This window comes from Mameliella sp. CS4, from assembly GCF_019392335.1.
Taxonomy (GTDB): Bacteria; Pseudomonadota; Alphaproteobacteria; order Rhodobacterales; family Rhodobacteraceae; genus Antarctobacter.
Window position 1 is genome coordinate 56,187 of record NZ_JAHXRQ010000002.1, and the last position, 110,577, is coordinate 166,763.

The window sequence follows — 110,577 nt, forward strand, 5'->3', positions numbered from 1 at the left end:
GGCAGTTTCATCGCCGCCCAGTCGAGTGTCTGCTGGACCCGTTCCGGTTTCGACACGCCGACCACGGTGGAGGTGATGCGCGGATCGCGCAGGGAAAACTGCAGCGCGGCGGGGCCAGTGGGCACGCCGTGCCGGGCGCAGGCCTCCTCGATGGCGCGGACCGGGGCCAGGGCCGCATCGTCCGCTTTCTGGTATGTGATGCGCGGCATGGCGGCGCTGCCCTTGGCCAGGACGCCGCTGGCAAAGGGGGCGGCGTTCAGCACGGCAATGTCATTGTCATAAGCGTAATCGAACATCGCATCCGCCGAGCGGTTCAGCAGGGTGAACCGGTTGTGCGAGATCAGCGCGTCGAACGGGTAGGCGCGCAGGATCGGCTCCATCACGTCGAGCTTGCCCGCCGCGAGCCCCACGGCCTGCGCCAGCCCCTCTTCCTTGAGCTTGAACAACTCGTCCAGCGCGCCGCCCTCGCCGGTGATCTCTGCCAGGTCGCGGGCATGTTCCGGGTCATGCAGGTGCAACAGGGGAATGCTGTCGAGGTTCAGCGCCGTCAGGCTTTCCTCCAGCGACTGGCGCACGCGGGCGGCATCGAAACGCCCGGTGTCCATTTCGCGGTCCAGCTTGGTCGACAGGACAAAGCCCTCTGGCAGGCCGCCGCGCGCCTTGATGACGGCGCCGATACGCTCTTCGGAGCGACCGAAACCGTAGTTGCGCGACGTGTCGAGAAAATTCACCGGCCCGTCAAAGATCGCTTCGACCGTGGCGCGGGCGCGGTCGTCATCGACCGAATACCCGTAGGTGTCGGGCATGTCGCCCAGGGCAGAGGCGCCAAAGCAGAGCTCGGTGACGTCGAGATCGGTCTTGCCAAGGGCGAATTTCGGCATGGGGTTTCCTCCTGTCCGGACCCACAACTTGTACGGCGGGTCTGCCCGCATGTTGTGCGACGAAAGCGTCTTGCGGGCAAGGGGAGAGGCCCCGGGGCAGGCCCGGGGCACGCTTGCCCGGGCCGTCAGGCGGCGTCGTAACTGGTAAAAACGCGGGTCGTCCCGTCGCGCAGGATCAGGTGGACATCATAGGCCTCGCGCTGGTCCTGTGGCCCCATGCCGGGAGAGCCGTAGGGCATGCCGGGCACAGCAAGGCCGCGTGCTTCGGGGCGTTCTTTCAGCAGGCGGCGGATGTCGGCGGCGGGGACATGACCCTCGATCAGGTAGCCCTCGATCCGCGCCGTGTGGCAGGAGGCCATCTTTGGCGGGATGCCATTGTCCATCTTGTAGCGGATCAGCGCGGCGTTATGGGTGTCCTCGGTGGTGACGGAAAATCCCTCTTGGCGCAGGATCTTGACCCAGGAGCTGCAGCAGCCGCAATTGCGGTCCTTGAGCACGTGGATGTCCGGCGTGGAGGCCCGCAGCACGCCGGGCAGGGCGGTTGCGGCAAGGGCCCCCATCAGCAGGCCGCGGCGGGGGATGGTGGTGATCGGCATGGTCCTTGTGGTCCTTTCTTCCGGTCCTGTCCTGGTTCACCCGATCAGATAGGGCTTCCCCTTGGGGGAAGGTCAAGGCAGCGGTCTACGCGCGGGGGCGTGTCATGTCGGGATCGAAGGGGCTGCGCGGGATCACCTCTGCCGGGAACAGCGCGCCCAGCAGGTCCAGCTCGACCCGTCTGCCCGGTGCGGCAAGGTCCGGGTCGACAAAACCCAGCGCCAGGTTCATCCCCGTGCGGTGCCCGTAGGCGCCGGAGGTGACAGTGCCGACAACCTTGCCGTCATGCATCATCGAGGCACCGGCCCGGGCCACACGGTCCGGCGCCGCGTGCCGCAGGGTGACAAGGCGCCTGCGTGGTCCCGCCGCCTGGCGCAGGGTCAGCGCCTCTTTCCCGACAAATGACTTGCTGTTTGAAACAAAGCGACCCAGCCCGGTTTCGTAAGGGTCGAATTCCGTCAGGAGGTCGGATTTCCAGTGCAGAAAGCTTTTCTCCAGCCGCATGGACTCGATCGCGTGACTGCCGAACAGGCGCAGACCATGCGCGGCGCCAGCTTCGCGCAGTGCTGAAAAGGCCGCAAAGAGCGAGGCGTTGGGCACATGGATTTCATAGGCCAGTTCGCCGGAAAAGCTGACAGACAGGACGGTGGCCGGGGCGTAGCCGATGTAACATTCGCGCGCGGACAACCAGGGAAAGGCCGCCGCCGACCAGTCGCCGCGTGCGGCCTCTGACAGGACAGCGCGCGATTCCGGACCGGCCAGTACGAGGATGGTCATGTCGTGGGTCAGACTGCGGATCTGCACGTCTTCGTCCGGGTGGCGGTGAGCCAGAAGCCAGTCGAGGTCATGGCGTTCTGAGGCGGCGGCGGAGCCGTACCAGACCCGCTCCGGGCCGCGATCTGAAGCGGGAAGGTTGGTAAAGGTCGCCTCGGACTTGATGCAACCCTGATGGTTGAGCAGGTAGCCAAGGCCGACCCGGCCCGCACGGGTGGGAACACGCGAGCAGGAGAGCCGGTCGAGGAAGGCGTGGCAGTCGACGCCTGTGATCTCGATCCGGTTGAAGCCGTTGACCTCGGTCAGGCCGACGGCGCTGTGGACCGCCGCGACTTCGGCCGCCACATGGGCATGGGTCTCGTCAAAGCGGAACGAGGGCGTGACGGTCACGCCGGGGGCAAAGACCTCGGCCCGTTCCCAGCCGTTGACTGGTGCGAAATGCGCGCCTTCGGTGGCGAGGATCGGGGTGAGCGGCGTGGTGCGGGCCATGCGGCCCGCCGGGCGGTGTTCGTTGGGAAAGTGAAAGCGGAATTCGTTCTGGTAGTCCTGCACGGCCATGCGGGCGGTCAGTTCGACATTTGTGTGGGGGCCATAGCGGCGCGGGTCCAGCGCCCAGGTGTCGTAGACCGCCTCGCCGTGAACGATCTGCTGGGCCAGCAGCCAGCCGTGACCGCCGCCCTCGCCAAGGCCCGCGCGCAGGCCGATGATGCAAAAGGCGTTGCGCTTGCCCGGGACCGGGCCGACCAGCGGCGCGCCGTCGATGGTATAGGTGATGGGGCCGTTGACGATGGTGTGAATGCCGACCTCGCGCAGGGCGGGCATCCGGGCAAAGGCGCCCTCCAGCACGTCCATGATCCGGTCGAGGTCGTCGGGGCAAAGCGCGTTGGTGAACTTCGGGTCGATCCCGTCCATGCCCCAGGTCCGGCAATCCTGTTCGTAAAAGCCGATCAGCAGCCCGGTCTTGTCCTGCCTACAGTAGTAGTCCGAGATCGGGCAGCGCAGCAGAGGCATCCTGTGACCGGCCTGCGCGATCTGCGCGATCTCCTCGGTCACGAAATACTGGTGCTCCAAGGACATGACCGGGTGATGCACTCCCATCATGGCGCCGACTTCGTTCACCCGATAGCCGCAGGCGTTGATGACAACCTGCGTGTGGATTTCGCCCCGGGGCGTGGTGACGATCCAGCTGTCGTCGGGCAACTGGCGCAGCGCGGTGACGAGGGTCTGGCGGTGGACTTCGGCCCCGACAAGCCGCGCGCGGCGGGCCAGCGCCTGGCACAGCTGCGCCGGGTCGATGTCGCCATCCAACGGGTCCCAGAGCCCGCCGACAAGGTTCTCGGTGGAAATCAGCGGGTGGCGGCGGGCGCATTCGGCGGCGTCGATGACCTCGAAATGCACCCCCATGCCGCGCGCCATCGACGCAAAGTGGCGATAGCCATCCATTTGCGCCTGCGTGTTGGCCAGCCGGATGCCGCCGTCGGCGTGGTGGTAGGTGACGGGATATTCCGGGTCCTCCGACAGTTCCTTGTACAGCGCGATCGAGTGGCTTTTCAGGCCGACCATCGTCTGGGACATGCCGAAGTTCGTCACCTGTGCCGCTGAATGCCAGGTGGTGCCCGACGTCAGCTCGTCCCGTTCCAGCAGCATGACGTCTGTCCAGCCCTCCTGCGTCAGGTGGTAGAGGGTGGAGCATCCGGCGATGCCGCCGCCGATGACGACGGCGCGAGTGGTGGTCTTCATGTGCGGGCCTCCTGGTGCTGCGGGTCATCGGGGGCAAACTCCCGGGTCGGGGCAAGGCGGCTGTCGCGACTTAAGCGTCTCGAAAAGGGAGTTTTCGAAAGCCTGCAGATGTGCGTGGTGGCTTGTCAGAAGCGGCAGCGCGGCCCGTAGTGAACGACATGGACATCGAAAAGGACCAGCGCCCCCTGCGCGTGGGGCGGGACGGTCGGCGGCCCGGCGGTCGTCTTGCGCGTCATGCGGCCCGGGCAAAGGGGCCGGTCAGTCCGGCGCCGCCGGGTCAGGTCGGCGGGCAATACGCGCCGCTGACCCTGGCTGACATGGCGGCGATCTATGCCGCCGCCAAGCGCTTGTTGGCCGAGCTGGGCATGGGCGAGGTGCCCGACCGGCTGCGCGCCGATCTCCTGGCCGCCGGGGCAGAGGCGTGCGGTCCGCGTGTCCTGTTTCCGGCGGCGCTGGTCGATGCGGCCGTGGACCGGGCGGCGAAACGCTTTGTCCTTCACGGTCGTGATCCGGCGCGCGATATCGAGGTCGGCGGTGACCGGGTCTTTTTCGGGACGGGCGGCGCGGCGGTGCAGGTTGTGGATCTGGACAGCGGGCGATATAGGGCCGCCACCTTGCAGGACCTGCGGGACTTTACCCGCCTACAGGACGCGCTTGAGAACATCAGCTGGTTTACACGCTGTTGTATCGCGACCGACGTGGCAGACCCGCATGATCTGGACATGAACACGGCCTATGCCCTGCTCTCCGGTACGACGAAACCGGTGGCCAGCGCCTTTACCCTGGCCGAGAACGTGGCGCCGGTCGTGGCGATGATGGACATGGCTCTGGGAGGCGAGGGCGCCTTTGCAGCCCGTCCCATTCTCAAGGCGCATATCAGCCCGGTGATCTCTCCCATGCGGTACGGGGCCGACGCGGTCGAGGTGGCCTATGCCTGCATCGCGGCCAACATGCCGCTGTCCTGTATCACCGCGGCGCAGGCCGGTGCGACGGCGCCGGCGACGCTGGCGGGGTTCCTGGCGCAGTCACTGGCCGAAACGCTGGCCAGCCTGGTCATGGTCGATGCCATCCGGCCGGGACATCCGATGGTCTTTTCCAACTGGCCCTTTGTCGTCGATCTGCGCACCGGGGCCTTTTCCGGAGGGGGTGGAGAGGTCGCCTTGCTGAACGCGGCCTCGGCCCAGCTGTCCAACTGGCTGAGCCTGCCGTCGGGCGTGGCCTGTTCCATGACGGATGCCAAGGCGGTTGATGCGCAATACGGGATGGAAAAGGGGATGACGGCGCTGGCGGCGGGGCTTGCCGGCGGCAACCTGGTCTATGAAAGCGCGGGTATGACCGCCGCGTTGCTGGGCGCCAGCTTCGAGGGCTTTGTCCTCGACAACGAGATGTTGGGGGCGGTCCAACGGGTGCTGCGCGGCATCGAGGTCAGCGAGGACACACTGGGTGTCGAGGCGATCCGGGCCGCGGTCCTGGGCCAGGGGCATTTCCTGGGGGCCGACCAGACCCGCGCGGCGATGGAGCGGGACTATCTCTATCCGCGCCTTGCGGACCGCAGCGATCCGCGCAGCTGGGAGGTGGCCGGAGCCGAGGAGGCACGGACACGCGCAAGGACCGAGGCGCGGCGCATTCTGGCCACGCATCGGCCCGTCTACCTGACAGCGGCGCGGGAAAAAGCGATCCGGGCCGCCTTTCCCTGCCTGCGGTGAGATCATGTGTCCTGGTCAGGCTGCCTCGCTCTGCGCCGCTGGCCGGTGCGGTCGCTGCAGAGCCGTTGCGCCGATCTTCAGTCCGGACAGCGCGGCGGCCACCTCGGTGGCGTTCTGGCGCATGATAGAGGCGGCGGCGGTTGTCTGTTCCACCATCGCCGCGTTTTGTTGAGTCACCGAGTCCATCTGGCTGACGGCCGAGTTGACCTCGGCGAGGGCGGTGGATTGTTCGCTGGAGGCGGCGGCGATCGCGGCGGACAGGCCCGAGACCTTTTCAAAACTTTCGACGATGGCCTTGAGGTTGTGCCCGGCATTGTCGATCAGGTCGACGCCGCTGGTCACTTCCTTCGAGCTGTTCGAGACCAGCTCGGTGATCTGGCGCGCGGCGTCCGATGCATTGCCGGCCAGCACCCGCACCTCTTCGGCCACCACGGCGAACCCGCTGCCGGCCCTGCCGGCGCGCGCCGCCTCGACGCCCGCGTTCAGGGCCAGCAGATTGGTCTGAAAGGCGATGTCGTCAATCAGCCCGATGATCCGCGTGATCTGGTTCGAGGAGGTCTGGATGCGGTTCATCGCGCCCGAGGCCTCCTCGACCGTGCGCGCGCCTTCCAGCGCTGTCTGCGACGCATTGACGGCGACCTGGTTCGCCTCCTGCGTGTTCTTGGAAGAGTTGGCGACGTTTTCGGTCAGTTCGTGCACGGCGGCGGCGGTTTCCTCCAGCGACGCGGCCTGATTGGCCGTGCGTTCCGACAGGTCGTCCGCGGCGGCCGACACTTCCTCGACGATCTTGACCAGGTTCGACATGGTACCCGTGACCTGGTTCATGGTGTCCCGCAGGTTCGCGGTGGCGCCGTTCAGCTTGGTCCTCACATCGTCGAAACGCTTGGGGTAGTCGCTGCTGTCGGGGCCGGGGATGACATGGGTCAGATCACCCTGTGCCAGTTTCTCGATCGCGGTGTCGATATGGCCGAAGGCGGCGGTCTGTTCCTCTGCCTGGATGCGGAAGGTGGTTTCGACCACCCGTTCGATGTCCAGTGCGAAGGCGCGTGTCAGAACACCGACCATGACGGCCAGGCGGGTGCGCTTGCGACGTGGAATACGTTTGAAGAGGGCGGCGACGAGGTCGGTCGTGGCCAGCGAATAGGCGGACATGTAAATGTCGAGAGGCAAGTCGATCCGGGCGTGGGTGCGCCCGATCCGGTCGACAGAGGCCAAATATTCCGCGTCGAACTCTCCCGAGAGAAGGCGGGTCCAGTGCTTTTTCTGGGCGTTGCGGGCGTATTCCATCCGTTCCGGCCCGTCGAAGAAGGCCGCGGTATCGGGGTTGGCCTGGGCGCGCTTGTAGAAGGCGGTCAGAACTGCGTCGAGTTCGGGTTTGAGAAGCTCCCCGACCTCGCGCAGCAAAGCTGCGTTGTCGCCGTCCAGCTGGAAGTGCGACAGTTTCTGTTGAAGGTCCTTGATCATCTGCAGTTCCGTGAATAATCGGGTTCGCTACGGCAGATTTAAGCGTGCACAGGTTAACAAGCCTGCCATTTCCCCCGGCATCTCCGGGGGTTCTTGGCCCTTGTTTGGCTAAACTTGCGTGCGTTTACGGCGACGGAAAAAGTTTACGAGTCAAAGTTTTGATGGGTGCATCAGACCGAGACTTTCTTCAGAAGAACCTCCCGCGGGGTGTCTGCCTTGGGCGCGTTGTGGATCACCCGGCCACGTTCCAGCGCCACGAAATGATCGCCAAGATCGTAAGCGAAATCAAAGAACTGCTCGACCAGGATGATTGCCATGTCGCCCTTTTGGCGGAGGTATTTGATGACTTCTCCGATCTGCTTGATGATGTTGGGCTGAATGCCCTCCGTCGGCTCGTCCAGAAGCAGCAGTTTAGGCTGGGCGATCAGCGCGCGGGCGATGGCCAACTGCTGTTGCTGTCCCCCCGAAAGATCGCCGCCACGGCGGGCGAGGAACTGCTTGAGGATCGGGAAAAGCTCGAACGTCTCGTCGGGAATGCCCCAGTCCGACTTGGGCAGGCAGGCATATCCGGTTTCGAGGTTCTCCTTGACGGTCATCAGGGGAAAGATGTCGCGGCCCTGGGGGACGTAGCCGACCCCGGCCCGCGCCAGCGCATGCGCCGGGGTGGTTCGGGCGATGTCGGCTCCGTTCAGGGTCATGGCGCCGCCGGATCGGGTATGGGTGCCCGAAATCGCCTTGAGCAGGGAAGTCTTGCCGACGCCGTTGGTGCCCATTAGGCAGGTGACGGCACCGGGCTTCGCCTCCATCGAGATGCCATGGAGGATCTGGCTGTGGCCGTAGTGCAGGGTCAGGTCGGAGAGGCTCAGCATGGGGTGGGCTTTCCTGTCGTCCGGGCGGCGCGCGGGATGACGCGGGCGCAAGGGAGTATTTTTACCAAGAAGAAGCGGCCGCGCATTGCTTAGCGGCCCAGGTAGACTTCGATCACCTGCGGGTTGCTGGTGACATGGTCGATCGAGCCTTCGGCCAGCACCGAGCCTTCGTTCAGCACGGTGACCTTGCAGTTCAGGCGGCGGACGAATTCCATGTCGTGTTCCACGACGACGACGGCGCGGGTCTTTGCCGCTTCGACCAGCATTTCCGTGGTCTTTTCGCGTTCCGCCGGGGTCATGCCCGCGGCGGGTTCGTCGACCAGTAGGAGCCGTGGCTCCTGCGCCAGCAACATGCCGATTTCCAGCCACTGCTTTTGGCCGTGGCTGAGTTCGCCCGCCGGGCGGGGCAGGCTGTCGGTCAGACCGGTCTGCTCGGCGATCTCCTCGATGCGCTCGGCGCCCTGTTTCGTCTTCTTGTAAAACAGCACGTCGAAGGGGCCACGCGGGTTCTTCAGCGCCATGGCGAGGTTTTCGCGCACGGTTTGCGCCTCGAAGACAGTGGGCTTCTGGAACTTGCGGCCGATGCCTTCGCGGGCGATGGCCGATTCCGACATGCCGAGCAGGGAAATACCCTTGTCGCCCCACAATACATGACCCTCGTCCGGCTTTGTCTTGCCGGTGATGATGTCCATGAAGGTGGTCTTGCCGGCGCCGTTCGGGCCGATGATGGCGCGCAACTCGGGCTCTCCGATCTGGAAGGAAAGCGAGTTGATCGCCTTGAACCCGTCGAAGGAGACCGAGACGCCGGAGAGTTCTAGCAGGGTCTTGCTCATGATTTTCTCTCAATCTTGTCGACCAGCCCGCCCAGGCCCTGCGGCGCGAACAGGGTGACCGCGACAAAGGAGAGACCCAGCAGGACAAGCCACCAGTCGGTCCACTGGATCGTGTAGAACCCCAGGTCGATGTCGGGGGCGCCGCCGCCGGTGAACCAGCTGGAGGCCAGGGTGACGAAGACGGTGCCCAGCACCGCGCCATAGAGCCGCCCGCGCCCGCCGATGGCAACCCAGACCGCCAGGTAGATCGAGGCGATGGGGGCGATCTCGGCCGGGTTGATGATCCCCGCCTGCGGGTAATAGAGCGCGCCCGCGATGCCTGCGATCACCGCCGTCAGCGTAAAGACGAACAGCTTGTAGCTTTCGACGTGGTAGCCCAGGAACCGCACCCGTGTTTCATCGTCGCGGATGGCGCGGATCACGCTGCCCATCTTGCCCGAGACGACCCAGGCGAACAGGATGTACCCCAGCGCCAGTGCCAGGGCGGAGGCCCAGAAAAAGACCATCGAGACCATGCTTTGCGGCGTGGCTTCGAAGCCGGGGATGTTCTGCAGGCCGGACAGGCCGTTGTTGCCGCGCAACCCGCTGTCGTTCTGGAACAGGTACAGGGCCAGGGCCAGTGTCATGGCCTGTGTCAGGATCGACAGGTAGACGCCGGTCACGCGCGAACGGAAGGCCAGCCAGCCAAAGATCAGCGCCAGCAGGCCGGGGACCAGGACCACCATCAGCAGTTGTAGCGGCAGCGAATGCGCAAAGGCCCAGATTGGCGGGAACTCCGACGCGCCGACGACGCCGAAGATCTGGCTGGCGATGGCGTCTGACACCTCTTGCGGGCTGGGCGGCACGACCTGCGCCGCCATGCTGTCGGTGACGATGGTTTCGGTCCGGGCATACATCAGCCACATGCCGATGGCATAGCCGCCGATCCCGAAGAAGGCGAAATGGCCCAGGCTGAGGATGCCGCAATAGCCCCAGACCACGTCCATCGCGATGGCGACAAGGCAGAGGCAGAGCGTCTTGCCCAGGGTCTTGACGAAACTGGTGGAGATGAAGCCGGTCCCGGTCGCCTCGGACATGAGGGAGACGGCCAGGGTAAAGATCCCGAGGAAGGCCAGGAACCAGAGGATCGAGGGGTTCCGGGCGATGAAGCTGCGGTTCATTTGGGCGCTCCGTTCTTGGGATTGCTCCGGTCGGGGGCAGAGGGTCGGTGTTGGGCAATGGGGGGCTCTGCCCCCGGCCTGCGGCCTCCCCCGGAGTATTTCGAGCCCAAAGAAACAGGGGCGCGGTTACTGGTGTCGGTGGTGGTGCGCGGCGTGGGCGGGATCAGGACGCCGTGGCTGTGGCTGCAGAACAGGGTGCGCATGGTCTCAGTCTCCTGCCGCGCGGCCCTTGAGGGCGACGATGCCCTTGGGGCGGAACTGGATGAAGAGGATGATGAAGAGGATCATGTAGGTCTGCGCCGCCAGCGTGTTCGACGGGTTGAACCATTCGATGCCCTTTTGCAGGGTGCCGATCATGAAGGCACCGGCGAGGGTCCCCCAGACGTTGCCCACTCCGCCGACCACCACGGTCATGAAGCTTTGCACGATGTAGTCGGCGCCCATTTCCGAGGTCACCTTGGCATAAAGCCCGATGGCCACGCCCGCGATCCCGGCGATGCCGGAGCCGAGGCCGAAGGTCATCATCTTGATCCGGTCGGGGTTGATGCCCATCGAGGCGGCCATGCGTGGGTTCTGCGTCACGGCGCGCACCTCAAGGCCCAGTCTAGTGCGTTTCAGGATGAACAGCAGAAGCGCCAGGAACAGCAAGGCTAGGACGAAGATCGCGATGCGGATATAGCTGATGGCGATCACGTCGTTCAGCACCAGGGCGCCGTCCAGCCAGTCGGGCGAGGTCAACGGGCGGGCCTGGGTGCCGAAAATGTTCTTGGCCAGCTGTTGCAGCGCGATCGAGACACCGAAGGTGGCCAGCAGGGTTTCCAGCGGCCGGTGGTAGAGCCAGCGGATCACCAGCCGTTCCATCGCGACGCCCGCGCCGAAGGTGACGGCAAAGGCCAGCGGCAGGGCGACAATCAGGGACAGCGTGTAATCGGGGATGAAGAGCTGAACCACGTAGCCGGTGTAGGCGCCCATCATGATGAATTCGCCATGCGCCATGTTGATGACGCCCATGACACCGAATGTGATGGCCAGTCCGATGGCGGCGAGGAAATAGATCGAGGCCAGCGAGATGGCGTCGAGCGCAAGATCGCCCGCCTGGCTCAAGCCGACGCGGGTCTGGACCGCGTCCTGGGTTCTTTCGGCGGCCTCGGTGATGGCGCGGTCGGGTTCGTCGTAAGCCTCGTAGATGGTCCAGGCGGCAAGGGTCTCGTCGATGATCCCGGGGGTGGCGCGCGGCGGCAGGGTGCCGGCCTCTGCCAGAGTGTCATAGGCGCGAAGGCGACGGTCCGGTGTGCCAAGCTGGCCGACCGGGATGCCGCCGACCTTGCCGTCCGCGACGTGACCTTCCAGCGTCGTGCGGATCGAAGAGGCGTCGACCAGCGCGGGCAGGTCGGTCTCTTCGCCGATCATGGCATAGGCCTCGGCCTTTGGCAGGTCGGTGCCGGGCACCAGAACGCGGGCGACATTCGCGTCATCGGGGATCTTTTCGGCGATCTCGGTCCGCGTGGCGAGGATCTGGGACAGGACGGCGCGGGCATCGACGCTGAGATCCAGGGACAGCGCCTCGATGGCTTCGATGCGGGCCTCGGGCGTGTCACCGAACCGGGCAACGAGATAGTTCAGCAGGCGTTCCTTGCGCGTCTTCAGCGCGGCGTCCGGTTCCCCGTCGATCGAGGCGGAAAGCGGGGCGATCTGACCGGGGTCCAACCCGCGTGCGATGGCATCGACCGCGTCGCGTCGCTTGGAAATGTCGGGATCGGAGAGCTGGAACTGGACCAGCGTCTCGGCGATGGCACGGCGCACGCCGCCGTTGGGTTTGACCTGGTCGAGCGCGTCCGGGTCGACCTCGGTCGCGACGGGATCGCCGCTGGTCAGATCCAGCAGGGTCAGCATGTCGCCCGTTTCCTCGACGTAAAAGAACAGGCCGTCGTCCTCCCGGACATAGACAGCCTTGTCCTGCCAGCGTTCCAGAAAGCGCGGCACTCCGGGCAGGCCGGAGGCAGAGAGCGCGTCAAGCACGGGGTCGACCGTGCGGCGCGAGGGCTTGGCGACATCCTCCTGGTGCTCTTGCAGGAGCGATTGCAGATCCTGGGTGAAGCCGGGCGCGGGCAGCCACGCGATCAGGAGAACCGCAAGAAGGGCACGGAGCATATGTCAGCCTGTGGATTGAGGGGGATTGGAGCAGGGCGGTCGGGCCGCCCTGCCGGTCGGACCTTTGGTCGCCGGGGCGGCGCGGTGGCCGCCCCGGCGGGTGTCAGTTCAATAGTTCGACTTGATCTGGACGCAGGTCTCGGTCTCGGTGTTGTACATACCGCAGCCGAGGTCCTTCCAATCCGACTTCAGAACAGCCGATTCCGGCAGGAAGTCGGTCCAGGCGTCGCCCGGCACCGGGTCGGTCTGGCTAATGATGTCGAACTGGCCATCCTCGGTGATCTCGCCGATCAGGACCGGCTTCATCAGGTGGTGGTTCGGAAGCATCTTGGCCATGCCGCCGGTCAGGTTCGGGAATTCCTGCCCGTACATGGCGGTGCGGACGGCGTCCACGTCGGTTGTGCCGGCCTGTTTGACGGCGTTCACCCACATGTTGAAGCCGATGTAATGGGCTTCCATCGGGTCGTTGGTCACGCGGTCTTCGCCCATGCGGGCTTTCCAGGCGGCGACCCATGCTTCGTTGGCTTCGGTTTCGGCAGACTGGAAGTAGTTCCAGGCGGCCAGGTGACCGACCAGGTTCACGGTGTCGAGGCCCGAAAGCTCTTCTTCACCGACCGAGAAGGCGACAACCGGGATGTCGTCAGCCGAGATACCCGCAGCGGCCAGTTCCTTGTAGAAGCCGATGTTGGCGTCGCCGTTGATGGTCGAGATCACGCCGACCTGTTTGCCGTCTTCGCCCAGGGCGACGACGTCGGCGACGATGGTGCCCCAGTCCGAGTGGCCAAAGGGAGTGTAGTTGACGAAGATGTCCTCTTCGGGGATGCCCTTGGATGCCAGGTAGCTGGCAAGGATGTTGTTCGTTGTGCGCGGATAGACATAGTCGGTGCCCAGCAGGGCGAATTTCTCGACGCCCAGTTCCTCGAGGAAGTAATCCACGGCCGGGATCGCCTGCTGGTTCGGCGCGGCGCCGGTGTAAAAGACGTTCTTGGACGATTCCTCGCCTTCATACTGGACCGGGTAGAAGAGCAGGCCGTTGAGCTCCTCGATCACAGGCAGGACCGATTTCCGCGACACGGAGGTCCAGTTGCCAAAGATCACGTCGACCTCGTGCACGGTCAGCAGTTCGCGGGCCTTTTCGGCAAAGAGCGGCCAGTCAGACGCCGGGTCGACCACAACGGCCTCCAGCTCACAGCCCAGCAGGCCGCCTTTTTCGTTCTGGTCGTCCACCAGCATCAGCATGGTGTCCTTGAGCGTGGTTTCCGAAATCGCCATTGTCCCGGACAGCGAGTGCAGCACACCGACCTTGATCGTACAGTCCTGGGCGCTTGCGCCACCCGCGATAATGGCCAGTGCGGCAGCACCGGACAGAAGTTTCGTGAAACGGTTCATTCCTGTCTCCCCGCGGGCGAGTGACCCTTGTCGGCGCGTTTCCGAGCGACTAGGTCCTCCCCCGCAACAACTTGTTGCATCCAGTGTGGCGGCCTGACCGAGGTGCGAACTTGACCGGTCGCCACACGCCCTTCCCGTCCATCTTCCGAGCGGCGCGGCCTGGGCGCCTCGAGTCATCTGGCCAAGGTGCCGTTCGGTCAATCGCCGGTAAGGGGCAGGCGGTGGCGCGACAGTGAATGCCTAATTATTAGGCTGAAACTGGCGAAGATGCGCACTTTTTAATCGGCGGATCCGGTCATTTGCCTGCGGCGATGCCCAAGCATGTTGCATTGACACGTTTGCAGTGGCGGTATCGTGCCGAAAGAGGTCGCGGGGGGACCATGACACTGCACATGCGCAAGGACCGTACGGGAGAGGCCGCCGCAGCGGCAACACTGCCCCGGGCGCGCGGCACTCTGGACCTGTCGTCCAAGTCCCGTGACAAGCGGTCGGCGCTCGACCGGTTGCGCACCTCGGGTTGTCTCCGGGCATTGTTCCCGCGCCGCCCTTCGGGTGTCGAGGCCATCCTCATCAACACATCGGGCGGTCTGACAGGGGGCGACCGTTTGGACCTTGTGGCCGAGGCTGGACGCGGGTCGCACCTGACCCTGACGACCCAGGCTGCCGAGCGCGCCTACAAGGCCAGTGCCGACATCGCCCGGGTCGAGACCCGGCTTGCGGCCCATGCGGGCGCGGTGCTGCACTGGTTACCGCAAGAATTGATCCTGTTCGAGGGCGCCCGTCTGCGGCGCCGCCTGCGGGCGGATCTGGCATCGGACGCGCGCCTTTTGCTGGTCGAGCCGGTGATCTTTGGCCGCGGCGCGATGGGTGAACATCTGAACGACGTGGGTTTCGACGACCGGATCGAGGTCTGGCGCGAGGGCGTGCCGCTTTATGTCGACGCGGTGCACCTGACCGGAGACCTGGAGGCGCGGATGGCGCGCGCGGCGCTTGGCGGTGGGGCGGGGGCGATGGCCAGCCTGGTCTATGTCGCGCCCGACGCCGAGGCGCACCTGGCTCCCCTGCGAGAGATGCTGCCCGAGACCTGCGGCGTGTCGTTGATGCGCGAGGATCTGTTGATCCTGCGGATGCTGGCGCGCGACAGTCTGAACCTGCGGCGCAGCCTGCTGCCCGTGCTGGACCGGCTGAGCCGGGACACCCTGCCGACTTCCTGGAGACTTTGACGACATGCAACTGACCCCGCGCGAGAAAGACAAGCTGCTGGTCGCGATGGCCGCCGAGGTGGCCCGCAAGCGCCTGAGCCGCGGCGTGAAACTGAACTACCCCGAGGCCATTGCGCTGATCACCGACGCGGTGGTCGAAGGCGCCCGCGACGGGCGATCCGTCGCCGACATGATGCAGGCGGGCGCCGAGGTGATCACCCGCGACCAATGCATGGAAGGCGTGCCCGAGATGATTCACGAAGTGCAGGTCGAGGCGACCTTTCCGGATGGCACCAAGCTGGTGACGGTTCACGATCCGATCCGGTGAGCTTGAGTATGCCCAGAGAAAAGAAAGACGAGGGACCAAGGATGAAGATACTGTTCGCAACCGGCGCCGCACTGCTGGCCGCCGCCCCCGCCTTGGCGCATCCCGGCTCGCACATGCATCCGCATGGTGCGGAAAGCTGGCTGAGCCTGCTGCCTGCCGTGGCCCTGATCGCGGTTGCGGGCCTGATCGCCTGGGGGCGGAGATGATCCCCGGAGAGCTGATCCCCGCCGAGGGCACGCTGACCCTGAACGAAGGCCGTGAGGTGGTGACGCTTCGGGTCGCCAATACCGGCGACCGCCCGGTCCAGGTTGGCTCTCATTACCACTTTGCCGAGGCCAACCCGGAGCTAGACTTTGACAGGGCGGCCGCGCGCGGCTGTCGTCTCGATATCGCGGCGGGAACGGCGGTGCGCTTCGAGCCGGGGCAGGCGCGCGAGGTTAACCTGATCCCGATATCGGGGGCTCGCCGGGTCTATGGTTTCAATCAGCAGGTGATGGGCGCGCTGGACTGACGCACCCGAGTCGGCACAGACTGAGGAACCGTAAGGTTCAATCAGGGAAGGAAAGACCATGTGCGATATCTGCGTGATGAAAAGCGTGAAGGACCGGATGCTATCGCGGCGTTCGTTCTTCAGGGCAGGGGCCGTTGCCGGCGCCGGGGCCGTTCTGGGGGCCGGACTGCCAAAACCCGCGATGGCAGCCAGCCACGGCGGCGGCGGTGTCGTCGACATGACCCACACCTACGACGAGAGCTTTCCGACCTATTTCGGGGTGCCGGGAATTTCCTATGACAAGGGCGCCGATTTCGCCAAGGACGGGTTCAACCTGTATAACCTGACGGTCAACGAGCACACCGGCACCCATGTGGACGCGCCGTTGCATTTCTCGGCCGATGGGCAGTCGGTGGACGAAATCCCGGTCGACAGCCTTGTTTGCCCGCTGGTCAAGGTGGATATCGCGGCCAGGGCGGCCGAGGATGCCGACGCGATGGTGACGCCGGACGACCTCAAGGCATGGATCGCCGCGCATGGCGAGATTCCCGAAGGCGCCTGTGTCGCGATGGATTCCGGCTGGTCCGGCAAGATTGGCGGTGACGGGTTCCGCAACGCGGATGGCGACGGGGTAATGCATTTCCCCGGTTTCCACGTCGAGGCCGCCCAGATGCTGATCGAGGAAACGGGGGCGCGGGCGATTGCGACGGATACACTGTCGCTGGACCCCGGCAACTCGGCCACGTTTGACGCCCATTATGCCTGGTTGCCGACCAACCGCTACGGGATCGAGAACCTCGCCAACCTGGGCAATGTTCCTGCTTCCGGGGCGACGCTGATCGTCGGCGCCCCGAAACACGCGCGTGGCAGTGGCGGCCCGGCGCGCATCTTGGCGATGGTGTAAGGCAAATGGTTCGGCTGTCCCCTTTCGATCTCTGGCTCACCGCCGCGCGTTTTGCCTGCATGGCAACTGAGGCGCAGGCGGTTGTGGCCATGCGGGTTCTGGGGATGGCCGGGCTGTGGTCCGTGACCCCGGCCGAGACGGCGCGGATGATGCGCGAAAAGGCGGTGAATTTCCCGCTGGCGATGGAACAGGCGACCCGGGCGGCCTGGAAGGGGGACGATCCCTTTGATGCCGCTCTGGGGCCGCTGCATCGCCAGACTCGGGCCAACGCGCTGCGACTGGCTCGGCGTGGACCCAAGTGGAGGATGTAATGGCAACGGTCAAATTGTTGTCCGACGAGGAACTGAGCGCCGAGGCAAAAGCGGTCTTCGACGATATACGCGCGGTGCGCGGGACGGATTTCATCAACAACTTCTGGCGCGCGCTGGCGCATGATCCGGCGCTGCTGAAGGCGACATGGGACAGGTTGAAGGTGGTGATGGCGCCGGGGGCGCTGGATCCGCTGGTCAAGGAGATGATCTACGTCGCCGTTTCCGGCACCAACGGTTGTGCCTACTGCGCCCATTCTCACACGGCCTCGGCCCGCGCCAAGGGGATGACGCCCGAGATGTACGGCGAACTGCTGGCCGTGATGGGCATGGCCAACCAGACCAACGCCCTTGCCAGTGCCCTGCAGGTGCCGGTCGACGAGGTTTTCAAGGAATAGGATGCGGCCCGGACCCGAAGAGGGCCCGCCGATGACAAGCACGAGGACAGGATGCCAGCCACAATCAAACGCTCCGACTATGCCGCCATGTTCGGCCCCACCACCGGCGACCGGCTGCGGCTGGCCGATACCGACCTCATCATCGAGGTGGAACGGGATCTGACCGGACCTTACGGCGAAGAGGTGAAATTCGGCGGCGGCAAGGTGATCCGCGATGGCATGGGGCAGTCACAGGTCACGCGGGCCGAGGGCGCGGTAGATACGGTCATCACCAATGCGCTGATCGTCGATCATTCGGGCGTCTACAAGGCTGACGTGGGGCTGAAGAATGGGCGCATCCACAAGATCGGAAAGGCCGGTAACCCGGACACCCAGCCCGGCGTCGACATCATCGTCGGCCCGGGGACAGAGGCCATTGCGGGCGAGGGGCGCATCCTGACCGCGGGCGGGTTCGACAGCCATATCCATTTCATCTGCCCGCAACAGATCGAGGATGCGCTGCATTCCGGCCTGACCACTATGCTGGGCGGGGGCACCGGCCCGGCGCATGGGACGCTGGCCACCACCTGCACGCCGGGGCCCTGGCACATCGGGCGGATGTTGCAGGCGGCGGATGCCTTCCCGATGAACCTGGCCTTTGCGGGCAAGGGCAATGCGTCGTTGCCCGCCGCACTGGAGGAACAGGTGCTGGGCGGCGCCTGCGCGTTGAAACTGCACGAGGATTGGGGCACGACGCCGGGCGCCATCGACTGCTGCCTGTCCGTGGCCGATGCGATGGACGTGCAGGTGATGATCCACACGGATACCCTGAACGAAAGCGGGTTCGTGGAAAACACCGTGAAGGCCATGAAGGGCCGTACCATCCACGCCTTCCACACCGAGGGCGCGGGCGGCGGCCACGCGCCGGACATCATCAAGATCTGCGGCGAGGAGCACGTTCTGCCCTCGTCCACCAATCCGACGCGACCCTTTACCGTGAACACGCTCGAAGAACATCTCGACATGCTTATGGTCTGCCATCACCTCGACAAGGCGATCCCCGAGGACGTGGCCTTTGCCGAGAGCCGCATCCGGCGCGAGACCATCGCCGCCGAGGACATCCTGCACGACATGGGGGCGTTCTCGATCATCGCGTCCGACTCTCAGGCGATGGGACGGGTCGGCGAGGTGCTGATCCGCACATGGCAGACCGCCGACAAGATGAAGAAACAGCGCGGGCGCCTGGCCGATGAAACCGGCGACAACGATAATTTCCGGGTGCGCCGCTACATCGCGAAATACACGATCAACCCGGCCATCGCGCATGGCATCGGTCATGAGATCGGCAGCATAGAGGAAGGCAAGCGCGCCGACCTCGTGCTGTGGAACCCGGCCTTCTTTGGCGTGAAACCCGAGATGGTGCTGATCGGCGGCACCATCGCCTGCGCGCAGATGGGCGATCCCAATGCCTCCATCCCTACACCGCAACCCGTCTACTCGCGGCCCATGTTCGGCGCCTATGGCCGCAGCGTGGAGAATTCTGCCGTCACCTTCGTCTCCGAGGCCGCGCAGGCCGAAGGGATTGGCGCCGGGCTGGGACTGGCCAAACAGACCGTGGCGGTCAGGAACACGCGCGGCATCGGCAAGAAGGATCTGCTGTTGAACGATGCCACGCCAAAGGTCGAGGTCGATCCGGAAACCTACGAGGTGCGCGCCGATGGCGAACTGCTGACCTGTGAGCCGGCCAGCGAACTGCCTATGGCGCAGCGGTATTTCCTGTTCTGAACGGTCGCGAGCCGTAGCTTGATATCCACCCGTTGCTGCCGCAACATGATCTTGGTCCGGGCGTCACCGGACGCGGATCTACCGATTGGAGTTTGAACATGCGCAGCTTGGTCCTGGCCGTCGGTCTTGCCGTCCTTGCCCCCGTGGCCTGGGGCTGTCCCGTCGGATCGGACATCGACAAGGGCATTCGCTTTACCGTCGATGACGTCGATACAGAGGAATACCGCCGCATCGGGCCGGGCATGATCGAGGCGATCTATACCGCCTCGGACGGGTTGGTCACGCGCAACCTGCTGGCGCAGGGGGTTTACCTTGTCGAACTGGTCGACCTGGTCGAGGGCGTGCCGGATCAGGACACGCGTGTCACCTATGCTTTTCCGGGGCGAGCAGAGGACCTGGCGGTGCCGGAACCCGGCGGTCAGGTGGCCTATGACGTGGCCGTCAACAACCTTGGCGATCTCGACAAGGAACGGCAGATCTATGATTTCGGCCCCCTTTCCAAGATCAACTTCGGCGCCTGCGAATACGATCTTATCCCGATCGAGATCCGCTATGAGCCGGATGACAGCGGCACGGTGGACCTGCTGTACTACCTGCCTGCCTTCGGCCTTTCCTACTACGCGGGCAGCGACTACACGGATGGGTCGGATCGCTACAACTATTCCAATATCGAGGTGATCGAGTGAGCGACCTTCCCCTTGCCCAGGTTCTCGAAGAGGCGGGCGTCTGGCGGGCCCCGGCGGCGGACCGCGTTGTCCTGGACTACGAGGCTCGCTTTTTGCGACGCAAGCGTCTTGTGACGGAGGCGGGTATGGCCTTTGTCGTCGACCTTGAACAGACCACGTCGCTGGACGCGGGCGATGCCCTGTTGCTTGCGGACGGGCGGCGGATCGAAGTGGCGGCGGCCACCGAAGAGGTGCTTGAGGTGCGCGGGCCAAGCCTGCCGCAACTGGCATGGCATATCGGTAACCGGCACACACCCTGCCAGATCGCCGATGGCATGCTGCTGATCCGGCGCGATCCGGTGATCCGGCACATGTTGGAGCATCTCGGCGCCGAGGTGACAGAAGCGATGCACCCCTTCACTCCCGAAGGCGGCGCCTATGGCCACGGCCGCACCCACAGCCACGAGCACGGCCACACCGCCCATGCCCATTGATCCGCGCCTGCTGACGCTGACGCAATGGTTGTCCCCGGCCTACCCGGTGGGGGCCTTTGCCTGGTCGCACGGGCTGGAAAGTGCCGTGCGGCAAGGTTGGGTGACGGATGAAGTGTCGCTGCAGTCCTGGTTGACGGATATTCTGGCAGAGGGGTCGGGCAAGGCGGATGCGCTGTGGATCCGGCTGGCGTGGCAGGGGGATCGGTCCGTGGCCGAGCTTGATGCGCTGGCCCGCGCCTGGCAGCCATCGCGTGAGCGGCTGCGCGAGGCAGAGCGCCAGGGCACGGCCTTTGTGCAGGTGACGGCAGATGTCTGGGACCTCGACCTGCCGCCGATGCTCTTGCCCGTGGCGCTGGGCGAAGCGGCGCGGCAGATGGATATGTCGGTGGAGCCGGTGGCCGCGCTCTATCTACAGTCCTTCGCGGGCAACCTTGTCTCCGCTGCACAGCGGCTGATGCCCCTGGGGCAGACGGCGGCGCAGGGTGTGCTGGCGCGCCTGGCCCCGCTCTGCGCCGAACTGGCCGCCGGAACCGAGGGGCTGACACTTGAGGACATGGCCTCCTGCGCCTTCCTGTCCGATGTCGCCTCCATGAAACACGAAACACTTGAACCGAGGCTATTCCAGTCATGACACGGATGAACGGCCCCTTGCGGATCGGCATCGGCGGGCCCGTCGGCGCTGGCAAGACCACCCTGACCGCGCGGCTAGCCGAACGGCTGAAGGATGATTTTTCGATCGGGGTGATCACCAACGATATCTACACGCAAGAGGACGCCGAGGCCTTGATGCGGATGCAGATCCTGCCTGCCGACCGGGTGATCGGCGTCGAAACCGGGGGCTGCCCGCATACGGCGATCCGCGAGGATGCCTCGATCAACCTGGCCGCGGTGGCCGAAATGCGGAAGCGGCATCCGGAGGTCGAGATCGTCCTGATCGAATCCGGGGGCGACAACCTGTCGGCCACCTTCAGCCCAGAACTGGCGGATCTGACGGTCTATGTCATTGATGTTGCTGCCGGAGAAGAGATTCCGCGCAAGGGCGGACCGGCGATCACGCGGTCGGACCTGCTGGTCATCAACAAGACCGACCTGGCGCCCTACGTCGGTGCCTCGCTGGAGGTGATGGAACGCGATGCGACGCGGGTCCGCGCGGGTCGGCCGTTCGTTTTTTCTGCGCTCAAGGGCGGGGAAGGGGTCGAGGGGATCGTGGCGAACCTGCGGGACATCGCAGGGCTCTGATCGGGATGTCCGGGCGGCTCTGGCGGCGCGCTCGCCGAGGTCCCGGTGCGGGTACAAATGGGCCGCTGGTCTTGCATCCACCCCGGATCTTCCCGGGAAAAACGCTTTGCATCAATGGGTTGGTCGAAATTCTCAGAACGCGGCCCAGTCGGTGAACTGGTAGGTCTTGGGCTTGGTCTGGCCGGGAACCGGGGTGGTGGGCTCTGCGGGACGGGGCTGGTTGTGCTTGGTCATGGCGGGTCTCCTTTTCCTGTCTCTGAAGATGGGGGAAGGCGCCCATTTCCGACAGTCACGAAAACCATACCGGCCAGTTCAGTTTGGAGGAATAACGCCCTTCTTGAGGATGATGTTTCCGTAAAGCCTTGATTCCCCAGTCTGAATCACGGCGAACGCGGTCTTGGCCCGCTCGTAGAAGGCAAAGCGTTCCAGCGTTGCGATGGGTGCGGGGTTGTCCGCATTCCCATCTATAATGTCTTGAAATTCCTTGATGATTTCGGGAATCGCCTCGGCGTCGCCGACCACCTGCATGGTATGGGCCGGGTCCTTGACGAAACTGTCCAGCGGCAAGAGCGTCAGGACCGCCTGCAGGACCTGGGTGGCGGACAGGCCGTCCAGGCGGTGCACCTTGCATCCCATTGAGTAGGCTGGAAAATTGCAATCCGCGATCACGATGTCATCGCCGTGTCCCATGGCCCGCAAGCTGTACAGAATCTCGGGTGAGAGGATGGCGGGGATGTTGCGCAGCATGGGGGACCCTCCGGAATACCCGACCATGAAACCGCCCCCGGGGGCAGAGTGCAAGGGGGCAGTGGGCTGGCGGTGGCCTGTACAAAACGTACAAAACGTACGCGGTTTCTGACGTTTTGTACAAAACCGGCTAGGCTGAGGGCAGATGCGGTACGTGGGACCGCGCGGGACGGAAAGGAGACAGGGAATGGAACAGGTGACGCCCAAGGGCAATCCGACCCTGCGCACGCTGGCCATGCCGGCGGATGCAAATGTCAGCGGCGATATCTTTGGCGGCTGGGTGCTGAGCCAGATGGATCTGGCCAGCGGTATCATCGCAGGAGAGAGGGCGCAGGGGCGCGTGGCCACGGTGGCCGTGGATGCAATGAAATTCATCCGCCCGGTGCGGATCGGCGACGTGCTGGAGATTTATGGCTGGGTCGCGCGGGTGGGCCGGACCTCGATGGGGATCGGGCTGGAGGCCTGGGTGATCCGAAACCGGATCGGCAAGTGCGAGAAGGTGACCGAGGCGGTCTTTACCTATGTTGCCCTCGACGAGGAGGGCAACAAGAGGATGGTTCCGCCCGAAGCCTGACGACCCCGGGCGGCGTCGATCAGAGCAGTTCGATGTCCGACGCACTTTCGCGGCCGTCACGACCGGTGCGCAGCTCGAAGCTGACTTTCTGGTTGTCCTGCAGGCCGGTCAGGCCCGAACGCTCGACAGCAGAGATGTGGACGAAGATATCCTTGCCGCCGTCCTCGGGCGCGATGAAGCCGTAGCCTTTGGTGGTGTTGAACCATTTCACGGTGCCAGTGGCCATTCCGTGGTCTCCTGAGTTGTTGCCGCACGCGGAAGTGCTGCGGCCCGGCAATGTCAGAGCAGTATCGGTTGCGCTGACGCCGGTGAACGGAGACAGGTAGGCGATAGTGGTAACGTAGCGGTACTAAATATCGCAGGTTTGCTGAGTCGGAGCAAGAAAGATCAGAATGCCACCGATGCCATTGGCGGTGTTCGATCGCCCGACAGAGGGCAGCTTTCCGGGGCCTGTCGGCCCCGGTCCGTGCGGTCAGTTCCGGGTCATTTCGCCGGCGACCCGGTTGGTATAGGGATCGCCGCCAGCGTCGAATGTCCCGCCACCGGTCATCGTGGCCCATTTGCCGGTGCCGCCCAGGACCATCCAGTCCCCTTGTGTGCGGCCTTCGGCATCGATGCCATTGGCAACCCATTTGATCACGGCCACGTCACCGTCGCCATCCGTGTAATGGCAAAGACCGTCGCCAGAGACCGTGCCCTTGTCGATGAGGATCGCGCCGAAACAGGGGCCCTTTGCGCTGGCGAAAGGATTCGTCGGGTCCTCGGTTTCGAAACGCTCGTACATCGAGGTGGCATGCACCACGACGAGGCTGTCGGTCACCGGCATCGGCGTGGCGGTGGATGAGCCGTGACCCACGCCGGCGGCATTCACGGTTTCGGAAAGTGTCGGGGTGGCAAAAATGAAAAAAGCCGCCGCGAGGGCGGGAAAACGGATGAAAGACATGAGTTTCTCCTCCAGAATCGGTCCCGGTTGGTCCGGGACCTTTTCCGAGGATACCACGGTTTGAGGCGGCCCGGCCTAGTTGCAGGTAAAGCGTTCCGTCCAGCGGCCCCAGTTGTTCATGTCCATTGTGCGTTGGCGAAAGCCATAGGTGTTCGACGAGCCGCGAATATGGAAGTGGCGCACGGCGCCGCGCCAGTAGATACGGCTGCTCACCGGGGCGATGCTTTCGGCGTACATGTAATAGATGCGATTGGTGGTAAAGGCGACAGTGGCGGATTCACCGGGGGAGAGGTTCCACCAGCCGTTGGTGACCCAGTTACCGGACAGGTCACGGTAGTTGATTGCAGTCTGGATCTGCCGGTTGCAGGCATTCAGGAAGATGACGGTGAACTGGTTGTTGTTCTGGGCGTACTGGGTCTGCGCGCGGCTTTCTCCTGCATTGAAAGCGGTCATCAAGCAGAGCGCCAGCAAAAATAGACGGTGCATGTATCAATTCCTCAAGCAATTTATCTAAGTCCGCACAAAGGTTAGGCCGGGTCGGGCGCAGCGGTCAAGATTGTTGAGTTCGGGGCGATGCCCGGCCGGGATGATTGCCACTTTCGCGTGCCGGGGTCATGGTGGCGCAAACGGGGAGGCGAGCGATGGACTTGATCTGGGCAGGCGCGGTGATCGGTGTCGGCGGCACGGTGGCCATGGATCTCTGGGCGCTGCTGCTGGACCGGGTCGCGGGGCAGGGGCGTCCGAACTGGGGCAACGTGGGCCGCTGGGTCGCCTGGCTGTTCCGGGGGCGCGTCTTTCACGACGATATCGGCGCGGCGGCCCCGGTGGCGGGCGAACGCGCGCTGGGCTGGGCGTTCCACTACCTTGTCGGGGTGATCTACGGCGTGGTCTTTGCGCTGATCTTCGGGCGCGCCTGGGTCGAGGCGCCGGTCCTCTGGATGGCCTGGATCTGGGGGATCGTCACCATCGCGGGCGGGTGGTTCCTGCTGCATCCGGGAATGGGGCTGGGCTGGGCGCTGTCGCGGACGGAACGGCCCTGGAAAGGGCGGCTCATGGGACTGGTGGCGCATTCGGTCTTTGCGCTGGGCCTTTGGGCGGCGGGTCTGCTCCTGTAGAGCGGCGCGCCTGCCCGGGCGCCGGCGGAAGACCGCCGTCACCAGGAAGGGATTTTTTCTGGACGGTTGAAACATCGGCTCTGAGGGATTTGGTCGGTGGGGAGTGCGGTAAGACCCGCGAAACCCATCTCTGACGGGAGACCGATCATGAGCGTACGAAAAACCATTCTTGGCACTGCAACCATCGTGGCACTTGCTGCGGCACCGCTGACGCCGGCCCTGGCGCAATCCGGGCCGCAGGGCACCCTGATCCAGGTTCAGGCCGCAGAAGACGTGCAATACAGCGACAGCGACCTCAACAGCTTTGTCGATGCGGCGATGAAGGTCATGGCCCTGCGCCAGACTTACCAGGCGCGGCTTCAGGCAGCTGAAAACGAGGAAGACCAGCAGGCGCTGGTCCGGCAGGCGCAGGAAGAGATGAAGGAGGCCATCGTGCAGACCGATGGCATCGACGTGCCGACCTATACCGCCATCGGCGAGGCCGCCCAGGCGGACGATGCCCTGAGCCAGCGGATCACCGCGATGTTCCAGGAGCGTATGCCGGGGGACGGCGCGCAACCGTCGGACGACGGGTGATATTAGAGCCCGACGTTCGGGCCCTGTGAGATCTGAACCCGCGCGGAGGCCCAAGGGGCGCCGCGCGGGTTCTTTTTGGTTGGAGGGGGCGATGGCCCCCGGCGAAGGCGCGGCGTAGGGCGGGGCTCACCCCGCCGCTTACCGGTCTTTAACCGCTTTGGCCCAGCATCGCCCTATGTCGAATTACCGCCGTCCAAAGGGTCGTGGAGGATCCGTCTTTTTCACCGTCTGCCTCGCCCAGCGGGGGAGTGCCTTGCTGGTGGACGAGATCGAGATCTTGCGTGAGGCGGTGAAGGTGACACGGGCAAGGCGGCCGTTCGGGATCGACGCATGGGTGGTATTGCCCGATCACATGCATGCGGTCTGGACCTTGCCAGCGGACGACCCGAGTTATTCGGACCGATGGGGCGCGATCAAGGCGCGGTTCTCGAAGGTTGTTCGGTTGAAAGGTGGCGAGTCGGTGGGTTGGAAACCCACCCTACCCACGGACCGTAGGGTGGGTTTCCAACCCACCGAGGCGGAGCGTCTCCGCGCGGCGCGCAGCCCCAGCAAGGTGGCGAAGCAGGACGCGGGGATCTGGCAGCGCAGGTTCTGGGAGCATCACATCCGGGATGAGGCCGATTACGTTGCTCATCTGCGGTATTGCATGACGAACCCGGTGAAACACGGGCTGGTCGAGCGGCCCGAGGATTGGCCGTATTCGTCCGTGCATCGGGACATGCGCATAGGCCGTTGGGCCGCGTAGGGCGGGGCTTGCCCCGCCGCTGACTGCGGACCGCGGTGAAGGTCAGGCGGGGTGAACCCCGCCCTTCGGGTCGCTCGACTACCGCGCAAACTTCTTGTGCTTCAGCCGCTTCGGTTCCAGCGCATCCGCCCCAAGCCGCCGCTTCTTGTCCTCTTCGTAGTCCTCGAAGTTGCCCTCGAACCATTCCACATGTGCCTCGCCCTCGAAGGCAAGGATATGCGTGCAGATCCGGTCGAGGAAGAAACGGTCGTGCGAGATGACCACGGCGCAGCCGGCGAAATCGACCAGCGCGTCTTCCAGCGCCCGGAGGGTTTCCACGTCCAGGTCGTTGGTCGGTTCGTCGAGCAGGATGACGTTGCCGCCCTCCTTGAGCAGGCGCGCCATGTGCACCCGGTTGCGCTCACCGCCCGAGAGAAGGCCGACCTTCTTCTGCTGGTCGCCGCCCTTGAAGTTGAAGGCCGAGCAATAGGCGCGGCTGTTCATCTCGGCGTCGCCCAGCTTGATCTGTTCCGCGCCGCCGGAAATGGCCTCCCAGACGGTTGCTTCCGCGGCGAGATCGTCGCGCGACTGGTCGACATAGGCCAGTTGCACCGTGTCGCCGAATTCGATGGTCCCGCTGTCGGGGGTTTCCTGCCCGGTGATCATCTTGAACAGCGTCGATTTACCGGCGCCGTTGGGCCCGATCACGCCGACGATGCCGCCCGGCGGCAACGAGAACGAGAGGTCTTCGATCAGCTGCTTGTCACCCATGTGCTTGTTGAGGTGCTCGACCTCGATCACCTTTTGCCCAAGGCGCTGGCCGTTGGGGATGATGATCTGGGCGCGGGACAGCTTTTCGCGTTCGGACTGGTTGGCCAGTTCGTTGTAGGACTGGATCCGCGCCTTGGATTTCGCCTGCCGTGCCTTGGCGCCCTGCCGCATCCATTCCAGTTCGCGTTCCAGCGTCTTCTGCTTGGCCTTGTCCTCGCGGGCTTCCTGTTGGAGGCGCTTGGCCTTCTGTTCCAGCCAGCTGGAATAGTTGCCCTCGTAGGGGATGCCACGGCCGCGGTCCAATTCCAGGATCCAGCCGGTGATGTCGTCGAGGAAATAGCGGTCGTGCGTGACGCAGAGGATGGTGCCCTTGTAGTCGATCAGGTGCTGTTGCAGCCAGGCGATGGTCTCGGCGTCCAGGTGGTTGGTCGGTTCGTCGAGCAGCAGCATGTCGGGCGCTTCGAGCAAGAGCTTGCACAGCGCGACCCGGCGGCGTTCCCCGCCCGAGAGATTGGCCGGCATGGCGTCATCGGGGGGGCAGCGCAGCGCCTCCATCGCGACATCGACCTGGCTGTCGAGATCCCAGAGGTTCTGGCTGTCGATCTCGTCCTGCAGCTGCGCCATTTCGTCGGCGGTCTCGTCGCTGTAGTTCATGGCCAGTTCGTTGAACCGGTCCAGCTTGGCCTTCTTCTCGGCCACGCCCAGCATGACGTTGTCGCGCACGCTCATGTCTTCTTCCAGCTTCGGCTCCTGCGGGAGGTAGCCGACCTTGGCGCCTTCGGCGGCCCAGGCCTCGCCGGTGAAATCCTTGTCGAGTCCGGCCATGATCCGCATGAGGGTCGACTTACCGGCGCCGTTGACGCCGACGACACCGATCTTGACCCCTGGCAGAAAGCTCAGGCGGATGTTTTCAAAGCATTTCTTGCCGCCCGGATAGGTCTTGGAGACACCATCCATGTGGTAGACATACTGATACGAGGCCATGATCCGCTCCTGCAGCTTGCGCGTTGTTCGTGACGGAGTACCGCGTTGGCGAGGGCGGTGCAATCTGCGGCGCGAGACGCGGAAAATTCCCGGCAAATTTGCCTTAAACCGATCTAAAGATTTCCCGGTCATCTAGGAGGTCGTGCCCACGGGCCGGGGACCGGGAAAGGCAAGGATGATGCGGAACGCGCCGGAGCAGGGACAGGCTTGGCTTGGCCTAAGATGGTGGCTGCCGGGACTCTTGGCCCTGGCGTCGTCTTTGGTGGCGCTGGCCGTGGGCGTTCTTGGCGACGGTGCAGCTGGTCGGATGCTGATGGCCGGGGCTGGTCTACAGGCGGGCTTTGCCTGGATTGCGGCGGCGCGGCTTGCCCGGCGCCTGCGCGCGCTGGAGGCGGCGGTGGTCTCATCGCTGGCAGGGGGCAAGACGGCGGTGCCGGATCGCGCCGCAGGTGATGAGATCGGCGGTTTGGCGCGGGCCGTGGGTGTTCTGCATGTGGCCCTGAGCGAGGCCCGAGAGGAGGCTGCGGCAAAGCCGGCGGTCGACCTTGGGTCTTTGGAAGCGGCTCTGGACCGGGTGGCGCGGGGCGATCCCGCGATGCCGGCAGGATGTCCGCCAGGCATCGTTCGGGCGCTGGAGGTCCTAGAGGCAAGGCGCGCGACAGAGGCGGATGGACAAAGGCGGGCACAAGAACAGGCGGATCGACAGCTTCGCGAGATGATCGAAGACTTGCGGCAGGCGCAGGCAGGTGGGCGCGACGGCGTCGAGGCGATTGTGCACCTTCGGACGGAGGCCGATGAGCTGTTGCAGGGAATGCAGGGCGTCTTGGGCGCGGCGCGGGACATGGCCGGATCCGTGGGTGCGATGCGGGGGGTTGCAGAGCGGGACCCGGGATTGCCTGGCCGGGCGCTGGAGCAGATGGCGCGGATCGTGAGTGCGACCGACGAGATCGGACAGGTGGCCGAGGTGATGGAGGACGTTGCCTTTCAGACCAACCTGCTGGCGTTGAACGCGGGTATCGTGGCAGCGCGGGCCGGGACGGCGGGGCGTGGCTTTGCTGTCGTGGCCGACGAGATGCACGGGCTTGCCGTCCAATCTGCACAAAGCGCGCAGCGGGTCCGGGGATTGATCTCGACCTCGCAGGAACGCGGTATCGAGGGGGTGCGTCTGGTGAGCGGGCTGGGCAAGCTGATCGACAGCGTTCAACAAGAAATTGCAGGGGGATCGGTCCGCGCAGAGCAGGCGGTGCCGGACATCGAGGCACATGCCGGTCGCCTGGCCGAGCTTGGAGCGGATCTTGCACGACTTGAGCAGCAGATGCGCAAGAGCTTTGACGAGCTGCCCGGGGGCCTGTCGGGACGTGTTTGTCCGCAGGTCCGCGGCATGGCCCGGCGGGTCGGGTAAGGCCCCTGCACGAAAGGGTTTCTTGCACAAACCGGCCTGAGCGCGTATCCGGTTTCCCGGTGCGCGCAGGCGGATCTTTGCGGGAGGATGCGGCGTGCCGCAGTCGGGGATACAGGGTCAGGGCCTTTTCATGGCCGGCGCGGGTGCGCTGGACGGGCGGGCGCTGCCGCGCGGAGCGCGGATCGGCCTGCTGGGCGGGTCTTTCGATCCGCCGCACGCCGGGCACCTGCACCTGTCGCGCGAGGCGCTCAAGCGGTTCGATCTGGATCGCGTCGTCTGGCTGGTGAGCCCGGGCAACCCGCTGAAGCCCAATCCCCCCGCGCCATTGGCAGACAGGATGGCGGCGGCCCGGGCGATGACCGACCATCCGCGCATCACCGTCAGCGATTTCGAGGCCCGCGCGGGCACGCGCTATACCGCCGAAACCCTGGCGCGGCTGCGATACCTGTTCCCGAGGGTGCAGTTCACCTGGTTGATGGGCGCCGACAATCTGGCGCAGTTCCACCGCTGGGACAACTGGCAGGGTATCCTGCAGAGCGTGCCGGTGGGGGTGCTGGCGCGGCCCGGCCTGCGCACGGCGGCGCGCAGCTCTCCGGCGGCGCGCATTTATCGCGCGGCACAAATGCCGGCGCAGGCCTCGCACCGGCTGGCCGGCGCGCGCGCCCCGGCCTGGTGTTTCGTGAACATGCCGATGACCGACCTCAGCTCGACCGCGATCCGCGCGGCGGGCCACTGGGCAACAGGCCCGAAATCGTGAAGGGCGTGACTCCAGTTGCCGGTTGCCCGACGGGGCGGGATTCGCTTAGATCGGCCTCATGACGCATGGCATTTCCAGACGTGCCTTCCTGGGGGGAGTGGCGGGTGCGGCGCTAGGCGGGGCGGCATTGCCCGGCTGGGCGCGGGCGCCCGAAACCTCCTTGCGCCCGGTTGCACGGTCCGACGATTTCCGAAAACGCATCCAGCCGCCCGCAGAGGCGCTGATCGAACGCGCGGCGCTGGACGGCGATGTCAGCTTTGCTGTCGCCCGCCTGCACAGCGGCGAGGTGCTGGAGACGCATTCCCCCGACGTGAGCCTGCCCCCGGCCAGCGTGGCCAAGGCGCTGACCGCCGGTTACGCGCTGGACGTGCTGGGGCCCGGGCATCATTTTGTCACCCGCGTGATCGCCACCGGTCCCGTCAAGGACGGGGTGGTGCACGGCGACCTTGTGCTGGCGGGCGGCGGCGATCCGACGCTGGACACCGACGCCCTGGCCGGGCTGGCCGCCGGGGTCAGCGCCGCCGGGGTCACTGGACTGACCGGCGGGCTGAAGGTCTGGGGCGGGGCGCTGCCCTCGCTCATCGGCATCGACGCCAGCCAGCCGGATCATGTCGGCTATAACCCGTCGGTGTCCGGGCTGAACCTGAACTACAACCGCGTGCATTTCGAATGGCGCAAGGCGGGCAGCGACTACACGGTGACGATGCAGGCGCGCTCTGCCGCGCATCGGCCGGACGTGCGCGTCGCCCGGATGGACCTGATCGACCGCAGCCTGCCGGTCTACACCTATGAAGACCGCTCTGGCCGCGACAACTGGACGGTGGCGCGCGGCGCACTGGGCGATGGCGGTGCGCGCTGGCTGCCTATCAAGAAGCCCGAGGCCTACGCGGGCGAGGTGTTCCAGACGCTGTTGGCGGCGCAGGGAATCAAGACCGGCAAGCCGGAAATCGCCGCAGGTTTGCCCGGGGGCGATGAACTGGCCCGCCACGAAAGCCAGCCCTTGCGGGTGATCCTGCGCGACATGCTGAAATGGTCGACCAACCTGACCGCCGAGGTGGTGGGCCTGTCGGCAACGGTGGCGCGCAGCGGGGCCGTGCCCGCCTCTCTCAAGGCGTCTGCGGCGGAAATGAACACCTGGGCGCAGGAAAAGCTGGGCGTTCCCGGTCTGGCGTTGATCGATCACTCGGGCCTGGGCGACCAGAGCCGGGTCAGCGCGATGCAGATGATGGGATGCCTGCGCGGGTTACGCATGAAGATGGGCATCAAGCCGCTGCTCAAGGATATGCCGCTTCGCGATTCCCGTTACCAGGTGATCGAGAATGCGCCGCTGAAGGTGCGCGCCAAGACGGGCACGCTGAATTTCGTCAGCGGGCTGGCCGGGTTCGTCGATCTGCCCGACGGCACCGAGCTTGTCTTTGCGATCTTTGCCGCCGACATGCCGCGCCGGGACGCGCTGACCAAGGCGCAGCGCGAACGCCCCGAGGGCGGGCGCAGCTGGAACAGCCGGGCCAAGATCTTGCAGCAGGGGCTGATCGGACGCTGGGGTGTGCTGTACGAAAGCGACCCGGTCTGAGCGCGCGCCTTGCGCCGGGCGGGCCGGCTGCATACCTGAAGTCCGGCAGGGACCATCGGCGGAATTGCGGAAGGGGACGCTATGGACATGTTCGAATCGTTCATCGACCAGGCCTTTCGACGGGCGCAGGAAAACGGGGATCTTGACGATCTGCCGGGCACCGGGAAACCCATCAAGCCGAGCAGCCTGACCGCCGACCCCTTTGCGCATACATTTGCAGAGAGCGGGGCCATGACGCCGTTTGGCATGATGCAAGAGCGTATTGACATTGCGCGCAAACGGCTTGCTCAGGCGACCGACCCGGAAGAGCGGCGCGTCCTCCAGTCCGAGATCTCTGCCCTGGAAACCCGCAAGGCGATCGAGATGGAGACCTGGAAGCGATATAGCTGACCGCGCGCACCGGGATGCCACAGCCTGCGGGGACCAACGAACAAGGGCCCCGCGATGCAGGGCCCTTTTCATGTTTGTGGTCCGGGCCGGTGGCAGCCGGCCGGACGGCTCAGTTGTCGATCACGACCTTCATGTTCTTCTTGCCGACTTGGCGGGTCAGCTCGAACAGGACGGCGGCATGTTCCGGGTGCAGGCGCACGCAGCCGGCCGAGGCGGGGCGGCCCAGGCGGCTGATCTGGTCGGTGCCGTGGATCGCGTAGTCACCGTTGAAGAAGATCGCGAACGGCATCGGCGCGTTGTTGTAGATGCTCGACCGGTGATACTTGGACAGCCAGTAGGCATTCCATTGGCCACGCGGCGTGTGTTTCCCGGCCCGCGCGGTCGACACCGGCCAGCGGTATTCAACCTTGCCGTTGTAGATCACCGTCATGGTCTGGGTCGACACGTCGACCTTGGCCACCAGCGGGGCAGCGGCGGCCATGAGCGGTGAAAAACACAGAAGTGCCGCGGCCAGCGCGGCGGCAAAAAATCGTTTCATTTGTCCCTCCAGGTACAAGCTTGGCAGCTTCGGCGAAAAAATGCCTAGAGGGACGTTACTACGCGGTTACCCGCCGGTCAGTCAGGTATACCCGACCCGGCCCGGTAGAGGGAGTAGAGCGGCAAAAGCTATGGGATTTTTGCAACAAACCAGCCCGGGATTCGGGTGGATTCAAGTCAAATTCACAGGGTCAGGTGCCGCGCCCGGGCGCCACGCTCGATCGCGGCTGCATGCAGGCGGTCGAGGTTGAGTTCGTAGCGAATCTCTTCGAGCAGACGCAGTTCCGCTTCCTGCAGCGTGCCATCGGCGGCGGCGACGTCGCAGGCCAGCGCGTAGGCGGTTTCGAACAGCCGTTCCGGCAGGTTGTCGCGGATCAGGCCGAAAAGCGCGTCCAGCCCGTCTTCCTGTTCGAAGAGTTCAAAAACCAGCGTCGACATGGCGCGCACCCGGTCGCTGTCATAGCCCGAAAAGACCGGCAGCATCTTTACCGAGGCGTCGATCTTGACCAGTTCGACCGTCCGCACCCTCTCGTCCGAGACGGAAACGGCGATCATCAGGGCCACAAGGCAGTCCTGCGGGCTGAGCGGCTGAGTGGCGTCGGACATGCGGGGGGCCTCGATCTGTAATGGGGTCGCCGCGCAATTTATTGACGCGGGGGCGGGGGGGCAATAGAGAAGCGCCCGCAACACCCCCCAAGGAGACCGAGAAATGTCCGATCTGCGCGACGCGGCGATGAGCGCCAAGGCCTGGCCCTTCGAAGAGGCGCGCCGGATCCTGAAACGGTATGAAAAGGCACCGCCCGAAAAGGGTTACGTGCTGTTCGAGACGGGTTACGGCCCCTCGGGCCTGCCGCATATCGGCACCTTTGGCGAGGTCGCGCGGACGACGATGATCCGCCGCGCCTTCGAGGTGATCTCGGACATTCCGACGCGGCTGATCTGTTTTTCCGACGACATGGACGGAATGCGCAAGGTGCCGGGCAACGTGCCCAACCAGGAGCGCCTGCGCGAAGACCTGCAACGCCCGCTGACCAGCGTCTATGACCCGTTCGGGACGCACGAAAGCTTTGGTCACCACAACAATGCCATGCTGCGGCGGTTCCTCGACACCTTCGGGTTCGAGTATGAGTTCATCAGCGCGACAGAGTTCTACAAGTCCGGCCAGTTCGACGAGATCCTTCTGCGCGCTGCGGAAAAATACGATGACCTCATGGCCATCATGCTGAAATCGCTGCGGGACGAACGGCGCGAGACCTATTCGATCTTCCTGCCGATCCACCCCGAGACCGGGCGCGTTCTTTATGTGCCGATGAAAAACGTCGATGCCGCCAAGGGAGAGATCACCTTTGACGACGAGGACGGCAAGGAATGGACGCTGCCGGTCACGGGCGGCAACGTCAAACTCCAGTGGAAGCCGGATTTCGGGGCCCGCTGGGCCGCGCTGGGCGTCGATTTCGAGATGTACGGCAAGGACCACAGCACCAACACGCCGATCTATGACGGCATCTGCCGGACGCTGGGCGTGCGCCCGCCCGAGCATTTCACATACGAGCTGTTCCTGGACGACAAGGGCCAGAAGATCTCGAAGAGTTCGGGCAACGGTATCTCGATCGACGACTGGCTGAAATACGCCAGCACCGAGTCCCTGTCCTATTTCATGTTCCAGAAGCCCAAGACGGCCAAGCGGTTGTTCTTCGACGTGATCCCCAAGGCGATGGATGAGTACCACCAGCAGTTGCGGGCCTACCCCGGGCAGGACCTCAAGGCGCAGGTCAACAATCCTGTCTTCCACATTCACAACGGCGATGTGCCCGAGTCGAAGATGGTGGTGCCCTTCTCGATGCTGCTCAACCTCGCCTCGGCCGCCGGGGCCGAGGACAAGGCCGCGATGTGGGGCTTTATCCGCCGCTATGCGCCCGACGCGACGCCCGACACCCACCCGGACCTCGACGCGGCGGCGGGTTTCGCGGTCAAATACTACGAGGATTTCGTCAAGCCGACCAAGGTCTTCCGCGCCCCGGACGCCAAGGAGCGCGCGGCGATGGAGGACTTGGCGGCACAGCTCAGGGCGCATGACGGCGCGACCGATGACGAGACGCTGCAAAGCCTCGTTTTCGCTGTCGGCAAGGCGCATGAGTTCGAGAACCTGCGCGACTGGTTCAAGGCGCTTTACGAGGTGCTGCTGGGTCAGTCGCAGGGGCCGCGCTTTGGCGGTTTCATCGCGCTCTACGGCGTCGATGAAACCGTGGCGCTGATCGAAAAGGGCCTGGCGGGCGAGCTGGGGTGATCCGCCCCGCACGGCTGAAACTTTGACCGTTTCTCCTCGTGTCTTACCTATGGGAAAGCCACGAGGAGAATTGAGATGCGCAACTTTTTGATGGGGCTGGCCGTCGCGGTCAGTTTGGCGGGGGCAGCCCCGGCTCAGGATGCCCTTGCACCCAATCCGGCAATCCAGAGCACGATCCAGGGCCAGATCGACGCCTTCCTGCAGGATGATTTCGGCGCTGCTTTCGAATTTGCCAGCCCGGGCATTCGCAACACCTTTCGCACCCCGCAGAATTTCGGCGCAATGGTGCAAAAGGGCTATCCGATGGTCTGGCGGCCCAGCGATGTCGCGTTCGGGCCGCTGCGCGAATTGGACGGCGCCCTGTGGCAGCAGGTCCTGATCCGGGACGACGCCGGCCAGAGCTATGTGGTCGAGTACCGGATGCAGAAGGTCGATGGCGACTGGCGCATATCAGGCGTGCGGGTTGTGCCAGCGCCGGGGGTGTCCGCCTGATCCGGTCCGCGCTCAGAACTCTGTCCAGAGCCCCATCTTCAGCCCCATCGAGGTGTCCCCTGTCAGCCCCCAGGTGACACCTGTTTCCAGCTTGACCGGCCCCCTCAACGGGACGACCAGCGAGGGCGCGACCCGTGCGAAAGGATCGTAGCCATCCGGTTGGCCGGTCTGGATCTGCAGGATCAGCTTGCGGTCCCTGGGCAGGTTGCGGCCCCAGGTGACATCCATCTTGAGATCGGTTCTGCCACTGTCGACATAGGCCTCTGCCACGCTGTCGATGGACAGCCAGCCGTTCTTCAGCCCCCAGCCGACAGACACTCCCGGACGCAAGACCTTTTGCCCGGCGATCGTGCCCAGACCGAACTGTGCCGTCACCTGTGCGCCTGTTTCGGCCTGCCGGAGCGGCCATTGCAGGAAAAGCACCGATTTCCCGCTGCCGCCGACCGAATGGCCGATGTCAAAGCCCAGCGTCAGCCGATCGGTCAGGCCGTATTCGAAGAACAGTGTCGAATAGTCCTGCGTCGGGTCCAGCGAGGTCCAGCTGCTCATGTCCTGCGGCCAGCCCAGCCGCACGGCGATACTGCCGAAACCGCTGCCCTGCTTGCGCGGCCAGGCACCTGCCCCGGCAGGCGGGGCGGCAAGACAGGCGGCCAGGATGGCGGCCAGAAAGATGGCTGCAGGACGCATGGCGGGACTCTTGGCAGCGGTGGGCCGTTAACCAACCCTTCCAAACCGTAAGGATGCAATGGTTAACGGAAGGTGAAGCAATTGACGCAGGGGGCTGGATTCCCCGATGCCGCAGGTGCACAGTCACTGGCAGGTTTCTCGGGGGGTGGAATGGCTGGATATGTGATCACAGTGGCGCAGCAGAAGGGCGGCAGCGGCAAGACCACGCTGGCGGCGCATCTTGCGCTGGCCTTTCACGCGCAGGGCAAGCGGGTCGCCGTGGTCGATCTGGACCCGCAGGGCAGCCTGGGCCGCTGGTTCATGACCCGGGTCGAGACCCAGCCCGAGGCCTGCGAGGGGCTGGACTTCGCCACCTCCTCTGCCTGGGGCATCTCTTACGAAGTGCGCAAACTGTCCGCCTCCAATGACATCGTCATCATCGACACGCCACCCAAGGCGGACAGTGACCTGCGCCCGGCGCTGCGGGTGGCCGACCTGGTGGTGGTGCCGGTCGCGGTCAGCCACGTCGACCTCTGGGCCACCGAGGGCGTGCTGGATCTTGCCGCGCGGGAAAACTGCGCGACGCTCCTTGTGATGAACCGGACACGGGTCGGCACCCGGCTGAACGCCGAGGTGGCCGAGGCCGCAACCCGGCTGGGCGCCGATGTGGCCCGGGCCTCGCTGGGCAACCGCGTGGGCTATGCCGAGGCGCTGGGCCAGGGGCGCGGGGCGCATGAAGGGCCCAAGACCCCGGCGCGGGCCGAGATCGAGGCGCTTGCGCAAGAGGTGGCGGAACGGCTCGGGACGGGGTAAGGGGGCGCGCACAGGAGGCCCCTTGATGACCGATCTCGACGAACTCTCCCGCCTGATCCGGGCCGACGCCCAGTCCCGGGGCCAGACGATTTCCCGACTTGGCTATTTCTGCGCACCGTTCCGGCCGGACAGTGGGCCGCTGTCTGACCGGGTGATCAAGGTCTACCGGGGCATGGGGGACGTTGCGGCCCTGGACCGGCTGCACCGCTGTCACGACGACTACGTCGACGCGCTGCTGGCGGGCGGCGTGCCGATGCCGGCGACAGAGTTCCACTTCGTCGAGCTGGAGGGCGCGCGCGTTCCGGTGATCGTGCAGGAAGCTCTGCCCGTCGATAGCCTGATGCGGCCACGCATGCAGAAGGAAACGCTGGCCTCGACGCTGGAGATGATGGAGGCGGCGGGTCAGGTCATCGCGCGCTTCTGGCTCTGGGCGCGGGAACAGGAGGGGCGGATCGGCTTTCACCCCTCGATCCGCAATTTCGCGGTGATCGACGGCGCAGCTGTGTTTTTCGACACCTTCCCGCCGCTGATCCACTATTCGCGGGCCGAGATGGGCCGCATGCTGCTGACCTTCTCGGACAAGCGGCTGATGCGGATCATCGGCCCGCTGATACAGAAACGGGTCACGGGGATCCAGGACGAATGGTATTCGCCGCCCGAAACGCTCGTCGCTCTGGTGGGGTCCGCTTGCCGGTTGCGTCCCGACGATTCGGGTGCCTACCTGGACTGGGGGCGGGAATTCGCGGGGCGCGAAATGGCGCCCTGGGCCGAGGAGGCGCTGGCCGGGCTCCGCGAACCGCCGAAGCTGCCAGGCTATTGGACGGGGTTCCGCAAGCTGTTGGGCTTGCAGGGAGAGCCCAACGTCTGACCGGGCGACGGGGTAAACCCCGCCCTACGCGAAGTCCCATCACAGGATGGCCTTCCCGGAGATGCGCGGTCGCAAGGCGCTGTCATGAGTATTTTTCGAGAGAAGAAACCGCAAGAGCGCGCGCCAGGCTTCTTCTCTCGGAAAATATCTCCGGGGGTGTGGGGGCAGGGCCCCCACTCCTGTCCGTATCGAGTGACCAATCAGACGATCTTGATGCCCGCGCTTTCGGCGTCTTTCAGGAACTGTGCCAGTCCCTTGTCGGTCAGCACGTGCTCGGCCATCTTCTTGATCACGCCCGGAGGTGCGGTGGCCACGTCGGCGCCGATCTTGGCCGCCTCGGACATGTGATTGGCCGAGCGGATCGAGGCGGCGAGGATCTGGGTTTCGAACCCGTAGTTGTCATAAATCTCGCGGATATCGGCGATCAGATCCATCCCGTCGAGGTTCAGGTCGTCCAGCCGCCCGATGAAGGGAGAGATGAAGGTGGCGCCAGCCTTGGCCGCCAGCAGGGCCTGGTTGGCCGAGAAACAGAGTGTAACGTTGACCATGCGGCCCTCGTCACTCAGCACCTTGCAGGCCTTGAGGCCATCCCAGGTCAGCGGCACTTTCACCGCGATGTTCTCGGCGATCTCGGCCAGCTTGCGGCCTTCGGCGATCATGGCGTCGGCCTCGGTCGCGACCACTTCGGCGGAGACGGGGCCCGAGACCATGTCGCAGATTTCCTTGGTGACTTCGAGAATGTCACGGCCCGATTTCATGATCAGCGAGGGGTTGGTGGTGACCCCGTCCACCATCCCGAGGTCGTTCAACTCGGCGATGGCGTCGATCTCGGCGGTGTCGACAAAGAATTTCATGGCGCGCGCTCCTTGATGGCTTGGCCTTTCCTGTCCCGCGATTTACCCCTTTTGCATGCCGATCACTACCCCGGAATTCTTTGACGCTGGCACGCTTGTGGGTGTGCTGACCACGCAACCCCTGGACCGGGTGCTGGATTACCGTGCGCCCGAGGGTGGGTGTTGGCGGGGGGCCTTTGTCGAGGTGCCGCTGGGACCTCGCAAGGTGCTGGGGGTGGTCTGGGGGCCGGGGCGGGGGGATTTCGACGCGTCGAAGATCCGGGCCGTGAACCGGGTGCTGGACGTGGCGCCGATGCGCGACGAGTTGCGCGCCTTCATCGAAAAGGCCGCCGCCTATACACTGACGCCCTTGCCGGCGATGCTGCGACTGGCGACGCGGGCGCCCGGGCTGGGCGATCCGCCGTCCATGCGCAAGGTCTATCGCCTGGGCGAGGGCGAGCCTCCGCGCATGACCGAGGCGCGGACCCGGGTGATCGACGCGGCGCGCGAGATGGGGGGGCTGGCGCTGACGCTCAAGGAACTGTCCGAGGCGGCGGGGGTCAGCTCTTCGGTCGTCAAGGGGCTGGTCAAGAGCGGCGCCATTTGGGAAGAAGACACGCCGCGCGACACGGCCTTTCCGAGGCTCGACCCGGGCTATGGCGGCAAGGAGCTGACCGAGGATCAGGCCGCTGCTGCAGAGGTGCTGCGCGAGGGGCAACGGTCGGGGCGCTACGAGACGGTCCTGCTGAAAGGCGTGACAGGCTCGGGCAAGACTGAGGTTTACCTGGAGGCGGTCGCGGAGGCCTTGCGCGCAGGGCGGCAGGCGCTGGTGCTTTTGCCCGAGATCGCGCTGTCGGCGGAGTTCCTGACCCGGGTCGAGGCGCGGTTCGGCGCGCGCCCTGCCGAGTGGCATTCCGGCGTCACCATGACAGAGCGGCGGCGGGTCTGGCGCATGGTGGCAGAGGGCGGCTGCCAGGTGGTCGTGGGCGCGCGGTCGGCCCTGTTCCTGCCGTTCCAGAACCTTGGGTTGATCGTCGTCGATGAAGAGCACGACACCTCGTACAAGCAGGAGGACGGGGTCCTCTACAATGCCCGCGACATGGCGGTGCTGCGCGCCTCGATCCTGGGCTGCCAGGTGGTCCTGGCCTCGGCGACGCCGTCGCTGGAAAGCTGGGCCAATGCGGATGCGGGCAAGTACAAGCGGCTGGTGCTGACCTCACGCTTTGGCCCCGCCGTCCTGCCAGAGATGAAGGCGCTGGACATGCGGGCCGAAAAGCTGCCCGCCGGGCGCTGGATTTCCGGCACGCTGCGACGGTCGGTCAACATGCGGCTGGAAAAGGGAGAGCAGGCGCTTTTGTTCATCAACCGGCGCGGCTATGCGCCGGTCACGTTGTGCCGGGCCTGTGGCGAGCAGATCGGCTGTCCGCATTGCGATGCCCGCATGGTCGAGCATCGGTTCCTGAAACGGCTGGTCTGTCACCAGTGCGGCGAGAGTATGTCCGTCCCCGAGGTCTGCCCCTCTTGCGAGGTGGAGGGCAAGCTGGCCGCCGTGGGGCCGGGGGTGGAGCGGCTGGCAGAGGAGGCGGCGGGACTGTTCCCCGAGGCGCGGATCGCGGTTCTGTCTTCGGACCTGTTTGGGACGGCGCGCGAGCTGAAGGCGCAGGTGGCGGCGATTGCCGAGGGGGGGGCTGACATCATCATCGGCACGCAACTGGTGGCGAAGGGGCACAACTTCCCGCTGTTGACGCTCGTTGGCGTGATCGACGCGGATCTTGGGCTGCAGGGGTCGGATCTGCGCGCCGCCGAGCGGACCTTTCAGTTGATGCGGCAGGTGGCGGGGCGTGCGGGCCGGGCGGAAAAGCCGGGGGTGGCGCTGTTGCAGACCTACCAGCCCGAACACCCGGTGATCCGGGCGATCTTGGCGGGCGACGAAGAAGCATTCTGGTCGGCCGAGGCAGATGAACGACGGCTGGCAGGCATGCCGCCCTTTGGTCGTCTGGCGGGGATCATCCTGTCGGGCGGGGACATGGCCAAGGTCTTTGACCTGGGCAATTTCCTGGCCCGCAACGACAGGGTGTTGCGACAGGTGGGGGCCGAGGTCTGGGGGCCGGCGCCTGCGCCTATCGCGCGGGTCAAGGGGCGGCACCGGGTGCGGCTTCTGGTCAAGGCGCCCAAGGGCGTTGCCTTGCAGGGAGCGCTGGCGGATTGGGCCGCGCAGGTGCGCCTGACGGGGGATATGCGGATGGCCATCGACATCGACCCGCAGAGTTTCTTCTGACGGGACGGGGGTGACGCTTGTCCCGGCCTGTGGCCGGAACCTCGCCCCACCCACCGTCCCTTTGGCGTTGCGCCCGGGGAGGTCGGATCAATCGGAGAACGTGAAATGAGGGACGGAACCGGGAACCGTCATGTCATCCTGTCGGGCTGTTCTGGTGGCGGGAAATCGACCTTGCTGGCCGAGTTGAGGCGGCGGGGGTTCGCGACTGTCGAGGAACCGGGGCGGCGGATCGTGGCAGAAGAGATGCGGGGCGAGGGCCGGGCGCTGCCCTGGGTCGATCTGGCGGCCTTTGCGCGCCGGGCGATCGACCTTGCGCATCGTGACCGGGACGCTGTGGCGCAGGCGCCGGGCTGGGTCTTTTTCGACCGTGGCCTTGTCGATGCGACGATTGCGCTGGAGCATGCCATTGGCAAACCGGCGTCTTGCAGCCTGAGCGGAACGGCGCGGTTTCACAGGCAGGTCTTTCTTGTCCCGCCCTGGCCGGAAATCTACAGGCAGGACGGCGAACGCCAACAGGACCTTGCGGCAGGTGTCGAAGAATACAACCGCTTGTGCGACGCGCTTCCCCGGCTCGGCTATGCGCCGGTCATCCTGCCCAGGACCGACGTGGAGACGCGGGCGGATATCGTCCTTGGGTGCTTGCGGTAATCTGTTTCCATAGCGGTGCTATCGCCATTCCATGCGGCAGTTCACCAGCAGGCCAAGCGCGCCGCGCTGGCAGACCTTGACCCGCCGTTTCCTGGGCCTGGCCTGCTCCTCGGCCAGCCAGGCGTCGTAGAGATCGCGGCTGTCCTCGATCAGTCGGGTGCGCTGGCTTGCGTTCAGGTGGCCGGACGCGGGAAAGCCCCGTGCCTGTTGCCAGTCCCGGATGGCCCTGCGCGAGTTCGGACCCAGATCGCCATCGACACCACCGGTATCGAAGCCGGCCAGCGTCAGGCGGCGCTGGATCTCTTGCCGGGCGGCACGATCCAGGTTCAGGCGGGCCTCGTCCGCCTCTGTCGCAAGAGGGGCGATCAATGCAGCGGGCGGGGCGGTCGGGGGCGTGACCTCGGCACGGGACGCGTCCGGCGCAGGCATGGGACGGGCAGCTGCCAGGGCCTCGAAGAACTGTCCATCGCTCATGTCGGGGCGTTCGGGAATGTCCCTGATCGGCATGTCGGGGGGAAAGAAGAAGTAGCGGTAGAGGGGCGAGTTCGATAGCACGCCCACGTCAAGGAATTCCACCTTGCCCAAATGGCTGCGTTGCGCGGCATTGTTTTCCTGGATCAGGCGGCACTTGTACATCGCTTCGACGTGAAAGAAGTCTCGCGTCGTGATCCTGAGTTCGCCGGCCTCCCAGTTCGCGCTTTCGATCAAGTCGAGGGTCGGCCCCGTTGTGCGGTTGAACATGGCCATGACACCGGCATTCGGGGAACCATTGGTACAGGCATTCAGGACGGCGTGGTGACGATCGGTTGTCGGGAAGCCGACGGGGAACACCTCGATGTTCCAGGTCGCGGCCTCCTGCACGGTCCTGACATAATGCATGTCTTCGGGCGGGGTGCCGAGAATGGTCAGGAACAGCGCCTGGGGAAAAATCGACTGGCCCATACCTCTCATCCTGGCCAGGCGTTCGACGCTCTGTATTGCAACGCGGTATGCGTCTTTCACCGCATCTTCGGTATATTCCCCCCGTGGCACGACAAGGCCGGGGGCGTGAAACCCCAATATACCACGCGGGTGCAGGCGGCGTTCGGGCAGGATAATGTCCTCGAAGGTGCGAAACGTGCCGTACATGAAGGTAAGTGCACAGGCGCTTTCGCAGGTCCGGTCCGGCCCAACGGCGGTTCGGATGCCGATACTACCGATCACATTGCCCAGTTCGATGCCCTCAAGGTAGCTGCCGCCGTTGCTGTCGAGACAGAGTGTCCGGATACCGTCGGTGCTGCCACTACCTGCAAACGCGGGTTCCCACCCGTTTTGCTCGGCAAAGCTGCGCAGCTTTTCCGCATCGCCGTCCCGGATCTCTCCGGTCAGCGTGGCGTCGCATTGCATGATGGCATCACCGCCCAGGGTGATGGTGGCAGGCAAGGCCGAGGCTGGCAGGAACAGTGCCGCCAGGGCAAAGACCAAGGCAAGGCCCCCTCGGCAGCGGTGTCGCGTTTCATCAAGCATCGTAGGGCAGTCTTGTGACCGCCGGGCGGCTTGGCAAGAAAAACCTCGGAGGTGATTGCCCAGCCCGTTGGCAACACCGCGTGGCGCCAGAGGTAAATGCACCACAACGCGGCGTCTTTTCGGCGCCTGCCTTGTTTGTCCCCGGCCCGCTCTCTACATGCCACGCCATGAGACGTTGGGTTCCCTTCATGAAATCCGTTCCGCGGGTCGCGGTCGTGCGCCTGCAGGGCGCCATCGGCGTGCCCGGACGGTCGAGCATCTCTGATCGCTCGGTGGCGCCGCTGCTGGAAAAGGCATTCAAGTCGAAACCCGATGCGGTGGCGCTGGAAATCAATTCGCCCGGCGGCTCGCCGGTGCAAAGTTCGCTGATTGGCGCCCGCATTCGCAGGCTGGCCGAGGAACACGAGGTGCCCGTGCTGGCCTTTGTCGAGGATGTGGCGGCCTCTGGCGGCTATTGGATCGCAAGCGCGGCGGATGAAATCTGGTCCGATCCCAGCTCGATCCTGGGGTCCATCGGGGTGATCTCGGCGGGCTTTGGCCTTCCGGTTTTCCTGCAACGGCAGGGGATCGAACGGCGGGTGCATACGGCGGGCAAATCCAAGAGCATGATGGACCCGTTCCAGCCCGAAAAAGAAGAGGACGTGGCCCGGCTGAACCGCCTGCTGGAGCAATTGCACGAGACCTTTATCGGCCATGTGAAGACCCGGCGGGGCGACAAGCTGACCGAAAACCCGGATCTTTACACCGGCGAGGTCTGGATCGGCCAGGCGGCGGTGGACGAGGGGCTGGCCGATGGCATCGGCCACCTTGTTCCGCTGATGAAGGACCGTTTCGGCGACAAGACCCGGTTCAAGCGCTACGAGGCGCGCAAACCCCTGTTGCCGCGCCTGGGCGCGCAGGCAGTTCAGGGTGCACTGGGGGAAATCGAGGAACGCGCGGACTACGCGCGGTTTGGTCTGTCTTGATCGTCAAGATCGTCGCCCTTTTCCTGGTGTTCATCGCCGTGCTGGGATTCTTCGGAAAGCTGCGGATTCCCGGTGCCAAACAGCTGGGCCAGTTGCGCGACCGCGCCCGCCTGAACGCCACCAAATGCCCGAAATGCGGTCGCTACCGTATCGGCCAGGGACCTTGCGACTGTCGCAAGGGGGGCAGCTGAGATGGTCTACCTCTACGCGGTTCTTGGGCTGCTGATCCTGCTTCTGGCGGGGGACGCGCTGGTCAAGGGGGCGGTGAACCTCTCCTTGCGGGTTGGTATTCCGGCCCTTGTCGTCAGCCTGACCATCGTCGCCTTCGGCACCTCGGCGCCGGAACTCCTGATCTCGATCAAGGCGGCGCTGGAGAATGCGCCGGGCATCGCCTTGGGCAACGTGGTGGGATCGAATACCGCCAACGTGCTGCTTGTCTTGGGCGTGCCGGGGCTGATCACGGTCATGCACACCAGCCAGTGCGACACGCGCAGCAGTTACCTACAGATGATAGGCGGCACGCTGGTCTTCATCGCGCTGGGTTTTCGCGGGGTCTTTGACTGGACCGCCGGGCTGATCCTGCTGACGCTGCTGATCCTGATCCTGGGCAGCCAGTTGCGCACCGCGCTGCGACACCGCGCCGAAGGTCAGGCCGACGAAGAGCTGGAAGAACCGGAAGGTGCCGACCCCGACATGCCCTGGTGGCGGATCGGGCTGTACCTGGCGCTGGGCCTGATCGGCCTGCCCCTGGGCGCCGACCTGCTGGTTGACAGCGCAGAGGAGATCGCCCGCATGTTCGGCGTTCCGGATGCGGTGATCGGGCTGACTCTGGTGGCGCTTGGCACTTCCTTGCCGGAACTGGCGACGACGGTCATGGCCGCGATCCGCCAACAGGCCGACGTCGCCATCGGCAACGTGATCGGGTCCAACCTGTTCAACCTGCTGGCCATCATCGGGGTTGCCTCGCTCATCGCTCCGATCCAGGTCGGGCCGGGCTTCCTGCAGTTCGATTTCTGGGTGATGCTGGGGGCCTCCTTGTTGCTCTTGCCCTTCGTCTTTTTCGGGCGCGACCTGGGGCGGATCTGGGGCATCGTCTTGTCGGCGCTTTATCTGGGCTATGTCACAGTCGTATTGCTGTGACGGAGAACCACATGGGTGACGTAACGGGGCGCGCGCTGGTGACGGGCGCGGGCCGAAGGCTGGGCCGGGCCATGGCCGAGACACTGGCAGACCAGGGCTACGCCGTGGCGGTTCACTACGCGGGGTCAAAGGCTGCGGCACAGGAGGTCGTGGCCGGGATCGAGGCACGCGGAGGGCAGGCCGTGGCCCTGCAGGCGGACCTGCTGGACGAGGCTCAGGCGCAGGCGTTGCTGCCGCGCGCGGCAGAGGCGCTGGGCGGCCCGGTGACGGTGCTGGTGAACAACGCCTCTGTCTTTGAATATGACGATATCGACAGCGCCACGCGGCAAAGCTGGGACCGCCATTTCGAAAGCAACCTGCGGGCGCCCTTCGTTCTGATCCAGGCATTGGCCGCCCAGGTGCCCGATCCGGCGCGGGACGCGCGCGAAGAGCCGGTGGCGCAGGGGCTGGTGGTCAATATGATCGACCAGCGGGTGCGCAAGCTGACGCCCGAATTCATGAGCTACACCCTGGCGAAATCCGCCCTCTGGACGCTGACGCAGACCGCGGCGCAGGCGCTGGCGCCGCGCGTGCGGGTCAACGGGATTGGCCCCGGTCCGACCCTGCAGGGCGGTCGGCAGGACGCCGGGGCCTTTGCCCGCCAGAGGGCGTCGACGGTGTTGGAGCGTGGCGCCGACCCCGACGACATCACCGCCGCGCTGACCTTTCTTTTAGGGGCGAAAACCGTCACCGGGCAGCTGATTTGCGTTGATGGGGGCCAACACCTGGGGTGGCAGACTCCCGACGTCGTCGGTGTCGAATAAGGGGATGCGCCCCAGAGTTGTGCACGGGTCACAAAGTCTTAACAAAAGCGTTACGAAAAGGTTATTGGTCTCAATGACTTGCAACGTGATAGCTTTTTTATGATTTAATATCAGCTGCTTATATTATCGCCTAAAAATTGGGCAGGTCGGCGAAGTGGGCCGTAAACAAGGAAAAAATCGACCTACCCGGATTTTGCCCGCAGAGTTATCCACATATTCGGTGGATGCTTAAGTGCTTGAAACGGCCATCGTTGCATTGCAGCACAGGCAAGGAATCGCGCATTTTGAGTTTGGGCAGGAATACCGCCATTGAGTGAGCAAAACGGGGAGCAAGGCCGCGTGCCAAAGGGCCACGAGATCATCCACGGATACCTCAAGACTCTGGACTCTTCGCCCGGGGTCTATCGCATGCTGGATGACCAGAGCCGGGTGCTTTACGTCGGCAAGGCGCGCAACCTCAAGGCCCGGGTGTCGAGCTACGCCCGACCCACGGGGCACTCGCGGCGCATCGCCCGGATGATCTCGGAAACCGCGTCGATGATGTTCCTCACGACCCGGACAGAGACCGAAGCGCTGTTGCTGGAACAGAACCTGATCAAGCAGCTCAAGCCCAAGTTCAACGTGCTGCTGCGGGACGACAAGTCCTTCCCGAACATCCTGGTGACCGACCACGCCTTTCCGATGATCAAGAAGCACCGGGGTGCCAAGAAGGAAAAGGGCGCCTACTATGGTCCCTTCGCCAGCGCGGGCGCGGTGAACCGGGTGCTGAACCAGCTGCAAAAGGCGTTCCTGCTGCGCAACTGCACGGACAGTATGTTCGAGACACGCACCCGGCCCTGCCTGCAGTACCAGATCAAGCGCTGTACCGCGCCCTGTGTCGGCAAGATCTCGGAAGAGGACTATGCCCGCAGTGTGAAGGATGCACAGCGCTATCTCTCGGGCAAGTCGACCGAGGTGCAGGAGCGGCTCAAGACCCAGATGGCCGAGGCCTCGGAGGCGATGGAGTTCGAGCGCGCCGCCGCCCTGCGCGACCGCATTCGCGCGCTGACACAAGTCCAGACCGCACAGGGGATCAACCCGCAGACCACCGCCGAGGCGGATGTGATCGCGCTGTACCTGGAAAACGGCCAGGCCTGCGTGCAGGTGTTTTTCATCCGGGCCAACCAGAACTGGGGCAACCGCGATTTCTATCCCCGCGTGGGCGAGGACGTGGGCGCCGCCGAGGTCATGGAGGCCTTCCTGGGCCAGTTCTATGACCAGAAGGAACCGGCGCGGCAGATCCTGCTGTCACATGGCATCGAGGACGAGGACCTGATGCGCGAGGCGCTGACTGACAAGCTTGGCCGCAAGGTCGAGATCGCGGTGCCGCAACGGGGCGAGAAGGCGGAGCTGGTAGAGGGCGCCCTGCGCAACGCCAAGGAGAGCCTGGGCCGCAAGATGGCCGAGACCGCGACGCAGGCGAAGCTCTTGCGCGGGCTGGCCGAGGCCTTTGAGCTCGGCGCACCGCCGCAGCGGGTGGAGGTCTATGACAACAGCCATATCCAGGGCACCAACGCCGTGGGCGCGATGATCGTCGCCGGGCCGGACGGCTACATGAAGAACCAGTACCGCAAGTTCAACATCAAGGGGGACGACCTCGTGCCCGGCGATGACTTCGGCATGATGAAGGAGGTTCTGAAGCGGCGCCTGTCCCGGTTGCAGAAAGAGGATCCGGACCGCACCAAAGGGCTGTGGCCGGACCTGATGCTGATCGATGGCGGCGCCGGTCAGATCAGTGCGGTGGCCGAGATAATGGCCGAGCAGGGCGTGGACGACCTGCCCTTTGTCGGGGTGGCCAAGGGGATCGACCGCGATGCCGGCAAGGAGGAGTTCCACCGCCCCGGCCAGCGCCCCTTTGCCCTGCGCCACAACGATCCGGTGCTCTATTTCGTGCAGCGCCTCCGAGACGAGGCGCACCGATTTGCGATCGGCACGCACCGGGCGAAACGAGCGAAATCGCAGATGGCCAACCCGCTGGACGAAGTGCCGGGCGTCGGCGCCGCACGCAAGCGCGCGCTCCTGGCGCATTTCGGCTCTGCCAAGGCTGTCAGCCGCGCCAACCTGGCCGATCTGAAGGCGGTGGAGGGGGTGAGCGGGGCGCTGGCCGAAAGGATCTACGCCTATTTCAACGAAAAGGCCTAATCCAATTGGCACGCCTGCGGCGTGACAGGTTCAGCTTGCGTGACCGCAAGCCACTGAGGGGCGCTGCCCCTCTGCGCTGCGCGCATTCACCCCGGAGGTATTTGTCGCCCAAAGAAGCCAAGAGCGCGTGCACTGTGTTTCTTTGGGCCAAAAATACCTCCGGGGGGTTCGGGGGGCTGGCCCCCCGTCCGGCGCTCTCAGCCTCGGAGGGTATTGAATGAGGCGCGAATCGTGTCGGGGATGGGCGTCGGGCGGCCGTCATCGCCGGTCAGCACCTGGGTGAAGAAGCCTTCGGCGCTGGCCGTGTCTTCGTCGTTGCGAAACAGGCCGACCTCGAACCGGACCGAGGAGGTGCCGAGGTGGCCGATGCGCAGCCCGGCGTGGATGAGATCGGGAAAGCCGGTTTCGGAATGGTATCGGCAGCCGGTTTCGACCGTCAGCAGGCGCAGTGCCTCGGGGCCGCGGATGTTGATGCCATTGTCCATCTGCCAGAGGCTGATGCCGGTGTCGAAGAAAGAGAGGTAGGTGGCGTTGTTCATGTGGCCGTATTCGTCGTTGTCCATCCAGCGGGTGGGCAGCGTGCGGAAGGCCAGGTAATCGGCGCGGGTGCCGGGGGGCGTGCGTGTCATTGCGACCTCAGGATGCGAAAGGCGGTGGAGGCGCCCCAGCCCGCCGCGATGGCGATGAAGAGCGACATCAACCCGTAGACGAAGGGCTGTTGCCGGGACAGGGCGTAGAGCCAGCGTTCCAGCCCGACCTTGCGCACCTCGATTTCCGTTTCGTAGGTGCTGATGACGTTGCCGCCTCGGGTCAGGAAGATGCGCGTCGGATAGGTGCCCTCGGTCAGGTTGGCGGGCATTGAGATGGCGGTGTCGAAGAGTGTCTGTTCCCGCACCGTCACCGTATCTTCCAGCAGTTGGTAGGTGCCTTCGCGGGTGCGGATGCGGATCACCGCCTCGGTAAAGCTCTGCGCGTCGGGCACGTCCATCGGCGCGCCGACGGAGCGGATGGCTCGAGGAATCGAGATCTTGTGGCGGAGGTCCTCGGTTTTTGAGATCACCTGGCCCCAGGGGGCCGAGGTGGCAATGGCGTAGAAGCTGGGGGCGGCGTCGACCTCGACCGAGTGGGCATTGACCCAGATCCCGAACCGCCGTGCCTGGCGCCAGACCGTGACCGGCTGATGTGGGCCGGCCACGGTGACGATGACCTGCAGCGGGTCTGCCTCGATCGGAGTTTCGCGCTTGATTGCTCCGAAGATCAGGATGTCGGACCCGTCGAAATCGGTGGAGATCTGGACGATCTCCTTGCTGAGGCCCAGTACCACTTCTTCTGCCCGGGCGGGCAGGGCGAAAACCAGCAGGAGCAGCAGAAGGCGCATCAGTGGCTCCCCGCTGCGGAAAGGACGTAGAATTCGGACGGGGTCAGCAGAAGGTCGAGGGCGAGCTTGCCACAGACCAGCAGCACCAGCCCGGCCAGCAGGATGCGCAGCTGTTCCGCCTTGAGCCGCATGCCGATGGCGGTGCCGGCCTGTGCGCCGAGCACCCCGCCGACCAGCAGGACCACCGCCAGAACCACGTCTACCGTGTAGTTGGTGGTGGCATGCATCACGGTGGTAAAGCCGGTGACGAAAATGATCTGGAACAGCGAGGTGCCGATGACAACCTTGGTGGGCATGTTGAGCAGGTAGATCATGGCGGGCACCATGATGAACCCGCCGCCCACGCCCATGATCGCCGCCAGCACGCCGACGGCGAGGCCCACCAGCAACGGCGGGATCACCGAGATATAAAGCCCCGATGTGCGGAACCGCATCTTGAAGGGCAGCGCGTGCACCCAGTTGTGTTTCTTGCGTTTCGGTGGGGCTCCCCGTCGCGATTTGCGCAGGGCGTTGAGGCTTTCGATGAACATCAATGCGCCGATGATGCCCAGGAAGACGACGTAACAGAGGTTGATCAGCAGATCGACCTGGCCCAGCGATTTCAGGTAGTTGAAGAGCACCACCCCCAGTGCCGCGCCGATCAGCCCGCCTATGAGCAGCACCGTCCCCATTCGCAGGTCGACGGTCTTTCGTTTCAGGTGGGCCATCAGGCCAGAGACCGAGGAGGCGACGATCTGGTTGGCGCCGGTGGCCACGGCCACGGCGGGCGGCACACCGATGAAAAACAGCAGCGGCGTCATCAGAAAGCCGCCGCCGACGCCGAACATGCCCGACAGGATGCCCACCAGCCCGCCAAGGCCGAAAAGGACGAAGACGTTGACCGAAACCTCGGCAATGGGGAGGTAGACCTGCATGAGCAAAGCTAGTCCCATGTCATGGGTTTATGCAAGCGCAGCATGGCGGCCGCGCTATGGGTTGGCGGGGCCTATCTCTCCTTGACGTAGGGCTCTCCGCCGGCGCGTGGCGGGATGGCCTTGCCGACGAACCCCGCAAGGATCACGACGGTCAGGATGTAGGGCAGGGCGTCCATGACCTGCACGGGCACGGTGAAAGCGCCCAGGTCGATGTTCTGGAAACGCAGCGCCACGGCCTGGAGGAAGCCGAAGAGCAGGCAGGCGCCGAGCGCGTACCAGGGTCGCCATTTCGAGAAGATCAGCGCGGCCAGCGCGATATAGCCCCGGCCTGCGGTCATCTCCTTGCCGAAGAAGGGCTGCAGACCGGTGGCCATGTAGGCGCCTGCGATGCCGCAGAGGATGCCGCAAATGGCGACGGCCGCAAAGCGCATCCCGACGACAGAGACACCTGCGGTGTCCACCGCCTCTGGCGCCTCGCCCACCGCGCGCAGACGCAGGCCGAACCGGGTGCGGAACAGCACCCACCATGTTGCGGGCACCAGGGCAAAGGCCAGGTAGACCAGCGGCGCGTGTCCGGACAGGAGGTCGGAATAGATCGGGCCCAGGACGGGCACGTCGCGCAGACTGTCGGCAAAGGGCAGGGTCCATTCTGAAAGACGCGCATTGCCGGTCAAGGTCGGGGTCTTGCCGCCCTGTCGGAACCAGTTCTGCGCGATCAGCACCGTCAGGCCGGAGGCAAGGAAGTTCAGCGCCACGCCGGAAATCAGCTGGTTGCCCCGAAAGGTGATCGAGGCCAGCCCGTGTATCGCCGACAGCGTCATCGAGGCCGCGATGCCCGCCAGCAGCCCGATCCAGACGCTGCCCGAGCTGTAGGCCACCGCCGCCGAGAAGAAGGCGGCGATCAGCATCTTGCCCTCCAGCCCGATGTCGAAGATGCCCGCGCGCTCGGAAAACAGTCCGGCCAGACAGGCCAGCAGCAGCGGGGTCGACAGGCGAATGGTCGATTCAAGGACCGGGATGAGCGTGGCGAGATCCATGTGCGGTGTCAGCCTCTTGGTTCGAGGGAGGGCGGGTGAGCGGAGAGCCTGGTCATGGTCGTGCCAGGGCTAGGCGTATGGCGGCGAAACAGAAAAACGACCCCAGCGCCCCGTCGATGGTACGCCGGGCGCGCAGGTAAAACGCGACCATCGGGCGGGTCGAGAAAGTCAGCGCGTAAAGCGCGTGGATCAGGGCCGAGTTCAGGGCGGCCCCAAGAACAAAGAGCACCGCGATCGGCCAGGGGGCGCTGCCACCCAGGGCCAGCGTGACGATGGCCAGGTAGGCGAGAATGGCCTTGGGGTTGCTGACCTGAAGCAGGAGCCCGCGCCGGTAGAGACGGGCGGGGCTGCCGCTTAGCGTCGTCACGGGCGGGGCATTGCCCGGTGTGGCCGCAGAGCGCAGCGACCTGTACCCGAGCCAGGCCAGGTAGGCCGCGCCCAGGACCTTGATCAGCGTCACGGCATGGGTCCAGGTCAGGATCAATGCGCCAAGGCCCGCGATGGCGCCGGAGGCCATGAGGATCGAGCCGGTCACGATCCCCGCGCTCATGGCCAAGGCCTGTCGCCGGCCATTGCCCATCGCGGTGCCGATCACCGCCAGCACGTTGGCCCCCGGAGAGGCCAGTGCCAAGGCGTGCACCCCCCAGGCGACCAGGAGAGAGGGCAGGTAGTCGGCCAGCATCAGGCCTTGCCCTTGCGCAGGGCGAGGAACAGTTTTTCCAGCGGCATCCGCACCATGTTGTCCAGTGCCCCGGTAAAGAGGATGACCAGCGCCTGGATCACGGTGATGAGCTGTTGCGGGATGCCGCTCCAGAATGCCAGTTCCAGCCCGCCCTGGTAGAGAAAGCCGAAGAGCAGCGCCGCCATGAAAATCCCCACGGGATGCGACCGGCCCATGAGCGCGACCGCGATCCCGATGAAGCCGGCCCCCTCGGAGGCGTTCAGCACCAGCCGTTCGGCCTCGCCCATCGTGGCGTTCAGCGCCATCATGCCCGCAAGGCCGCCGGAAATCAGCATGGCGATGATGGTAATCCGCACCGGAGAGATACCCGCGTAGCGCGCCGCGCTTTCGGAATGGCCGAAGGCGCGGATCTGATAGCCCAGCCGCGTGCGCCAGATCAGGAGCCAGACCGCGAAACAGGCGAAAACGGCCAGGAAAAACGAAACGTTGACCGGGGCCGAGCGGAACATGACCGTGTCGGCGGTCGAGAACATCTCCTGGAAGGTCGGCAGGTGGGTCGGTTCGGGAAAGGCGCCAGAGGCCGGTTCCATCGCGCCGCGGGGGCGCAGCATGTTGACCAGAACGTAGTTCAGCACTGCCGCGGCGATGAAGTTGAACATGATCGTGGTGATGACGATATGGCTGCCGCGTTTCGCCTGCAGGTAGGCCGGGATCAGTGCCCAGGCGGCCCCGAAGACACCCGCGGCCACCGTCGCCCCCAGCAGCGCCAGGGTCCAGTGCGGCCAGGGCACGTAGAGAGAGACCACCGCGACGCCAAGACCGCCCAGCAACACCTGACCTTCGCCGCCGATATTGAACATCCGCGCATGAAAGGCCACCGCCACCGCGAGGCCGGTGAAGATGAAATTCGTGGTGTAATACAGCGTGTTGCCGATCCCGCGCGAGGAGGTCAGGCTTTCCTTGACCATGATCGAGAAGGCCTCGACCGGGTTGTGTCCGATGGCCAAGATCACCAGCGCAGAAATCAGCGCGGCCAGCAGGATGGAAATCAGGGGCACGAGCACCGCGTCGGCCCAGGCGGGCATCTTATCCATTGCGCGGCTCCTTCTGGGGCTGGCGGACGGAGGTGGTCAGGGTATCCGGTTCAGGGCCCGTACAGGAAAGCGGCGGGAAAGAGCTTTCAGTTATGGCCATGCCGCGCAGCCTCCCGCTCTTTCTGTGCTTCAAGCTGTTCGTCCACCACCTTGATCAGCGGTTTGTCCTTGTCGGGCATCTCGGTCACCCCGGCCATGAGCAGGCCCAGCTCGGTCTGGTTGGTCTCGGCCGGCAGGCGTTCACCCATGATCTGCCCGTCGAACATCACCGCGACCCGGTCCGAGAGCGACAGGATCTCGTCCAGTTCGACCGAGACCAGCAAGATGGCCTTGCCCTGATCGCGCAGGGCGACGATCTGCTGGTGGATGAACTCGATGGCGCCGATGTCGACCCCCCGGGTGGGTTGTCCCACCAACAGGATATCGGGATTGCGCTCGATCTCGCGCGCGAGGACGATCTTTTGCTGGTTGCCGCCGGAAAAATTGCGCGCGGCCAGGTTGGCGTTTGGCGGGCGCACGTCGAAACGTTCGATCTTGCCCTCGGCGTCGCGCTTGATGGCCGCATTGTCCATCAACAGCGCGTTTTTCTGGTATTTCGGATCGTGGTGATACCCGAAGGCGATGTTTTCCCAGGCGGTGTAGGGCATGATCAGCCCTTCGTGCTGTCGGTCCTCGGGGACGTGGCTGATACCGCGTGCCCGGCGCGACTGCCCGTCCGAAGAACGCCCCGTAAGGTCGATCTCTTGACCATTGACGCGCACGTTGCCGGTGCCGATCTTCATCCCGCCCAGCACCTGCAGCAGTTCGGACTGGCCATTGCCCGACACGCCCGCGATGCCCAGGATTTCGCCCGCCTGCACCTTGAACGAGATGCCCCTGAGCCGTTCGACCCCGGCGCTGTCGGTATGGCACAGGTTATCCACCTCCAGCACCGATTTTCCGGGTTTGGCCGGGGTCTTGTCGACCCGCAGCAGGACTTTGCGGCCCACCATCAGCTCGGCCAGTTCTTCGGGTGAGGTTTCGGCGGTCTTGACCGTAGCGGTCATCTCTCCACGTCGCATGACGCTGACGGTATCCGTGATCTCCATGATCTCGCGCAGCTTGTGCGTGATCAGGATGATCGTCTTGCCCTCGCGTTTCAGGCCTTCGAGGATGCGGAAAAGGTGGTCGGCCTCTGCCGGGGTCAGCACCCCGGTGGGCTCGTCGAGGATCAGGATTTCAGCCTCGCGGTACAGCGCCTTGAGGATTTCCACACGCTGTTGGTGGCCGACAGAGAGATCCTGAATCATCGCGTCGGGATCGACGTTCAGTTCGTATTCTTCGGCCAGGTGCTTCAGCACGCCGCGCGCCTTCGACAGCGAGGGCTTCAGCAGGGCGCCGTCCTCGGCGCCCAGGATGACGTTTTCGAGGACCGTGAAATTCTGCACCAGCTTGAAGTGCTGGAAGACCATCCCGATGCCGGCGGCGATGGCGGCCTGGCTGTCGGGGATCTGGGTCTGTTTGCCGTTGATGAAAATCTCGCCCGCGTCAGCCTTGTAAAAGCCGTAGAGGATCGACATCAGGGTCGACTTGCCCGCGCCGTTTTCACCGATGATGCCGTGAATCGTGCCCGGCATCACGCGGATAGAGATGTCCTTGTTGGCCTGAACGGGGCCGAAGGACTTGGAAATGCCCTTGAGCTCGATGGCGGGGGTGTCGGTCATGAAGATCGGCTTTCGCGGGGCGAAGGGAGAGGGGCCGCGCCGGAGCGGCCCCTCGTGGAGGAAGCGGAGGCCGTGACGCGCCCCCTGTGCCTTTGGCGATCAGAAATCCAGCGCCGGGCAGCTGTCGTCCTTGGAGTAGTCGTGAACGGTGACTTCGCCCGCGATGATCTGTTCACGCGCGGCGTCGACGGCGGCTTTCATCTCTTCCGAGACGAGGTCGGCGTTGTTGTCGTCCAGCGCGTAGCCGACACCGTTGCTTTCCAGGCCCAGGGCGATCACGCCGGTCTGCAGGTCGGCCCCTGCTGTCATGGCGTCATAGACGGCGACGTCCACGCGTTTCAGCATCGAGGTCAGGACCGAGCCGGGGTGCAGGTAGTTCTGGTTGCTGTCCACACCGATTGACAGGATGCCCTCGTCCGCAGCGGTCTGCAGCACGCCCAGGCCGGTGCCACCAGCGGCGGCATAGATCACGTCCGCGCCCTGGCTGATCTGTGCCTTGGCCAGTTCGGCGCCTTTCACCGGGTCGTTCCAGGCGGCGGGGGTGGTGCCGGTCATGTTGGAGATCACGGTGGCGTCGGGGTTCACCGCCAGCACACCCTGGGCATAGCCGCAGGCAAACTTGCGGATCAGCGGGATGTCCATGCCACCCACAAAGCCCACCGTATCGGAGTCGGAGGCCATCGCCGCCATCATGCCGACCAGGTAGCTGCCCTCATGTTCGGCAAAGAGGATCGACAGGACGTTCGGATGCGCCTCGGGATCGACGTAGCCGTCGATGGTCACGAACTTGGTGTCAGGATAGTCCGGCGCCACGGCTGCGATTTGCGAGGCGTAGGAAAAGCCTGTGGTCACGACCGGGTTGAACCCGGCTTCGGCGAAGCGGCGCAGGGCCTGCTCACGCTGGGCCTCGGCCTGGATCTCGATGTCGCGATAGCTGCCACCGGTTTCCTCGGCCCAGCGTTCCGCGCCGTTGTAGGCTGCCTCGTTGAAGGATTTGTCGAACTTGCCGCCGAGGTCGTAGATCAGCGCCGGATCGGCCAACGCAGCGCCGGCGCTCAGCGCCAGTGCGGCGACGGTGCCGAGGGTCTTGGCAAAGAAGGTCATGTGAGGCTCCCTGGTGTGACGGGGGCATGGGCCACCCGTTCCGTTTGTGATGGGGCAATCAAAGCCGCAGGGGGCGGGAGGGGTCAACCGGTTTTTGCCGCACTGCCACGGGGGTGCGGGTGACGTCAGGGCAGTACGCGCGACATGACCACGGCGTCGTCCGGCGGGCCATCCGGGCGCGGGTAATAGTCCCGGCGCAGCCCGATTTCGCTGTACCCGTGGCGAGAATAAAACGCGCGCGCGGGGGCGTTGGCGGCCGCGACCTCCAGAAAGACCTGGCCGGCGCCCCGATCCTGTGCCTCGGCGTGAAAGCGGGCCAGCGCGCGGCTGGCGGCGCCCATGCGCAGGTGATCGGGGTCGGCGGCAACGGCGAGGATTTCGGCCTCGTCCGCGATCACGGTGCCTAGGACAAAGGCATGTTCCGTGGCGGCCAGCAGGGCGTGCGGGCGGGCAAGCGTGTCGGCAAATTGTTCTGCGGTCCAAGGGGTCGTGTGCCGGTAGGCCCGGGTGACCAGCGCGGCCAGTGCCTCGGGCGTCATTCCAGGATCACCGGAGGCGCATCGCGCGACGGGGCGGCATCCGCAGGCTTGAGGTAGAGCGGTGCGGGCCGCGAGGGGGCGTCCTGCCAGCCTGTGGCGGCGATACGGGCCACGGCCTCGGCCGGGGCATGGCGGGCGGGGACCGCTTTGACGCCCAGCTGCTCCGCCACCTGCGCGGCGGCGGGTCCTACGCAGGTCAGGCCGGGTTGCGCCCAGGCGTCGGGTATCTCGGAAAGGGCGATCAACTGCGCGTGGACCGGCGGTGTCATGACATGCGACTGGACGTAGACCTGATCACGCGGGGCGCCGAGACAGGCGAGCACGGGGCCGGTCATGTCCAGGGCCGCGGCCTCCAGCAGGCTCACGCCGACCGCCGTGATGTTCAACGACAGGGCAAGCCCGCGCGCAGCACCTACCGACAGCCGCACGCCAGTGAAGTTGCCGGGGCCAATGCCGACACCGATGGCATCCAGGTCTTTCCAGGTCGCGCCGCCCTTGGTGAGGACCTCTTCGAGCATGAGCATGAGCCGTTCGGCCTGACCGCGCGCCATGTCCTCATGCGCGGCGGCCACGATGCCTTTGCCGTCAAAGAGGGCTGCGCCGACGTGGGCGGAAGAGGTGTCGAAACCGAGAATCATGGTGCGGGCGTTATCGCCGTCCAAGCGGGATGATGCAATTGCCGCATACGGTTGCGACAGTGTGGAAAAGCGCCTTGGAAGGCGCTTGCCAACGCGTTTTGAAACGCGTTGAGAAAGGCTTTTCGAAAAGCCTTTCCCGGGTCAGACGGCGACGGGGCGGACCTCTGTCACTTCGGGGATGTAGTGGCGCAGCAGGTTCTCGATGCCCATCTTCAGCGTCAGCGTGGACGAGGGGCAGCCGGCGCAGGCGCCCTGCATGTGCAGGTAGACCACGCCGCGGTCGAACCCGTGGAACGTGATGTCGCCACCATCCTGCGCGACGGCCGGACGCACGCGGCTGTCCAGAAGCTCCTTGATCTGGCCCACAACCTCGGCATCTGCGCCGTCATGGTCGGCGTGACCGCCGGCCTGGGTGGCGCCATCGGCCATGACCGGCTGGCCGGACTGGAAATGCTCCATGATCGCGCCAAGGATCGCCGGCTTCAGGTGGTCCCAGTCGGTCGCGTCGGTCTTGGTCACGGTCACGAAATCATTGCCGAAGAACACGCCCGACACACCTTCGACGGCAAAGAGCCGTTGTGCCAGCGGCGAGGCGCTGGCGGCCTCGGCCGAGGGGAAGTCGGCAGTGCCCATGTCCAGCACGGTATGACCGGGCAGGAACTTGAGCGTGGCGGGGTTCGGCGTCGATTCGGTCTGAATGAACATCTGGGATCACCCTTTTCTGGTTGCCCCCTATATGCGCCTCCATGCCCCGACCGTCAAGGATTGGAACGGTTCTAAAGTGCGGGGCGGCGGGGATCAGGTGATGGCTTCAAGCCGTTCCTTCGACAGGTCGCCCGGCACGATCGTGACCGGAACCGGCAACGCGCCAGAGTTGCGGGTCATGTGACTGACCAGGGGGCCGGGGCCCTTCTTGTCCGCAGCCGCACCCAGCACCAGCAGGCCGATTTCCGGATCGTCGTTGACCTGCGCGATGATTTCCGTCGTCGGGTCGCCTTCGCGGATCACCAGCTCGGGATCGACGCCTTGCTTGTCCCGCATCCACTTGGCGAAGACCTCGAAATGCGCGTGGATGCGTTCGCGGGCTTCCTCGCGCATGATGTCCCCCACGCCGATCCAGTGATTGAACTCGTCCGGGGGGATCACGGACAGGATCGCGACGCCGCCTCCGGACTTGGCGGCGCGCATGGCTGCGAAACGCATGGCGTTCAGGCACTCGCGGCTGTCATCGAGGACGACGAGGAATTTGCGCATGAAGTCTCTCCTGGAGGCGGATCGTGGCAGAGGGGGCCACCTCTGTCCAGCGCCGTCAGGGCCAGAGGGCGGTCCAGCAGTCAGGGCAGGGGATCGCGGGACAACAGCTCGGGCACGATTGCGTCGATCCGGTCGACTCCGGCCCGGTCGAGGTGAAAGATGGCAATCTGCGGAAAGTTGTCGAGCGCATAAAGCCCGGATTCCCCCGGCATCCGGGCCGTCAATTCCTGCATGATCTTCCGCAGGACGTCCCGGTCAACGTTGCCTGTCCCGATCCTGGGGGCCAGATCCAGTTCGGCATCGCCAAAGCGCAGGCGCAGGCCATCAGAGACAGCGACCTCGCAGGGCACCTCGGCCACGCGCGACAGATCGGCGATGGCCTGGGCGTAGTCCTGCAGGCTGTCGAACCCGTCGGTCTGCAGCAGGCAGGCGCGGGCGCAGAAGGGGGGATGCGGGGGGCGGTCGACCCGGATCGAATAGGTCAGCAGCAGAAGGCGCCAAGGCTCGCCGCGATAGGTTTCTTCGGGGCCGAAGTCGATGATGTCGGCGCGGGTGACGCCGGGCGAAAGATGCAGCCCCGCGCGTGCCAACTCGGTCATCTGGTCGTCCAGCGACGGAGCTTCGGGCGGCGGGACCGCCGGACCGCGCCGCGCTGCGGGGCGGTTGGCGCGATGGACCGCCGCGATGGCCGCCACGAAGAGCCCCAGCACCACCAGTATGACGACGAGTTTCAGACCCATCTGCGCGCGCGGGTCCGATCAGGCGCTGAGCGCCCAGTCCCAGTAAAGCTCGCGTACCCGGCGCGTGACCGGGCCGATCTGATAGGACTTGTCCTCGAAGCCGGTCACGGGGGTCACCTTGTTCATGTTGCCGGACATAAAGACCTCGTCCGCCTGTTCGAAATCCTCGAAGGTCAGCACCGCTTCCTGCACCTCGATCCCGTCGGCGCGCAGGTTGGCCATGTGGCGGGCGCGGGTGATGCCGGACAGGAAGGTGCCGTTGGGAATCGGGGTCTGCACCACGCCGTCACGCACCATGAAGATGTTGGCCGTGGCGGTTTCGGCCACGTTGCCCATGACATCCGTAACCAGCGCATTGGCAAACCCGCGACCGCGGACCTCTGCCAGCATCCGGGCATTGTTGGGATAGAGACAGCCGGCCTTGGCATTGACGACAGAGCTTTCCATCACCGGGCGGCGGAACCGCGTGCGCCCCAGCGTGGCGGTGGCGCTGTCCGGCGCCATCGGGATCTCCTCGAGGCAGAGCGCAAAACCGGTCTCGTCAGGCTGCGGGACGATGGCGGTGACGTCGCCATGGATGCCCCAGTACATGGGGCGGATATAGACGGCGCTGCCCGGCGCATAGGCCTTCAGGCCCTCCTCGACGATGGCCACCATGTCCTCGGTCGTGACCGTGGGGCGCAGCATCATCGCCTCTGCCGACCGGTTGATCCGGGCACAATGGGCGTCGAGGTCGGGTGTCACGCCCTGGGCATAGCGCGCCCCGTCAAAGACGGACGACCCCAGCCAGGCGCCGTGATCCGCCGCGCGCATCACCATCGCGTCGCCCTCGTGCCAGGTGCCATTGAAATAGGTGCGGATATTCGTGCCGGTCGCCATGTCAGTCTCCTTCGAGTTGGCGAGAAGCTAGGCGGCGCAGCAAAGAAGGTCCAGAGGCAGGGACTGGCGTTCCTCGGCGCACTTTGCCTGCCGCCTCTGGGAGAATCTTGCGCAAAATCAACAGTTTGATCTCCAAAAGATGGGTGGCGACATCGAAAGTTGCCGTTGGGTCGCGTCGCGCTTGCGGTCACTTTACTGGCAGTCAGATGCGAAAAATGACATGTTTGGCCGTGTGCCGCTGTTCGGCGCAAGGCCGGGGCGGCATGAGTCGGCGCTTGGCTCCGCCCGGTCACACCCCGTCGCCCATCGGAAACGCGGGAGGCGTAAAAATGCCTTCGAAGGTCGGGATTGATAGGCGCGGGTCTTCGGTGTCATGCTTTAAGGTGCTCCAAACGACGGGAGACGCGCATGTCCGAGACGATCCGATTCACGCTCGACGGCCAGGAGGTCGAGGCGGAAAAAGGCATGACGATCTGGGAAGTGGCCAATGGCCGCGGCCTCAAGATCCCGCACCTGTGCCACAAGCCGGCGCCGGGCTATCGCCCTGACGGCAACTGCCGCGCCTGTATGGTCGAGATCGAGGGCGAGCGCACGCTGGCCGCCTCCTGCATCCGCGAACCGCAAGACGGCATGGTGGTGCAGACCGCCACCGCCCGTGCGGAAAACGCTCGCAAGATGGTGATGGAACTGCTGCTGGCCGACCAGCCCGAACAGGCGGCGGCGCATGACAAGTCCAGCCACCTCTGGGACATGGCGGCTGAAAGCGGCGTGTCCGAGTCGCGCTTCCCGACGCTGGAGGCCGAGCGCATCCCGCTGCTGGACGACAGCCACGTCGCGATGAAGGTCAACCTGGATGCCTGCATCCAGTGCGGTCTGTGCGTGCGGGCCTGCCGCGAGGTTCAGGTCAACGACGTGATCGGCATGGCGGGTCGCGGCCACGATGCCTACCCGGTCTTCGACCTGGACGACCCGATGGGCGCCTCCTCTTGCGTGGCCTGCGGCGAATGTGTGCAGGCCTGCCCGACCGGCGCTCTGATGCCGTCGAGCGTCATGGACGAGAACCAGCAGGGCGACAGCAAGGATTTCGACGAAGAGGTCAAGTCGGTCTGCCCCTTCTGCGGTGTCGGCTGCCAGGTCTCGGTCAAGGTCAAGGATGGCCGCGTCAAATACGTCGAGGGCATCAACGGCCCCGCGAACGAAGGCCGTCTTTGCGTCAAGGGCCGCTTCGGCTTTGATTATATTCACCACCCGCATCGCCTGACGAAACCGCTGATCCGCCGCGACGACGCGCCGGAGAAGGGGCTGAACGTCGATCCGAACAACCCCTGGACTCACTTCCGCGAGGCGACCTGGGAAGAGGCGCTGGACAAGGCGGCGCATGGTCTGGCGGACCTGCGCAGCTACTACGGCGGCAAATCGGTTGCCGGCTTCGGCAGCGCCAAGTGCACCAACGAAGAAGCCTACCTTTTCCAGAAGTTCATCCGCCAGGGCTTTGGCCACAACAACGTCGATCACTGCACCCGGCTGTGCCACGCTTCCTCGGTCGCGGCGCTGATGGAGAACGTGGGCAGCGGCGCTGTGACGGCAACCTTCAACGAGATCGAGAATGCCGACGTGGCCATCGTGATCGGGGCCAACCCGACCGAAAACCACCCCGTGGCCGCGACCTATTTCAAGCAGTTCACCAAGCGCGGCGGCAAGCTGATCATCATGGACCCGCGCGGCACGGCGATGAAGCGTCACGCCGACCACATGCTGCAATTCCGTCCGGGCACGGACGTGGCCCTGCTGAACGCGATCATGAACGTGATCGTCGAGGAAAAGCTCTACGACCGCCAGTACATCGAGGGCTTCACCGAGGGGTTCTTTGAATTCCGTGAGCATATCCGCGCCTTCACGCCCGAACGCATGTCCGAGCTTTGCGGCATCGACGCCGAGACGATCCGCACCGTGGCGCGCACCTATGCGGATGCCAAGGCGGCGATGATCTTTTGGGGCATGGGTGTCAGCCAGCACATCCACGGCACCGACAACGCCCGCTGCCTGATCTCACTGGCCCTGCTCTGCGGTCAGGTGGGGCGGCCCGGCTCTGGCCTGCATCCGCTGCGCGGGCAGAACAACGTGCAGGGGGCTTCGGACGCGGGTCTGATCCCGCAGGTGCTGCCCGACTACCAGTCGGTGACGGACCCCGAGGTGCGCGCACTGTTCAAGCACATCTGGCGCGGCACCGAGATCCAGGAAACGCCGGGCCTGACCGTGGTCGAGATCATGGACCGCGTCTATCGCGGCGAGATCAAGGGCATGTATGTCCTTGGCGAGAATCCGGCGATGTCCGACCCGGATGTGGAACATGCCCGCAAGGCGCTGGGCCAGTTGGATCACCTGGTGGTACAGGACATCTTCTTGACCGAGACGGCCAACTTCGCCGACGTGATCCTGCCCGCCTCGGCCCTGCCCGAGAAGTCTGGGACCGTGACCAACACCAACCGCCAGGTCCAGGTGGCCCGCAAGGCGGTGAACCCGCCGGGGGAGGCGCGCGAGGACTGGCAAATCCTGGTGGACCTGGCGCGGCGCGTCGGGCTGGACTGGGACTATGACGATCCGAAATCCGTCTTCGACGAGATGAAAATGTCGATGCGCAGCCTGCATCACATCACCTGGAAACGGCTGGAGGCCGAGTCCGCCGTGACCTACCCCTGCACGGGGCCCGACGATCCGGGCCAAGCAGTGGTCTTTGGTGACGGTTTCCCGCGGCGCGCGGGCCGGGCGATGTTCGCCCCCGCGCGGGTGACACCCCCGGCGGAGGTGCCCGACGACAGCTTCCCGATGATCCTGACCACGGGGCGGCAGCTGGAACACTGGCACACCGGCTCGATGACTCGCCGCGCCAGCGTGCTGGACGCGGTCGAACCCGAGGCCAACTGTTCGTTGCACCCCTCGACCCTGCGCAAGCTGGGCGTCGAGCCGGGCGGCTTTGTGCGGCTGACCACGCGGCGCGGGTCGATCGAGGTCATGGCGCGGGCCGACCGCGCGGTGGCGCCGGACATGGTGTTCCTGCCCTTTGCCTATGTCGAGGCGGCGGCCAACATCCTCACCAACCCGGCGCTGGACCCCTTCGGCAAGATCCCCGAGTTCAAGTATTCGGCGGTGCGGGTCGAGGCGGTGGAGGCCGGGGAGATCGCGGCGGAGTGAGCCATGCTGCTAAACTAGCCTTGCCTAATCTTGAAGGCAGGGCTTTTCTGGCGCCATGTCGAAACTTGTCCTGCTTCACAAACATGGCTCCGAGTATGAAGATGAGCCAGATAAGAGCTACGAGTTCTCATCGAAACGGAACCCCAGCTATCTGTCCCGAGCGCGTCAAGCGGTCGGGGACTGGATAGTTTACTATGAGCCTGGAAAAGGCAAAGGGGCACGACGCTATTTCGCGGTGGCTAAGATCGCGGGGGTGGCGGCTGTTCCGGGAAAAGCTGACTATTATTGCATCACAATAGAACCCGGCAGTTACCTAGAGTTCGATAGAGATGTCCCGCGCGAGGTCAGGGGCCGTCCTTTCGAAAGTGAATTGGCCGGGCCTGACGGTTTTATCCTGAAACATGGGGGTTCCCGGACGGCTTCGGTTCGCGGGCTTCCGGAGAGAGAATTTACCGAAATATTGAACTATGGACTTCCACAGGATTTGGAAGACACTGAAGCCCGTCGCTATGATCGAAGGCATGAGGTCGACGACTTGGCAGTCCCCTTCGAACGACCGGTTCTCGAACGACTGACGCGGCGCGCCTATCGCGACGTTGCCTTTCGGCGTAAGGTGCGGGCCGCTTATGAGGAACGCTGCGCGATTTCAGGGCTGGGGCTACGGAACGGCGGTGGACGGCCCGAAGTGCAGGCGGCGCATATCCGTCCGGTCGAGGAAAATGGCAGTGATTCCGTTCGGAATGGCCTTGCGCTATCGGCAACGCTTCACTGGATGTTCGACCGGGGTTTGATTGCCCTGGACATCCCTGATCCGGCGGCGCCCGGGGATGTCCGCGTCCTGGTTTCCGACAACAAGGTGCCGCGGGATGTGGCGGACCGTCTGATCTGGCCCGACAGGCGGTTGACCTTGCCCGAGGATCGCCGCGACTGGCCGCATCCGGCAAATATTCAGTGGCATCGGGAAAATCGTTTTGGCATGGGCGATCCCTCGGGCCTCTTCTCGAATTGAACATGATTGTCATGTGGCAAGTGGCACCCGCACCACGCATTTGCAGAGCCAAGAAGCTCCGGGTTAGGGTCGCGATGAACTTGAACCTGGAAGGGGCGGACATGGTCGCGGTCGATGAAAAGCGGTTTCTGGAGGATCTTCACACCCTGCGGTCCTTCGGCGCGGCGGGTGTCGGCATGGGGGTGCAGCGGCCCGCCTATACAGAGGCGGACATTGCCGCGCGGGACTGGCTGGCCGAACGGATGACGGACGCGGGGCTGGATCCGCACTTTGATCCGATGGGCTCGCTCTTTGGCCTCGTCGAGGGACCGTCGCTGCTGATCGGCTCGCATTCCGACAGCCAGCCCGAGGGCGGCTGGCTGGATGGCGCGCTGGGCGTCATCGCCGGTCTGGAAGTGGCCCGCGCGGCGAGAGAGACGGGCGGGCCGCCGATTTCCTGCGTGTCCTTTCAGGACGAGGAAGGGCGGTTCGGCGTGACCACAGGCAGCGCGGCCTGGTCCGGCGCTCTGCCGCGCGACAAGGTGGACGGGCTGGTCGATCCCAAGGGCGTGACCCTGCCCGAGGCGCGGGCGGCGATGGGCGACAGGCTGGGCGACTGGATCGACCCGGCCCGCTTTACCGGGTTCCTGGAAATGCACATCGAACAGGGGCCGGTGCTGGACACAAGTGGCGAGGCCGCCGGCGTGGTCGAGGCCATCGTCGGCATCCGTGATATGGTCATCAGTTTCGAGGGGCAGCAGAACCATGCGGGCACAACCCCTATGGCGCTGCGCAAGGATGCCTTCCAGGCGCTGGGGGCCTTCAACACCTTGCTCAACGACCGGCTGCGCAACGTGGTGACACCGGCGACAGTCTGGACCATCGGCCATGTGAGCCTGCATCCCAATGCTCATTCCATCGTGCCGGGCAGGGTGAAATTCTCGATGCAGTGGCGCGATGGCGACGCCGACCGGCTGGACCGGATGGAGAAGATCGTGCGCGAGACCGCCGCCGAGGTGGCTGAGGCGGGAGGGCTGGCGCTGGATTTCGGGCCGATGCTGGGCGTGGCGCCGGTGGCGATGGATGCGGGTTTTCGCGGGGCGTTGCGCGAGGCGGCGGAAGAGGCCGTGCCGGGACGCTGGCGCGAAATGCCGTCGGGGGCGTTGCACGATGCCTCGAACATGTCGCGGATGATGCCGGCGGCGATGCTGTTTGTGCCGTCCATCGGGGGCATCAGTCATGACTTTGCCGAGGATACGGATGAGGCCGACCTTGTGCGCGGCTTGCAAGTGCTGGCGGGCGCGGCGGCACGGATCGCGGGGTAAGACGCGGGAATTCCGGAGTTCCCCGACGCGCCTCCCTGTTCTAGGCTGAGCCGCAGGAGGTGCGAACATGGACCCTGTATCGCTTGGATTCTATGCCTCGGTCTGCGGGCTCTTGGGCCTTGCGGGGCCGAAACTGGGCGCGGCGCCGATCCGTCTGGGCGTCGGGGCGCTTGTCGGCGCGATCGCGGTCAGCGTCCTGCCCTACGTGAAAACGCTGGTCGGGGCGGCGGAGGTCTACACCACCGTGCAGCCGTGAGGCGCGGCGAAAAGAGGCCCCGGGTCAGGTCCGGGGCGGGGTCGCTCAGCTCCAGCTGACATCGCCCAGGAAAATGTAGCCGGCGCCGTAGATCGTCTTGATCAGGCGGGGGGTCTTGGGGTCCTCGCGCAGCTTGGTGCGCAGGCGCGAAATGCGGACGTCCATCGCCCGGTCAAAGCTTTCGCCCGCCGCGCCGCCGAGGGATTCCTGCATGTGGGCGCGGGTGATCAGGCGCTTGGGGCTTTCCAGGAACAGCCGCAGCACTTCGCCTTCGGCATGGCTGAAGGTGGTCTCTGTGCCGGTCTCGTCCTCGAGCGCGTAGCGGTCGAAATGCGCAGTCCAGCCGTTGAACCGCGCCGTATCCGAAGGGGCGGACCGGGTGCGCCCGCGCAGGCGGGCGCGGATGCGGGCCACGACCTCGGCCGGGTCGAAGGGTTTGATGATGTAGTCATCGGCGCCCAGTTCCAGCCCCGTCACCCGGTCCTGCACCTGCGCCCTTCCCGAGATGATGATGACCGTTGCGCCCTGTTCCAGCGCCAGCCGGTGCACCAGCGTCAGCCCGTCGCGGTCCGGCAAGCCCAGATCGACGAGGCAGACATCCGGCGTGGTCCGGCGCAGGGCGGCCTCGAATTCCGTCGCACGGCCAAAGGACATCGTGCGGAACCCCGCTTCGGCCAATGCGTCGGAGAGCATCTCGCGGATGGCCGGTTCGTCGTCGAGGATGGTGACTAGGGCGCTCATGGTTCGGGGGTTAGCCCATCTGCGCGGGCGCCGGAAGAGGCACCAGCCCCAGGAAACCGGCAAGGTCGGCTGCGGAGAAGGGTTTGGGTAACACAGGGCCAAGCCGGTGCGCGCGAACATGCAGCGGGTGGTCCGGCGGCAGTGAGGTCATGAAGCGGATGGGCAGATGCGGCAGACGGTCCGCCAGGGCCAGCCCGGGGCTGTCCCCCTCCAGCGAGATGTCCGACAGGACCAACGCAATGTCGGGCAGGCCCTCGGCCAGGGCGCAGGCCTCGTCTACCGAGGCGGCCTCGACCACGGAAAACCCCAGCGCGGTCAACATCTCGCGGATTGCCTCGCGCAGGTCCGGGCTGTCTTCGGCGAGCAGGGCAAGACCCGTGTCGGGCACGGGGGCCTGCGCCGCCCGGCGCAACGGCAGGCGCAGCGAGACGCGCGCGCCTTGCCCGGTGTTTGCCAGCCGCACAGAGCCGCCCGCCAGTTTGGTCATGTCATAGACCATCGCCAGGCCCAGCCCCGATCCCTCGCCACCCTTGGTGGTGAAAAAGGGTTCAAGCCCGTGGCGCAGCGCGGATTCGGAAAAGCCCGGCCCGCTGTCCTCGACCGACAGTTCCAGCCAGGTGTCCTGCACCTCTTGTGCGGACAGGGTGATGGTCCCCGCCTCGCCACAGGCATCGCGGGCGTTCAGCACCAGATTCAATAGCGCATCCTGCAACAGGCCGGGATCGGCCATGTAGGCGCCGCCGGTGTCGTCCTGCGTTCGCAGCTCCATGCCCTCGGGCAGCGAGGGCGTGGCAAGGGTGCGCAATTCGCCAAGGAAACCGGGCAGGGAAAGCGGGCGGGGCTGCCAGCCGCGCTGGCTGGTCATGTCTGCGATCCGGTCCAGCAACCGCCCGCCACGCCGTGCCGCCGAAAGAGTCGCGGAAATCAGCGGGTCCGCCTCTGGCCCAAGCTCCATCCGGGCCAGCCGCGACTGCATTCCCAGGATGATGGTCAGCAGGTTCGAGAAGTCATGCGCAAGCCCCGAGGTCAGCTGTGCCGCGATCTCGCGCCGGCGTGTCTGCTGCAATGCGGCGCGGGCCTGGGTTTCCTCGGTCACGTCCTGAGACAGGATGTAGACGCCCGGTTCCAGCGGGTCGGGGGTAAAGACGCCCCGGATCCGGCGCGAGGACATCTCGTCGTGGAATTCAAAAGTGCTTTGCCGCCCCTCCTGCGCCGCCTCTAGGTGTGGGCGCACCTTGGCATAGGCCTGCGGCCCCAGTGTTTCCGCGATATGCAGGCCCAGGATCGTGGCCGGGCGGCCGGGCATCACGTCGCCCAGCCGGTTGTTCGAAAAGGTATAGCGCCCGTCGGCATCGACGCGGGCGATGTGGGCGGGCATCATCTGGGTCGTGGCGCGGGTGCGGGCCTCGGTTTCGGCGAGTTGGCGGCGCGCCTCTTCGAGGGCCTTGTTTGTGGCGGCGAGACGGCGGTTTGTGGCGGCCAGTTCCTCGGACCGTTTCAGCACCTCCTCTGACAGGAGTTCCGAGCGCGTGCGCAACAACTGCTCTTGCGCGCGGGTCTGGGTGATGTCCGTGTAGACCGTGACCCAACCGCCCTGCGGCAGCGGCGCCCCCTCGACGCTGATGGTGCGTCCGTTGGCGCGGGTGCGCTCCATGTAATGCGGCTCGAAGGCGCGCGCGGTCTCGACACGGTCGTGGATGAATGTCTCGGGGTCGTCGACAGGGCCGTATTCGCCGCGTTCGACAAGGTGGCGGATGGTATCCTCGAACCGGGCGCCGGGCGTGGTCAGCGCATCGGGCAGGTCGAACATCTGCGCAAAGGGTGCGTTGCAGACCGCAAGCCGCAACTCGCTGTCGTAGATCGTCAGGGCCTGCTGAATCAGGTTCAGCCCGGCCTGCGTAAGCGCAAGGTTCTTCATGGCGCAAGCCTAGGGCGGCGGCGGCGGCGGCGCCAGAGGGCAGCGCATCGAACCGTACTGTCCGGCGGCCTGTAGGAATTCGTTACATTTGGGAAATCTTGCGGAAAAAGTTGACCCTGACCGTGGGACTTGCCCAAATGAAGGCCAGAATCGCGATCAACAGCGAGCGGCCCGGAAACCTGGGCGCCACGAGGGATGTCGGGGGACCGGCATGGGAGGAAAAGACTTGGCACATATGGCTGAGGGCGCGGAGGGACTGCGCTCTATCCCGGCACTGTTGCATCGCAATGCCACCGAGTTCGGCAATGCGCCCGCCTACCGCGAGAAGGAATACGGGATCTGGCAAAGCTGGACCTGGGCGGAGACGGAAAAGGAAATCGAGGCGTTGGCCCTGGGCCTGTTGAACCTCGGCGTCAACGAGGGCGATTACATCGCCATCATCGGGCACAACCGTCCCACGCTGTATTGGTCGATGGTCGCCGCGCAAAGCGTCGGGGCAATCCCGGTGCCGCTCTATCAGGACGCGGTTGCAGAAGAGATGGAATACGTGCTGGGTCATTGCGGCGCGCGCTTTGCCATCGTGGCGGACCAGGAGCAGGCCGACAAGGTGATCGAGGTGCAGGACGACCTGCACCAGTTCGAACACCTGATCTATGTCGATCCGCGCGGCATGCGGAAATACGACCACGCCCATCTGCATGAATACAGCCATGTGCAGGAACAGGGGCGCGCGGCACGCGATGAATTCCTGCCCGAGCTGAAACGCCGCCGCGAAAAGCTGACCTACGATGACACCTGCGTGATGCTCTATACCTCGGGCACCACCGGCAAGCCCAAGGGTGTGGTCCTGTCGAACCGCAACATCATCGAAGCGGCCAAGTCTTCGTCCCAGTTCGACCATTTGCGGCGCAGCGACAGCGTGCTGGCCTATCTGCCGATGGCTTGGGTGGGCGATTTCATCTTTTCCATCGGCCAGGCCTACTGGTGCGGCTTCTGCGTGAACTGCCCCGAGGCGCCGCAGACCATGTACGAAAACCTGCACGAGATCGGGCCGACCTATTTCTTTGCCCCGCCGCGCTATTTCGAAGAGCGTATCACCGCGATCACGATCCGGATGGAGGACGCGGGCCGGGTCAAGAAATGGCTGTACAACACCTTCATGGCCCATGCGCGCAAGGTTGGGCCAAAGATCCTGGACGGCAAGCCGGTGGGGATCATGGACCGGCTGAAATACGCCCTGGGACAGGTGCTGGTCTATGGCCCGGTGCGGAACCGTGCGGGTATGAACCGCGTGCGCGTGGCCTATACGGCGGGTGAGGCGATCGGGCCGGAGATCTTCGACTTCTGGCGCTCGCTGGGGATCAACCTCAAACAGCTTTACGGTCAGACAGAGGCCAGCGTCTTTATCACCGTGCAGCCCGATGGCGAGGTGCGCTCGGACACGGTGGGTGTGCCCGCGCCGGGGGTGGAAATCCGCATCGCCGAGAATGGCGAGGTCTTTTACCGGTCGCCCTGCGCCTTCGTGGAGTACTACAAGAACCCTGAAAGCACGCGCGACACCAAGGATGCCGAAGGTTGGGTGGCCACGGGCGATGCCGGGTTCATCGAGGAAGACACCGGCCACCTGCGCATCATCGACCGGGCCAAGGACGTGGGCCAGATGGCGGATGGGGCGCTGTTCGCGCCGAAATACGTCGAGAACAAGCTGAAGTTCTTTCCCAATATCCTGGAGGCGGTGGTCTTTGGCGCTGGCAAGGATCGCTGCACGGCCTTCATCAACATCGACCTGACGGCGGTGGGCAACTGGGCGGAACGCAACAACATCGCCTATGCCTCGTACCAGGAGCTGGCCGGGCATCCGCAAGTCATGGAGACGGTGCAGAAGCACGTCGAAGAGGTGAACGAGAGCGTGGCGCAGGACGACATGTTGTCGGGCTGCCAGGTGCACCGCTTCCTGATCCTGCACAAGGAGCTGGACGCCGACGACGGCGAGCTGACCCGGACCCGCAAGGTGCGCCGCAAGATCATCGGCGAGAAGTTCGAGGACCTGGTGACCGCTTTGTATGACGGGTCGGAGAGCGTCTACACCGAGACCGAAGTCACCTACGAGGACGGGCGCAAGGGCAAGATCAAGGCGACGCTGGAAATCCGCGACGCGAAGGTCTGGCCGGTCAAGCCCAAGGCGATGGCGGCGGAATGACGTGTGACCTGCGCCTATGCCGACACCCCACTTGCCATCCCGTGCGGGGTGTTCGCAGCTTGTTCACGTTGTCAGAGTCCAAAGAGAGGATGGCCTTGTTTTCCGTTGCATATGTGCTTGCCAGGTTTTGTCATTTTTGCGCGAGACTGTCCGAAGCGTTTGAGAGTTGGACCGGACGATTAGGGTTTCTGCGGTGTTTTTTGTTGTGGGTTCTCGTTTTTGCAGTTCTGGCATTGATTTCTCACGGTGCCGCTCTTGCCGTCTTCATTGGCGCTTACTTTGTGCTTGCCACGATAGATTGTTTTGCGTCGTTTTCAAAAGAGCCCCGCGTCTTTGCCTGGCAAACGCGCACGCCGAGCCATGAAGAAATTGCGTCTGGAGTGCGCCGCTATTTTCCACCCGTGTTGGCGTTTATGTTTGTGATCACAATGTTCAATACCATTCATGACTTGTGGGACTTCTCATGAAAGACACCGAAGGATACGTCACTGCGGACGGGCGCCAGATTGGCGGCGTTCTGATGGAGATGAAGAACATCACGCTGAAATTCGGCGGGGTAACGGCGATTTCCGATATTTCCTTTGACGTGCATGAGGGCGAGATCCGGGCGATCATCGGGCCGAACGGGGCGGGCAAGTCTTCGATGCTCAACATCATTTCCGGCTTCTACACGCCGACCGTGGGCGAGGTCTGGTACAAGGGCGCGAAACGGCCCCCGATGAAGCCCTACGAGGTGGCGCGGATGGGCGTGGCGCGGACCTTTCAGAACATCGCGCTGTTCGAAGGCATGACCGTGCTGGACAACATCATGACGGGCCGTCTGACGCATATGAATGCCTCGATCGCGGCGCAGGCGATCTGGTGGGGCAAGGCGCGCAACGAGGAGATGGAGAACCGCGAGATCGTCGAGAAGGTCATTGATTTTCTAGAGATCCAGGCGATCCGCAAGACGCCGGTGGGGCGGCTGCCCTACGGTCTGAAAAAGCGGGTCGAACTGGCGCGCGCGCTGGCCGCCGAACCGTCGATCCTTCTGCTGGACGAGCCGATGGCGGGCATGAACGTCGAAGAGAAAGAGGACATGAGCCGCTTTATCCTGGACGTGAACGACGAGTTCGGCACCACGATCTGCCTGATCGAACACGATATGGGGGTGGTCATGGACCTCTCCGACCGGGTCGTGGTGATGGACTACGGCAAGAAGATCGGTGACGGCACGCCGGACGAGGTGCGCGGCAACCAGGACGTGATCGACGCCTACCTGGGGGTTCCGCATGACTGATTTCATGGGGGCACAATCCATGCACAAACGAGGCACAGACCATGCGTATCGCACGCACGGCATGACGTGAGGGGACACCGGACATGGACCTTTTGAGAGACATCTTCATTAATCCCTTCGTGGAAATGGCCGCGATGCCGGACCTGTTCCTGCAGACCCTTTGGGAGGGGCTGGTTTCGGGCGTGCTTTATGCGCTGATCGCGCTGGGCTTCGTGCTGATCTTCCGGTCGAGCCGGATCTTCAACTTTGCCCAGGGCATCATGGTTGTCTTTGCGGCGCTGACGCTGGTGGGGCTTTACGCCTACGGCATCCCGGCCTGGATCGCGGTGCTCTTGACGCTGGGCGTGATGTTTGTGCTGGCGGTCAGCATCGAACGGGTGGTGCTGCGTCCGCTGGTGGGCCAGCCTGACATCATCCTCTTTATGGCAACCATCGGGGTCAGCCTGTTCCTGATCGGCCTGGGCGAGATCATCTTTGGCGGTGAAAACAAGCAGATGATCACCAGCGAGCTGGGCATTCCCACCGGGGAAACCCTGCTGGAACCCTGGGGCGGGCTGCTGATCCTGCCGCATCTCGACATCACGGTGGTCGTGGTCGGCGGGGTGCTGGTGGCGGCTTTGCTGGCCTTCCTGAACTATACCAAGATGGGCCGGGCCATCCGCGCGCTGGGCGACGACCATCAGGCGGCGCTGTCGGTGGGAATCTCGCTGCAGACGATCTGGGTGCTGGTCTGGTTCATCGCGGGGATCATCGCGCTGGTCACTGGCATCGCCTGGGGCGCGCGGGCCGGGGTGAGCTTTGCCCTTGAGGTGATCGCCTACAAGGCCCTGCCGGTCCTCATGCTGGGGGGACTGGAAAGCATCACCGGCGCCATCGTCGGCGGGTTGATGATCGGCATCCTGGAAAAGCTGTTCGACGGCTACTGGGGCTACCCGATCCTGGGCGGCAACACCGAGACCTGGTTTGCCTTCGTTCTGGCGCTGATCGTGCTGCTGTTCCGGCCGCAGGGCCTGTTCGGGGAACGCATCATCGAAAGGGTATAGGGCGGTCCGGGTCTGCCCGGATCGGAGAAGATCGGAGGAGGGGTGGCACTGGTCCCCCCGACGCCCGGAGGAGGGGCGGAGATGTCGAAGCTGATAGCAATTCTGAATGTGATCGCCTGGGCCGGGTTCTGGTCCTTCGGCTACCTGGCCCTGTCCGACGACCCGGAAGCGGGGGGGCGGATGACCATCGCCCTGCTGCTTGCGGCGGCGGGCGCGGCGGTGGGACTCTGGGCCTATTTCTGGCTGGTGCGCCATTCCGAGGCGACAGGCTATGCCAAACCGGCGGCAAGCCGAGCGCGCTACGAAGCGGACGACGGGCTGGAGGGCTGAGATGAGCACGCCTCGGGACAGACGGACGGCGTCGCGCCCCGTGCAGCGCCCCGATCCGGGGATTGCCGATCTGGCGCGCGGCGCCAACGGGCTGAGCGAAAGCGACGACATGGTCAGGATGACCAATGCCATGACCGGCATGGTCTCTGCCGGAATGCACGGCGCGCTGGCGGTGGGCCTGTCCGGCGCGGCGCTGACGCTGAACATGATGGCGCGTCTGGCCGGTCTGGGGACCCGCGGCGCGGACAACGACCGGGAGGATGGCTGAGCCATGAAGGAGGCCACGGCGGGCAAGGACGGATGGTTGACGGCGGGGGTGATCTCTGCCGGGACAACCGGCGTGGCCGCCGTGGTGCTGGGGCTCTTTCTTTTCGCGACGCTGGGCGGTGGGCCAGAGTTCCTGATCGGTCTTCTGGTCCTGGCCGTGACGGTTCCGGTGCCCTGGCTGTGCCTGTCGGTGTTGAGCCAGCTGCGTGCGGCCGAGCAGGACATCGCCGAGACCGCGCCGCCGAATTGGCAGGCCTGGGGCACGCTGCTGCTGGCCTCGCTGTTCTGGGGCGCTGTGAACTGGGCGGTGATCGCGCTGGTGCGGATGCAGCAGGCGGATCACCCCGGCGAGGACCTGAGCTGGATCCAGATCGGATCGGTGGCAGGTTTCCTGTTCGTGCCGCTGCCGACGCTGATCGCGCTGTGGAATTTCTGCCTGCGGGGACGGCCTGTGCGTCCCGGCGGCTATATCGGAGAAGTCGCGGGCTGAACCGCGACGAGACAAAGGGAGGACGGCGATGCTGTATCGCACCGCTGGGCAGTTCAAGACGAGTTACGAGGCCGACCAGGCGCTGTTCCCGGTCAAGCAGGATGCCTTTCTGCTGGGGTTCATCATGGTGCTGGCCTGGGTGATCTTTCCGCTGACGGCCAGCGAATTCACCTTTCAGACGCTGCTGATCCCGATCCTGATCTACTCACTGGCCGCGCTGGGGCTGAATATCCTCACGGGCTATGCCGGGCAGCTGTCGCTGGGCACGGCGGCCTTCATGGGGGTAGGGGCCTATGCCTGCTACAAGATGATCACCATCATGCCCTGGATGAACCCGATCATCGCGATCCTCTTGTCGGGTGTCTTCAGCGCGGGCGTCGGCGTGGCCTTCGGTATCCCCTCTCTTCGGATCAAGGGGTTCTACCTTGCCATCGCGACGCTGGCGGCCCAGTTCTTTCTGGTCTGGCTGTTCGAAAAATGGTCCTGGCTCTACAATGACAACGCCTCGGGTGCGATCCAGGTGCCGAACCTCGACATCTTCGGCCTGTATGTGTCCGGCCCGCAGGCGGATTCGATCGTACAATACTACCTGGTGCTGTTCATCGTCTGCCTGCTGACCTGGGTCTGCATCAACCTGACGCGCGGCAACCTTGGCCGGACGTGGAAGGCGACGCGCGACATGGACATCGCCGCCGAGCTGATCGGCATCAACCTGATGAAGTCCAAGCTGACGGCCTTTGCGATCTCGTCCTACGTCGTGGGCGTGGCAGGGGCCTTGTTCGTCTTCATGTGGCGCGGCGCGGCAGAGCCCAACCTCTTTGACATTCCGCTGTCGTTCCGCATCCTGTTCATCGCGATCATCGGCGGCCTGGGCTCGATCCTGGGCAACTACCTGGGCGCGATCCTGATCGTGGGGCTGCCGGTGGTTCTGAACCTGGTCCCCGAGGCGCTGGGCATCCCGGTCTCGTCCTCGATGGTGGAACACCTGAACTTCATGATCGTCGGCGGGTTGATCGTCTTCTTCCTGATCGTCGAGCCGCACGGGCTGGCCCAGCTGTGGCGGTTGCTGCGAGAGAAGCTGATCCTCTGGCCGTTCCCCTATTGAGACGGGTGCCACGCACCCATCCCCTGGCCGTTGAACACGGCCCAATAAGAAGACCAAGACTGAATACGTAATGAGACATTCCAAGGGAGGAAAGACATGAAACACTTTACCAGACTGGCCCTTGCGGGCGCGCTGGCGGCGGCAACCGCCGGGGCATCCATGGCGCAGGAGCTTTATGCTCCCAACCTTGCCTACCGGACCGGCCCCTTTGCCGCGACGGGTATCCCGCTGATGAACGGGCAGGCCGACTACATGACCCTGCTCAACGAACGCGATGGCGGCATCGGCGGTGCCAAGATCGACTTCGAAGAATGCGAGACCGGTTATTCCACCGAAAAGGGTGTGGAATGCTATGAAAAGACCAAGGGCAAGGCCATCGTGACCCAACCCTGGTCGACCGGTATCACCCTGCAGGTGCTGCCCAAGACCAACGTCGACGAGATCCCGATCCTGGCGCCGGGTTATGGTTTCAGCCCGATGATGGACGGCAAGACCTTCCAGTGGGCGTTCAACACGCCGGCCGGTTACTGGGATGCCGCCGACATGATCATCCAGTACCTGGAAAGCCAGGGCAGCCTGGACGGCAAGACCATCGCCTTCCTGCACCTTGACCACCCCTATGGCAAGGAGCCGATCCCGGTGCTGGAACAGCTGGCCGCAGACAAGGGTTTCGAGTTGAGCCCGATCCCGGTCGGCCTGAAGGAAATGCAGAACCAGTCGGCCCAGTGGCTGCAGATCCGCCGCATGCGTCCCGACTATGTCGTGATGTGGGGCTGGGGTGCAATGAACGCCGGCGCCATCACCGAAGCGGTGAAGACCAAATTCCCGATGGAGAATTTCCTGGGTGTCTGGTGGTCCGGTCATGATGCCGATCTCGCCATCGCGGGGGCGGACGCCAAGGGCTACAAGTCGATCAGCTGGTCCTTCCCGAACATGGATGCGCCGGTCATGAAGGACATCCAGTCGATGGTCATCGACAAGGGCATGTCCAAGACCGACGAGACCGAGATGAAAGGCGTGTTCTACTCGCGCGGTATCGTGATCTCGGCGATCCTGGCCGAGGGGATCCGCGCGGCTCAGGCCGAGTATGGCACCGCCGAGATCAACGCGGAACAGCTGCGCTGGGGTCTTGAGCACATCGACATGACCGAAGAACGCATTGCAGAACTGGGGCTGGACGGCATGGTGCCGCCCTTCAAGACCTCCTGTGCCAACCACACCGGCCATTCGGGCGGCTGGATGCTGGAATGGGACGGCGAGAAATTCGTCAAGGTCTCGGATCTGCTGACGCCGAACGTGGCAGGCTACCAGGCGCTGGCAGAGGAAAAGGCGAAGGAATACGCCGATGCCAACGCTCCCTGGCCGGTGAACGAAGGCTGTGACGCGATGTGATCGCGACAGGCCCCGGCGGAGCACCCGCCTCGCCGGGGCCGATTTTCGAGTATTTTCAGAGAGAAGAAGCAGCAGGGGCGGCACCGGGCCGACCCAAAGCGCGAGGTGAGACGATGCTGGATGCGGGACGGACGGACGAGGCCCTGCTCGAGGTCAACAACATCGAGGTGATCTACAACCACGTGATCCTCGTGCTGAAGGGCGTCAGCCTGACCGTGAACAAGGGCGGAATCACCGCGCTGCTGGGTGGCAACGGCGCCGGCAAGACCACGACACTCAAGGCGATTTCCAACCTTCTGCATTCCGAGCGCGGCGAGGTGACCAAAGGGTCGATCATATACAAAGGCGAGAAGGTGCAGGACCTGGAGCCCGCGGCACTGGTGAAACGCGGCGTGATCCAGGTGATGGAAGGGCGCCACTGTTTCGAGCACCTGACCGTCGAGGAAAACCTGATGACCGGCGCCTATACGCGCAAGGACGGCAAGGCGGCGGTCGAGGCCGACCTTGAGATGGTCTATTCCTATTTTCCGCGTCTCAAGGAGCGCCGCCGCAGCCAGGCGGGCTATACCTCGGGCGGGGAACAGCAGATGACGGCGATCGGGCGCGCGCTGATGTCGCGGCCGGAAACGATCCTGCTGGATGAACCCAGCATGGGGCTGGCGCCGCAGCTGGTGGAGCAGATCTTCGAGATCGTGAAATCGGTGAACGAGAATGAAGGTGTGAGTTTTCTGCTGGCCGAGCAGAACACCAACGTCGCGCTGAAATACGCGCATTCCGGTTACATTCTGGAGAATGGGCGCGTTGTGATGGATGGCCCTGCCGCCGAGTTGCGGGAAAATCCCGACGTCAAGGAATTCTACCTGGGGATGTCCGACGAAGGGCGGAAATCCTTCCGCGATGTGCGCTCTTACCGGCGTCGGAAACGGTGGCTGGCCTGAGCCAGGGCCATTGCGGCACCGAGAGTCGATCCATCCAGAGGAGTGATGCCATGATCCGTTCTGCCCCGACCTGTATTGCGCGTGCCGGCGCCGCCGCAATGGTCTCTGCGCTGCTGGGCGCGACGCCCGTGCAGGCCAGTGACCTGGTCGTGCATGAGGTGCTGTCGGAACAACCGCTGTCGGATGCGCCGGACATGAAGGTGGTCATCAGCCGCGTGACGATCAAACCGGACGGCATGATCGAGCGCCATGCCCATCCCGGCGACATGCATGCGGTCGTGCTGCGCGGGGGGCGCATCGAAGGACCGGATGGTGCGGAACAGGTGCTAGAGGAGGGGGCGGCGATCTTTGCGTCCGCCGGGGAGGCGCATGGCCCGGCGCGCAATCTGGGCGACGGCGATATCGAACTGATGGTGACCTATGTCGTCAACGTCCTGGAACCCTTTTCCTGGCCGGTCGAGTGACGCCATGACAAGGAACGGGGAACACCGGATCGCGCGGGACCGCGCCAGATGGCGGGGGGATTACCCCCGTCCCGGTGTCGCCGTGACGCCCTGTGTCCCGTTCTGGGCGGACCGATAGCCATGTTCCGCCCGCATGTCCTCGATCCGGGCCAGCGCCTCGGCGCGCGTGTTGCGGATGTTGGGACGGAAGTCCTGGCTTTCCGCGCGCAGGCGAATGTCTGCCTCCGTTTCGGAGCCCGGTGCATAGCGCACCGTCCCCAGAGAATGTTCCAGGTTCAGCTTCTTGCCCCGGTGCGCGTATTGCACCCAAGCGGCGGGCAGGATCTGCGTGCCCTCGTAGTTGATGAGAAAGAACCACTGGTCCTGCCCCATATCCGCGATGCGGCTTTCGATATGGTCATAGAAATCGTTGACATCGCGGAAATGGTTGAAGGTGAACCAGGAGAAATCGACCTCCATGATGCGCGACTCTTCGTCGAAGGCGATACGGTGAAAGAAGTCCTGCGGCGTGTAGTTCTGATCGTGCTGAACGTGGGCGCGCCGCTTCGAGGGCATCTGACCCAGCCGGATCAGGGCGTCGGCCCGATTGGTGAACAGGTTGGGGTCAAAGGCCTCTGTCCGCGCGGCGCGTTCGATCTGGGCGGCGGTTTCCGGCGAGGCGTCAAAGCGGACAGACCCCATGGAATGCGCCAGGTTCAGCGCCCGGCCGCGGCGCGCATAGGCGACCCAGGCCGAGCTGTCGATGCGCGTGCCGTTGAGGTTGATGAGGAAGAACCACAGTTCCTCGCCCGTCTCCGCGATGCGGGCCTCTATCTGGTCGTAGAACCGGTTGACCGTGGCCGAGCTGTCGAAGTCGAAGTCGGAGAAATCGACCTCCATGATCTGGCGGACGTCGTCGAACCGGATGCGGGCATCGATATCGTCGTGCATCTCGGGGCCTCCTCTCCCTTTGACTGGGCGGACCCTAGGGCCAGGGACGGCGGGGCACCTTGTTCCAGATCAATATGCCTGCCGGATCGACAGAGCCGGCGGGCGGAAGACAGGCGGGGCCGGCACGTCCGACCGGGACCGGGAATGACGGGGACGCGGGGCAGGGCCGCCTGCGCCCGTACGATGGACTTTCGAAGGAGAGCGTGATGAGCACCTATTTCGACGAGCTGGAGACGCGCAGCCGCGATGCGCGCGAAGCGGCACAGCTGGAGGCGCTGAACGGACAGCTGGCCAAACAGGGCATCGACCCTCTGGAAGACCTGGGCGGCCTCAGCGCCCTGCCGGTGCTGCGCAAGGCCGATCTGGTCGCGAAACAGGCCGCGGAACCGCCCTTTGGGGGGCTGCCCGTGTCGAACCTTGCGCATGTTTTCCAAAGCCCCGGGCCGATCTACGAGCCGGGCGGGATCAGCCATGACTGGTGGCGCATGGGCCGTTTCCTGAACGCCTGCGGAATCGGGCGGGGCGACATCGTGCAGAACTGTTTCGGTTATCACCTGACGCCAGCGGGGATGATTTTCGAATCCGGCGCGCGGGCAGTGGGGGCAGCGGTGCTGCCCGCCGGGACCGGCCAGACAGAGCTGCAGGCGCGGGCCGCCCGAGACATCGGCGTGACGGCCTACGCGGGCACGCCGGATTATCTCAAGATGATCCTGGAAAAGGCCGACGAGATGGGGCTGGACCTGGGCATCACGCGGGCGGCGGTCGGGGGCGGCGCGCTCTTTCCCTCGTTGCGACAGTATTATGCGGATCGCGGTATCCAGTGCCTGCAGTGCTACGCCACGGCGGACCTGGGGAACGTTGCTTATGAAAGCCCCGAGATGGAGGGCATGATTCTCGACGAACATGTGATCGTCGAACTTGTGACGCCGGGCACCGGCGACCCGGTCCCCGAGGGCGAGGTCGGCGAGATCGTGGTGACGACGCTGAACCCCGACTACCCGCTGATCCGCTTTGCCACCGGCGACCTGAGCGCCGTGCTGCCGGGCGAAAGCCCCTGCGGGCGGACCAACACGCGGATCAAGGGCTGGATGGGCCGGGCCGACCAGACCACCAAGATCAAGGGCATGTTCGTGCGCCCGGAACAGGTGGCGCAACTGGTGGCCAAACATGCCGAGATCGCGCGCGCACGCGTCGTGGCCAGCCGCGAGGGCGAGATGGACGTGATGACGGTCCGGATCGAGGCGGACGGCGGCGATGCCGCGGCCTACGAGGGGACGGTGGCCGAGGTGCTTAAGCTGAAGGGCAAGGTCGAACTGGTGGCGCCGGGGGCGCTGCCGCGCGACGGATTGGTGATCGAGGATCAGCGCAGCTACGACTGAGTGCGGGCGGGGCCCCCTTCGGGCCTCCTTCGAGGCCATCGGAATTATCGGAGCAGGGCCGCGCCGCGTCGGCCTGTTTCCGCAGGGCTGCGGCATGTCAGAAGCGGGACTGGGACGTTTTGGGCGAAAGGCCGCCCATTTTCCCCGGTCGTGACGCTTGTCCTGTGGCGGGCAGGCGGTAGGCTTGGCTGGAAACAGACGACCGGGAGGACCTCTCATGCGGATATTCGCCCTTGCCCTGGCGGGCGCGATTCTGGGCGCGACGGGCGCGCAGGCAACCGGCGACGCGCTGGTGATCGGCAACAGCCGCTACACCGCCGTCCAGACGCTGTTCGGTGCCCAACGCGTCACCGTGGCGGCCGACGCCCTGCGCGACAAGGGGTTCGACGTGTCGATGACGCAGGACGCGGATGCCGCCGGAATGCGCCGCGCCTTTGCCAAGTTCGCCGCGAAGCTGGACGATGACGGCGGGCCGGTGGTGATCCTGCTCTCGGGGGCTTTCGTACATGGGGTCGGGGGCAGCTACCTTGTTCCGGTCACAGGGTCCGGGCAGATCGACGAGGCCGAGGTGCTGGTCCAGGGCTTTCCGCTGGACGCGGCGCTGTCGATCCTGTCGGCCTACCAGGGCCGGGCCTTTCTGGTTCTGGGGGAGACACCGACCGATCCCGATCTGGGCCTGTTCCTGTCCGAGGGATTGGGCGAGCTGGATATCCCGCAGGGGGTGACGGTGATTCGCGGACCTGCGGTGGATGTCGCGCGCTATGCGGCGCGCGACATGGCCCGAACCGGACGGTTCGTGCTGCGCGCAGCGCTGGATTATGAGCTGGAGGTCGAGGGCTACGCCCCCCATACGCAGGTGATCGTGCGGGCCGAGGACGTGACTGGCCCCCCTGAGCCGTCAGAGCCGTCGCGCCCCGACCCTGCGGCCTTTACGCGGGCGGCGGATGACGCGGCCTGGCGGCTGGCACAAGAAGCCGATTCGCCTGATGGTTACCGCGCTTACCTGGACGGGTTTCCGGGCGGGACGCATGCCAATGCCGCGCGGCAGCGGCTGAATGCGCTGAATTCAGAGCCTTTCTACCAAGAGCGGCGGGCGGAAGACGCGTTGGAACTGACCCGAGAGCAGCGGCGCGGCATCCAGAGGGCACTGTCGATCCTGGGGTATGACACGCGCGGCATCGACGGGATCTTTGGCGATGGGACGCGGGGGGCGATCCGACGCTGGCAGGAGGAGTCCGGCTTGCGCGTGACCAGTTATCTCAGCCGTGACCAGATCGTGCGCCTGCAGGACCAATCGGCCCGGCGGGCGGCAGAACTGGAACGCGAAGCGGAACGGCAGCGGCTGGAGCGGGAACGCGAAGAGCGGGCCTTCTGGCGGCAGGTCGAACGGCGGGGCGAGGAAGCCGGGTTCCGCGATTACTTGAAGAAATATCCCGAAGGTCTGTTCGCCGATCAGGCCCGCCGCGTGCTGCAGGAAATCGACGATCGCCGCGCCGAACAAGCCGCCGGTCAGGACCGGCGCGACTGGGCCAAGGCGGCACAGACCAACACCACGGGCGCGTATCGGACCTATTTGAAGGACTGGCCCAACGGCGCCTTCCGTGCCGAGGCCCAGCAGCGAATCGCCCTGCTGGAGCATGACGCCTCAAAGGTGCGCGACGCGGTGGCCGCACGGCAGGAAGAACAGGCGATGAACCTGAACTTCGTGGCCCGCCAGCTGGCCGAACGGAGGCTGGAACAACTGGGTCTGAAGCCGGGCAAGGTGGATGGCCGATTCGACGAGAACACCCGGGCAGCCCTGCGCCGCTACCAGGATTCGCGCGGGCTGCGCGTTTCGGGCTATCTCGACGATCAGACGGTGGTGCGGCTTTTGGCAGATGGAATTATCGGGCTGGATCGGGATTGACCCGGTCTGGCGACTGGGTGGGGCGACCGCCCAAAGAAAAACCCCCGCGGCGGCTGCCGGCGGGGGTTATTCAGATCTGGCACAAAGCCGGGGTATCAGCCCTGGCGTGCCTTGAATCTGCGCTGCGTCTTGTTGATGACGTAGACGCGGCCCTTACGGCGCACAACGCGGCAGTCGCGGTGGCGCTTCTTGAGCGAGCGGAGCGAGTTTGCGACCTTCATGGTCTTCTCCTGTCGTCGCGGCGCGCGAGCGCCATTGGTTGCGGCCAATACCCGACTCACCGAGAGGCATGCCTCCCGGGGTGCCGGGCGATGAATTCATGGTGGGCGATACTGGGATTGAACCAGTGACCCCTTCGATGTCAACGAAGTGCTCTACCGCTGAGCTAACCGCCCTATATGACCCTTGCACATCCCCGTCCACTTCTTTCGAAGTGCCCGGTGATGCGCGCCGGTGGAGGGTCTATAAATGGCTTCTTTGCGGGGATCAAGGGCTTTTGGAGGGTGGAATTTTCGGTCTATTCTCCTCCCTGAAAAGGAGAGCGGATGCCTGAAACTTCGTACCACCTGCACATGCCCGAGACACCCGCGTCACGCGTGGTTTTCGCCTCTCCGCATTCGGGCCGGGACTATCCCGACAGCTTTCTGCGCACCACGATTCTGGACAATCACAGCATTCGGACCTCCGAAGATGCCTATGTTGACCGGCTTTTCGATTGTGCGCCGGAATTCGGGGCGCCTTTGCTGCGGGCCGGGGCACCACGGGCCTACATCGATCTGAACCGCGCAGCGGACGAGCTGGACCCGGCGCTGATCGAGGGGCTGCGCCGCGGCGGGCACAATCCGCGGGTGGCCAGCGGGCTGGGCGTCGTGCCCCGTGTGGTGGCGAATGGGCGGGCGATCTATCGCGGCAAGCTGACGCGGGCAGAGGCGGACAGGCGAATCGCCAGCATCTGGCAGCCCTACCACGACAAGCTGCACGCCTTGCTGCAGGCTGCGCGGGGGCGCTTTGGCGAGGCGGTGCTGATCGACTGCCATTCGATGCCGCACGAGGCGCTGGATGGTGCTGCCCGTCACGGCGGACGGCGGCCCGAGGTGGTGATTGGCGACCGCTTCGGCGCCTCGGCCCGTCCCGAGATCGTCGAGCGGGTCGAGGCGGCCTTTGCCGCCGCTGGTTTTGTCGTCGCGCGCAACGCGCCTTTTGCCGGGGCCTATACGACGCAGGCCTATGGCCGCCCGTCGCGTGGCCAGCATGCGGTGCAGGTGGAAATCGACCGGGCGCTTTACATGGATGAGGCCAGGATTCTGCCGAACGCGGATTTTGACTCTGTCCGGCGCCGGTTGCGCGATGTGGTGGCGGAACTGGCCACGCTGGGCAGCGAAGATCAGCAGCAACTGGCGGCGGAATAGTCTCTCAGCCCTGTCGGTCGAACAGCTGGTCCAGCGCGGCCTCCAGCGGCGCGGGATCGTGGATTTCAAGCCGGACAGGCAGGGTCAGCACCTCGCGCCGCAACTCCGGCGGCAGGCGCACCGCGTCCTTTTCGGTCGTCACCAGTTGTGCGCCCAGCAGCTGCGCCTCGCGTATCAGCCGGGTGACAAGGGCCTTGGTGAAGGGCTGGTGATCCTCCAGCGCCTCGGCACGGCGGATTTCGGCACCAAGCCCGCGCAGGGTGGCAAAGAACTTTTCCGGGTGACCGATGCCGGCAAAGGCGAGGGTCGGCAGGCCTTCCCAGTCCATGCCGGTCTGAAGGGGGGCAAGATGCCCGCTCAGATGCGGCAAGGAGATCCGCGTGCTCCAGGCCCCGGCAAAGCGTTTCTGCGCCGCGTCCGGTCCGATCGACAGCAGCAGGTCGCCCCGTGCCAGACCGGCCGCCAGCGGTTCGCGCAGCGGCCCGGCGGGCAGGCAGCGGGCATTGCCGAACCCGGCGACCGCGTCGACACAGATGACGGTCAGATCCTTGGCCACGTCCGGGTTCTGCAATCCGTCGTCCAGCACGATCACATCGGCGCCCGCCGCCTCGGCCTCGCGGGCGCCCGCCGCCCGATCACGCGAGACCCAGGTGGGGCAGAAGGCAGCAATCAGCAGCGGTTCGTCCCCGGTCAGGTCGGCGGTGTGGCGGCTGGGATCGACCTGCTCCGGGCCGGTCAGGCGCCCGCCGTACCCGCGCGAGACGACATGCGGGACCAGGCCGCGCCCGATCAGGCGCTGGACCAGGGCGATGACGGTCGGCGTCTTGCCGGTGCCGCCCGCGTTGACGTTGCCGACACAGATCACGGGAATGCCGGGGCGTACCTTTGGCGGGTGGGCCACGCGGCGGGCCGTGGCCCGTGCCGTCAGTGCCGCCAGTGGTGCCAGCAGGCGGGCCTGCCAGGCGGGCCTGTCGGGCGGGGTTTGCCAGAAACCGGGCGGGCGCATCAGGTCTTGGCCCTCTCGTCCAGCGTGTCGCAGATCTCGGACAGCACCCGGTCGACCAGCCGCGCACTGGACGAGATCACGTCCCAGCCCGCATGGGCCATGGCCGCCGCCTGGTCCGGAGCCACGAGATGAGACACTGCGGTCCCCAGCGAATCGCCATCGCGCACGATGCGCGCGGCCCCGGCGCTGACCAGCCGCGAGTAGGCGCCCAGGTGCGCCCCCACGTTGGGGCCATAGAGCACCGCCGCGCCAAGCGCAGCCGCCTCGAAGGGGTCCTCTCCGACACCGCCCGTGGTCAGGGACCCCCCCAGGAAGGCCAGCGGCGCCAGCCGATACCACAGGCCAAGCTCATCCGGCCCCCCTGCCAGCAGGACCTGGGTGTTCTCGTCCGGCATGTCGCCGTTTTCCCAGTCGCAGACCCGCATCTGGTCGCGGCGCAGCATGGCGGCGATCCTGTCCGCGTCGGCAGGATCCGCCGGGGCCAGGATCAACAACAACCGATGGGCCAGGCGGCTGGCCTGACGATGCGCCATCAGCACATCGCGCGCCTCGTCCGGGCGGACGCGTGCGGCCAGCCAGATGGGGCGCCCGGCAAGCAGGCTGGCAATTTCCTCGTGCAGCCCGTCGGAACAGTCCAACGGTGCCTCGGTGTCCAGAAAGGGCGTGGCGTCATGCACGCGGCTGCTTTCGAGGCCCAGGCGGCGCAGGCGGCGGCTGGCCTCCTGGCCGGTGGTGTAGAGGCTGTCGAACAGCGCCAGAACCGCCGGAGAGGGATCGGGCAGCCAGCGCGGCGCTTCTGCTGGAAAGGGCGCATCGGCAAGGTCCAGCGCGATCATGTGGCTGCCGCTTTCCGCAAGGGCCGACAGCAGGCCGGGGCGCAATGCCTGCCCGGTCCAGAGTGTCACGTCCGGGCGCAATTGGCGCAGGCGGCGCAGGTCGTCACCTGCCATGTCGCGGGGCATGGGCACGGTCGTCAGGCCGGGACGCGACGGGATCCGGCCGCTGAGCCAAACGGTGATTTCCGGACGCTGCGCCGTCAGCCGTGCGGCAAGGCTGGCCAGGGCACGCCCGGTTTCGCGGTCTTCGGCAAAACCCCAGACCAGCGGGCCGGAGGGGCGCGCAGGCCAATTCGGGGCCTCGCCCGAGGCAGAGGCGCTGCGCGCATAGGCCAGGTAGGCCGAGAGGCTCAGCGCGCGGCGCGTCATGGGATCAGCCCAGTTCCTCGGTCGAGGAGGCCTCTTGTGCCTCTTCGCGCAGGCGATGCAGATGGGCGATGAAATAGCGCATGTGGGCATTGTCCACGGTGCGCTGTGCCTCGGCCTTCCAGGCGTTGTAGGCTTCTTCGTAGTTGGGAAAGATGCCGACGATGTGCAGGTCGTTCACGTCCTTGAAGACGGTTGTCGACGGATCGACGAGTTCGCCGCCGAAAACGAGGTGAAGGCGTTGCATGAGGCGCGCTCCCTTTGGGTTGCGGGGTCAGCGCGACCCTAGCGAACGCGCACCGGGGGTCAAGACGCGGTGTCGGGGCGCGCCCCCGTGACCGGTCGCGTGCCGGTCGATGCCCCCACCTTGGGCGGTTTGCAGCCGGGTATGGGCGTGCAATGGGCCTACAGCCTGCGTTGCAGCAGGGCCGCATGCAGGTCGGGGTTCGCGGCGATCATGCCTTCGGCTTTGGGTTCCTTCGCGTTGAACCGCAGGGGGGCGCCCTTGCCGTCGGTGATACGTGCCCCGGCCTCGGACAGGATCAGGGCGCCGGGGGCGATGTCCCATTCCCAGGTCGGGCGAAAAGTGAACATCGCGTCGTAGCGCCCCTCTGCCACCAGGCTTTGCCGGTAGGCCAGCGAGGGGCGGTAGCTGCGCTTGAGCTGTGGCAGGCCGCCGGGCCAGTGCCCGGCGTCCAGGCTCGGCCGGGTGGCCAGCACCTGCGCCTCGTCCGGGCGGGCCGTGGTGCTGGCGGTTATGTGATCGCCGTTCAGATGTGCGCCGCCGCCAAGGCTGGCGGAATAGAGCTTGCCCATCATCGGCAGGTAGACAACCGAGGCGATGGCCAGCCCATCCTCGACCACCGCAAGCGCGTGGGCCCAGGTATTCTCCCCCTCGATGAAAGAGCGCGTGCCGTCGATCGGGTCGATGATGAAGACGCGTTTCGTGCCCAACCGGTCGGTGCCATCCGGGGTTTCCTCGCTCAGCCAGCCGTAGTCGGGCCGCGCCTCCTGCAGGAATTGCGTCAGCAGCGTGTTCACCGCCAGGTCGGCCTGGGTGACGGGACTGTCGTCGACGGCCTTGTACTGCACGCCAAGATCGCCACCGACAAAGGCGGTGGCCACCTCGGCAGAGCGGCGGGCCGCTTCGATCAGAAGGTCGAGGTCATTCGCCGGCAAGGGTCAGTCCTTCGACCAGCAGGGAGGGCACCACACGGCTGAGATAGGCGCGGGCGTCGTTGGCGGGCACGATGGTCCGCAGCATGTCCCGCAGGTTGCCCGCGATGGTGACGCCGGACACCGGGTAGGCGGGTTCGCCGTTCTCTATCCAGATACCGGCGGCGCCGCGTGAATAATCGCCTGTATTGGGGTTGATGGTGGACCCGATCATCGAGGTCACCAGCAGGCCGGTGCCCATCTCGCGCATCAGGTCCTCGCGGCTTTGCGTGCCCTGCGTCAGGGTCAGGTTCCACGACGCGGGCGAAACAGAGGCCCCGCCACGCGCGGCATTGGCGGTGCTGTCCATGCCCAGCTTGCGCGCATTGGCCAGGTCCAGCGTCCAGCCGGTCAGCATGCCCTTGTCTATCACCGCGCGTTTGCGGGTCAGCAGGCCTTCGGCGTCGAAGGGGCGCGAGGCGCTGGCGCGGGGGCGGTGGGGATCTTCGATCAGGCTGAGGTGCGCGGGCAGGATCTGTTCGCCCAGGGCCTCGCGCAGCCAGGACTGGCCGCGCGCCACTTGCGCGCCGTTCGCGGCGGCGACCATGTGGCCGATCAGCGACGCGGCGACCCGTTCGTCGAAGAGGACGGGGTAGGCGCCGGTCTTGGGCTTGCGCGGGTTCAGCCGCTCCAAGGCGCGGGCGGCGGCAGTGTCGCCAATGTCCTGCGCGCTGCGCAGGTCGGATTGAAAGGTGCGGCTGTCGCCGTCGCTGTCCCGCTCCATCCCCAGGCCCTCGCCCGCGATGGCCACACAGTAGAGCGCGCGCGATGTCCGCTTGTAGCTGCCGGCAAACCCGTTGGTCGCCGCAAAGGCGATGGTCTGTGCGGTATATTGCGCGGCGGCGCTGTCGATGCGGGTGATGCCCTCATGCGCCAGCGCGGCGGCTTCGGCCTGCCGCGCGTCTTCTTCCAGGGCTGCGGGTGCCGGCTCCGGCGCGGGATCGGCCAGTTCCAGCGGAGCAACGTCCCAGTCCGTGGCAATCTGGTCGGAATCGGCGAGGCCGGCATAGGGATCTTCGGGCGCCTCGCGCGCCATTGCCACGGCGCGTGTGGCCATTTCGGCCAGCGCCTCGGGCCGGATGTCCGATCCCGAGATCGAGGCGCTGCGCTGACCCAGGAAAACCCGCAGGCTGAGATCGCGGTACTCGGCCCGTTCGGCCTGTTCCAGGACGCCGCCACGCACGTCGATGGACTGCGCCGCGCCATTGACCGCCAGGGCATCCGCCGCATCGGCACCTGCCTTGCGGGCGGCGTCAAGCAGGGCGGTGGCAAGCGATTGGCAGGTGTCGGTCATGGGGGCCTCTGGATTATTGTCCCTCCGAGGTAAGCCGGACCGGGAAGAGAGGCAAGACCAAGGCCGTTTCCTTGTGTCCGGTTTGGGGTGTGGCCCGTTCCGGGCGTCACGATCAGTGGGTGGCCCTACGGATCGCGGCCGCGGTGGGTATCCTTCGCGCCGAACTGACTGGCTGAAAGCCCGCCGACCCGGCTATTGTGCGGGCTCGGTGACGGCCACGATCGGCCCCATGCGGCGTCCAAGGTCCGCACGGTTCATCTGTGGCGCGTAAAGGCGCGAGACATTGCCGTCCAGGAACAGCGCGTTGGGCAGTTTCAGTACGTCCCGGAACAGGCGGGCGAACTCGTGGAAGGTGACCGTGTTCTGCGAAATCGCAAAGACCGCGCGGTCGCCGTTGGCCGAGGTGCCCACGCCATTGCGGATGTAGCGCGAATAGCTGTCCGGCAGGAAACGCGGGTGAAGGGCCCCCTCGATCACCAGCATCGGCCCGGACTGTGTGGCATGGCGACAGCGCGGGCGGCGGGCCAGGAAATCGCGGGTTTCGATCACCCGGGCCCACCCCTCTCCGATGCAGAAGATGCCGTTCGGCAGAAGGCCGAAATTGCCCTGCGACGGGCCAGAGATCACGCGCATCTCTTCGCGACCGTCTTCGAGGTAATAGCCGACCGGGGAGCGGTCTTCGTGGTACATGCCGGCGTTCATGGCAAAGACCAGGTCTTTGCCCTTGCTGGCCAGGTCTGCCTTGAGCGGGCCGAAATGCCCGTAGGCATTGCCATTCTCGTCAGTGCGGAACAGACGCAGGTCTTCGTGCGCCGGATCGACCTCGCAGATGACGTAGGCGTTGCCCTCGTGGTCGATGTCGCGGCATGTCACCGCGCGGGCTGCCGGGGCAATGGCCAGCGTGGCGGTCAGCAGGGCGAGGCAGGCGACAATCCGGCGCATGAGGTCAATCGTCGAGATCGCGCCGCACGGCGTCGTCGGAAAAGAGGCGCCGGGTATCGTCGAGATGGTCGAAGGTCTCGTCGAGACGAAAGCGCAACTCTGGCGCGAATTTCAGGGTCAGGCCGCGCGACACCGCGCGGCGGAGTTCCCCTTTGTTGCGTTCCAGAAGCTCGAACATGTCGGCCTGGTGTTCGCCGCCCAGAGGCACAACATAGGCGGTCGCCACCTTGAGGTCGGGTGACACCCGCACCTCGCCCACGGTGATCGAGAGCCGGTTGAGATCGGGATCGTGGATATCCCCGCGCTGCAGCACCTCGGACAGGGTGCGGCGGATCAGCTCGGCAACCCGGAGCTGGCGTTGGCTGGGCCCGGGGCCGTCGTGGAATCTGTTTCGTGCCATGGGTCCAGACTTAAGCTTGCTGTTGTCGTTTGCCAAGCGCCCCGCTCGGGGGCGTGCATTTGCCGGACAGGAGCGGTAACAGGGGCGGAACAGTTGCGTCAAGGAGCGGGGACAATGGAGGATTACGGCGTTGTGGTGACCGGCGTTTCGGGCCGGATGGGCCAGATGCTGGCGCAGCAGGTGACAGCGCATGAGCGGCTGCACCTGTGCGGGGCCCTGGAACGGCCCGGACATCCCTGGATCGGGCAGGACCTCGGCCTGGCCTCGGGTGGGGCGGCGCTGGGGGTCATGGTGACGGATGATCCGCTGGAAGCCTTTGCCCGTGCCCATGCGGTGATCGATTTCACCTCGCCGGCGGCGACCGTGACCTTCGCGGAACTGGCCGCCCAGGCGCGGCTGGTGCATGTCATCGGGACAACGGGATTGGCCGACAGCGATCTTGAGAAGATCGCGCTGGCGGCGCGGCACGCGGTGGTGGTCCGCGCAGGCAACATGAGCCTCGGCGTGAACCTGCTGACGACGGTAACACGGCAGGTGGCGGCGGCGTTGGACACGGACTGGGATATCGAGATCGTCGAATCACATCACAACCAGAAGGTGGACGCGCCATCGGGCACGGCGCTGATGCTGGGCGAGGCGGCGGCCGAGGGCCGCGGCGTCGCGCTGTCCGACGTGTCGGACCGAGGCCGCGACGGCATCACCGGCGCGCGCAAGAAAGGCGATATCGGGTTCCATGCCATCCGGGGCGGCGACATCGTGGGCGAACACGAGGTGATCTTTGCCGCCGCCGGGGAGCGGATCGTGCTGAAACATATCGCGTCCGACCGGGCGCTGTTCGCGCGTGGCGCGCTGAAGGCAGCCCTTTGGGGGCAGGGCAAGGGGCCGGGTGAATACGACATGCTGGACGTGCTGGGCCTGAAATAGCCCCGCGCCCGCGCGCCGCCCGGAGCGACGCCCCACCCGCCCGCCCGCGCGCTCCGTTCGGCACGCGGGCGCGGGGATGTGCGGGATGTTTTTGAGGCAGGGGGCGCTTCGGGCTCACCAAGGCAAAGCCCCGGGTCCGCTGTCGCTTGATCTGCGCCTGACAGGGCCGTGTCATCGGCTCAAGCGAAATAGCCGCCTCCCCGCAAGCGGGGCCCCTCGGCGATTTCCCTTGATCCGCTGCCCCATCCCTGTCCGTCTTGCACTCAAGCGACGGCGGCTCCGAGGCAAATTCCAGCGGGTCCCCGGGGAAGGCAGGGGTCAGAAGTCGATGGCGAGGCCCTTTTTCTCCCAGTCGCCGTAGCGCACGGGTTCGGGGCCATCGCGACCGCCCAGTTCGGGGGGCAGCGCCTGCGCTGCGGCCTCGGCTTTGGCGCGGCGTTCGGCGGCCTCGGCCAGCGCGCGCTGTGCGGCGGGGGGGAGATCGGGCCTGTCGATCTTGGGATCGGTCTCGGACATGGGCTTTCCTCGTCTGGTGCCGCTTGATATACGCCCGCCGGTCTGTCGGGCAACCCCGCCCCCAACCGCCGTTCCGGAGATCGCCCATGTCCAAAGCCCCCAGCCCGGCCCGTCTTGCCGCCGTCGACCTGCTGGACCAGGTTCTGACGCAGGGGCGCCCACTGTCCGAAAGCGACCGGCTGGAGATGCTGGCGCCCTCGGACCGCGCGGCCGCACAGCGGCTGGCCACGCAGACGCTGCGCGGGATGGAACGGGCCGACAGGTTGCTGAAACCGCACCTGCGCAAGGCACCGGTGCCGCGGGTCCTCAACATCCTGCGGCTGGGTGCCGTGGAGCTGTGCCTTGGCGGGGCCGCGCATGGGGTGGTCAGCGACTGTGTCGAGATCGCCGCCGCGGGCAAGCGCACGCAGGGCGCGCGCGGGCTGGTCAACGCGGTTTTGCGCAAGCTGGCCGACGAGGGACCCGAGGCCTGGGGCAAGCTGCGTATCCCGCGCCTGCCGAAATGGCTGCGCTCTCCCCTGGTCGAGGCCTGGGGGCCGCAGGCCGTGGCCAACATGGAGCGGGTGCATTTCGAAGGCGCCCCGCTGGACCTGACACCGAAACCGGGCGCGGACCTTTCGGCTCTGGGCGGCGAGATGCTGCCCACCGGGTCGGTGCGTCTGCGCGATGCGGGACAGGTCAGCGCCCTGCCGGGGTTTTCCGAAGGGGATTGGTGGGTGCAGGATGCCGCCGCCGCGCTGCCCGCGAAACTGCTGGGGGATGTGGCGGGGCAGCGGGTGCTGGACATGTGCGCGGCCCCGGGGGGAAAGACCCTGCAACTGGCGGCGGCCGGGGCCGAGGTCACGGCGTTGGACCTGTCCGAGACACGGTTGAAACGCGTTCAGGAAAACCTCGACCGCACCGGTCTGGCGGCCACACTGGTGGCCGGGGACGCGCTGGAGCACGTGGGCGAATACGACGCGATCCTGCTGGATGCGCCCTGTTCCGCCACGGGCACAATCCGGCGGCACCCCGACCTGCCACACGCCCATGAGGGCGAGCGCATCAGCGAACTGATCGGGCTGCAGGAGGCGATGCTGGACCATGCCTTGCGCCTGCTCAAACCCGGTGGTCGGCTGGTTTATGCCACCTGCTCGCTGATCCCGGACGAGGGCGAATGCCAGGTGGACGAGGCGCTGACCCGCCATCCGGAGCTGAAGGTGGTCCCGCCCGAAGCGTCCTGGATCGAGGATCGCTGGCGGTCCGAGGAAGGCGGGTTGCGGCTGCGGCCCGATTATTGGGCGTCCAGGGGCGGCATGGACGGCTTCTTCATGGCGGTCCTCACGCGCGGTTAACTCTGTGGTGACTTCCGCCGGGGAGCGATGTATCCTGCCACAAACAAGCCCGAAACGGGCGACCCGAGGCAGATCGCAGAGCAACCGGCCCATGTCCACGGCGCGAAACTGGCGAACCGCGCATGCGCGGATCATGAACCGCATGCAGGCACGCATGTCGGCCAGTGCCCGTCCGGCCGAGGGCTTTGTGTCTCAGCCTGAACCGCGCACCGTGGGGTTTGTTGCCCGTGGTCGGCAGATGCTGGCTGGGAACCTGATGTTCGCAGGCCACCTGGTGCAGGCCGAGGGGCGGTCGATCTGGGCCATCGACCCGCCCGATCCCGCTTTTGAGGAAGAAATCCACGGCTTCGGCTGGCTCGATGACCTGGCGGCCGTGGGCGACGCCAAGGCGCGCGCGATGGCGCAGGCCTGGCTCTGGGAATGGATACGCCGTTATGGCAAGGGCCGGGGGCCGGGCTGGACGCCGGAGCTGACCGGGCGGCGCGTGATCCGCTGGATTCACCATGCGTTGTTCCTGCTGCGCGGGCGCAAGGCGGATGACAGCGAAGGGTTCTATTCTGCCCTGGCCGCGCAGACGCTGTTCCTGGCCAAGCGCGCCCATGTGGCCGCACCCGGGCTGGCGCGGTTCGAGGCAATGACCGGACTGCTGTACGCGGGCCTTTCCCTGCAGGGGATGGAGGCGCACGTGGCCCCGGCGCGTGAGGCGCTGGGCAGCGACTGCGCCAAACAGGTCAATGCGCAGGGCGGCATTCCCACCCGCAACCCCGAGGAACTGCTGGAGGTCTTTACCCTGCTGACCTGGGCGCAGCAGGCGCTGCAGGAGGCCGACCTCGACCCCGATCCACGACATGTTGAAGCGATCGGTCGGATCGCGCCGACGCTGCGAACCCTGCGCCATGCCGATGGTGGGCTCGCGCGGTTTCACGGCGGTGGGCGAGGATTGGAAGGGCGGCTGGATCGTGCGCTTGCGGCCTCGGGCAACAAGAAACGGCAGGCGGACGGGCTGGCGATGGGGTTTGCCCGACTTTCGGCCATGCGGACGTCCATCATCGTCGATGCGGCGCCGCCGCCTGCGGGCGCGGCCTCTGCCCGTGCCCATGCCTCGACCCTCGCGTTCGAACTGACCTCGGGGCGGCGACCCGTGATCGTCAACTGCGGCTCCGGCGGCGGCTTTGGCGAGGAATGGCGCCGCGCGGGCCGCGCGACGCCGTCGCATTCCACGCTTTGCCTGCAAGGGTATTCCTCGGCTCGGCTGGGGGCGCCGCGCTGGATCGGCGAGGCCCGACGCGAACTGCTGGAAGACGCGCCGCGCCACGTCCCGGTACAGATGAGCCACCTGCCCGACAGCCTTCGGTTCGAGGGCGGGCATGATGGTTATGTCACCGTGCAGGGGCTGACCCATGCGCGCAGCCTGGAACTGTCGCTGGACGGGCGCAGCCTGAAGGGAGAGGATTACCTCGTCGCCCTCGATGTACCGTCCAAGAAACGCTTTGACCGGGCGATGGATTCGATGAAACTGGCGGGCCTTCCTTTCGAGATCCGCTTTCACCTGCATCCCGAAGTCGACGTGGCGCTGGACATGGGGGGCACCGCCGTCTCGATGGCGCTGCGCTCGGGCGAAATCTGGGTGTTCCGGTTTGACGGGGCGGTCGACATGGCGCTTGACCCCTCGGTTTACCTGGAAAAGGGCCGATTGCAGCCGCGTGCGACGAAGCAGGTCGTTTTATCCGGTCGCGCGATGCAGTATGCGACGCGCGTCCGCTGGTCTTTGGCCAAGGCACAGGAGACGGCCCTTGCCGTCCGTGACCTTGCCCGCGACGAGGTGGACGAGACCGCCTGACACGGTCTCTTGCCGCAATAGAACGACCTTCCGAGGGGATCCTCCATGTCCGACCTTCAGCCCGTGCGCCGCGCGCTGCTTTCCGTTTCCGACAAGACCGGCCTGACCGACCTGGGCCGCGCGCTGGCCGAAAAGGGAGTGGAATTGCTCTCGACCGGCGGCTCTGCCAAGGCGCTGCGCGACGCGGGTTTAAAGGTGCGGGACGTGGCCGACCTCACCGGTTTTCCGGAAATGATGGACGGGCGGGTCAAGACGCTGCACCCCAAGGTGCACGGCGGGCTGCTGGCACTGCGTGACAACGGGATGCACACGGCGGCGATGGCCGAGCACGGAATTGTCCCGATCGACCTGCTGGTCGTGAACCTCTACCCCTTCGAGGAAACGGTGGCCAAGGGTGCCGACTATGACACCTGCATCGAGAACATCGACATCGGCGGCCCCGCGATGATCCGCGCGGCGGCCAAGAACCATGCTTTTGTCACCACCATCGTGGACGTCGAGGACTACGACGCATTGCTGGCAGAGCTTGACGCAAACGACGGTTTGACCTCCATCGAATTCCGCAAGCGGCAGGCGCAGATCGCCTATGCCCGCACCGGCGCCTATGATGCCGCCGTCAGCACCTGGATGGCCGCCGCAATCGGCGAGGCGACCCCGCGCCGCCGGGTCTTTGCCGGCACGCTGGCGCAAAGCCTGCGCTACGGCGAGAACCCGCACCAGAACGCGGCCTTTTATACCGACGGCTCGATGCGTCCGGGCGTGGCCACGGCGGAACAGCTGCAGGGCAAGGAGCTGAGCTACAACAACATCAACGACACCGACGCGGCATTTGAGCTGGTGTCGGAATTCCTGCCGGGCGACGGCCCGGCCTGTGCCATCATCAAGCACGCCAACCCCTCGGGCGTGGCGCGCGGCGCAACCATGAAGGAGGCCTATCAGAAGGCCTTCGACTGTGACCGCACCTCGGCCTTTGGCGGGATCGTGGCGCTGAACGGAGAGCTGGACGGCGAGACAGCCGAGGCGATTTCCGAGATATTCACCGAAGTCGTGATCGCCCCCGCCATCCATTACGACGCCAAGGACATCTTCGCGAAAAAGAAGAACCTGCGCCTGATCCTGGCGCCCGGCCTTGCCAACCCGGCCTCTGCTGGTCTGGCCTGGCGGCAGGTTGCGGGTGGCCTCCTGGTGCAGGACCGCGACAACGGCGCCCGCGCGCTGGACGACCTGAAGGTGGTGACGAAAGTCGCCCCGACGGAGGCGCAGATGCAGGACCTGCTGTTCGCCTGGAAGGTCGCGAAACACGTCAAGTCCAATGCCATCGTTTACGTCAAGGACCTTGCCACCGTGGGCGTCGGCGCGGGCCAGATGAGCCGGGTCGATTCGGCGCTGATCGCGGCCAAGAAGTCCGAGCGCATGGCCGAGGCGCTGGGCCTGCCCGCGCCGCTGACGCAAGGGTCCGCCGTGGCCTCTGACGCGTTCTTTCCCTTCCCCGATGGTCTGATGGAGGCGGCGGCGGCTGGTGCAAGCTGCGTGATTCAGCCCGGCGGGTCGATGCGGGACGACGAGGTGATCGCCGCGGCCGACGAGGCCGGCCTGGCGATGGTCTTTACCGGCATGCGTCATTTCCGCCACTGAAGTAGGATGGGGGCGCCATGCCGGAGGCATGCTTTCAGCATGACCCCCGTCGCCTGCGGCGCCTCCCCCAGGGTATTTGGACCAAGAAGAAACATGGTGCCGGGCGCGGGACGGCAAAGCCGCTTGCGCGCCCGGTTTCCGCCCACTAGGTCTGCGGGCGACAAAAGCAGGAGGCGGTTCTGGCTGCAGCAGGTAAAGAGGCGTCGGGCGGGTTGAAGCTGGTGTTCTGGGTGACACTGGCGATCTTCCTGCTGGACCAGGTGACGAAGTACCTGGTGGTGCATGTCATGGGACTTGCCAACAAGCTGGCCATCGAGGTCCTGCCGCCTTACCTCAATCTCCGCATGGCCTGGAATTACGGTGTCAATTTCGGCCTCTTCTCGGGCGATGCGGCGGCGACTCGCTGGATCCTGATCTCTGTCGCACTGGGCATCATCCTGTTTGTCGTGGTCTGGATGCGCCGCGATCCTCCGGGCGTCATGGGGCTGATCTCGGCCGGATTCCTGATCGGCGGGGCGCTGGGCAACGTGATCGACAGGCTGGTCTACGGTGCGGTGGCGGACTTTTTGAACATGTCCTGTTGCGGCATCGAAAACCCCTATGCCTTCAACGTCGCGGACATCGCGATCTTTATCGGCGCATTCGGGCTGATCCTTTTTCCCTCGCGCAAAAAGGCCCCGTGACGCCGCTTGCGAGATGGGGTAAGGCTGGCGAAACTCGGAATTCGGAGGGAAGCGATGCGGCGTGCGCATCTTGTTGCAATCCTTGGCCTAGCGGGCATCGCCTCCTGTTCGGTGATCGACCGTGACAAACCCCTTCACGATCTGCGCACCAACAGTGCGCAGCCCGAGGAATTTGCCATCGTTCCGAACAAGCCGCTGGTTCAGCCCGAAAGCTATGCCCAGCTGCCGCCGCCGACACCGGGTGGTGCCAACCGGACCGACCAGACACCCAAGTCCGACGCCGTTGCCGCATTGGGTGGCAATCCGTCGCGCCTGGTGGCCAGCGGGCCGGGTGTTCCGGCGGGCGACACTGCTCTGATCCAGCGGGCCAGCCGCTTTGGCCGCGACCCCGGCGTGCGCCAGGAACTGGCCCAAAAGGACGCGAAATTCCGCCGCTCCAAGTCGATCTTCAACTGGTCGATCGTGCCGCAGGACGACTATTACCGCGCCTACAGGCGAGAAACGCTGGACCCCTACCGTTGGTTGCGTGTCTACCGCCGTGCCGGGGCCAAGACTCCGGCGGCGCCGCCCAAAGAGTGACCTGCGCCGCGCGCGCCGGTCACGAGACTGTCACTCCGGCTTGAAGTTGCCGCCGCCGCGCGTACCTAATGCGACATCCGGAAAACCAGAGGATGCCGCATGCGCCGACTGACCCTGTTATTCGCTTTCGCCCTATCGCTGACCGCGCCTGTCGCCGTCTCCGCCCAGGAGGCGGGCAAGGTATCGACCTTTGCGCTGGACAACGGCATGGACGTTGTCGTGATCGAGGACCATCGTGCCCCGGTCGTGGTGCACATGGTCTGGTACCGCGCGGGATCTGCAGATGAACGCCCCGGCGCTTCGGGGGTGGCGCATTTCCTGGAACACCTGCTGTTCAAGGGCACCGACACATTGGCCCCGGGGGAATTCAGCGCAACCGTCGCCGCAAACGGTGGATCGGACAACGCCTTTACCAGCTTCGACACCACCGCCTATCACCAGCGCGTCGCCGCCGACCGGCTGGGCCTGATGATGAAGATGGAAGCCGACCGCATGGTGAACCTGCGGCTCTCCGAAGCGGATATCCTGACCGAGCGCGAGGTCATCATCGAAGAGCGCAACATGCGGGTAGAGAACAGCCCCGGCGCGCTGTTCCGTGAACAAAAGAACGCCGCGCTCTACCTCAATCATCCCTATGGCACGCCGGTGATCGGCTGGCGACACGAGATGGAGCAGTTGGACCTGGACGATGCACTGGCCTACTACCGCCAGTTCTATGCGCCCAACAACGCCATCCTGGTCGTCGCCGGGGACGTGACCCCCGAAGAGGTGCGCACCCTGGCCAAAGAGCACTACGGCCCGCTTCCCGCCAATCCCGACCTCGGCGATCGCGCCCGTCCGACCGAACCCCGACACCTGTCGGAACGGCGGATGACCTATACCGACCCGCGCGTGTCGCAGCCCTATGTCACCCGCAGCTATCTTGCCCCGGCCCGGACAAGTGGCGCCCAGCAGGAGGCGGCGGCGCTGGCCATCCTGTCCCAGGTTCTTGGTGGAGGGCAGACCTCTGTCCTGACCCAGAAACTGCAGTTCGAAAGCCGGGTCGCAGTCTATACCGACGCCTATTACGACGACACCACGCTGGACGCCTCCAGCTTTACGCTGGTGGTTGTGCCGGCTCCGGGTGTCAGCCTCGAAAAGGCAGAAGCCGCGCTTGAAGAAGTGCTGGCCGAGGTGATCGCGGAGGGCATCGACGCCGACCAGCTTGACCGGATCAAGTTCCAGATCAAGGCATCCCAGATCTACGCGCTGGACAATCCCGCCAGCATCGCGCGCCGCTATGGCAATGCGCTGACCACCGGCCTGACTGTCGACGACGTGCAGGACTGGCCCGACGTGCTACAGGCCGTGACGGGCGAGGACATCGTCGCGGCCGCGCAAAAGGTGTTCGACCGCCGCCAATCCGTGACCGGTTACCTGATGGCACCGGACGCACAGACCCCGCAGCAGGAGGTGACCCAATGATCCGCCGCTTTGTCCTTGCCTTCGGCATGATCTGTGCCGGTTTCGCCGCTCATGCCGAGATCGAGATCCAGGAAGTGACCAGCCCCGGCGGTTTCAAGGCCTGGCTGGTCGAGGAGCCATCGATTCCCTTCGTCGCGTTGGAAATCCGGTTTCTGGGCGGGGCCTCTCTGGATGCGCAGGGCAAACGCGGGGCGACCAACCTGATGGTCGGCCTGCTTGAAGAGGGCGCCGAAGACCTGGACGCGCGCGGATTTGCCGAGGCGCGCGACGGGATCGCGGCGCAGTTCCGCTATGACGTGGGTGACGACACGGTCAGCGTTTCGGCCAAGTTCCTGACCGAAACGCGGGACGAGGCCGTTGACCTGCTGCGGTCCTCGCTGGTCTCGCCCCGTTTCGACGAGGTCGCCATCGAACGCGTCCGCGATCAGGTGCTGTCCGGCATCCGGTCCGACGCCACCGACCCGGACGAGATCGTGGGCGATGCCTTTTACGGGCTGGTCTTTGGCGATCATCCCTACGGGACCAACCAGAACGGCACCGTGGAAAGCGTCACGGCCCTGACCCGGGCCGATATCGTCGACGCCCATCGTGCCGCGCTGGCCCAGGACCGGATCTATGTCGGCGCCGCAGGCGACATCAGCGCCGAGGAACTGGGCGCGTTGCTGGACAAGCTGTTTTCGGACCTGCCCGAAACCGGCGCGCCGCAGCCCGCCGACGTGGAGGTGCAGACCGAGGCCGGTGTGACCGTTGTCCCCTTTGACACCCCGCAATCGGTGGCGATCTTTGGCCACAAGGGGATGAAGCGGGACGATCCCGATTTCTTTGCCGCCTACGTGCTGAACACGATCTTTGGCGGCGGCGGGTTCGAGGCGCGGCTGATGAACGAGGTGCGTGAAAAGCGGGGCCTGACATACGGCGTCTATTCCTACCTCTCGCCGCGCGAGCACGCCGAACTGATGCTGGGCCGCGTGGCCTCTGCCAATGATCGTATCGCCGAGACTGTAGACGTGATCCGCGATGAATGGACCAAGATGGCGAGTGAGGGTGCGACGCCCGAGGAGCTGGAGCGCGCCAAGACCTACCTGACCGGCGCCTATCCGCTACGGTTCGACGGCAACGCGCCGATTGCGCGGATCCTCGTGGGGATGCAGATGGACGACCTGTCGCCCGACTACATCACGACGCGCAACGCCAAGATCGAGGCAGTCACGCTGGAAGACGTCAAGCGCGTGGCGGGTGAGTTGATGAAACCCGAGGACCTGCGCTTTGTCGTGGTCGGCCAGCCCGAGGGGCTGGAGGCGACCGTGGGGCAGTAGCGCTATACCTGCCATAGAAAAAGGGCTGGGAAACGTAGTGTTCCCAGCCCTTTCTTTTTTGTTTCGAGAGCGAAGTCGGCTCAGTTCATCAGGCCCGCGTGGCGCAGGGCGCTGTCCACCTTGGCGCGTGTCCCTTCGGTCAGCGGCACCAGCGGCAGACGCACCTCGTCCGAGCCCAGACCCAGCCGCGACATGGCATATTTGGCGCCGCAGAGGCCCGGCTCGGTAAAGATCGCCTGGTGCAGAGGCATCAGCCGGTCCTGGATTTCCAGCGCCTTGCCGTAGTCCCCGGCCAGACAGGCCTCTTGCAGCTCTGCGCAGAGGCGGGGTGCCGCGTTCGCGGTGACGGAAATACAGCCGACGCCGCCCTGGGCGTTGAACCCGTGCGCGGTGGCATCCTCGCCCGAGATCTGCAGGAAATCCTGCCCGCAGGAAATGCGCTGCTGGCAGACGCGGGCCAGGTCGCCGGTGGCATCCTTGACGCCGACGATGCGCGGCAGCTTGGCCAGTTCCCCCATCGTGTCCGGCGACATGTCCACGACCGAACGCCCGGGGATGTTGTAGATGATGATCGGGATGTCGGCGCAGTCGTGCACCGCCTTGAAATGCGCGATCAGACCGGCTTGGGTCGGCTTGTTGTAATAGGGCGTCACCACCAGCGCGCCATCGGCGCCGACCTTGGCAGCATATTCGGTAAAGCGGATCGCCTCGTCGGTATTGTTCGACCCGGCCCCGGCGATCACCGGTATGCGGCCCGCGACCGCCTTGACCACGCAGGCGATGACTTCTTCGTGTTCGCGGTGCGTCAGCGTGGGGCTTTCGCCGGTCGTGCCCACGGGAACCAGCCCGTGAGAGCCTTCCTCGATGTGCCATTCGACCAGCTTTTTGAGCATGTCGAAATCCACTGCGCCGTCCTTGAACGGCGTGACCAGGGCAGGCATTGAACCTTTAAACATGACACGCTCCTTTCATTTGTCCGGCCCGGTGCGACTTGCGGTGGAAACCCGCCGACCCCGCGACTATGTGAGTTGCACGAGCCCGCCCCGGACGTATCCTTTGCAAGAAGCGTCTATTCCTTTTCATCACGGAAAAAGCAAGTCGATGTCACGTCTCCTTGCCTTGTTGTTGCTGTTCGTCACCGCCCTGCCGGCTTTTGCGCAGGAGCGCGGAGCGTCTTTGGCCAAGGCCATGCAGTCCATGCGCGAGGGCAACTGGGCGGCGGCCCGAATCGCGGCACGGGGCGACGGGCAGGCGGCGGTGGACGTGATCCTCTGGCACGCGCTGCGGGCGGGCCGTGGCGATGCGCGCGAGGTGCAGGATTTCCTGTCGCGCCACCCTGACTGGCCGGGGTTGCCCTACCTGCGCGAAAAATCCGAACCCACCATGTCCGAGGCCTCTCTGGACGAGATCCGGACTTTCTTTGCCGATGCGCTGCCGCAGACGGGCAGCGGCGCGCTGTCCCTGGCCAAGGCGCATATGGCGCAGGGCAACGAGGGCGCGGCGCAGGCCGATATCGTTCTGGCCTGGCGCACGCTGTCGATGACCTCGGACGAACGCCGCGCCTTTCTGATCACCTGGGGTGAGATCCTGCGCGACCATCACGAGGCGCGTCTGGACATGGCGCTGTGGCAGGGGTGGAGCCGGGACGCGGGCCAGATGATGGGTCTTGTCGACGAAGGCTGGCAGGCGCTGGCACAGGCGCGGCTGGCGCTGCGCACATCGGCGCCCGGCGTGGACACGCTGATTGCCAAGGTGCCCGAGGATCTGGCCGATCACCCGGGGTTGGCCTACGAGCGGTTCCTGTGGCGTGTGCGCAAGCGGCGCACAGAGGACGCCATCGCGCTGTTGCGCGCGCAATCGGCCAGCCCGGCGGGCCTGGGCGAGCCTTGGGCCTGGGCGCCGGAGCGGATCGACCTTGCCCGCGAGCGGATGCGCGCCGGCGCCTATGCCGAAGCCTACGAGATCGCCGCCCGGCACTGGCTGGTCGAAGGCAGCGAATTTGCCGAGCTGGAGTGGATCGCCGGTTTTATCGCCCTGCGGTTCCTCGACCGGGCCGACCTGGCCGTGATGCATTTCGAGAATTTCAGCGATGCCGTCTGGACCCCGATTTCCGCCGGACGCGGCGGCTATTGGCTGGGCCGCGCCTACGAGGCGGCGGGCGAGTCGGAGAAGGCGAAAGAAGCCTATACGGCGGGGGCCGAGTACCAGACGTCTTTCTACGGGTTGCTGGCGGCGGAACGTGCCGGTTTGCCGCCGGACCCGACGCTGGCGGGCAACGATGCCTTTGACGACTGGCGCAAGGCCGATTTCACCAAGTCCAGCGTCTTTGAGGCGGCAATCCTTTTGCTCGCCGCCGGGGAAACGAACCTGGGTGAACGGTTCCTGACCCACCTGGCCGAGTCGCTGGACCGCGAAGGCATGGGCCGCATGGGCATGATGCTGATGGAGATGAATCGTCCGCATATCCAGGTCATGCTGGGCAAACGCGCGGCCCAATTCGGCATCCAGTTGCCCGGACCCTACTACGCGCTGGATCCGCAGGTGACAGAGGGCGAATACCCGGTGCCCAAGGAACTGGTGCTGTCCATCGCGCGGCGCGAGTCCGAATTCGATCCGGGGGTGATTTCCGGGGCCGGTGCGCGTGGCTACATGCAGCTGATGCCGGGCACGGCCAAGCTGGTTTCTGGCCAGCTGGGCGTGGAATACGATCTTGACCGGCTGCTGACCGATCCGGGCTATAACGCCAAGCTGGGGTCGCGTTACCTTGCGGGGTTGGCGGAGCGGTTCGACGGCAATGCGGTGATGATGGCGGCGGGATACAACGCCGGGCCGGGTCGACCGATCGGATGGATGGAACGCTTTGGCGACCCGCGCAAGGGCGACATCGACATCATCGACTGGATCGAGATGATCCCCTTCGACGAGACCCGCAACTACGTCATGCGGGTCACCGAGAGCCTGCCGGTCTATCGCGCGCGGCTGGGCAAGCCGCCGCATCCGGTGCCGTTCAGCGAGGAATTGGTCGGCGGCACGCTCAAGGCGACGCTGGATTGACGTGTGGCCGCCGGGGCAGGGGGCTCTGCCCCCTCTGGACCTTCGGTCCATTCACCCCCGGAGGTATTTTTTCGCCCAAAGAAACAGGGGTGACGGCTTCGGGTGACTCTCAGGTGTCTTTTTGACGCGCACGCCAGAGAGTGAACAGCCCGGCCGCAACGATCATCGCGGCGCCGAAGACCACGTTCCAGCGCAGCGTCTCGCCAAAGACGACTAGTCCCAAGGTGCTGGCAAAGACCAGTTGCAGGTAGGCAAAGGGCTGTACCGCGCTGGCCTCGGCCACCTCGTAGACGCGGATCATCAGGTAGTGTCCTGCTGCCCCGGTCAGGCACAGCAGACCCATCCAGGCCCAGTCCGGCCCTGTCATCGGTACCCAGAACCAGGCGCCGATCGCCGTGGCGACCACGACACCGGATACGCCGGTGTAGAAGAAGGACGTGGCGGAGCTGTCGCCTCGGGCCACGTAGCGCGTCAGCAGCGCGTAGAGTGCGAACATCAGCGCCGCCAGCAGCGGGATTGCCGCATAGGGTGAGAACACCCCGCCCGAGGGTTGCAGGATGATGATGACCCCGACAAAGCCCACCGCGATGGCCGTCCAGCGGCGCCAGCCGACATGTTCGCCCAGCACGGGGCCGGACAGTGCGGCCACAAGCAGAGGATAGGCGGCAAAGACCGCGTGGCTTTCGACCAGGCCCAGAAAGACGAAGGCCAGCACCATCACGTTGATCTCGACCACCAGCAGCGCGCCGCGAAAGACCTGCAACCAGGGGAAGGCGCTCTGCGCCGCCGCGCGCAGGCCCCCCGCCTTGCGGCCCGCCACGGTCAGCACGAAGGCGGCGAAGAACCAGTAGCGGATCATCACCACCATCATGACGTTGTATTCCGCCGCCAGGTGGCGCGAAATGCCATCCTGCAACGCAAAGACGAAGGTGGTGGCCACCATGAGCCAGATGCCGAGGCGCGTGTTCTGCTGAGCCATTGCGATATGTCCGGGGTCTCGCCGTCCCGATGGCCCCGCCGTGCGGGTCAGCCGGAGCGCGATGGTTTCAGGGCGGTCGTCATGTGACGTTTCCGGCCATAGCCCGCCGCGCGTGTGACCTCAAGCCCCGCATCCGCCAGCGCACGGCGCACGTGACCTGCCGCCGTGTAGGTGGCCGCCGTGCCGCCCGCGGTCATGTGCCGGGCAACCTGGGCCATCAGCTCGGCGTCCCAAAGCTCGGGGTTCTTGGCGGGAGAGAAACCGTCCAGAAACCAGGCATCGGCCAGCCCGTCCCAGCGCGGCAGGCTCTGGCGTGCGTCGCCTTCGATCATCTCGAACCGCAGGTCGGCCAGGTCAAAGCGTTTCCTGCCCCAATGTGGCGCCAGTTCGGTCGCAAGATCGGCGATTTCGGGAAAGCTTGCCTGTGCCCGGGTCATTTCGGCGGGCGACAGGGGAAAGGCCTCGAAGGTCGTGAAATGCAGGCGGCCACCCTGGCCCGACGCCCGCCAGAGCCGCAGCGCGGCGAGCAGGTTCAGCCCGGTGCCAAAGCCCAGTTCCGCGATGTGGAACCCCTCGCGGAACCGGCCCGGCAGCCCGTTGCCTGCCAGAAACACATGCGCGGTTTCAGCCAGCCCGTTTTCCAGGCTGTAATAGGGATCGTCGAAACGGGTCGAGACCGGGATCTCGTCCCGCCAGTCCAGATCGCTGCTCTGGTCGGGCATGGCATTCTTCCTTATCAACGGGCCGAGTTCTGACGAGGAGGGCTGGCAATGGCAAGCGTCGAGGTGACGGTGCGCGGGGCGGGGATATTCGGCCTGTCGGTGGCCTGGGCCTGCACGCGGCGGGGCGCGATGGTGCGCGTGGTCGACCCCTATGGTCCCGGGGCCGGGTCGTCGGGCGGGATCGTTGGCGCGCTGGCCCCGCATGTGCCCGAGAACTGGAACGAGAAGAAAGCGTTCCAGCTCGAGAGCCTGCTGATGGCAGAGGCGTTCTGGGCCGAGGTCGAGGAAACCGGCGGTGTCAGCCCCGGCTACGCCCGCACCGGTCGGTTGCAGCCCTTGGCGGATGCGGCGGCCATTGCCCTGGCAGAGGCCCGTGCCAAGGGGGCCGGGGCGCTCTGGCAGGGCAGGGCGCACTGGGAGGTGATCCCGGCCGAGGGGCGGTCCGGGCTGGCACCGTTCACCCCCACGGGCATGCTGATCCGCGATACGCTGACCGCCCGCATGTGTCCGCGCCGTGCCTGCGCCGCACTGGTGGCGGCGCTGCAGGTTTCTGGCGTCGAGATCGTGAAAGAGGCGCCGGACGAAGGCGTCGTGGTCTGGGCGACCGGCTGGCGGGGCCTCGGCGATCTGACCGAGGCCCTGGGCCGCAAGATCGGCGACGGGGTGAAGGGGCAGGCGGTGCTCCTGCGGTATCCGGCGCAGGGCGATCCACAGCTTTTCGTGGACGGGCTGCACATCATCCCCCATGCGGATGGGACCGTGGCCGTCGGCTCTACCTCGGAGCGCGATTTCGACGATCCGGTGTCGGTGGACGAGCAGTGCCAGGCGCTGGTCGACCGTGCCTATGCGGCAGTGCCCGCCCTGCACGGCGCCACCGTGTTGGAGCGTTGGGCCGGCGTGCGCCCGCGCGCCCGCTCTCGCGCGCCGCTGCTGGGGGCATGGCCGGGACGTGACGGGCATTTCGTGGCCAATGGCGGGTTCAAGATCGGCTTTGGCATGGCGCCCAAGGTGGGCGAGGTCCTGGCCGACCTCGTTCTGGAGGCGCGCGATACCATCCCGGCGGGCTTCGGGTTTGACCCGCTGAAGTAAGTTCCGGCTCATGCGTCGGCCTGTCGGGGATCGTGAATGCCACACTTCCACCTGTGCAGCCGCCAACCCGGGTGGCTGTTCGTCCAATTCGCAAACTCTGCCTGCCCGTGGAGCATGCAGGCCATCAGGCTGACGTCCTGGAACAGGACATGCCGTTCTTCACAATGATGACGATCAAGGATCAGGCATGTAACAAAGACCAACTCTAGCATGAAACGACCTCCGCAAAAATGTGGTGTCGATCCTTGGGCTCGGCCTTGGGGACATGTCCTGAAGAATTTCTGAATTTTGTCTGAAAGCCGCCGCGCCGGCGGCGTCCGTGCGCGTTAAGATTGCGCAGCTTCCGTCTCGCACGCGCATTCGATGAAGGGCACGCGTGCCTGCCGAACCTTGATGCCCAGGGACACAGTCAGCGCATCCAACCCTCTCCGGGTCTCCAGCGATATCCGGCCCGTGACTTGCCGTCCGACAAACCCGTTCCAAAACCGAATGTCACCGTGTCCGGATCACATTCGAGCCGGGCGAGGGCCTGTCCGTCCTTCGAGACGATCACACCGCCAAAGTTCCGCGCAGTATCGTCGGCATCGAGCTGACGTTCGACCTCGGCCAGGGCTGGTGGTCGAGCATGGCATAGGGTTCGAAAAGTTCCATCTCGGGGCGCCCCGGCGGGCCAAAGCGGTAGACGGCGGCGTCCTGTTCCGCGCAGATCTCCAGGATCTTTGGGGACCCTTCGATACGGCACTGGACAAAGGTGGCGTGGGGCGTGGAACAGTCGGCGACTGCCGGCCCGGCTGCCAGGTGGCACAGGGAAAGACAGCGGATCACGATCCCTCCCGGAAAATGAAACGTGCCGGACCATAGGTCCGGCACGCGGGGCGCTCCAGGCGCGGTCTCATGGCCCGAAGGCCGGCGTATCAGTCGAACTTGCGCGAGGGGGCCAGCACCTTGGCCTCGCCGATCAGGACTTTCTTGCCGTCCACCGCGCAATGGGTTTCCAGCGTGACACGGCGCTTTGCGTGGTCGATGTCGACGACCTTGACCTCGGCATAGACCATGTCACCCGGACGTACCGGCCCGAGGAATTTCAGCGTCTGGCCCATGTAGACCGTGCCGTGACCCGGCAGTTGCTCGCCGATGACGGCAGAGATCAGGCCGGCGGTCAGCATCCCGTGGGCGATCCGGCCCTCAAAGATCGTGTCCTGGGCATAGTCATCGTCCAGGTGCACCGGGTTCCGGTCGGTCGAGACCTCGGCGAACATCTCGATGTCCTGATCGGTCACCTGTTTGCGCAGGTACCGGGTCATCCCCATTTCGATGTCTTCGATGCAGATCGTGCCCCGGGGCATATTGTCCAACATCCGGCCCTCCATGTGCAAACCGTTCGGTAATAAATGCGCGGGTTGTTCGCGCTTTCGGTAATTTTATTACTTTGCGGTTGCAGCAAAGGCAAGCAAAATCTACCTCAGCGTAACGTGCCTATGGAAAAGCTGGGATTGATCATTTCCTTTTCGATATAGGCGTTTAGCGCGTCGGGATCGGGTTGCTGCGTCGTTTTGGTCTCTGCCCGTGCCAATCCGCCGCTGATGAAAAGGGAATCGATGTCCTCGCCCATCGCGCCGTCGATGTCGGTATGGGCGCCGTCCCCGATGGCCAGGATGCCGGCGTCCGGTACGCCCTTGCGGTGCGCGGCCAGGCGACGGCGGGCCAGGTCGTAGATCGGTGGATGCGGCTTGCCGAAATAGAGGCTCTCGCCGCCCATCTCGGAATAAAGTTTCGCAAGTGCCCCCGCACACCATTCACGCCGCTCACCCCGATCGACGACGATATCGGGATTGGCGCAGAGCAGCTTGAGGCCCTTCTGCTTGGCATAGAGGAACTCCGGTCGGTTTACCTCGGGGTCGGCATGGGGGTCGAAGGGGCCGCAACAGATGATGCCCTCGGCCTCGTCCAGCTCGACCTGCTCGATCTCGACCGGATCCTCGATGATCTTGAGCGGCTCGAAAAAGGAATGGTCAAAGGTCTGCCCCATGAACCAGACCTTGCGCCCCACGGCGCCACGGAACATCGCGGCGCGGGCACTGTCGCCCGAGGTGGCGATATCGTCCCAGGCGTCCTGCGGGACGCCGAAGCGGTCCAGCTGCTTGGCAACCTCATGGCGAGAGCGGGGGGCATTGGTCACGAGGATCACGCAGCCGCCGCGCTGGCGGTAGCCCTGCAGTGCCTCAACGGCCGAGGGGATCGCCTCCACGCCATTGTGGACGCATCCCCAGAGATCGACGAAGCAGGCGTCGTACCGGTCGGAGATTTCGGAAAGGGCGGTGATGATCTGGGTCATGTCGGCGGGTCCTCGTCGCGCGATTGTCGACCCGCTCATCCCATATACCGACCGCTCTGGAAAGGGCCGGCACCCTCAGGCCCGTTTCAGGCCTGCTGGTTCATCCGCTCGACATGGGCGCGCATTTCTTCGGCGTCAGAGCGCGCCTCGCGCAGCCCTTCCATCGCCGCCGAAAGTTCCGCCTCGGTCTGGGCCAGCTGGTTGGTCAGCTCGGCCTCGCGCTGTTGCAGGTAGGTGATGGCCTGGTCGCGGGTTTCCTCCGCCTCGTGCAGCTCCTGGCTCATCTTTTCCAGCTGGTCCATGTCGGCCTGGCTGACGCGCTTGAACCGATGCACCAGCCAATGGGCGAACCAGCCCAGCAGGAAGGCAACGAATAGGATCGCCGCGGTCGTCACGATGAATTCGGTCCTATTCATCCCCAGTTCCTCTGCCCTTTGGCGGCCTGATCCTGCCCAGTTCCGGATTCGGCTGCGCCTCTGCCGGTGCACCGGGGTCGATTGCGGGAGCCGCGTCCACCGTTTCCGGGTCGACGTCTGCCGCGACAGGATCCGGATCCGCAGCCGGGTCCGAATCGCCCGGTTCCACCCCTTCTTCGCCCTCTTCCGGTTCGGGTTTCAAGAGCTTGAATTCGATCCGGCGGTTGGCCTCGCGGCCTTCTTCGGTGCCGTTGTCGGCAATCGGGACGGTCTCACCATAGCCCTTTGCCGTGTAAGAGCGCGTGGGCACCCGCCGCGCACGCAAGGCGTCAAGGACAGCCTGGGCGCGGTCGCGGCTCAGTTCCTGGTTCATGATCTCGCGGCCCTGGCTGTCGGTATGGCCGCCGATTTCAAGCGCGATGTCGCCGCATTGCTTCAGCAGGTCGGCCAGTTCGTCCATGATATCCTCAGCCGAGGCATCCAGCCGGGCAGAGCCGGGTTCGAACGTGATCTTACGGTCGCCGATGATCTCGACGATCATCGCCTCGCATTCCTCTGGCGTGGGCAGGCCGGCGATCGGGTCCAGGGCTTCGACATATTCAACGTCGATGTCAAAGGCCGCGGCCTCGCCCAGCTTGGCCACCAGCAGGTCGGCAATCTGGGCGCTGGCCTCGGTGTTGCCGGTCTTGCCGGTGACGGTCACCAGGTCAGGGGTCACCGTGACCGCGCCATGTGACAACAGCGCCAGCGCGTCCAGACTGGCCAGCACACGCACCGTCCAGTCGCCGGGCACGCCCTCGGTGACGCGGGCCGCCGTATAGACCGCTTCGGAGCTGAAGAGCGCCCTTGCAAAGCTGTCCGCGGTGGCGCGCGCCTGTTCCGTGCCCAACCTGCCGCGCAGTTGCACGGCGCCTTCCGGGCTGAGCGTGGCCACGAAATCCGGCGCGCCCTCGGGTTCGGCGTCAGGCGGTTTGGGCAGGTCGGCGGTCAGCGCAAAGAGATCGGGCAGGGCCGCTTCCAGCTCGCCGACAACCCGGTCGAACAGCGCCTGGTTGGTGCCTTCCAGCGCCACAAGGGACACATCTGCATTCGAAAAGGTCAGCGTGCCGCCACCCAGTTCCGCCAGCTTGGCAATGCCGATTTCCACCGCGTCCGCCCATTTGCGTGATGGCACACCCAGCCCCAGACGGCAGCTGGCCTTGCCTTCCAGGCCCGCCTGGGCCGCCGCCCGCAGGATGCGGTCGCGACCGGTCTCGGTGTCGGCGGAGCAGGCGTCGAACCGTGCCCCCTCTTCGTCGATGGCAAAGCGCAGCGTGAAAGGAGAGATGACCGGGCGCGGGGCCGAGAAATCCATTGCCAGGCGCAGGTCCTGGGGCTTGCGCCGGGTCAGCGCGGCTTCCAGTCGGCTGCGGGCCTCGGGGCTTTCGGTCATGGCCTTGATCGCCACCTTGTCGGCGGCGACAGAAATCTTGGACCGGGGCAGGTCCTGAAGCGCGGTGGAGGCAAACTCCAGCGCGTCGGCCCAGCCTTCGGGGGCCGGGAAATCGGCGGTTTCCAGCAGGTCCATCACCTGCCCGTCGCCTGCAAGGCCGCGCAAGCTCTCGATCAGCGCGTCGCGGTCGGTGGAGGCCGGGACCAGCCCGATGACAGAGATCCCGGCATCGTTGCGCAGGATCTCGACCGAAAAGCTGGGCGGGGCGATTTTCTCCGGCTCTTCGACCAGCATCTGGTCGATCACCCGGCTGGCATCGACGACGCGGCCCGCCGCGCTCAACGCCTGGAACCGCGCCGCTTCGTCCGGGGCGGTGCCGAAAAGAAAGACCTGCAGGCCGTTGGTGTCGACCTCGGCCCAGGTCAGACCGTCCGAATCCAGTTCGGTCAGAACGCCGGTCAGCGAGGCGCGTTCCACGACGTTGCCGGCGATGTTTGCGGTCACGAGGCTGAACACGCCCGCCGCAGCGAAAATGCCACCAGTGATGACTAACGAGGAGAGGCGCATGGGCGCGGTATTTTCCTTGTTTTTTCGGAACTGATACGCAAGCGCGCCGGACGGTGCAATCAGACGATCAGGGCGATGGCGAAAAACAGCACAGGCAGCAGCCCGGCGTCCCGGTTGGATCGGAACAGGCTCAGCAACCGGTCATGATCGTCCATCTTCAGGCGCCGCAATTGCCAGACCATGTGCCAGCCCA

General features: G+C 65.3%; 114 protein-coding genes and 1 tRNA gene (2 of these 115 running past the window's edge). 60 read left to right on the forward strand and 55 right to left on the reverse strand.

Translation table 11 applies throughout. The annotated features are described in order from the left end of the window. The 3 genes from KZZ07_RS03530 to KZZ07_RS03540 all read right to left on the reverse strand — a co-directional run. A protein-coding gene (locus tag KZZ07_RS03530) for an aldo/keto reductase (RefSeq protein ID WP_219512315.1) crosses the window boundary here: on the reverse strand, window positions 1–881 show its 5' portion. The gene continues 82 nt to the left of window position 1, outside the view; the window shows 881 of its 963 coding nt (coding positions 1–881); its start codon is at window positions 879–881; the stop codon falls past the left edge of the window. A gap of 125 nt (window positions 882–1,006) precedes the next feature. After that, window positions 1,007–1,477 (reverse strand): DUF411 domain-containing protein, encoded by a 471-nt coding sequence (locus tag KZZ07_RS03535; RefSeq protein ID WP_219512316.1) that lies wholly within the window; start codon window positions 1,475–1,477, stop codon window positions 1,007–1,009. 85 nt (window positions 1,478–1,562) lie between these two features. Further along, window positions 1,563–3,989, reverse strand: a complete 2,427-nt coding sequence (locus KZZ07_RS03540; protein WP_219512317.1) for an FAD-dependent oxidoreductase — start codon at window positions 3,987–3,989, stop codon at window positions 1,563–1,565. A gap of 158 nt (window positions 3,990–4,147) precedes the next feature. Here KZZ07_RS03540 and KZZ07_RS03545 point away from each other — a divergent pair, with 158 nt between their 5' ends. Next, window positions 4,148–5,695, forward strand: coding sequence for a trimethylamine methyltransferase family protein (locus KZZ07_RS03545; protein ID WP_219512318.1), 1,548 nt, complete (start codon window positions 4,148–4,150; stop codon window positions 5,693–5,695). A gap of 15 nt (window positions 5,696–5,710) precedes the next feature. Here the strand turns inward: KZZ07_RS03545 and KZZ07_RS03550 are convergent, their stop codons facing one another. From KZZ07_RS03550 to urtA, 6 genes are all read right to left on the reverse strand, one after another. After that, on the reverse strand, window positions 5,711–7,159 hold the full coding sequence (locus KZZ07_RS03550) for a methyl-accepting chemotaxis protein (RefSeq protein WP_219512319.1): 1,449 nt from the start codon (window positions 7,157–7,159) through the stop codon (window positions 5,711–5,713). Window positions 7,160–7,329: 170 nt separating this feature from the next. Next, complete coding sequence (urtE, locus tag KZZ07_RS03555; protein WP_219512320.1) at window positions 7,330–8,028, reverse strand: urea ABC transporter ATP-binding subunit UrtE; 699 nt, start codon at window positions 8,026–8,028, stop codon at window positions 7,330–7,332. A gap of 89 nt (window positions 8,029–8,117) precedes the next feature. After that, a complete protein-coding gene (gene urtD, locus KZZ07_RS03560) occupies window positions 8,118–8,861 on the reverse strand; it encodes an urea ABC transporter ATP-binding protein UrtD (RefSeq protein WP_219512321.1) in 744 nt (247 codons plus the stop codon). After that, on the reverse strand, window positions 8,858–10,021 hold the full coding sequence (urtC, locus tag KZZ07_RS03565) for an urea ABC transporter permease subunit UrtC (RefSeq protein ID WP_219512322.1): 1,164 nt from the start codon (window positions 10,019–10,021) through the stop codon (window positions 8,858–8,860). Before urtC ends, urtD begins: the two co-directional genes overlap by 4 nt. A gap of 207 nt (window positions 10,022–10,228) precedes the next feature. Beyond that, entirely contained in the window at window positions 10,229–12,172 is a 1,944-nt protein-coding gene (gene urtB / locus KZZ07_RS03570) for an urea ABC transporter permease subunit UrtB (protein WP_219512324.1), read from the reverse strand. A 108-nt stretch (window positions 12,173–12,280) separates the two neighbouring features. Next, window positions 12,281–13,561 (reverse strand): urea ABC transporter substrate-binding protein, encoded by a 1,281-nt coding sequence (gene urtA / locus KZZ07_RS03575; RefSeq protein ID WP_219512325.1) that lies wholly within the window; start codon window positions 13,559–13,561, stop codon window positions 12,281–12,283. A gap of 380 nt (window positions 13,562–13,941) precedes the next feature. Between urtA and KZZ07_RS03580 the strand changes: the two genes are divergently transcribed. The 12 genes from KZZ07_RS03580 (at window position 13,942) to ureG (ending at window position 21,353) form a co-directional block, all read left to right on the forward strand. After that, the gene (locus KZZ07_RS03580) at window positions 13,942–14,784 is read left to right on the forward strand and encodes an urease accessory protein UreD (RefSeq protein ID WP_255564146.1); all 843 of its coding nucleotides are present in this window, start codon (window positions 13,942–13,944) and stop codon (window positions 14,782–14,784) included. 4 nt (window positions 14,785–14,788) lie between these two features. After that, window positions 14,789–15,091: an urease subunit gamma gene (locus KZZ07_RS03585; RefSeq protein ID WP_219512326.1), complete on the forward strand. Its 303-nt coding sequence runs from the start codon at window positions 14,789–14,791 to the stop codon at window positions 15,089–15,091. A gap of 41 nt (window positions 15,092–15,132) precedes the next feature. Then, window positions 15,133–15,297 (forward strand): hypothetical protein, encoded by a 165-nt coding sequence (locus KZZ07_RS03590; RefSeq protein WP_219512327.1) that lies wholly within the window; start codon window positions 15,133–15,135, stop codon window positions 15,295–15,297. Further along, complete coding sequence (locus KZZ07_RS03595; RefSeq protein ID WP_219512328.1) at window positions 15,294–15,602, forward strand: urease subunit beta; 309 nt, start codon at window positions 15,294–15,296, stop codon at window positions 15,600–15,602. Before KZZ07_RS03590 ends, KZZ07_RS03595 begins: the two co-directional genes overlap by 4 nt. Window positions 15,603–15,660: 58 nt before the next feature. Then, a complete protein-coding gene (locus KZZ07_RS03600; protein ID WP_219512329.1) occupies window positions 15,661–16,485 on the forward strand; it encodes a cyclase family protein in 825 nt (274 codons plus the stop codon). A gap of 5 nt (window positions 16,486–16,490) precedes the next feature. Then, a complete protein-coding gene (locus KZZ07_RS03605; RefSeq protein WP_255564147.1) occupies window positions 16,491–16,796 on the forward strand; it encodes an antifreeze protein in 306 nt (101 codons plus the stop codon). After that, window positions 16,796–17,191, forward strand: coding sequence for a carboxymuconolactone decarboxylase family protein (locus tag KZZ07_RS03610; RefSeq protein ID WP_043135949.1), 396 nt, complete (start codon window positions 16,796–16,798; stop codon window positions 17,189–17,191). The genes KZZ07_RS03605 and KZZ07_RS03610 overlap by 1 nt, the downstream gene beginning before the upstream one ends. Window positions 17,192–17,242: 51 nt before the next feature. After that, a complete protein-coding gene (gene ureC, locus KZZ07_RS03615) occupies window positions 17,243–18,955 on the forward strand; it encodes an urease subunit alpha (protein WP_219512330.1) in 1,713 nt (570 codons plus the stop codon). A 98-nt stretch (window positions 18,956–19,053) separates the two neighbouring features. Further along, a complete protein-coding gene (locus tag KZZ07_RS03620; protein WP_219512331.1) occupies window positions 19,054–19,641 on the forward strand; it encodes a hypothetical protein in 588 nt (195 codons plus the stop codon). Then, window positions 19,638–20,114: an urease accessory protein UreE gene (locus tag KZZ07_RS03625; protein ID WP_219512333.1), complete on the forward strand. Its 477-nt coding sequence runs from the start codon at window positions 19,638–19,640 to the stop codon at window positions 20,112–20,114. The genes KZZ07_RS03620 and KZZ07_RS03625 overlap by 4 nt, the downstream gene beginning before the upstream one ends. After that, window positions 20,104–20,745: an urease accessory protein UreF gene (locus KZZ07_RS03630; protein WP_219512334.1), complete on the forward strand. Its 642-nt coding sequence runs from the start codon at window positions 20,104–20,106 to the stop codon at window positions 20,743–20,745. Before KZZ07_RS03625 ends, KZZ07_RS03630 begins: the two co-directional genes overlap by 11 nt. Then, entirely contained in the window at window positions 20,742–21,353 is a 612-nt protein-coding gene (gene ureG, locus KZZ07_RS03635; RefSeq protein ID WP_219512335.1) for an urease accessory protein UreG, read from the forward strand. The genes KZZ07_RS03630 and ureG overlap by 4 nt, the downstream gene beginning before the upstream one ends. A 312-nt stretch (window positions 21,354–21,665) precedes the next feature. On the opposite strand, the gene KZZ07_RS03640 is transcribed toward ureG, so the two are convergent. Further along, window positions 21,666–22,100, reverse strand: coding sequence for an RbsD/FucU family protein (locus KZZ07_RS03640; protein WP_219512336.1), 435 nt, complete (start codon window positions 22,098–22,100; stop codon window positions 21,666–21,668). A 187-nt stretch (window positions 22,101–22,287) separates the two neighbouring features. Between KZZ07_RS03640 and KZZ07_RS03645 the strand changes: the two genes are divergently transcribed. Then, window positions 22,288–22,674, forward strand: coding sequence for an acyl-CoA thioesterase (locus KZZ07_RS03645; protein WP_219512337.1), 387 nt, complete (start codon window positions 22,288–22,290; stop codon window positions 22,672–22,674). Between the two features lie 19 nt (window positions 22,675–22,693). Here KZZ07_RS03645 and KZZ07_RS03650 read toward each other — a convergent pair whose 3' ends face one another. The 3 genes from KZZ07_RS03650 to KZZ07_RS03660 form a co-directional block, all read right to left on the reverse strand. Next, on the reverse strand, window positions 22,694–22,900 hold the full coding sequence (locus KZZ07_RS03650; protein ID WP_219512338.1) for a cold-shock protein: 207 nt from the start codon (window positions 22,898–22,900) through the stop codon (window positions 22,694–22,696). A gap of 246 nt (window positions 22,901–23,146) precedes the next feature. Next, window positions 23,147–23,617: a hypothetical protein gene (locus KZZ07_RS03655; protein WP_219512339.1), complete on the reverse strand. Its 471-nt coding sequence runs from the start codon at window positions 23,615–23,617 to the stop codon at window positions 23,147–23,149. A gap of 75 nt (window positions 23,618–23,692) precedes the next feature. Next, window positions 23,693–24,103, reverse strand: a complete 411-nt coding sequence (locus KZZ07_RS03660) for a DUF1036 domain-containing protein (RefSeq protein ID WP_219512340.1) — start codon at window positions 24,101–24,103, stop codon at window positions 23,693–23,695. 155 nt (window positions 24,104–24,258) lie between these two features. On the opposite strand from KZZ07_RS03660, the gene KZZ07_RS03665 reads away from it, so the two are divergent. The 3 genes from KZZ07_RS03665 to KZZ07_RS03675 all read left to right on the forward strand — a co-directional run bounded on the left by KZZ07_RS03665 (window position 24,259) and on the right by KZZ07_RS03675 (window position 26,053). Next, entirely contained in the window at window positions 24,259–24,732 is a 474-nt protein-coding gene (locus KZZ07_RS03665; protein WP_219512341.1) for a DUF2938 family protein, read from the forward strand. Between the two features lie 147 nt (window positions 24,733–24,879). Next, on the forward strand, window positions 24,880–25,308 hold the full coding sequence (locus KZZ07_RS03670) for a DUF4168 domain-containing protein (protein ID WP_219512343.1): 429 nt from the start codon (window positions 24,880–24,882) through the stop codon (window positions 25,306–25,308). Between the two features lie 175 nt (window positions 25,309–25,483). Further along, window positions 25,484–26,053, forward strand: coding sequence for an REP-associated tyrosine transposase (locus KZZ07_RS03675; protein WP_219512344.1), 570 nt, complete (start codon window positions 25,484–25,486; stop codon window positions 26,051–26,053). Window positions 26,054–26,131: 78 nt separating this feature from the next. Here the strand turns inward: KZZ07_RS03675 and ettA are convergent, their stop codons facing one another. Beyond that, window positions 26,132–27,787: an energy-dependent translational throttle protein EttA gene (gene ettA, locus KZZ07_RS03680; protein WP_219512345.1), complete on the reverse strand. Its 1,656-nt coding sequence runs from the start codon at window positions 27,785–27,787 to the stop codon at window positions 26,132–26,134. A gap of 175 nt (window positions 27,788–27,962) precedes the next feature. Here ettA and KZZ07_RS27985 point away from each other — a divergent pair, with 175 nt between their 5' ends. The 4 genes from KZZ07_RS27985 (at window position 27,963) to KZZ07_RS03700 (ending at window position 31,909) form a co-directional block, all read left to right on the forward strand. Continuing rightward, entirely contained in the window at window positions 27,963–29,189 is a 1,227-nt protein-coding gene (locus KZZ07_RS27985; protein ID WP_219512346.1) for a methyl-accepting chemotaxis protein, read from the forward strand. A gap of 130 nt (window positions 29,190–29,319) precedes the next feature. Beyond that, the gene (locus KZZ07_RS03690) at window positions 29,320–29,946 is read left to right on the forward strand and encodes a nicotinate-nucleotide adenylyltransferase (RefSeq protein WP_219512347.1); all 627 of its coding nucleotides are present in this window, start codon (window positions 29,320–29,322) and stop codon (window positions 29,944–29,946) included. Window positions 29,947–30,004: 58 nt separating this feature from the next. Beyond that, window positions 30,005–31,519: a D-alanyl-D-alanine carboxypeptidase/D-alanyl-D-alanine endopeptidase gene (gene dacB, locus KZZ07_RS03695; RefSeq protein WP_219512348.1), complete on the forward strand. Its 1,515-nt coding sequence runs from the start codon at window positions 30,005–30,007 to the stop codon at window positions 31,517–31,519. 87 nt (window positions 31,520–31,606) lie between these two features. Continuing rightward, window positions 31,607–31,909: a DnaJ family domain-containing protein gene (locus KZZ07_RS03700; protein ID WP_219512349.1), complete on the forward strand. Its 303-nt coding sequence runs from the start codon at window positions 31,607–31,609 to the stop codon at window positions 31,907–31,909. A gap of 109 nt (window positions 31,910–32,018) precedes the next feature. Here KZZ07_RS03700 and KZZ07_RS03705 read toward each other — a convergent pair whose 3' ends face one another. Both KZZ07_RS03705 and KZZ07_RS03710 read right to left on the reverse strand, forming a co-directional pair. Then, window positions 32,019–32,447 carry a L,D-transpeptidase gene (locus tag KZZ07_RS03705; protein WP_219512351.1) on the reverse strand — a complete coding sequence of 143 codons (429 nt, stop codon included), beginning with the start codon at window positions 32,445–32,447 and terminating at the stop codon, window positions 32,019–32,021. Window positions 32,448–32,629: 182 nt separating this feature from the next. Then, a complete protein-coding gene (locus KZZ07_RS03710) occupies window positions 32,630–33,052 on the reverse strand; it encodes a tellurite resistance TerB family protein (protein WP_219512352.1) in 423 nt (140 codons plus the stop codon). 103 nt (window positions 33,053–33,155) lie between these two features. Between KZZ07_RS03710 and KZZ07_RS03715 the strand changes: the two genes are divergently transcribed. Both KZZ07_RS03715 and KZZ07_RS03720 read left to right on the forward strand, forming a co-directional pair. Next, window positions 33,156–34,733: a lysine--tRNA ligase gene (locus KZZ07_RS03715; protein ID WP_219512353.1), complete on the forward strand. Its 1,578-nt coding sequence runs from the start codon at window positions 33,156–33,158 to the stop codon at window positions 34,731–34,733. Window positions 34,734–34,808: 75 nt separating this feature from the next. Next, window positions 34,809–35,225, forward strand: coding sequence for a DUF4864 domain-containing protein (locus KZZ07_RS03720; protein WP_219512354.1), 417 nt, complete (start codon window positions 34,809–34,811; stop codon window positions 35,223–35,225). A gap of 12 nt (window positions 35,226–35,237) precedes the next feature. Here KZZ07_RS03720 and KZZ07_RS03725 read toward each other — a convergent pair whose 3' ends face one another. Further along, entirely contained in the window at window positions 35,238–35,912 is a 675-nt protein-coding gene (locus KZZ07_RS03725) for a hypothetical protein (protein ID WP_219512355.1), read from the reverse strand. 150 nt (window positions 35,913–36,062) lie between these two features. On the opposite strand from KZZ07_RS03725, the gene parA reads away from it, so the two are divergent. After that, entirely contained in the window at window positions 36,063–36,704 is a 642-nt protein-coding gene (gene parA, locus KZZ07_RS03730; protein WP_219512356.1) for a ParA family partition ATPase, read from the forward strand. A 25-nt stretch (window positions 36,705–36,729) separates the two neighbouring features. After that, window positions 36,730–37,572: a DUF6206 family protein gene (locus tag KZZ07_RS03735; RefSeq protein ID WP_219512357.1), complete on the forward strand. Its 843-nt coding sequence runs from the start codon at window positions 36,730–36,732 to the stop codon at window positions 37,570–37,572. Between the two features lie 200 nt (window positions 37,573–37,772). Here the strand turns inward: KZZ07_RS03735 and fsa are convergent, their stop codons facing one another. Beyond that, window positions 37,773–38,426, reverse strand: coding sequence for a fructose-6-phosphate aldolase (gene fsa / locus KZZ07_RS03740; RefSeq protein ID WP_088669545.1), 654 nt, complete (start codon window positions 38,424–38,426; stop codon window positions 37,773–37,775). Window positions 38,427–38,481: 55 nt separating this feature from the next. Between fsa and KZZ07_RS03745 the strand changes: the two genes are divergently transcribed. Continuing rightward, window positions 38,482–40,683, forward strand: coding sequence for a primosomal protein N' (locus KZZ07_RS03745; protein WP_219512358.1), 2,202 nt, complete (start codon window positions 38,482–38,484; stop codon window positions 40,681–40,683). A gap of 105 nt (window positions 40,684–40,788) precedes the next feature. Next, complete coding sequence (locus KZZ07_RS03750; RefSeq protein ID WP_219512360.1) at window positions 40,789–41,331, forward strand: AAA family ATPase; 543 nt, start codon at window positions 40,789–40,791, stop codon at window positions 41,329–41,331. An 18-nt stretch (window positions 41,332–41,349) separates the two neighbouring features. Here KZZ07_RS03750 and KZZ07_RS03755 read toward each other — a convergent pair whose 3' ends face one another. Continuing rightward, window positions 41,350–42,795: a peptidoglycan-binding protein gene (locus KZZ07_RS03755; protein WP_255564148.1), complete on the reverse strand. Its 1,446-nt coding sequence runs from the start codon at window positions 42,793–42,795 to the stop codon at window positions 41,350–41,352. A 209-nt stretch (window positions 42,796–43,004) separates the two neighbouring features. On the opposite strand from KZZ07_RS03755, the gene KZZ07_RS03760 reads away from it, so the two are divergent. From KZZ07_RS03760 to uvrC, 5 genes are all read left to right on the forward strand, one after another. Beyond that, entirely contained in the window at window positions 43,005–43,802 is a 798-nt protein-coding gene (locus KZZ07_RS03760; RefSeq protein WP_219512361.1) for a S49 family peptidase, read from the forward strand. Further along, window positions 43,799–43,993 carry a hypothetical protein gene (locus KZZ07_RS03765; RefSeq protein WP_219512362.1) on the forward strand — a complete coding sequence of 65 codons (195 nt, stop codon included), beginning with the start codon at window positions 43,799–43,801 and terminating at the stop codon, window positions 43,991–43,993. Before KZZ07_RS03760 ends, KZZ07_RS03765 begins: the two co-directional genes overlap by 4 nt. Before the next feature lies 1 nt (window position 43,994). Further along, complete coding sequence (locus KZZ07_RS03770) at window positions 43,995–44,942, forward strand: calcium/sodium antiporter (protein WP_219512363.1); 948 nt, start codon at window positions 43,995–43,997, stop codon at window positions 44,940–44,942. Between the two features lie 11 nt (window positions 44,943–44,953). Next, window positions 44,954–45,745 (forward strand): SDR family oxidoreductase, encoded by a 792-nt coding sequence (locus KZZ07_RS03775; protein WP_219512364.1) that lies wholly within the window; start codon window positions 44,954–44,956, stop codon window positions 45,743–45,745. A 309-nt stretch (window positions 45,746–46,054) separates the two neighbouring features. Beyond that, window positions 46,055–47,926, forward strand: coding sequence for an excinuclease ABC subunit UvrC (gene uvrC, locus KZZ07_RS03780; RefSeq protein ID WP_219512365.1), 1,872 nt, complete (start codon window positions 46,055–46,057; stop codon window positions 47,924–47,926). Window positions 47,927–48,123: 197 nt separating this feature from the next. Here uvrC and KZZ07_RS03785 read toward each other — a convergent pair whose 3' ends face one another. The 14 genes from KZZ07_RS03785 to KZZ07_RS03850 all read right to left on the reverse strand — a co-directional run bounded on the left by KZZ07_RS03785 (window position 48,124) and on the right by KZZ07_RS03850 (window position 59,888). Beyond that, window positions 48,124–48,555, reverse strand: coding sequence for an acyl-CoA thioesterase (locus KZZ07_RS03785; protein WP_219512366.1), 432 nt, complete (start codon window positions 48,553–48,555; stop codon window positions 48,124–48,126). Beyond that, entirely contained in the window at window positions 48,552–49,307 is a 756-nt protein-coding gene (locus KZZ07_RS03790; RefSeq protein WP_219512760.1) for a TIGR02186 family protein, read from the reverse strand. The genes KZZ07_RS03785 and KZZ07_RS03790 overlap by 4 nt, the downstream gene beginning before the upstream one ends. Next, window positions 49,304–50,218 (reverse strand): sulfite exporter TauE/SafE family protein, encoded by a 915-nt coding sequence (locus KZZ07_RS03795; protein ID WP_219512368.1) that lies wholly within the window; start codon window positions 50,216–50,218, stop codon window positions 49,304–49,306. The genes KZZ07_RS03790 and KZZ07_RS03795 overlap by 4 nt, the downstream gene beginning before the upstream one ends. 71 nt (window positions 50,219–50,289) lie before the next feature. After that, the gene (locus KZZ07_RS03800) at window positions 50,290–51,255 is read right to left on the reverse strand and encodes an ABC transporter permease (RefSeq protein WP_219512369.1); all 966 of its coding nucleotides are present in this window, start codon (window positions 51,253–51,255) and stop codon (window positions 50,290–50,292) included. A gap of 52 nt (window positions 51,256–51,307) precedes the next feature. Next, window positions 51,308–51,937: a LysE family translocator gene (locus KZZ07_RS03805; RefSeq protein WP_219512370.1), complete on the reverse strand. Its 630-nt coding sequence runs from the start codon at window positions 51,935–51,937 to the stop codon at window positions 51,308–51,310. After that, window positions 51,937–53,031, reverse strand: coding sequence for an ABC transporter permease (locus tag KZZ07_RS03810; RefSeq protein WP_219512371.1), 1,095 nt, complete (start codon window positions 53,029–53,031; stop codon window positions 51,937–51,939). The genes KZZ07_RS03805 and KZZ07_RS03810 overlap by 1 nt, the downstream gene beginning before the upstream one ends. Before the next feature lie 86 nt (window positions 53,032–53,117). Then, the gene (locus tag KZZ07_RS03815; RefSeq protein ID WP_219512372.1) at window positions 53,118–54,734 is read right to left on the reverse strand and encodes an ABC transporter ATP-binding protein; all 1,617 of its coding nucleotides are present in this window, start codon (window positions 54,732–54,734) and stop codon (window positions 53,118–53,120) included. Between the two features lie 99 nt (window positions 54,735–54,833). Further along, window positions 54,834–55,838 (reverse strand): BMP family lipoprotein, encoded by a 1,005-nt coding sequence (locus KZZ07_RS03820; RefSeq protein WP_219512373.1) that lies wholly within the window; start codon window positions 55,836–55,838, stop codon window positions 54,834–54,836. Window positions 55,839–55,963: 125 nt separating this feature from the next. Then, complete coding sequence (locus KZZ07_RS03825) at window positions 55,964–56,377, reverse strand: GNAT family N-acetyltransferase (protein ID WP_219512374.1); 414 nt, start codon at window positions 56,375–56,377, stop codon at window positions 55,964–55,966. Continuing rightward, window positions 56,374–57,015 (reverse strand): tRNA (adenosine(37)-N6)-threonylcarbamoyltransferase complex dimerization subunit type 1 TsaB, encoded by a 642-nt coding sequence (tsaB, locus tag KZZ07_RS03830; RefSeq protein ID WP_219512375.1) that lies wholly within the window; start codon window positions 57,013–57,015, stop codon window positions 56,374–56,376. The genes KZZ07_RS03825 and tsaB overlap by 4 nt, the downstream gene beginning before the upstream one ends. Window positions 57,016–57,156: 141 nt before the next feature. Then, window positions 57,157–57,720: a NifU family protein gene (locus KZZ07_RS03835; protein WP_043136048.1), complete on the reverse strand. Its 564-nt coding sequence runs from the start codon at window positions 57,718–57,720 to the stop codon at window positions 57,157–57,159. 93 nt (window positions 57,721–57,813) lie between these two features. Further along, window positions 57,814–58,269, reverse strand: a complete 456-nt coding sequence (locus tag KZZ07_RS03840) for a universal stress protein (RefSeq protein ID WP_219512377.1) — start codon at window positions 58,267–58,269, stop codon at window positions 57,814–57,816. 80 nt (window positions 58,270–58,349) lie between these two features. Next, window positions 58,350–59,009, reverse strand: a complete 660-nt coding sequence (locus KZZ07_RS03845; RefSeq protein ID WP_219512379.1) for a hypothetical protein — start codon at window positions 59,007–59,009, stop codon at window positions 58,350–58,352. An 18-nt stretch (window positions 59,010–59,027) separates the two neighbouring features. Continuing rightward, window positions 59,028–59,888: a branched-chain amino acid aminotransferase gene (locus KZZ07_RS03850; RefSeq protein WP_219512381.1), complete on the reverse strand. Its 861-nt coding sequence runs from the start codon at window positions 59,886–59,888 to the stop codon at window positions 59,028–59,030. Window positions 59,889–60,296: 408 nt separating this feature from the next. Between KZZ07_RS03850 and fdhF the strand changes: the two genes are divergently transcribed. From fdhF to KZZ07_RS03870, 4 genes are all read left to right on the forward strand, one after another. Next, the gene (gene fdhF / locus KZZ07_RS03855; protein ID WP_219512382.1) at window positions 60,297–63,080 is read left to right on the forward strand and encodes a formate dehydrogenase subunit alpha; all 2,784 of its coding nucleotides are present in this window, start codon (window positions 60,297–60,299) and stop codon (window positions 63,078–63,080) included. Between the two features lie 55 nt (window positions 63,081–63,135). Continuing rightward, window positions 63,136–64,089 (forward strand): HNH endonuclease, encoded by a 954-nt coding sequence (locus tag KZZ07_RS03860; protein WP_219512383.1) that lies wholly within the window; start codon window positions 63,136–63,138, stop codon window positions 64,087–64,089. A 101-nt stretch (window positions 64,090–64,190) separates the two neighbouring features. After that, on the forward strand, window positions 64,191–65,393 hold the full coding sequence (locus KZZ07_RS03865; protein ID WP_219512762.1) for a hydantoinase/carbamoylase family amidase: 1,203 nt from the start codon (window positions 64,191–64,193) through the stop codon (window positions 65,391–65,393). Window positions 65,394–65,460: 67 nt separating this feature from the next. Beyond that, window positions 65,461–65,649 (forward strand): hypothetical protein, encoded by a 189-nt coding sequence (locus KZZ07_RS03870; protein WP_219512384.1) that lies wholly within the window; start codon window positions 65,461–65,463, stop codon window positions 65,647–65,649. A gap of 45 nt (window positions 65,650–65,694) precedes the next feature. Here KZZ07_RS03870 and KZZ07_RS03875 read toward each other — a convergent pair whose 3' ends face one another. Then, entirely contained in the window at window positions 65,695–66,390 is a 696-nt protein-coding gene (locus KZZ07_RS03875; protein WP_219512385.1) for a response regulator transcription factor, read from the reverse strand. 10 nt (window positions 66,391–66,400) lie between these two features. Further along, window positions 66,401–68,308, reverse strand: coding sequence for a PAS-domain containing protein (locus KZZ07_RS03880; RefSeq protein ID WP_219512386.1), 1,908 nt, complete (start codon window positions 68,306–68,308; stop codon window positions 66,401–66,403). Between the two features lie 235 nt (window positions 68,309–68,543). Between KZZ07_RS03880 and KZZ07_RS03885 the strand changes: the two genes are divergently transcribed. From KZZ07_RS03885 to KZZ07_RS03935, 11 genes are all read left to right on the forward strand, one after another. Then, window positions 68,544–70,508, forward strand: a complete 1,965-nt coding sequence (locus KZZ07_RS03885; protein WP_219512763.1) for an AMP-binding protein — start codon at window positions 68,544–68,546, stop codon at window positions 70,506–70,508. Window positions 70,509–70,597: 89 nt separating this feature from the next. Beyond that, window positions 70,598–70,975 (forward strand): hypothetical protein, encoded by a 378-nt coding sequence (locus KZZ07_RS03890; RefSeq protein WP_219512387.1) that lies wholly within the window; start codon window positions 70,598–70,600, stop codon window positions 70,973–70,975. Beyond that, the gene (locus KZZ07_RS03895) at window positions 70,972–71,787 is read left to right on the forward strand and encodes an ABC transporter ATP-binding protein (protein WP_219512388.1); all 816 of its coding nucleotides are present in this window, start codon (window positions 70,972–70,974) and stop codon (window positions 71,785–71,787) included. Before KZZ07_RS03890 ends, KZZ07_RS03895 begins: the two co-directional genes overlap by 4 nt. 83 nt (window positions 71,788–71,870) lie before the next feature. Next, a complete protein-coding gene (locus tag KZZ07_RS03900; RefSeq protein WP_255564149.1) occupies window positions 71,871–72,830 on the forward strand; it encodes a branched-chain amino acid ABC transporter permease in 960 nt (319 codons plus the stop codon). Window positions 72,831–72,911: 81 nt separating this feature from the next. Next, on the forward strand, window positions 72,912–73,160 hold the full coding sequence (locus KZZ07_RS03905) for a hypothetical protein (RefSeq protein WP_219512389.1): 249 nt from the start codon (window positions 72,912–72,914) through the stop codon (window positions 73,158–73,160). A 1-nt stretch (window position 73,161) separates the two neighbouring features. Then, window positions 73,162–73,428 (forward strand): hypothetical protein, encoded by a 267-nt coding sequence (locus KZZ07_RS03910; protein ID WP_219512390.1) that lies wholly within the window; start codon window positions 73,162–73,164, stop codon window positions 73,426–73,428. Between the two features lie 3 nt (window positions 73,429–73,431). Further along, on the forward strand, window positions 73,432–73,917 hold the full coding sequence (locus KZZ07_RS03915; RefSeq protein ID WP_219512391.1) for a hypothetical protein: 486 nt from the start codon (window positions 73,432–73,434) through the stop codon (window positions 73,915–73,917). Window positions 73,918–73,945: 28 nt separating this feature from the next. Beyond that, a complete protein-coding gene (locus tag KZZ07_RS03920) occupies window positions 73,946–75,022 on the forward strand; it encodes a branched-chain amino acid ABC transporter permease (RefSeq protein WP_219512392.1) in 1,077 nt (358 codons plus the stop codon). A gap of 96 nt (window positions 75,023–75,118) precedes the next feature. Beyond that, the gene (locus tag KZZ07_RS03925) at window positions 75,119–76,414 is read left to right on the forward strand and encodes an ABC transporter substrate-binding protein (protein WP_219512393.1); all 1,296 of its coding nucleotides are present in this window, start codon (window positions 75,119–75,121) and stop codon (window positions 76,412–76,414) included. A 113-nt stretch (window positions 76,415–76,527) separates the two neighbouring features. Further along, entirely contained in the window at window positions 76,528–77,352 is an 825-nt protein-coding gene (locus KZZ07_RS03930) for an ABC transporter ATP-binding protein (RefSeq protein ID WP_219512394.1), read from the forward strand. A gap of 50 nt (window positions 77,353–77,402) precedes the next feature. Beyond that, window positions 77,403–77,816 (forward strand): cupin domain-containing protein, encoded by a 414-nt coding sequence (locus KZZ07_RS03935; protein WP_219512395.1) that lies wholly within the window; start codon window positions 77,403–77,405, stop codon window positions 77,814–77,816. Between the two features lie 60 nt (window positions 77,817–77,876). Here the strand turns inward: KZZ07_RS03935 and KZZ07_RS03940 are convergent, their stop codons facing one another. After that, a complete protein-coding gene (locus tag KZZ07_RS03940) occupies window positions 77,877–78,746 on the reverse strand; it encodes a hypothetical protein (protein WP_219512396.1) in 870 nt (289 codons plus the stop codon). Between the two features lie 206 nt (window positions 78,747–78,952). Between KZZ07_RS03940 and KZZ07_RS03945 the strand changes: the two genes are divergently transcribed. Both KZZ07_RS03945 and KZZ07_RS03950 read left to right on the forward strand, forming a co-directional pair. Next, a complete protein-coding gene (locus KZZ07_RS03945; protein ID WP_219512398.1) occupies window positions 78,953–80,125 on the forward strand; it encodes a phenylacetate--CoA ligase family protein in 1,173 nt (390 codons plus the stop codon). A 217-nt stretch (window positions 80,126–80,342) separates the two neighbouring features. Continuing rightward, window positions 80,343–82,031 (forward strand): peptidoglycan-binding protein, encoded by a 1,689-nt coding sequence (locus KZZ07_RS03950; RefSeq protein ID WP_219512399.1) that lies wholly within the window; start codon window positions 80,343–80,345, stop codon window positions 82,029–82,031. Window positions 82,032–82,126: 95 nt separating this feature from the next. Here the strand turns inward: KZZ07_RS03950 and ykgO are convergent, their stop codons facing one another. Both ykgO and KZZ07_RS03960 read right to left on the reverse strand, forming a co-directional pair. Continuing rightward, window positions 82,127–82,252 (reverse strand): type B 50S ribosomal protein L36, encoded by a 126-nt coding sequence (ykgO, locus tag KZZ07_RS03955; RefSeq protein ID WP_007792261.1) that lies wholly within the window; start codon window positions 82,250–82,252, stop codon window positions 82,127–82,129. Between the two features lie 99 nt (window positions 82,253–82,351). Continuing rightward, window positions 82,352–82,426 (reverse strand) — tRNA-Val (locus KZZ07_RS03960). 150 nt (window positions 82,427–82,576) lie between these two features. Here KZZ07_RS03960 and KZZ07_RS03965 point away from each other — a divergent pair. Continuing rightward, window positions 82,577–83,440 carry an N-formylglutamate amidohydrolase gene (locus tag KZZ07_RS03965; RefSeq protein WP_219512400.1) on the forward strand — a complete coding sequence of 288 codons (864 nt, stop codon included), beginning with the start codon at window positions 82,577–82,579 and terminating at the stop codon, window positions 83,438–83,440. A gap of 4 nt (window positions 83,441–83,444) precedes the next feature. Here the strand turns inward: KZZ07_RS03965 and lpxK are convergent, their stop codons facing one another. From lpxK to rbfA, 7 genes are all read right to left on the reverse strand, one after another. Beyond that, window positions 83,445–84,446, reverse strand: coding sequence for a tetraacyldisaccharide 4'-kinase (gene lpxK, locus KZZ07_RS03970; protein ID WP_219512401.1), 1,002 nt, complete (start codon window positions 84,444–84,446; stop codon window positions 83,445–83,447). Then, complete coding sequence (locus tag KZZ07_RS03975; RefSeq protein ID WP_219512402.1) at window positions 84,446–85,651, reverse strand: 3-deoxy-D-manno-octulosonic acid transferase; 1,206 nt, start codon at window positions 85,649–85,651, stop codon at window positions 84,446–84,448. Before KZZ07_RS03975 ends, lpxK begins: the two co-directional genes overlap by 1 nt. 4 nt (window positions 85,652–85,655) lie before the next feature. Further along, complete coding sequence (locus KZZ07_RS03980) at window positions 85,656–85,895, reverse strand: DUF4170 domain-containing protein (RefSeq protein ID WP_219512403.1); 240 nt, start codon at window positions 85,893–85,895, stop codon at window positions 85,656–85,658. A gap of 158 nt (window positions 85,896–86,053) precedes the next feature. Next, window positions 86,054–86,827, reverse strand: a complete 774-nt coding sequence (locus tag KZZ07_RS03985) for a 3'(2'),5'-bisphosphate nucleotidase CysQ (RefSeq protein ID WP_219512404.1) — start codon at window positions 86,825–86,827, stop codon at window positions 86,054–86,056. Continuing rightward, entirely contained in the window at window positions 86,814–88,157 is a 1,344-nt protein-coding gene (locus KZZ07_RS03990) for a TldD/PmbA family protein (protein ID WP_219512405.1), read from the reverse strand. The genes KZZ07_RS03985 and KZZ07_RS03990 overlap by 14 nt, the downstream gene beginning before the upstream one ends. Before the next feature lie 192 nt (window positions 88,158–88,349). Next, window positions 88,350–89,099: a phosphodiester glycosidase family protein gene (locus tag KZZ07_RS03995; protein WP_219512407.1), complete on the reverse strand. Its 750-nt coding sequence runs from the start codon at window positions 89,097–89,099 to the stop codon at window positions 88,350–88,352. A gap of 4 nt (window positions 89,100–89,103) precedes the next feature. Next, complete coding sequence (rbfA, locus tag KZZ07_RS04000; RefSeq protein WP_219512408.1) at window positions 89,104–89,499, reverse strand: 30S ribosome-binding factor RbfA; 396 nt, start codon at window positions 89,497–89,499, stop codon at window positions 89,104–89,106. Window positions 89,500–89,613: 114 nt separating this feature from the next. Between rbfA and dapB the strand changes: the two genes are divergently transcribed. Continuing rightward, on the forward strand, window positions 89,614–90,423 hold the full coding sequence (gene dapB / locus KZZ07_RS04005) for a 4-hydroxy-tetrahydrodipicolinate reductase (protein ID WP_219512409.1): 810 nt from the start codon (window positions 89,614–89,616) through the stop codon (window positions 90,421–90,423). A gap of 318 nt (window positions 90,424–90,741) precedes the next feature. On the opposite strand, the gene KZZ07_RS04010 is transcribed toward dapB, so the two are convergent. Continuing rightward, entirely contained in the window at window positions 90,742–90,939 is a 198-nt protein-coding gene (locus KZZ07_RS04010) for a DUF1674 domain-containing protein (RefSeq protein ID WP_219512410.1), read from the reverse strand. An 86-nt stretch (window positions 90,940–91,025) separates the two neighbouring features. Between KZZ07_RS04010 and KZZ07_RS04015 the strand changes: the two genes are divergently transcribed. The 7 genes from KZZ07_RS04015 (at window position 91,026) to KZZ07_RS04045 (ending at window position 99,790) form a co-directional block, all read left to right on the forward strand. Next, window positions 91,026–92,273, forward strand: coding sequence for an RsmB/NOP family class I SAM-dependent RNA methyltransferase (locus KZZ07_RS04015; RefSeq protein WP_219512411.1), 1,248 nt, complete (start codon window positions 91,026–91,028; stop codon window positions 92,271–92,273). A 91-nt stretch (window positions 92,274–92,364) separates the two neighbouring features. Next, a complete protein-coding gene (locus KZZ07_RS04020; protein WP_219512412.1) occupies window positions 92,365–94,113 on the forward strand; it encodes a heparinase II/III family protein in 1,749 nt (582 codons plus the stop codon). Between the two features lie 45 nt (window positions 94,114–94,158). After that, window positions 94,159–95,748, forward strand: coding sequence for a bifunctional phosphoribosylaminoimidazolecarboxamide formyltransferase/IMP cyclohydrolase (gene purH, locus KZZ07_RS04025; protein ID WP_219512413.1), 1,590 nt, complete (start codon window positions 94,159–94,161; stop codon window positions 95,746–95,748). Window positions 95,749–95,960: 212 nt separating this feature from the next. Then, entirely contained in the window at window positions 95,961–96,431 is a 471-nt protein-coding gene (lspA, locus tag KZZ07_RS04030) for a signal peptidase II (protein WP_219512415.1), read from the forward strand. Window positions 96,432–96,485: 54 nt separating this feature from the next. Beyond that, a complete protein-coding gene (locus KZZ07_RS04035; RefSeq protein ID WP_219512416.1) occupies window positions 96,486–97,010 on the forward strand; it encodes a DUF3035 domain-containing protein in 525 nt (174 codons plus the stop codon). 99 nt (window positions 97,011–97,109) lie between these two features. Then, window positions 97,110–98,474: a M16 family metallopeptidase gene (locus tag KZZ07_RS04040; RefSeq protein WP_219512417.1), complete on the forward strand. Its 1,365-nt coding sequence runs from the start codon at window positions 97,110–97,112 to the stop codon at window positions 98,472–98,474. Continuing rightward, window positions 98,471–99,790: a M16 family metallopeptidase gene (locus tag KZZ07_RS04045; protein WP_219512418.1), complete on the forward strand. Its 1,320-nt coding sequence runs from the start codon at window positions 98,471–98,473 to the stop codon at window positions 99,788–99,790. The genes KZZ07_RS04040 and KZZ07_RS04045 overlap by 4 nt, the downstream gene beginning before the upstream one ends. A gap of 80 nt (window positions 99,791–99,870) precedes the next feature. On the opposite strand, the gene dapA is transcribed toward KZZ07_RS04045, so the two are convergent. Beyond that, window positions 99,871–100,746: a 4-hydroxy-tetrahydrodipicolinate synthase gene (dapA, locus tag KZZ07_RS04050; protein WP_219512419.1), complete on the reverse strand. Its 876-nt coding sequence runs from the start codon at window positions 100,744–100,746 to the stop codon at window positions 99,871–99,873. A 145-nt stretch (window positions 100,747–100,891) separates the two neighbouring features. On the opposite strand from dapA, the gene KZZ07_RS04055 reads away from it, so the two are divergent. Then, window positions 100,892–102,844, forward strand: a complete 1,953-nt coding sequence (locus KZZ07_RS04055; RefSeq protein ID WP_219512420.1) for a lytic transglycosylase domain-containing protein — start codon at window positions 100,892–100,894, stop codon at window positions 102,842–102,844. Between the two features lie 109 nt (window positions 102,845–102,953). On the opposite strand, the gene KZZ07_RS04060 is transcribed toward KZZ07_RS04055, so the two are convergent. Beyond that, window positions 102,954–103,823, reverse strand: coding sequence for a DMT family transporter (locus KZZ07_RS04060; protein ID WP_219512421.1), 870 nt, complete (start codon window positions 103,821–103,823; stop codon window positions 102,954–102,956). Between the two features lie 47 nt (window positions 103,824–103,870). Beyond that, window positions 103,871–104,545 carry a tRNA (5-methylaminomethyl-2-thiouridine)(34)-methyltransferase MnmC2 gene (gene mnmC2, locus KZZ07_RS04065; RefSeq protein WP_219512423.1) on the reverse strand — a complete coding sequence of 225 codons (675 nt, stop codon included), beginning with the start codon at window positions 104,543–104,545 and terminating at the stop codon, window positions 103,871–103,873. A 48-nt stretch (window positions 104,546–104,593) separates the two neighbouring features. Between mnmC2 and KZZ07_RS04070 the strand changes: the two genes are divergently transcribed. After that, window positions 104,594–105,634 carry an NAD(P)/FAD-dependent oxidoreductase gene (locus KZZ07_RS04070; RefSeq protein WP_219512425.1) on the forward strand — a complete coding sequence of 347 codons (1,041 nt, stop codon included), beginning with the start codon at window positions 104,594–104,596 and terminating at the stop codon, window positions 105,632–105,634. Window positions 105,635–106,183: 549 nt separating this feature from the next. Here KZZ07_RS04070 and KZZ07_RS04075 read toward each other — a convergent pair. The 6 genes from KZZ07_RS04075 to ubiA form a co-directional block, all read right to left on the reverse strand. Then, window positions 106,184–106,459 carry a hypothetical protein gene (locus KZZ07_RS04075; protein WP_219512426.1) on the reverse strand — a complete coding sequence of 92 codons (276 nt, stop codon included), beginning with the start codon at window positions 106,457–106,459 and terminating at the stop codon, window positions 106,184–106,186. An 89-nt stretch (window positions 106,460–106,548) separates the two neighbouring features. Continuing rightward, complete coding sequence (locus KZZ07_RS04080; RefSeq protein ID WP_219512427.1) at window positions 106,549–106,992, reverse strand: MaoC family dehydratase; 444 nt, start codon at window positions 106,990–106,992, stop codon at window positions 106,549–106,551. Window positions 106,993–107,096: 104 nt separating this feature from the next. Continuing rightward, window positions 107,097–107,969 carry a TIGR01459 family HAD-type hydrolase gene (locus KZZ07_RS04085; protein ID WP_219512428.1) on the reverse strand — a complete coding sequence of 291 codons (873 nt, stop codon included), beginning with the start codon at window positions 107,967–107,969 and terminating at the stop codon, window positions 107,097–107,099. Window positions 107,970–108,055: 86 nt separating this feature from the next. After that, window positions 108,056–108,385 carry a hypothetical protein gene (locus KZZ07_RS04090; protein ID WP_043136725.1) on the reverse strand — a complete coding sequence of 110 codons (330 nt, stop codon included), beginning with the start codon at window positions 108,383–108,385 and terminating at the stop codon, window positions 108,056–108,058. After that, window positions 108,378–110,384, reverse strand: a complete 2,007-nt coding sequence (locus tag KZZ07_RS04095) for an OmpA family protein (RefSeq protein ID WP_219512429.1) — start codon at window positions 110,382–110,384, stop codon at window positions 108,378–108,380. The genes KZZ07_RS04090 and KZZ07_RS04095 overlap by 8 nt, the downstream gene beginning before the upstream one ends. Window positions 110,385–110,443: 59 nt before the next feature. Next, window positions 110,444–110,577: the final stretch of a 4-hydroxybenzoate octaprenyltransferase gene (gene ubiA, locus KZZ07_RS04100; protein ID WP_255564151.1), read on the reverse strand. It continues 832 nt past the right edge of the window; the window shows 134 of its 966 coding nt (coding positions 833–966); its start codon lies off the right edge, out of view — the gene reads right to left on this strand; its stop codon occupies window positions 110,444–110,446.

Coding starts and splice junctions, on each gene's coding strand:
- KZZ07_RS03535 (WP_219512316.1), bottom strand. CDS start 1,477: ATGCCGATCACCACCATCCCCCGCCGCGGCCTGCTGATGGGGGCCCTT.
- KZZ07_RS03540 (WP_219512317.1), bottom strand. CDS start 3,989: ATGAAGACCACCACTCGCGCCGTCGTCATCGGCGGCGGCATCGCCGGA.
- KZZ07_RS03545 (WP_219512318.1), top strand. CDS start 4,148: ATGGACATCGAAAAGGACCAGCGCCCCCTGCGCGTGGGGCGGGACGGT.
- KZZ07_RS03550 (WP_219512319.1), bottom strand. CDS start 7,159: ATGATCAAGGACCTTCAACAGAAACTGTCGCACTTCCAGCTGGACGGC.
- urtE (WP_219512320.1), bottom strand. CDS start 8,028: ATGCTGAGCCTCTCCGACCTGACCCTGCACTACGGCCACAGCCAGATC.
- urtD (WP_219512321.1), bottom strand. CDS start 8,861: ATGAGCAAGACCCTGCTAGAACTCTCCGGCGTCTCGGTCTCCTTCGAC.
- urtC (WP_219512322.1), bottom strand. CDS start 10,021: ATGAACCGCAGCTTCATCGCCCGGAACCCCTCGATCCTCTGGTTCCTG.
- urtB (WP_219512324.1), bottom strand. CDS start 12,172: ATGCTCCGTGCCCTTCTTGCGGTTCTCCTGATCGCGTGGCTGCCCGCG.
- urtA (WP_219512325.1), bottom strand. CDS start 13,561: ATGAACCGTTTCACGAAACTTCTGTCCGGTGCTGCCGCACTGGCCATT.
- KZZ07_RS03580 (WP_255564146.1), top strand. CDS start 13,942: ATGACACTGCACATGCGCAAGGACCGTACGGGAGAGGCCGCCGCAGCG.
- KZZ07_RS03585 (WP_219512326.1), top strand. CDS start 14,789: ATGCAACTGACCCCGCGCGAGAAAGACAAGCTGCTGGTCGCGATGGCC.
- KZZ07_RS03590 (WP_219512327.1), top strand. CDS start 15,133: ATGAAGATACTGTTCGCAACCGGCGCCGCACTGCTGGCCGCCGCCCCC.
- KZZ07_RS03595 (WP_219512328.1), top strand. CDS start 15,294: ATGATCCCCGGAGAGCTGATCCCCGCCGAGGGCACGCTGACCCTGAAC.
- KZZ07_RS03600 (WP_219512329.1), top strand. CDS start 15,661: ATGTGCGATATCTGCGTGATGAAAAGCGTGAAGGACCGGATGCTATCG.
- KZZ07_RS03605 (WP_255564147.1), top strand. CDS start 16,491: ATGGTTCGGCTGTCCCCTTTCGATCTCTGGCTCACCGCCGCGCGTTTT.
- KZZ07_RS03610 (WP_043135949.1), top strand. CDS start 16,796: ATGGCAACGGTCAAATTGTTGTCCGACGAGGAACTGAGCGCCGAGGCA.
- ureC (WP_219512330.1), top strand. CDS start 17,243: ATGCCAGCCACAATCAAACGCTCCGACTATGCCGCCATGTTCGGCCCC.
- KZZ07_RS03620 (WP_219512331.1), top strand. CDS start 19,054: ATGCGCAGCTTGGTCCTGGCCGTCGGTCTTGCCGTCCTTGCCCCCGTG.
- KZZ07_RS03630 (WP_219512334.1), top strand. CDS start 20,104: ATGCCCATTGATCCGCGCCTGCTGACGCTGACGCAATGGTTGTCCCCG.
- ureG (WP_219512335.1), top strand. CDS start 20,742: ATGACACGGATGAACGGCCCCTTGCGGATCGGCATCGGCGGGCCCGTC.
- KZZ07_RS03640 (WP_219512336.1), bottom strand. CDS start 22,100: ATGCTGCGCAACATCCCCGCCATCCTCTCACCCGAGATTCTGTACAGC.
- KZZ07_RS03645 (WP_219512337.1), top strand. CDS start 22,288: ATGGAACAGGTGACGCCCAAGGGCAATCCGACCCTGCGCACGCTGGCC.
- KZZ07_RS03650 (WP_219512338.1), bottom strand. CDS start 22,900: ATGGCCACTGGCACCGTGAAATGGTTCAACACCACCAAAGGCTACGGC.
- KZZ07_RS03655 (WP_219512339.1), bottom strand. CDS start 23,617: ATGTCTTTCATCCGTTTTCCCGCCCTCGCGGCGGCTTTTTTCATTTTT.
- KZZ07_RS03660 (WP_219512340.1), bottom strand. CDS start 24,103: ATGCACCGTCTATTTTTGCTGGCGCTCTGCTTGATGACCGCTTTCAAT.
- KZZ07_RS03665 (WP_219512341.1), top strand. CDS start 24,259: ATGGACTTGATCTGGGCAGGCGCGGTGATCGGTGTCGGCGGCACGGTG.
- KZZ07_RS03670 (WP_219512343.1), top strand. CDS start 24,880: ATGAGCGTACGAAAAACCATTCTTGGCACTGCAACCATCGTGGCACTT.
- KZZ07_RS03675 (WP_219512344.1), top strand. CDS start 25,484: ATGTCGAATTACCGCCGTCCAAAGGGTCGTGGAGGATCCGTCTTTTTC.
- ettA (WP_219512345.1), bottom strand. CDS start 27,787: ATGGCCTCGTATCAGTATGTCTACCACATGGATGGTGTCTCCAAGACC.
- KZZ07_RS27985 (WP_219512346.1), top strand. CDS start 27,963: ATGATGCGGAACGCGCCGGAGCAGGGACAGGCTTGGCTTGGCCTAAGA.
- KZZ07_RS03690 (WP_219512347.1), top strand. CDS start 29,320: ATGGCCGGCGCGGGTGCGCTGGACGGGCGGGCGCTGCCGCGCGGAGCG.
- dacB (WP_219512348.1), top strand. CDS start 30,005: ATGACGCATGGCATTTCCAGACGTGCCTTCCTGGGGGGAGTGGCGGGT.
- KZZ07_RS03700 (WP_219512349.1), top strand. CDS start 31,607: ATGTTCGAATCGTTCATCGACCAGGCCTTTCGACGGGCGCAGGAAAAC.
- KZZ07_RS03705 (WP_219512351.1), bottom strand. CDS start 32,447: ATGAAACGATTTTTTGCCGCCGCGCTGGCCGCGGCACTTCTGTGTTTT.
- KZZ07_RS03710 (WP_219512352.1), bottom strand. CDS start 33,052: ATGTCCGACGCCACTCAGCCGCTCAGCCCGCAGGACTGCCTTGTGGCC.
- KZZ07_RS03715 (WP_219512353.1), top strand. CDS start 33,156: ATGTCCGATCTGCGCGACGCGGCGATGAGCGCCAAGGCCTGGCCCTTC.
- KZZ07_RS03720 (WP_219512354.1), top strand. CDS start 34,809: ATGCGCAACTTTTTGATGGGGCTGGCCGTCGCGGTCAGTTTGGCGGGG.
- KZZ07_RS03725 (WP_219512355.1), bottom strand. CDS start 35,912: ATGCGTCCTGCAGCCATCTTTCTGGCCGCCATCCTGGCCGCCTGTCTT.
- parA (WP_219512356.1), top strand. CDS start 36,063: ATGGCTGGATATGTGATCACAGTGGCGCAGCAGAAGGGCGGCAGCGGC.
- KZZ07_RS03735 (WP_219512357.1), top strand. CDS start 36,730: ATGACCGATCTCGACGAACTCTCCCGCCTGATCCGGGCCGACGCCCAG.
- fsa (WP_088669545.1), bottom strand. CDS start 38,426: ATGAAATTCTTTGTCGACACCGCCGAGATCGACGCCATCGCCGAGTTG.
- KZZ07_RS03745 (WP_219512358.1), top strand. CDS start 38,482: ATGCCGATCACTACCCCGGAATTCTTTGACGCTGGCACGCTTGTGGGT.
- KZZ07_RS03750 (WP_219512360.1), top strand. CDS start 40,789: ATGAGGGACGGAACCGGGAACCGTCATGTCATCCTGTCGGGCTGTTCT.
- KZZ07_RS03760 (WP_219512361.1), top strand. CDS start 43,005: ATGAGACGTTGGGTTCCCTTCATGAAATCCGTTCCGCGGGTCGCGGTC.
- KZZ07_RS03770 (WP_219512363.1), top strand. CDS start 43,995: ATGGTCTACCTCTACGCGGTTCTTGGGCTGCTGATCCTGCTTCTGGCG.
- KZZ07_RS03775 (WP_219512364.1), top strand. CDS start 44,954: ATGGGTGACGTAACGGGGCGCGCGCTGGTGACGGGCGCGGGCCGAAGG.
- KZZ07_RS03785 (WP_219512366.1), bottom strand. CDS start 48,555: ATGACACGCACGCCCCCCGGCACCCGCGCCGATTACCTGGCCTTCCGC.
- KZZ07_RS03795 (WP_219512368.1), bottom strand. CDS start 50,218: ATGCAGGTCTACCTCCCCATTGCCGAGGTTTCGGTCAACGTCTTCGTC.
- KZZ07_RS03800 (WP_219512369.1), bottom strand. CDS start 51,255: ATGGATCTCGCCACGCTCATCCCGGTCCTTGAATCGACCATTCGCCTG.
- KZZ07_RS03805 (WP_219512370.1), bottom strand. CDS start 51,937: ATGCTGGCCGACTACCTGCCCTCTCTCCTGGTCGCCTGGGGGGTGCAC.
- KZZ07_RS03810 (WP_219512371.1), bottom strand. CDS start 53,031: ATGGATAAGATGCCCGCCTGGGCCGACGCGGTGCTCGTGCCCCTGATT.
- KZZ07_RS03815 (WP_219512372.1), bottom strand. CDS start 54,734: ATGACCGACACCCCCGCCATCGAGCTCAAGGGCATTTCCAAGTCCTTC.
- KZZ07_RS03820 (WP_219512373.1), bottom strand. CDS start 55,838: ATGACCTTCTTTGCCAAGACCCTCGGCACCGTCGCCGCACTGGCGCTG.
- KZZ07_RS03825 (WP_219512374.1), bottom strand. CDS start 56,377: ATGACGCCCGAGGCACTGGCCGCGCTGGTCACCCGGGCCTACCGGCAC.
- tsaB (WP_219512375.1), bottom strand. CDS start 57,015: ATGATTCTCGGTTTCGACACCTCTTCCGCCCACGTCGGCGCAGCCCTC.
- KZZ07_RS03835 (WP_043136048.1), bottom strand. CDS start 57,720: ATGTTCATTCAGACCGAATCGACGCCGAACCCCGCCACGCTCAAGTTC.
- KZZ07_RS03840 (WP_219512377.1), bottom strand. CDS start 58,269: ATGCGCAAATTCCTCGTCGTCCTCGATGACAGCCGCGAGTGCCTGAAC.
- KZZ07_RS03845 (WP_219512379.1), bottom strand. CDS start 59,009: ATGGGTCTGAAACTCGTCGTCATACTGGTGGTGCTGGGGCTCTTCGTG.
- KZZ07_RS03850 (WP_219512381.1), bottom strand. CDS start 59,888: ATGGCGACCGGCACGAATATCCGCACCTATTTCAATGGCACCTGGCAC.
- fdhF (WP_219512382.1), top strand. CDS start 60,297: ATGTCCGAGACGATCCGATTCACGCTCGACGGCCAGGAGGTCGAGGCG.
- KZZ07_RS03860 (WP_219512383.1), top strand. CDS start 63,136: ATGTCGAAACTTGTCCTGCTTCACAAACATGGCTCCGAGTATGAAGAT.
- KZZ07_RS03865 (WP_219512762.1), top strand. CDS start 64,191: ATGGTCGCGGTCGATGAAAAGCGGTTTCTGGAGGATCTTCACACCCTG.
- KZZ07_RS03870 (WP_219512384.1), top strand. CDS start 65,461: ATGGACCCTGTATCGCTTGGATTCTATGCCTCGGTCTGCGGGCTCTTG.
- KZZ07_RS03875 (WP_219512385.1), bottom strand. CDS start 66,390: ATGAGCGCCCTAGTCACCATCCTCGACGACGAACCGGCCATCCGCGAG.
- KZZ07_RS03880 (WP_219512386.1), bottom strand. CDS start 68,308: ATGAAGAACCTTGCGCTTACGCAGGCCGGGCTGAACCTGATTCAGCAG.
- KZZ07_RS03885 (WP_219512763.1), top strand. CDS start 68,544: ATGGCTGAGGGCGCGGAGGGACTGCGCTCTATCCCGGCACTGTTGCAT.
- KZZ07_RS03890 (WP_219512387.1), top strand. CDS start 70,598: ATGGCCTTGTTTTCCGTTGCATATGTGCTTGCCAGGTTTTGTCATTTT.
- KZZ07_RS03895 (WP_219512388.1), top strand. CDS start 70,972: ATGAAAGACACCGAAGGATACGTCACTGCGGACGGGCGCCAGATTGGC.
- KZZ07_RS03900 (WP_255564149.1), top strand. CDS start 71,871: ATGGACCTTTTGAGAGACATCTTCATTAATCCCTTCGTGGAAATGGCC.
- KZZ07_RS03905 (WP_219512389.1), top strand. CDS start 72,912: ATGTCGAAGCTGATAGCAATTCTGAATGTGATCGCCTGGGCCGGGTTC.
- KZZ07_RS03910 (WP_219512390.1), top strand. CDS start 73,162: ATGAGCACGCCTCGGGACAGACGGACGGCGTCGCGCCCCGTGCAGCGC.
- KZZ07_RS03915 (WP_219512391.1), top strand. CDS start 73,432: ATGAAGGAGGCCACGGCGGGCAAGGACGGATGGTTGACGGCGGGGGTG.
- KZZ07_RS03920 (WP_219512392.1), top strand. CDS start 73,946: ATGCTGTATCGCACCGCTGGGCAGTTCAAGACGAGTTACGAGGCCGAC.
- KZZ07_RS03925 (WP_219512393.1), top strand. CDS start 75,119: ATGAAACACTTTACCAGACTGGCCCTTGCGGGCGCGCTGGCGGCGGCA.
- KZZ07_RS03930 (WP_219512394.1), top strand. CDS start 76,528: ATGCTGGATGCGGGACGGACGGACGAGGCCCTGCTCGAGGTCAACAAC.
- KZZ07_RS03935 (WP_219512395.1), top strand. CDS start 77,403: ATGATCCGTTCTGCCCCGACCTGTATTGCGCGTGCCGGCGCCGCCGCA.
- KZZ07_RS03940 (WP_219512396.1), bottom strand. CDS start 78,746: ATGCACGACGATATCGATGCCCGCATCCGGTTCGACGACGTCCGCCAG.
- KZZ07_RS03945 (WP_219512398.1), top strand. CDS start 78,953: ATGAGCACCTATTTCGACGAGCTGGAGACGCGCAGCCGCGATGCGCGC.
- KZZ07_RS03950 (WP_219512399.1), top strand. CDS start 80,343: ATGCGGATATTCGCCCTTGCCCTGGCGGGCGCGATTCTGGGCGCGACG.
- ykgO (WP_007792261.1), bottom strand. CDS start 82,252: ATGAAGGTCGCAAACTCGCTCCGCTCGCTCAAGAAGCGCCACCGCGAC.
- KZZ07_RS03965 (WP_219512400.1), top strand. CDS start 82,577: ATGCCTGAAACTTCGTACCACCTGCACATGCCCGAGACACCCGCGTCA.
- lpxK (WP_219512401.1), bottom strand. CDS start 84,446: ATGCGCCCGCCCGGTTTCTGGCAAACCCCGCCCGACAGGCCCGCCTGG.
- KZZ07_RS03975 (WP_219512402.1), bottom strand. CDS start 85,651: ATGACGCGCCGCGCGCTGAGCCTCTCGGCCTACCTGGCCTATGCGCGC.
- KZZ07_RS03980 (WP_219512403.1), bottom strand. CDS start 85,895: ATGCAACGCCTTCACCTCGTTTTCGGCGGCGAACTCGTCGATCCGTCG.
- KZZ07_RS03990 (WP_219512405.1), bottom strand. CDS start 88,157: ATGACCGACACCTGCCAATCGCTTGCCACCGCCCTGCTTGACGCCGCC.
- KZZ07_RS03995 (WP_219512407.1), bottom strand. CDS start 89,099: ATGCGCCGGATTGTCGCCTGCCTCGCCCTGCTGACCGCCACGCTGGCC.
- rbfA (WP_219512408.1), bottom strand. CDS start 89,499: ATGGCACGAAACAGATTCCACGACGGCCCCGGGCCCAGCCAACGCCAG.
- dapB (WP_219512409.1), top strand. CDS start 89,614: ATGGAGGATTACGGCGTTGTGGTGACCGGCGTTTCGGGCCGGATGGGC.
- KZZ07_RS04010 (WP_219512410.1), bottom strand. CDS start 90,939: ATGTCCGAGACCGATCCCAAGATCGACAGGCCCGATCTCCCCCCCGCC.
- KZZ07_RS04015 (WP_219512411.1), top strand. CDS start 91,026: ATGTCCAAAGCCCCCAGCCCGGCCCGTCTTGCCGCCGTCGACCTGCTG.
- KZZ07_RS04020 (WP_219512412.1), top strand. CDS start 92,365: ATGTCCACGGCGCGAAACTGGCGAACCGCGCATGCGCGGATCATGAAC.
- purH (WP_219512413.1), top strand. CDS start 94,159: ATGTCCGACCTTCAGCCCGTGCGCCGCGCGCTGCTTTCCGTTTCCGAC.
- KZZ07_RS04035 (WP_219512416.1), top strand. CDS start 96,486: ATGCGGCGTGCGCATCTTGTTGCAATCCTTGGCCTAGCGGGCATCGCC.
- KZZ07_RS04040 (WP_219512417.1), top strand. CDS start 97,110: ATGCGCCGACTGACCCTGTTATTCGCTTTCGCCCTATCGCTGACCGCG.
- KZZ07_RS04045 (WP_219512418.1), top strand. CDS start 98,471: ATGATCCGCCGCTTTGTCCTTGCCTTCGGCATGATCTGTGCCGGTTTC.
- dapA (WP_219512419.1), bottom strand. CDS start 100,746: ATGTTTAAAGGTTCAATGCCTGCCCTGGTCACGCCGTTCAAGGACGGC.
- KZZ07_RS04055 (WP_219512420.1), top strand. CDS start 100,892: ATGTCACGTCTCCTTGCCTTGTTGTTGCTGTTCGTCACCGCCCTGCCG.
- KZZ07_RS04060 (WP_219512421.1), bottom strand. CDS start 103,823: ATGGCTCAGCAGAACACGCGCCTCGGCATCTGGCTCATGGTGGCCACC.
- mnmC2 (WP_219512423.1), bottom strand. CDS start 104,545: ATGCCCGACCAGAGCAGCGATCTGGACTGGCGGGACGAGATCCCGGTC.
- KZZ07_RS04070 (WP_219512425.1), top strand. CDS start 104,594: ATGGCAAGCGTCGAGGTGACGGTGCGCGGGGCGGGGATATTCGGCCTG.
- KZZ07_RS04080 (WP_219512427.1), bottom strand. CDS start 106,992: ATGTTGGACAATATGCCCCGGGGCACGATCTGCATCGAAGACATCGAA.
- KZZ07_RS04085 (WP_219512428.1), bottom strand. CDS start 107,969: ATGACCCAGATCATCACCGCCCTTTCCGAAATCTCCGACCGGTACGAC.
- KZZ07_RS04090 (WP_043136725.1), bottom strand. CDS start 108,385: ATGAATAGGACCGAATTCATCGTGACGACCGCGGCGATCCTATTCGTT.
- KZZ07_RS04095 (WP_219512429.1), bottom strand. CDS start 110,384: ATGCGCCTCTCCTCGTTAGTCATCACTGGTGGCATTTTCGCTGCGGCG.